The organism is Lactobacillus laiwuensis, from assembly GCF_019972835.1.
Lineage (GTDB): Bacteria > Bacillota > Bacilli > Lactobacillales > Lactobacillaceae > Lactobacillus > Lactobacillus laiwuensis.
Window position 1 is genome coordinate 230,272 of the sequence record NZ_BPPB01000004.1, and the last position, 115,343, is coordinate 345,614.

A 115,343-nucleotide genomic window follows, 5' to 3' on the forward strand; every position below is an offset into this window, starting at 1 on the left:
TACAGTTGATTTTTTAGGCTTAAATTATTACGCCCGTACATTAGTAAAACCATATACGACCGGCGAAACGAAAATGGTATTTAATAATTCCGGTAAAAAAGGTTCAACTCAAATGAGAATCAAAAATTGGTTTGAACAGGTAATGGATCCAAATAGTGAATACACTGAATGGGACACTGAAATATATCCGAAAGGATTAGAGGATGGCTTAATTCGTGCATACCAAAAATATCATTTGCCTATCTTTGTGACAGAAAATGGTGTTGGTTTTCACGAAAACATTGATGTAAATGAAGTCAAGGATGACTACCGCATTTCTTTTATGAATGATCATATAAATGCTTTGATGAATGCACAAGACAAAGGAGCTGATGTCAGAGGTTACTTTACCTGGTCCCCATTTGATCTGTATTCATGGATGAACGGGGTCGAAAAACGTTATGGCTTAGTGGCTGTCGATTTTTCTACATTAAAGCGTAAGCCAAAAGCTTCCTACTTTTGGTACAAAAAAATTATTAATTCAAATGGTAGATTAATTGCACGTAAGGAATACTAAAGTAGGAGATTAAACATGGAAACTACAAAAATTACTTCTTGGATGGATAAACACATTACACCATTTGCTAATAAAATGGCCAATCAACGTCATCTTGCAGCAATTAGAGATACTTTTATGACACTTCTGCCAATCACATTGTTTGGCTCAATTTTTGTCATAATCGGTGCTGCGCCACCTGTTACCAAACATAGTAATGGCTTATTAATAGCTTGGGCTCACTTTGCTCAAAAGAATGCTTTAATACTTACTTGGCTAAGTTCCGTTTCAATGAGCGCAATGTCTGTTTTTATTTGCGTTGGTATTACCTACTTTTTATGTCAGCATTACAAAGAAAATCCTTTATCGCCTATTATGTTTTCTTTAGCAGGATTTTTCATGTTAGTTTTTGATCCTAAAAAACTCGGCTTTACTGGAAATTTTGCAGACATTAGCTATTGGGATGGCCGTGGAATTATCATTGCGATTTTAATTGCTATTCTAACAACAGAAGCGTACCACGCAATGCGTAAGCACGATTTTGGTCGTATTAAGATGCCTAAAGGAGTACCATCAGCTTTATCAGAAAGCTTTGCTTCATTTGTTCCAGCACTAGTGATTTTGGCAGTAGACGCAATTATTTTTATAATTTGTCAAGCGAACCATACTACAGCAGTTAAAGCCATTTACAGCTTCTTATCACCAAGTTTTAAGGTTGCAGATAGCTTGCCAGCAACAATCTTTTTAACTATTTTAGTGCAGCTCTTTTGGTTTTTTGGTATTCACGATGCTGCTCTCGCTGGTATTCTGGGGCCAATTCGTGATGGTAATCTCTCTATCAATGCTAGCGCTAAGTTAGCAGGCAAAGCACTACCAAGAATTTTCACTACTCCTTTTTGGGTTTACTTTGTTATTATCGGTGGCTGCGGTTCTGTCTTAGCTTTAGCGATTATAATGTCATTTTCGAAATCTAAGCAACTAAAAACAGTGGGCAGAGTGGGTTTAATTCCAGCACTATTTGGAATTTCTGAGCCTATGATATTTGGTACCCCGTTAATGCTAAACCCAATCTTTTTCATTCCCTTTATTTTTACTTCCACGGTTAACGCTATCTTAAGTTACCTTTCAATGTCATTTGGACTGGTGAAAAAGACATTTGCACTATTTTCATGGCAAATGCCGGCGCCAATTGGAGCATTTTTATCAACTATGGATTGGCGGGCTCCGATATTAGTAATATTATTAATTGTAATTGATGGCTTAATGTATTACCCATTCATGAAAATTTACGAAAGAAGCTTATTAAAAGAAGAAAACAGTTAGTAACAGAGCTTTAATTAAATTTCTTATTCGATTAAAAAAATTAAATTTTATTGAGGACTAATTTCCAATATGCAAGCGAAATTAGTTCTTTTTATTTGAAGATGCTTTCCTTGTAGCTAACAATAAAATCTTTCTTTTTTATATTATTTGTCATAGAAAAAGTGTTCCTTATAATTATAGCTTTAGCTATTAAGGAACACTTAACTGAAATTTTTAATTCAAACTATTTAAAACGTCACTTACAATACCATGATGTTCAGTTAACAATTGTGCAGCTTCCTGTTTATTTTTACCAGTTTTAGCCATCACTATTGCAAGAGCAACATCATTGTCTGCTTTTCTTAAAAAGCTCAGAGCTTCAGCAATCGGTATTGCTGCCGTTTCACTAATAATACGGCAAGCACGATCAACTAGCTTATCATTGGTTGGTTGAACATCAACCATCACATTTTGATAAACTTTGCCTTGTCTGATCATTACTCCGGTTGAGATCATATTTAAAATCATTTTTTGAGCAGTACCGGCTTTCATACGGGTTGAGCCGGTTATCACTTCAGGACCAACCACAGCATTAATTGCAAATTCAGCGATTTGACCTATCACTGAATTTGGCACACAAGCTACGGCTATAGTTAGAGCTTGGACTTTAGCGGCATATTTTAACCCACCAATAACATAAGGAGTTCGGCCACTGGCAGCTAAGCCAATAACAATATCATTTGCCGTTAATTTAAGATTTTTTAGGTCTGTTTCTCCCATCGTGATGGAATCTTCTGCACCCTCTACAGCAGCAAACATAGCTTTTTTGCCACCTGCAATCAAGCCAATTGCTCTTTCTGGCTTAATACCGTAAGTCGGAACTAGTTCAGCTGCATCAAGCACACCTAATCGTCCACTAGTTCCAGCACCAATATAGATTAAGCGTCCTCCAGCAGAGTATCTTGTGGAAGCCTGATCAATTGCTTTAGCAATTTGATCACTCTCTCCTGCTACAGCAAGAGCTACTTTTTGATCTTCAGCATTGATCGTTTTGACCATATCCAATGTAGACATCGTATCAATGTGTGTTGTTGCTGGATTTCGCGCTTCAGTTTCTAAGTTTTTAATTTCCATATTCTATCCGTAAATTAATTCGTTTTTACAGTTGCAACAATCTGATTGGCAGTAACCTTGCCTGTAGCAATAGGAGAAATACTTGTGACATCTTCCATATTGTTAATCATTACCATCACGTCTGTTGGCTTGCCCGCAGCTTTGATAGCTGGAACATCCATTTGAGCAATAACGTCACCGCGTTTAACATACTGTCCACTTTTTACTTTTATTTCAAATGGAGCTCCCTTTAATTCAACAGTGTCAATTCCAAAATGCAAGACTAATTCCAATGGACCTTGATCTGATTCCATTGTAACTGCGTGTTTCGTATCCATAATTGTTAAAATACGTCCATCAACTGGAGCAACAATTTTACCATCATTATCAGGAATTACAGCAAAGCCGTCCCCCAGCATTTTTTGAGCAAAAACATCATCTTTTACAGCAGATAATTCTTCCAATTCACCATTCACGGGACTGGCTAAATTAACAGCCACACTTTCATGACTTGTTTTATCATCCTCGGGATTAACAAAAGAGCCATCCTCATTTTTAGCAACTACAGCGCTCTTAGGTACGCCAAAGAAATAAGTTAGAATAAAACCGCCAATGTAAGCTGCTAATAAACCAATACAATAATTTAATGCTTTATTGTGGGCAATTAACGGAATTAAGGCAATACCAGATGTACCAATAGCGATTGAGCCGACATTGCCGAATGCTCCTAAAACGGCACCACCAATACCACCGCCTAAACATGCAGTAATAAAGGGACGACCTAAAGGAAGAGAAACACCATAAATTAGTGGCTCACCTACTCCTAAAATTCCGACGGGCAAAGCCCCCTTAATCAGCTTAGTTAATTCTTTGTTCTTACGACATTTAACCCATAAAGCAATTGCAGTACCTACTTGTCCGGCACCCGCCATTGCTAAAATAGGCAATAACGGCGTATAACCCATCTTTTGAATCATTTGCAAATGAATTGGCGTTAAAATTTGATGTAAACCAAACATAACCATTGGTAAGAACACTGCACCTAAAATAAAACCGGCAACAGGTCCACCAACCTTTAAGACCCAGTTAATTCCGCCAATGAGTGAGTTTGAAACCCAACCAGCAAAAGGCATAATGATAAAAATAGTAATTAGACCCATTACTAATAAAGTTAAAAATGGCGTGAAGATGATATCAACTGAATCAGCCATGTATTTGTGGAAAAATTTTTCAACATATGACAGAAGCCATACTGCAAGCAAAACTCCGATGATACCACCCTGTCCAGCAGCTAACGGCTGACCATTAAAAATATTTGGTATTACCATAGGAGCTACCACACCAGGCAGCATTACTACACCACCGATGATACCACCAAGTCCAGGTGTAGCTTTGAATTCTTTAGCAGCATTAATACCAACATAGATATTTAAGTAGGCAAATAGTCCATTGGCAATCACACCTAAAACGGTGATGCCCAGGTTCCAGCTTGCCGGCAGCATTTTGGCTGTCAACATATTTCTTAAAATACCTGATACACCAGAAATTAAACCGGCACCAACAAATGCTGGAATTAAAGGTATGAAGATAGCCGAAATATGTTGTAAGACAACACGCCACCAAGTTTTCTTTAAGCTGGCTTTATGGGCCATGTGAACTTCTTCAGCTTTCTCCATAACTTCGCTCTTGTCTTTTTGATAAGAGCTTTCCTTAGCTGTTACATCTGGAAAAGGATCATTTTCATTTACCCCAGCTGCATTAACCATGCTTTGAGCAACTTTAGCATTAACACCAGGACCTAAAACTACTTCCAGTGTTTCACCATCAACTACTCCCAAAATGTCTTTAACTTGTTTTAAACCAGCTAAATCCACTTTAGATTTATCCCTAACCGTAATTCTCACTCTGGTCATACAATGGTATAAAGATTTAACGTTTGCAATACCACCAATATGATCATAGATTTCTTGGCCTATTTTGGCATATTTATCTGTACTCATTTTTTCCTCCTTTTATAAAGACAAAATAAGTATATTCTTCAATAGACCAATTTGCAAATTATGATAATTAATTACTAAAAATCATATTTTAATGGATTATACCAATTTTAATAAAGATAGAGTATAAAACCCCATACAAATTTTATTCATCTGCAGCAATGAAAATGATGCTTTGCCTTGCACCTATTTGATTCAAAAGTGGTAAATCATCAGCTACCACGTGTCCCAATACGTTAACTTTCTCGTCAGCTGGTAAATCACGTTTAGTTATTTGTAATTCTTCCTGATAACGCAAATATAATTTATTGTCACAGGTAATTGTCCCTTTTGATCGAGTCCCAGAATTTCCCTGGGGTGCGACATCAAATAACTGACGGCTACGCCCCTCCGTTAACCTTACTACATCTCGCGCTACATCCGGACGATTATGCCATTCAGAATTAAATAGTTCAGGCAAGTTTTCATCAATGCGAAGTGTAATAATCTGCTTTTTAGTGTAATTTTTAAAACTATCAATCATTTGCGGTGATAAAGAAGCATCCCCAATAAAAACATGGTCACAAGCTAAGCGTTTTAATTCCAACATTGCAGCTAACGGATTCTCTGCTCTATGCTTTTCAAGAGTTGGCAGTCCAGCGTGAATAGGTCCACGCAGAACATCATCACCAGCGACAAATGCCATTGTTGCTAAATTCATGTGATGTAACCAATCATTTTTCTCTTTTAACCAATTCGAATCTAGACCGGTTTCTGGTCGCGGATAAAAATTATGCCAAGCTTGCAAGTTTTCGAAGTTGGCACCGTGCTCTCGTAAAGCTGTGACGTCATCTTCATTGATAGTACTAGCGTTCAGAGCAACTGGCATTTTCTGTGAAAGCTTTGCTACAGTAGCTGGTGACACGCCATCGTCTATTCTAAGGCCAGTCAAGCCCAAGCTTTCAATCTGCTCTTCATTTTCAAGTGCAAGTCCTAGCCTTGCCATACCACTTTCAGAAACGTCAGCAATGACAGCAGTTTCTAAGTTCTTACACCATTTGGTGAGCTCTGCTAATCTTTTTAATATTACTTTGGGATCATCTTCAGGAATATGAAGTGAAGTAAAAATAGTTGTTAACCCCGCATTGCGCATCGCAAGTATATAATTATAATCATCAGCCGTTAGATCACGGTTTAGATATATCGAAAAACCCAGCATTTATTCAATTTCTCCCTTAGTGTGAAATCACTTACATGGACCATTATACTATTTTATTTTGTTAAAACATGTACACAAATAAAAAGCTGTGAGTTAATTTGCTCACAGCTTGAATATTTAAGCTAAATGAATTAGCTTTGTTTCATTATAAACGTACTCCAAGGTTTCACGGCTTTTAGCAAGTCTAAATTATCTGCGTATAAGTGTCCCACAAGATTACGTCTGCCGTCATTTTCAAACGGCTTTAACACAATTTGTAGTTCTCCTTTATACCGTGGGTATTTGTCATTAACAACAACTATATCCCCTCTTGTAAAAGAGGCTTTATCATTGTTATGAGCTGGAATATTTTCTTTAGCATAAACCACACGAGGTTTAGTATCACGTAATAAGAATTCTGATGCATCACCGCGGTACAAATGAGGCTCTTTTAAGCAAATCGTTTGCTCAATTGGTAAAACACCATCTTCAAATACAATTTTCAAAGTAGGATAGGCACTGTTAAAAGCTTTTGCTGCAGCAGCTAATTCATTTTCACTGGCAAAAGCATTGCCAATAATAATGTCATCAATCATTTTACTCAAGCGTAAGTGAGTAACTTGACTAAAAGCACTGCGCTTACGATCACTTTCAAGTGTCGGTAAGCCTTCATGAACAGGCCATGGACCAAATTTCGCATTTTTAGATGAAATAAACGCAGCAGTATGCAATCCATAATCACGATACTTTTGTGAATATTCATTAAAAATCTTTTCACTTAAACCCGTATATTCTTGTGGATAAAAGTTATGACAACCAATTAGATTATCATTCTCTGGGTCATAAGCCATAATACTGTCAAGATAATTAGTACCCCGACTCATATTCAGTTCAATCTTGAGTCCATATTGATTACGAGTCATGGCAGCTTCTTCCATGCCACTGAAACCTTCATCTAGACGCAAGCCCCAGACACCTAAGTTATGGAAAAAAACAAGATCATTGTAATCAATTTTTAGTTCTTTAAATAAAACAGGGTTAATATCTACTACTGTTTTAAAGCCTAGTTCATTGGCATACGCAACATCTTTTTTTAATTTTGCAAGTATATCTTCACCACTTGCACTTTTTAACTGCAAAAGTGAGGTGAAAATTCTCCTGTAACCATACTTATGAGCTAAATCCATATATTCTTTATCCCGCTCAAATGTACTTTGCTCAGGATAAAGTGAAATACCCAACTGTTTCATAAAATTAGTGCTCCTTAAACTTTATTAACTTTTTGAGGGTCCACGTTATTAGAAGCAATTACAAATGGTACATAGATCAAGAAACCAACGACCATATTGACAATTTGTAAAATAACTGAACGCCAGTCAATTGTAGCAATGATTGCATTAAGGAATGGCGGCATTGCCCAAGTTGTCTGTACGGCAACTCGGTTTACCAAACCAAGACTTAGGGCACCATATGCAATTGATACCATAACTAATGGAGCAAGAACAAATGGAATTATGTAAATTGGGTTCAAAACAATTGGCATACCAAACATCATAGGTTCATTAATGTTGAAGATCCCAGGTACGAGTGAAATCTTAGCAACAGCACGTTCATCTTCACGCTTGGAAAAAGCAAGAACGGCTAAGATAAGTAGCAGTGTTGAACCTGCTCCACCAATCCAAACATAAAGGTCAAAGTCGCTTCTAGTCCACATGTACGGTAATGCTTTTTGCATCTTATGGGCATTAGTATTGGCAATCAATGCAGTGGTCCAAATACTTTCTGTAACTGGTGCCAATACATTGGTACCATGAATACCAAAGAACCAAAATAGTTGAACTAAGAACACTATGAGTAATAATGAACCATAACCTTGGCCCATCTTCATTAACGGCTCTTGAATTGTTTTGGCAATTAAATCAATCACCGTTGTATTTCTAAGACTGAATAAATAGTTAATAATACCAACAACGAACAAACCTGCGGTTGCAGGAATAATACCTGTAAAGGCATTGGAAACTGCGGGTGGAACGCTGTCAGGCATTTTAATAGTAATATGTCTCTTAACTAAAGCAATGTAAACTGCAACAGAAATAGCACCCATAATCATTATGGTAAAGAAGCCGTAAGCACCAAAGTACTTATTAAAATTGAACCAGCCCCAAGCACTAATATTCTTGCCATTAACAGCCATTTGAGCATCAGTTAATGTTTTTATGTCTCCCTTAGTAAGAACATTTTTTAAGTCAGCTGAAAAGCTCTGAGGCAAGCTCATGATAAAGGTACCTAATGTCAGCAAGCCCCCTGCGATCGGTTCAACTTTATATTGGACACACATGTGATAGCCAAATGTAAAGGCAAACAGCAGGCCTAAAATTGCAGTAGAACCTGTCCATACCAACGCATTGATATTGATAAGCCATTGCATTGAGTTAACAACGCCCGTCCATCCTAGGTTGGTGGGAACATCCCTAAAAATAGCATTTAAGACACTAGCTACTGAACCAGCCAACATAATCGGCATAATTGAGATAAAGGCATCGCGCAATGCAACAAGCCAGCGAACAGAGCCGATCTTAGCTGCAACAGGAACGAGATGCTTGTTTAGCCAGTTAATTATAGCATTCATAATATTTCCTCCTACTAATATTTCACTACATTTGCATTATACCATAGCAAATGGAACCGTTTACCATTTTGCAGTTGGAAATTGTTGTGGCTGTATGTTTTATGGCTTTGGTCTACACCAATATAGTTCAATATTCTCTAATCGATATTAGTCAGGTGATCAAAATGGTATATACCATATTTTTTTACTAATAAAATACATCTTTTTAATTATTATTTAATAAAAAGATGCATCTATTGTTTGTCAACCTCAATGAGAAAGACTTTGATTTAGAGTTTATCTTTAAATGGACGAAAGGTTTCATGTTTAGTTGAATATTCCACAACTTTCTTTATCTTTTTCCCAGTAAACTCTATTAGTGACACTCCATCGAAACAATATTCCTCTTTTTCTACAGCATCAAAATACCAAGTAACAACAAATTTACCAGTATCATTTTGTTCAATTTTATAAATATCCCATTTTAAAACTGTCTGCTCCTCAGACTTTGAATTGATATAGGCTTTTAACTCATCTAGTCCTTCATAAGTAGCACCATAGCATTCACGGTAATAAACATCTTGGCTAAACCAACTATCAAGAGCAGAAAAATCTTTTTTAATCCAAGAATTAAAGTAATCTCTGATAGTTTGTTCTTTTTCTATAGTTTGACTGGAATTTGATAACATAATATTTATCTCCTAATTTATAAGCGAAAGATCCTAATATTAAGTCTAAAATGACCACTTTTTATAATTTATTATCAATTAATATACATATCAAAGCAATAAAAAATAACTAACTTAACAAATAAGCTAGTTATTTTAGACTAAATTGAGTTTTGCTATAATAAAGTTTTACTTCTCGGGCTTTACTTTAATTCCTTTATTACTTGCAATAACAAATGGCATGTAAAGGAATATATCTAAGATGAAAAGCAGTAAAGATAAAATTGTTGCAGGAATATCTCCAGCAGTAGTAACCCAAGTAGTTAAAATAGGAGGGATTGTCCAAGCTGGTATTACAACACTTTTGGCAACTAAGCCCACCATAGTCAAAGGATAAGCTATTGCTAAATTAATTAATGGTACAAAAATGAAAGGAATTACAAAATACGGATTCATAACTACTGGAAGACCAAACATGATAGGCTCTGAAACATTAAAAAAGCTTGGCAACAAACCTAATTTAGCAACATCCCGGTAATCTTTTCGCTTAGAAACAATAAAAATTGCTATTAAGAACGGCAATATTGCTCCAGTACCACCGAACAAAGTATACATCCCGAGCCAAGGATTAGTAACAATATTAGGCACTGCTTTATGAGCCGCGAATGCAGCCATATTTTGTTGGATTGCAGCTAACATTGGAGGAGAAGTAACTGAAGCGACAATATTTTGTCCGTGTAAACCAAAAAACCATAAGAATTGAGTAACAAACTGAATTACAAAGCAGCCAATCCAAGATTCCATAGCAGCTTGCAAAGGCTTGGAAATAATGGTTTGAACCAAGTCAGTAACCCCTTGATGGAATATTTGAACATAGGCAAAACTGAAAACTGCAAAAACAATGACTACAAGAGATTCAGGAATCAAAGAATTAAATGACTGAGCCACTGCTGGTGGTACTCCATCAGGCATTTTTATTCTTAATTTCTTAGATTTATAAAAGAAAAGTAATAATTCAGTGCTTAAAATTGCCGCAATCAAGCCAACAAACATACCTCCAGAAGAAGTTAGAGCTTGAGTGTATACCCCCGTTACCGTCACGTTTTTCATTGAACCGGATACAACAGCCTGATTATTTAAAGGAAACATTATCAAAGCTGTAGCAACACTTAATATTCCCGCATGAATAGGACTAATGTCATTATTGCCTATCCTACCATCTGCAATATAAGAATTTAGTAATCTGTAACCAATAATAAAAGTTACAAAAATAGTCATAAAACCCATGGTACCGTTATTTACCATCGTTCCCATTTGAGTTAAATTTGCAGCATACGGAAACACTTTTAAAACAGCAGGCTGATTTAAAACCAGGGAATTTAATAATATAAACAATGAGTTTACCATTATAATAGGTGTAATGTCGACAAAGGCATCACGTATAGCTACCAAATGCCGTTGATTACCAATCTTAGTAGCTAGCGGTAAAATCATTTTGCTAATTTTGTCAGAAATACTCATTTTCTCCCCTTCAACTTTTTACCTTAAAATATTAACTTTTGAAACGTTTCAACAATATTATTATAACTCTATATTGGAAACGTTTCAACTAAAAATGTAAGTGATTACATAGAAGCTTGAGTGCTTTTAAAAACTATTTATCACTTTTTAATTTTTATTACACCATATGGAAAAGCAGTTTTCGGCAAGTTAATAATATTATCGTAAACAGAAAGGGGCTTCCCCGATTCTAAGCTTAAAAACGCATTCGCTTTTGCTGGCAAATCATTGACTGAAATTTTGTGATTAACTTCTTCACTGTTATAAAATAAATAGTAGTCTGCGTTTTTCTTTGTCATAAAAATGTTCTTATTGACATATTCTGGACAGCCACGTGTATCATAGACGGCTTCACCAAAAACTTTTAACCAATCCCCTAGTTTTTTCATTAATTCTAAGGCAGTCTGTGGCAAAGTACCGTCTGGTTTAGGACCAATTCCTAAAATGACGTTGCCGCCTAGTGAGATAATTTTGATGATATTATCTAGTATTTCTCTAAAACTTTTATACTGATCATTAGGTACATATCCCCAATTTTTAGCCAAAGTTAAGTTAGACTCCCAAACCTTTTGTGGAGGTATGGTAGGTATTTGTTGTTCTGGTGTAACATAATTTTCGTATTTTCCACCAATTGTGCGGTCAACAATCAGGGTATCAGCTTTAATTTGCCAGATCTTTTTGGCAATTTGCTCCATAGGCAAGAATTCATGGTGACCCCCATTAACCCAGCCCGCATCAAGCCATAATATGTCAATTGGTCCATAATTTTGACAAATTTCCACTAACTGATTTTCAACAAACTTCTGAAATTTTTGCCATAGCTCAGGCTTTTGTGCTGGATCATAACTTGCATATCTTCCTCGGGGATCAGAGCCAGGTTCCCAATAAAAAGGACAGTGCCAGTCAGCCTTTGAATAATAAGCACCGGTAGCAATTCCTTCCTTGCGAAAAGCCTCGTTAACATATTTTAAGATATCAGCCAATGGATTATTATGAAAAGCAGAATCTTTACCGGTAATCTTATAGTCGCTATATTTTGTATCGTACATGTTAAAACCATCATGGTGCTTTGTGGTAAAAATCATATACTTAAAGCCAGCATATTTTGCTGCTTTAGCCCAACTTTCTGGATTAAAATTCACCGGATTAAATTCATGGTTTAATGCCCAATAATCATGTCTTAATTCTTTTAGATCTTTGCGAAAAGCACCATGCTTACGAGCCCAATCATCTTCTTTTGATAATTGCCATGATTCAACAATACCTGCTTGGGCATATAAGCCCCAATGAAAAATAATACCCAGTTTTTGATTTTGAAACCATTCTAATTTATCCCGGATTGCTTGCGGTAAATCTTGATAGCTTTCCTGTTGCGCTTTCTTATTCTCAACTATATCTTGTCTCTTCTCATTTTTTTCATTCATCTTGCAACTCCTTTTGCCAAAATATCTTGTCTTTAATAAAAACCTGATTTTCAACTTTCTGATGATCAAGCAGCTTTAATACTGTTTCCGCAACTTTTTCTGCTACTTTCTCAACTGGTTGTTTTATTAAAGTAACCGGTAATTTCATATTTTGTAATAAATGGGAATAGCCAAATCCAGCAACAGCGATATCTGTTCCTACCTTTTTACCACAATCACGAACCCCTTGAACGACCTGAATAGCATTAGTATAATTAGTGACAAAAATTGAGTCAAAACCTTTTTTATTCAATCCTGCAACTGCTTCGTAAGCTTCAGTCGTACCGTAGTTAACATAAATTACTTGATCAGGAGTAAGTGTTACCCCCATTAATTTGCATGCGGCGTTGATGCCAGCTAGCCGCTGTTGCAGCACATAGTCACTTTCAGTTGGAATCAAAAAAGCAGGTTTATTTCTTTTTTGCAGTATTTTAGTGACAACCTTTTGCGAAGCCATCATATCTGCACTCATGATTTCCGGCACTTTTTTGTCTGACAATGAGGCTTCAACTGAAACAACCGGTAATGGCAATTGTCCCACTTTTTGAAAAGATTGCCACTTACTTTCTGCTTTCAAAACGATTAAAGCATCAACAGACCGTTCAATTAGTTTTGCTAGTTTAAATTCAAAAGTTTTTTCATTATTACGATGACTGGTTAAAAGTAAAAAATACCCGGCATGATCGAACAATTGCTCTAAAGCTGCTATTAATTGAGAGCTGTAGAAGTTATCCATGTTATCTACCAATATCCCAATTGAAAAGGACTTATTCATCTTAAGAGATTTAGCGGTTTGATTTGGTATATAGTGTAATTCCTTGATAGCCTGCTTGATCTTCTCTTCATTTTCTTTTTTTAAATGAATACCATTTAAATAACGAGAGATAGAACCAACTGATACACCTGACCTATTAGCAATATCTTTAATTGTTGCCATTTCCCACCTCTATTGCATAATCCGAAATAAAGTTATATGCAGCTCCATATAAATTCGCATTATTATGATACTGACACTCTTTGACTTCGGGCATTATTTCGCTTACTTTATTTTTTACCAATTCTGCATACAAACGTTTAGATATTTCGGCACTAAAACCTTTATGGGCTGAAATACCACCACCAATTATTAAAGCATCAAAATCAAAAGCGACTTCAATATTATATAAGCCAATAGCCAAAAAACTGTACACTTTATCAATCAGGTCTTGCGCTAGTTTATCTCCTTGGTCTGCTAATAGAAATAATTTTTCACCATCGATGTTATCAATACCAGTTTGTCTTTCATATGCAGATGCAGCTTTAACAATTGTTGCCCGTGTGCTGAGAGTTCCTCCATCACTGGTTTGCATAAGACCAAATTCTCCCCCAAATAAATGGTTGCCTTTATACAATTTTCTATTAATAAAAATTGCACCACCGATACCTGTGCCAATTATAATGAAAGCTACATTGGTAAATTTTTTACCGGCACCGATATTGACCTCACAAATACCAGCACAATTAGCATCATTTTCAATTGCGATAGGTAAAGAAAATTCCTCTTGTAATTCTTTAAATATTGGTCTGTCATGAATATAGGGAACTGCACTGATGCCTTTAATTGTGCCACTTGACTTATCAACAGCACCAGGTGCGCTAATAGCTATGCCGTCAAAATTATGCTGATCAATGAAGCGGTGCATTTGCAATTTCAAACCTGCAAAAGTCTTGGGCGTAACAAATTTTTCTATGCTAGTTATCTTATTGTCATGAAAGCTACCACACTTGATATTCGTTCCACCAATATCAAAAACTGCTAATTTCATATTTGTGCCTTCTTTTTTAATTCAGGCTTGCGCCATTACTTGATATTACCTTTTTAAACCACCAATAACTCTTCTTAGGAATGCGTTTAAGATCCAATAAATCGGTATTAGTGCGATTAACATAAACCATGCCATAACGCTTAGCCATATCTCCGCCAGAGCTGGGTATATCAATTAACCCCCAGACTAAATAGCCTAGAACCTTGACACCGTCATTATTCATTGCTTTTTTTAAAGCACGTAAATGTTCTTTGTGGTATTCAATTCTCTGATCATCTTGAATTTCTTTACCGTCATATTTTTCTCTTAATCCAATGCCGTTTTCGATAGGAAACAGAGGTACATGATACTGATTATAGGTTTTAGTCAAAACATCCCTAAAGCCATCAGGATCAATCGACCAACCCCACTCATTTACTGGTAAAAATGGATTCTCTTTTCCACCAAATTTAAAGTAATAATTAGGAGCAGTTTTTTCGGGTACAAGAGTGCTGCTAATTGTCGAACTTTGATAATAACTGAATGCGATAAAATCACTTTTCATTTTACTGATTTCTGCAAGATCACTAGGTAGGACACCAGTTTGAATATTATTTTTTTGGACAAAATTAACTACTTCATTTGAATAATGTCCTAAAACAAAGGCATCAAGCAAGTTTTTGTTAAGAAATTCGTCTATTTGACGAGCATATAAAATATCTTTAGGCATTGATGAAGCTGGATAAACTTCACTATATGCCAACATACCACCTATTTTAGCACTTGTTTTTTTATGTAAGTAATTAGCAATTTGCGCATGAGCCAGCATCAAATGGTGACTAATAATATACAAATCAGCCATTGTTTCCTCACCTTTTATTTTGCCGGCAATTTTTGTTGCTCCAGGCATAAAATAAAGATTTTGTTCATTAAATGTTATCCAGTATTTTACCCTTTCACCAAAAATATCAATCATTTTTTTGCCATAACGAACAAAAGCATCAACTACGTGGCGACTACTAAAACCATTGTACTTTTGGGCTAAATTCAATGGCATATCAAAGTGGTAAAGACAAATCATTGGTTCGATATTTCTTGCAAGTAAGTTGTCAATTAAGTCTGAATAAAATTTAATTCCTTCAGGATTAAAATCACCATCACCCAAAGGATTAACCCTACTCCAAGAGATTTGGAAACGGTAGCAGTTGATCCCCAGATCAGCATATAAATCAAGATCTTCTGGATAGCGATGGTACTCATCGATTGCTGTATCCCAAATTGAAGTGCCATCTTTTGCTCTATAAGTATCATAAACTGACTTACCCTTGCCTCCTTCTTTGACAGCTCCTTCAGTTTGCATACTAGATGTAGAGTTGCCCCACAGAAAGTTTTTCGGGAAAACCTTTTTTACCATTTCCTAACCTCATTTCATTTCTTTGAAACGTTTCAATAATATTATATAAAAATGGTTTTATTAAGTAAAGTACTTAACTAATTCACTGCAAAACCATATAGAAAAACGACACCTTCAAAAGATGTCGTCCTATTTGAAATACCAAAACACTACTTATTTGTTGCAGCATAGTCAGAAATATTTAAAGTTTGTTGGAAGCCATTAGCGCTTGTAACAGTCAGTACTGTATTATTATTGCTAAACTGAACGGCACTTTTATCAACGCCGTTGACGCTGGCAACCAAATCAACTATTTGATTAGATTCATTGATCGTCAAATTTTTCAAATCATTAACTACTACTTTTTTGCCATTTAAGGCTGCTTTCGCATTATTTATTTGGTTTACTATATCACTAACTTGGGCCACCGTTGCAATAGCTGTATTAACTTGACTACCACTTGAAATGGCTGAATCATAGGCATTACGCAGAGCTTTAGCGGAAAGCTTATATAAATCACTCGCTTTAACTGCTGCATCTTGAGTTAACAAGTCTTGCAGAGCCTTTTTATCAGTTGAAGTAGCAGTAACAGTCTCACCTTTAGCTGTCTCCGGAGTATTGACTGGCGTTAGTTTAACACCACTAACTTTACTAATATCGTCTTGCTTAATATAACCGTTCTTGTCACTTTGTAATTTATAGAACAATTCGGCTTTATTATCATCCTTTACCCAGATGTACCTTAATTCTGTCACACGTGCCCTGTGGCCTTTAGCAAAAGTTTTGGTTGGTTGTGCCACACCTTTGCTGTTATACACATTGGTAGTACGAGCTAAAGTAATTGTTGTGACGTCTGTATCATCTTCAGGTTTTGAATTTGTTGGCTGCAATTGTTTGCCAGAAACTATACCAACGTTATTCTTCTTAACCCATTGATCTTCACCAGGGAAGTTATCGTCTTTAATCCGATAAAACAGCTTTTTGCCAATATATTTGAGTTGATCAACTGTGATTTTTTCGTCTTTTCTAATTAAAGTTTTAGTGGAGTGACCATTACCATCGTAAATATAAGCATTATGACTTAATGTGATTACTGTAGGATCATTCTGGTTGTCACTTGGTGAATTATCATCCTTACCTGGCTTTTTATTAACTGGCTTTAACTTAGCGCCTGTAGTTTTTCCCACATTAGCTGCCTTAATAAACTGGTTGCTTTGGCCACCAATTCTGTAAAACAACTTTTTACCAATATAAATAAGTTGATCAACTGTAACTGTTTGACCCTTTTTTATCTTCTTTTTCTCGGTTTTACCTTTTGCATCATAAATATAGGCATTATGCTTTATTTTAGCTTTAGTTGTAGCTGCAGGTTTTACAACCTTCTTACCATTAACATAGCCAACATTGGCTGCCTTAACGTAGGCATTGCCACCCAAATTATAATATTCCTTATTTTTGATTGTAACTTTCTCACTAAATGTCAAGGTAATACCTTTGCCTATTTTGGTATTCTTAGCACTACCCATATAGGTCTTCAGTCTCTTGCCATTTTTGTCATAAACATAAGCATTATGACTCAACTTAATCGTATTTTGCTTTGAATTGTTGCTTTTCTTCGTTGCAACCTTGTCAGCTGCTTGAACAGCAGTAAATTGACCTGCTCCTATTACAGGGCTAACACCAATTAACGCAGCAGCCGATATCATCATAAATTTATGACTAAATTTCATTTTGCTTCTCTACCTCGTTATTTATAAAATTCTATCAATACCTAATATTGTATACTAAAAAATGATTGACATAAACAATGTAAAACTTTACTTACTTTTTCTTAATACTCTTGCATAAATGTAAAATACCCGCAAAATTTATTTCACTTATTTTACAAGTTGTAATTTTTCATTAACTCACAGTTTTTATTTACAGCTTATAAGAAATAAACTTAGGCTGTTAAATTTAAAAACTTATTATATATGTTTAAATACTATACTAAAATACATTTATATTGGGCATAATATTTACACCATTTTTAAAAAAGTATTTTTGTTATTTTTACTAAAAATATCAATAAAAAAGCACTTTTTGTTATATTAATTTTCCCATTGCTACTAAAGCTTTAATTTATTTTATTATATATAATTTTTGCTTTTTATAGTTTATTTTTAAAAACAAGTTATTTATAAAATAATATAAAATAAAATTCAATTATTGACATTTGATAAATCGTCAAGTAAATTTATAGTTGTATAGTATTTAAATAAGAAAGGATATATATATATATGCTAGGAAAGAATAATAACAATGAACGGGTGAAAAAAATGGCAATGCAAGATAAGCAAGACCATTTCTCAATTCGCAAATTGAGTATTGGTGCTGCTTCTGTACTGCTTGGCTTTACTTTTTTTGGTTTAAATAGCAAGACAGTTAAGGCTGATACTGTTATTCCAACTCAACAAACTGAAGAAAATACCAAAACTAAAGAGAATATTTCACCTCAAGATACTACCACTCCTCCTGGTAGTATTAGTGATGCTCAAAATTCTACTACTGCTGTTAAAGCAGAAAAAACCAACAAGCCAGAAGATGGACCAAATTTGGCCACATTTTCTGGCTTGAGTTCGTTTTTAAGAGCTACTAGTAGTGATAACAAAGAAAGTGACGCTGCTAAAACAGACAAAACGGAAAGTTCTGTTAACAAGGCTGACAAAAATGATCTACAAGATTCTGCCACTAACACTGAGCAAAATAATAAAGAGCAAGGTCAACAAGATCCAGCAACTGGGCAAAAGCCTGGCGACACAACAGACAGTTCAAATACAGCTGATATAACAAATGAAGATCAGACTGATGCAAACGAAGACATTGATACTACTCCAATTGATACTAAGGAGCAAGAAGACTCCAGTCCAACTAGAAGTGTGAGTACCTGGGAAGATTTTGTCAAAGCCTATCAGAATATCAATGTAAGCGAGATTGATATTACAGCTAATATTCGTTCCAATAAGGGTAATGGACGTGACTCTTTAAACTTTCCAGGAAGAAAATTATTAATTAAGTCTGCTGGTGATGCTAAATATACTATAGATTTTAGAAGTATCCATCCCAAAATTAAGAATAATACCATTGGTGATATTACCTATGAAAATTTAACACTCATGAGTGCTGATTATTTTGGTGTAGTTAATACTCATGGGGGAAAGTCAGCAAGAGTAACTTTTAGGAATATTGACTTTACGGGTTCACAATTATTATATACTGATAGTAACACCGACATTATTTTCGAAGGCATCATCAATGCGGAAACGGTTGAAATGCCCATGGAAACAGGCGGGGTAGATGATGGCAGTAAGCAGCAGTTGCTAGAATTTACTAAGGATAATAACAGCATTACTTTTAAAGCTGGCTGTAAGTTCAAAGGGGCAACATTTGGCGGTACCCTAATTGAAATGAAAGGGAAAAACAATGTCCTTAATGTTGAAGATGGAGCCGATGTTACCCTTACTCCACTCAAGACATATAACGGGAAAAATGGTGCCAATAATGGTCAATATTCAAGACCAATCAGTGCAATCTATATTGAAGGCGACAGTCAGGTAAATGTTAACGGTACAGTAAACATTGGCATTGGTGAAAGTAGCGGACTTAAGTATGATGGTGTACAAAATGCTGGTCAGTCAAGAGCAATTTACTTAGAATCTAAAACATCAAAAGTTAACATTGGTAGAGGCGGCACTATTAACGTCAACACAAACGGCAATATTTCTACTAAAAATGGCCAACACTTAATTTATGTAGGTGGTGACTTTACCATTCATTCAGGCGGCGCCTTGAAAATTACCGGTGAAAACATGGGTAAATACTCAGGTACCTTAGTACAGATAGACGGTAAAGCCAATGTCCAAAATGGTGGTTTTGAAATTCAACTGGTTGGTGATGCGGGTACTGGAGCAATTAAACTGGTTGATGTTGCAAAAACTGGGCTGCTGATTGTTAATAACCCTACTTCTCTGGTTTTGGACGCTCATTTGAATCCAAATGACACTACCAGTATTATTGGTGATAGTAAAATTACAGTCACCAATGTGCGACAGCTATTAAACCTCAATGATTTCTTAGGCAAAACAGACGGTAGTCAGAACAATTTAGTGTTACCCCCTTTTCACGTTTTACAGGTTGAAAAGACCAAAAAAACAATTGCTGTCAATACACTGGAATTATTAAACGGCATGAGAAAATTTGACCTTGATCAAGTTAAAAATGACAACCCTCAACTCGCTGAAATCCTTAATAATCTACCAGAAAGCATTAAGAAACTGCTTGAGACTAATAATGGTAAAACATACGATGATCTCTTTGATGCTGTCATTGAAGCTGCTTTTTCCAACAAAGAAAATCCGGGTTACAATAACATCAGATTTATACCGGCTAACCCAAGTGGGTTCTTAGACATAGACCCGGCAAACGTCACAGTAACCGATCAAGAAGATGGTTCGAAGATTATTAAAGGACAGGTTTTAAACTATACTCCAGCAAATGACGGTCCAGCTAGTGACAACTTATTCCAAAGTGTATTACCAGGTGGTACTGAGGCCTATGTTTTAGCCAGTTTCAAGGATAGTGGTGTTTACAAAAATGGTCAGACCATTATTGATTCAACAATAGATAACCCTTATGCAGAAACCGTTGATACATACCGCGGCGAAGCGAATGACTTGCCACTTTTGCCAACTAAATTTGCTGCTAAAGTTGCTGCAGATGGCACCTTTACCATTACCCTTGCTCCTGAAATTACCACCAAGATGGCTAAAGACGCTACCATTCAGCTAACTCCTCATGCGAACTTTATTGAATATAGTCCGTTAGACATTGCTGATGGCATTCGACCAACTATAGTTAGTCTGGGGATCAAGCCGTTTAGTGAAATACAACAAGAAGCTGCTCAAGCAATTAAAGATGCAATTAGCACAGCTAAAGACAATAAGCCAAAAAGTTTAACTGAAGATCAGGAAAAAGCATTTACAGATGCAATGAATGAGGCTGCCAAGTATGCTGCTAATATTAAGGATAGCAATTACGAGTCTGATAAATCAGTTTACGGGGTGCAATCTTCCAAAACTGCAATTAGTGAAATAAATAAAAGGAAAAAGACGGCTTTAGACATAGTGGCAAAGGCCGTACAAGCAGCCAAAGGTCAAGCAGACTTTGAAAAAGCAAAATCTGATGCAATTACAAAATTAACTCAACAGGCCAATGATCAAATTTCTAAGTTTCCTTCACAGGCACAAACTATAATTAATGCAAAAGAGCAAGCCATCAGCAATGTACAAGCACCTGAAACAAATAACACTAATATTGAACAAGTTGTCAGTGACGGTATTGACGCCATCAACCAAATTGGGAAAGATTACCGTGATAATGTCAAAACAGATATCAATCAAGCAATTTCAAACGTCGAAAAGGCCATTGACGAAGTCGCAAAAGACGAAAATGTCAAATCGCCTGTTGACGAATTAATTACCGGCTTAAAAGACAGACTAAAGAGGCCAAAAGAAATTGTTGCCACTGACGGTGATCTTGATCAAGACGATAATGAAAAAGCTATTAATAACCATCAAAAAGAAGCAAAAGATGCAATTCAAGGCGTGCAAGATACTGTTGATGCCATCAAGGCTTTAGAAGAAGCTGCTAAAAAGCAAATTACACAACATGCAGATGATAAAGAGGACATCCAAGGTGCTTTAAATCAAGCTATCAAAGATATTATTAACAGCAATAACCCTAAAGATGACGTTAATAAGGGGCTTGATAATATTAATGGCACACATGCCAACAAGGAAAGAGAAAAGGCAGCAAATGATATTAATGAAGCTGCTGCTAAAGCTATAGAGCGGATTAAGAATTCTGGTTTATCTGAAGATGAACAACAGCCCTACCTTGATGAAGTAAAGCAAGCGGTTGCTGACGCGACAGCTACAACTGGCGATACTGGCAAATCTATTTACGGCACTGATGACGATGAAATTATCAATAAGAGAAAAGCTGCTGCTGAGAGTTTAATCAATAAAGCTGCTGCTAAGTCAGAAATTGTTGGTTATACTAAAGGTTATGAAAATGTTCTCGGCAAAGTCAACAAGGTCGAGACAGCTTTAAAAGATGCATTAACGGCAATTGATAAAATTCAAGATAATGCTGACAGCAGTCAAAATATTACCCAAACTGTAAAAACGGCAAAAGATAATATTTTAAACGCATTTAAGGATGACGCTAAAGCACAGGTTAAGGCAGATGCAGATACGGCTAAAGGCAATTTAGGAGTAACTAAAGAGACAAATATTGATAACGCAGTCAAAAACGCTGATAAAGCCATCGACAGTCACAGTTCTGCTGCTGACATTAAGCAAGACATTATTGATGGTAAAAAGAATGTTTTAGACGCGTATAAATCTGCTGCTAAGAATCAACTGGAAACAGCCAAAAAAGCTGTTGTTGATCAAATTCAAAAGAACCCTAATCTAACAGCTAAAAATAAAGATGAAGCTGTAAACAAAGCCAATGATTTGCTTACTGGAAGTCAGGGTTATAACGACCGCATTGATAAGGGAGAAACTCTAGCAGATGTTGATGAAGCTACTAAAGAAGGTACTGCTGCATTAAACGATTTACTTAACGAGCAAAATCTCAGGGGTCAACGTAATCAAGCTATAACAGATATTCAGAATGCTAAAGACAAAGCCATCTCCACGATTAAAAATGATAATAATCTGAGTGCTGAAGACAAAAACAAATATCAAGATTTAATTAACGCAGCTGCAGATACTGGTGTCGCTAATGTCACTCAAGATGATAATGAAACCGCAATTGAAACGGATAAAAACAATGCTATTAGTAATATCACAGATTATCTGGAGAATGCTGCCAATGCTGGTACAAACAATTTAGACCAACAACGCCAAGCTGCAATTACGGAAGTTGAGAATGCCGCTAAAGCCGCTAAAAATAAAATAGATGGCTTTGACGGTACTGATTTAAGTCCAGAAGCTAAACAACATTATAAAGAAGCTATTGATAAAGACTTTAATAATGCCAAGGCTTTAATTAATGCTGCTAAAGACATCGACGGTGTTAATTCCGCTAAACTAGCAGCTAAAGACAGTATTAACAAGGATTTGGCTGCGGCCCAATTGATAGTCGCAAAATCTCAGGCAAATAAAGCCTTGCAAGAAGAGAGAGAAAAAGACTTAAACACTATCGATCAGGCTTTTAAAGATAATAAAATTAATAGTGAGCAAAAAGATGCTTTAACTAATAAAATTAATGGTTTTTACGAAACAGCAGTTGGCAACGTTTATAAAGACTTGACCACCGAACAGGTAGTCAAAGATAGAGATGACGGTATCGATGCTATGGCCAGTGTTGCTGGCAGTATTGCCGACGAACAAGCAAAATTCTTAGAAGAACAAAAAGATGACGCTTTAACTAACGAAGATACTGGACTAAACTCCCTGGCAGAGAAAATTCGTGCAGATATCGAAAAGGATTCTAACCTCTCTGGAAAAGAAAAGAACGGCTACTATGACGAAATTGATAATGCTTTAACAACAGCAAAAACTAATATTCAAAATGCTGACACTAAAGAAGAAATTGATTCCGCAGCTAATGCTGGTCGAGAAGACCTAAACAAGATTCGCGATAAAGCAGCATTGCAGTCTACCAGAAACGCCGCTCTGAAAGAATTACTGAGTGTTTATAACGAAGTCAACAATAAAATTTCCGGCTTACAGAATGTCAACAGTACGACTAAAGAAGGCCTAATTAAGCAGTTAACCAATTACTACGATGATGCAGTTGCCAAAGTAAAGAACGCTGCCATTGATCAAGTTGATACTGAGAAGCAAAAAGGCATCGATAACATGCGTAAGGTAATCAGGGATGCTCAAAGCCTTGATACCAATATTAATATTGCCAAAGATGAAATTGATGAACATGCTAAGCAAGCAATTGATGAAATTAATCAGTCTTCAATGTCTGATGCTGACAAGACAGAGACTATCTCAAAAATCAATGATGAAAAAGATAAAGCTAAGCAGAATATTGAGTCACAAAAGACTAATGACGCAGTTGACAAGGCTAAAAACGAGGGTAAAAATGCTATTGATCAAGTCGTAGCAGATGCAACTACTGCCGATTTGGAAGATGCTAAAAATAACAGTGAAGATAATATCAACAACGCTGCTCAAGAAGCAATTAACAGGCTGAATTCCTCCTATAATTCTCTGAGCGCTGAAGAAAAGGCAGATGCTAAATCAAAATATGATCAGGCAATTTCGGATATTAATCAAGCTGCTACTAGTGCCATCAGCAAATTACAAAACGTCAAAACAAAAGATGTTATCAATAAAATCACTACCGATGCTATTACCGCAATCAATACAGCTGAAGCCAGTGGCAACTTGGCAATCACCAAAGCCCAAGCAAGAAAGGCTATTAAGGATGTTGCAACCGAAGTCAAGAACAGCTTAAAAGATAAGGCAGATCAAGAGAGCGTTGACTCAATTGTTGGGACTGCTAATACAGCAATTAATGCCGCCCAAGATAGTGGTACCGTTTTAGGCATTCGGGATACTACTATTAAACAAATAAGGGCTATTAAAGCAACAGCGGAATCAAATGATGCTGACAAAATTAAAAAAGCAAAAGAAGAAGCAATCAATGCACTTACTGATGAACTCAACGGTAAGCATAAAGCAGATGGTTCCCTTGATCCTGATGCTCCAGGAATTTTAAATCAAATTGACCAAATCAAAGGTTTAAGCAAGGAAGAAAAAGACAAATATCAGAGTCAAGCAACAAATGCATGGAAAGAAGCTGTCAACCAGGTTAACGGTCAGCAAAAAGTTACCGACATAGAATCTGTTACAATAACTGGAATAATTAACATTGACAAGGCTTTGAGCGATGCTCAATTACAAGCCGCTAAGAATAATGCGAATAAATATCTAGATGATATCGCCCAAACAGCTGCAGATGAAATCAATAAAATAGATCAATCAGCTTTAAGTGATGAAGAAAAAGCAAAACAGATCGATTTAATTAATTCAAATAAAGACACGGCGATCAAAAACATCGACAAGGCGCAAACTCCAGCTGATGTCGAACAAGCAAAACAAGCTGGCAAAGATGCGATTAACGGTATTGTGCAAAATGCTAAAGATAATGCTACTTTATTGCAGGAACAAAATGCCGCATACAATGCACTAGTTGAGCAAGCTAAGAAATTGAACCAGCGCTTAAACGATGACCTGTTGCACAATAAACTTGATCAAAATCAGGTTGACGAGTTAAGCAATGCTATTAGCGAAGCTTTAGGCAAAGCTAAAACAAATATTTCTGCTGCTACTGATCAAGATAAAATCAATGCTGCCAGGAGTAAGGGTGAGTCTGCTCTTAACAACATTAGCAGTGACATTGATAAAGAAGAAGCTTTAACCAAAGCTTTAAATGATCTACAAACTGCTGCCACTAATGCCAAGGCTAAAGCTGATGAAGCTGAAGACAGCGATGCTGCCGATCAAATGAAAGCGCAAATAGATCAAGAGCAAAAGAAAGCTGCTGCAAAGATCAATGCCGCTAGAAATAATAAGCAAAACACTATTACGCAAATTCAAGCAGCTGCAAATGAAGGCATTGCTACAATTAACAAGTTGGGTGAAGACTTTGATAATAAAAATCAAATCGTTAAGGACTTGAAAGAATATGCCACAAGTGCAAAGAATGAAATTGATAGTTTAGGCCTAGCAGGCAGCGATGCCATTAGTGGCTATAAAGACATTGATCAGGCATTAAATGATGGTATTAGTTCAATTTATGGCGGTACAAGTGATAAGCTGTCGCAGTTAGAGCAAGATGCCAAAGCAAATATTGATCAAGCCAAGTTGCCTAGTCAATTAACTGCAGAAAAGAATAAGCTGATTAACAAGTTTAAGGACTATGTTAACAATAAAGGAAAAATTGAAGATGTTGCAACCAACCTAGAGCCAGACCAAATTGACTCATTGCAAAAGCAACTTGACGAAGCCATCAAGAGAACTATAGATAAAATTGCCGGTGTTAAACTTGAAAATAGTTACGAAGATGCACTAGCACAAGCTCAACACGCCGAGAAAGGATCAGCTACAGAAGATTTTGGTGAAGCAGAAGTCGACCGTATTTTCCAAGTTGCACAGGAAAATGCCGAGATAGTTACGGCCAAGCAAGATGCAATCTCTAAAGTAGAACAAGCTCAAAAAGAAGCTAATGATGCAATAGACAAATCAGGTTTATCGCCAGAGGATCAACAAAAGCAGAAGGAACAAGTTCAAAAACTTGTTGAAAAAGCAAGAACTGACATTAACTCCATTTCACAATCTGAAGAAAATGCTGAACAAAAGATAAATAACAGTAGAGATCAAGCTATTTCCGCTATCAATGATATTAAAGATCAAGCTGCCCTAGCTGGTCAAAAGACAAAAGCTGAAAGTATTCTAAAGGATAAACAAACTAAGGCTCATACTATAATTGATCAATCTCAATTAACAGCCGAGCAAAAGAAAGCAGCTAAAGCTGCAATTGATGACGCTTATCAGCAGAGTTTCCAAGATATAGAGAGTGCTCAAACAATTGCTGACCTCCCAGATGAAGCAAACATTGGTCAAAATATTGATCGTTTGTTAACTAAACCTGAAACTGGCAATGAACCAGAATGGTTTGGTCATGAACAAAACAATGCCCTTAAAGGTGCTGAAGGCGTAGATGGCCTTAACACCGCATTCGATAAATTAAAAGACAGATTGAAAGATAAACTGTCGCAAAAATTAAGTAATCGTATTGTCGATAAAATACATACTATTATCACTGCTACTGATATCCAGACTGCTAGTGCGGCTTATGATGAAGCAATGACTATCATCAACAAAGAAAATGCTAAAGCTGACATTGATGAAGAAGCTGATAAAGTTAATAAGGAAATTGACGGCAATGATAAATTATCTACTGAATCAAAAGACAAGCTGAAAGAGCAAATCAAAGAGGATAGCCAAAAAGCCAAGGATAAGATTGATGCAATTAATGCTCCTAAAGGTGACACCTCTAACAAGAAGGAACAGATTGATAAAATCACAGAAATCGCTAAAGAAGATATCAACAGCGCTGGTAATGCCGCTAAAGATGAATCTAACAATATGCTTAAAGAAGAGGCAAACGCTGAATTAGCTAATAAACACCAACAAGCAGTTGATGAACTAAAAGAAAAATTTGGTGAAAATGCAGATACCACCAGCGTTGATAAAGCCTACCATGAGCATTCACGTGTCAATGGTGACTCACCTGAAAATATTGCAGCTGATAAGATAGCAGCTGAAAAAGAAATAGCCAAAGGTTCAGTAACTGATACCGCTAATAACGCAAAAAACCAAGTTGATAAATTAAAACATCAGGATGGTAGCGATTATACTGATATTGAAAAACAAGCAATAAAAGATCGTATTGACCATGAAGTAGCTGAAGCTAATACCGATAAAATCGGCACAATCGATCAAGCACAAGACTCAGAAGCGGTAGAAACTGCCAGAAAAGATGCAGTTGACAAGATAAGCAGTATCATTGTAGCCGACAGTAAAGAACTTGATGATGTTTTAAACAATAATAGCAAAGTACAAGAAGAAAGACTAAAAGCTGCCTATGATTCTGCTATTAAAGCTCTTACAGACAGGTTTAAGGATAAAGCAAACACTACCAGCATTGATAAAGCATACGAAAATGCTAAAGATGCTCTCAGTGATCCTGCTAACGCGGATAAACTTGCCGCAATAGAATTAGCTGGTGAAAAAGATATAGCTGCTGGAGCATTGACAGAGGCTCAAAAAGCTGCAACAAGTGAAATTCAGTCTTCAGGCAAATACACTGAACAAGAAAAAGAAACTGTTATTAAACAAATTTCTACTGATATGAATAATGCAAAAGATGCCATCAATCAGCCTGAGGTCAATGACAGTAAGACAATTACCAAATTACGTGATGATGCTATTAATCAGCTTTATCTCGATGCCACTGATTCTGAAACGATTGATCATATTCTTCATGGCAATGACAATAGCCAAGATAATAACAATAATCATGGCAACGATAACGACCATGGCAACGATAACGATCATGGCAACGATAATGATCATGGCAACGATAACGATCATGGCAACGATAACAACCATGACAACGATAACGATCATGGCAACGATAACGATCATGGCAATGATAACAACCATGATAATGACAATAATCATGAAAATGATAATAATCACGGTAATGATAATAATCATGGCAATGACATTAATACTGGTGGTGGTTCTGCCCCAGTTATTCCTAGCCCTATTGACAATGCTGGCAAAGAAGAAAAAGAAGAGCCAAAACTTGATTTAAGTAAAAGTGAACAATTAGCTTTAATGCATAATGCTTACCTGTATGACGAAAATGGCAAACGTACCAATAAGGTTGTACTAGGCGCTGGCTCAATCATTACTTCATACGGTACAAAAGAGATTAACGGCAAAAATTATTACATTCTGGTTGACAAAGGCAATAAGAACAAAGTTTACTATGTCGCTATTGGCAATGTTGTTTCAACCAGTCAAAAATTAAAACATAACGCCTACGTTTACAATAAGCATGGCAAACGAGTTAAGAAAGCAGGTGTATTAAGAAAAGGCAATAACATTAATACTTATGGTGATGCAGTAACCATTCGGGGCAAGAAGTACTTCATTATTGCTCAAAACCGTTTTGTTAAAGCCGCAAATATTGCAGTCCAAAAAGCTGCTGTTGCAGCTGTCACTGCAGCTCCAATTAACGAACCGATTACTGAAAAGCCAAAACCAGTAGTCGAAAAAGCAATTATGCACAATTCATATTTATATGATGAGCAAGGAAAACGTGCCAATAAGTTAGTCATTCTGGCTGGTTCAAGTATAAACACCGTTAACAAGCGATTGATTAATGGCAGGTCATTCTATGAACTGGAAGATGGTTTAATGATAGCTGCTGCTAATATCGATTCTAAGAAGATGAAGTTAAAGCATAACGCTTATATCTATAGTCAACATGGGAATCGAATTGGTAAAAAAGTTTTAAAGAAACGTAAAGCAGTTAAAACTTATGGCGATCCTGTCAAAATAAACAACAAGAAATACTATATTGTTGCTAAAAATAAGTTTGTTAAAAAAGCTAATTTTAAATAATTAGGTTTAGTTTAACTAAATAGCTCCAGAAGTTTAAAATTCTGGAGCTATTTTTATTATGCTGTAAATAAAATGAGCTGGAATCATCTTACAGCTCATTATTAATCTCATTTCCAGTTAGGATCGTTAGACAAAGGCAATTTATGCCAATAATCAGGCTTATTTACCTGACGACCACGAGCAATCGCCATATCATATTTGGCCACATCTTTGGTAATTGTTGAATCTGCTGCCACAAAGGCATGGTCAGCAATATTGACTGGTGCAACTAAAGTAGCACCAGAGCCGATAAACGCACGATCACCCACATTAGTATGATCTTTTTTGATACCATCATAATTAGCAAAAATAGTACCGCATCCAACATTGACATCTTTACCTAATGTAGCATCCCCAATATAAGTCAAATGACCTACTTTAGAATTTTCGCCAATTTCAGCATTTTTAATTTCTACAAAGTTACCAATATGGGCACCTTTTCTTATGATTGCTTTTGGACGTAAATGGGAATTAGGACCAACATCTGAAAAATCATCCATCTCTGCTTGTTCAACCGTTGAAGAAGTTACTGTAACATTGTTAGCAATCTTAGAATCAATAATTCTAGAGCCAGACGTTATTACACAGTCGTTCCCAATTTTAGTATTGCCCTTAATCACGACATTGCCTTCAATCAGCGTATCACAGCCAATTTTAACTTCCGCATCAATATAAGCCGTATCAGGATCAATGAAAGTTACGCCATTTGCCATATGCTTTTTATTAATTCTTTTTTGCATAATTTTGGTGGCCTGAGCTAAAGCATAACGATCGTTAACTCCTAAGCTTTCGCTGAAATCTGGCATTTTATATGCACCAATTCTTTGCCCTTCGTTACGCAAAATTTCCAGCACGTCAGTTAAATAATATTCTCCTTGAGCATTTTGATTATCGACCTTTTTTAAGGCACTAAATAACAATTGATTGTCAAAGCAAAAAACACCGGTATTAATTTCGTTGATTTTTAATTCATCTGCTGTGGCGTCTTTTTGTTCAACAATCCTTAAAACATTATCTTGATCGTCTCGAATAATGCGACCGTAGCCATAAGGATTAGGAGCTTGAGCGGTCAAAACAGTAGCCGCATTACCTTTGCTTTGATGATAATCAAATAATTTTTGAAAAGTTTGGCTTGTAAATAGTGGTGTATCACCCGTAATTACTAAAGTAGCACCCTTTTCTGCTGCTAACTCATCTGAGGCAGTTAAAACAGCATCACCCGTACCAAGTTGTTTTTTTTGTAAAACAAATTCAGACTTATTGGCAAGCACTTTTTTAACTTTTTCTGCACCATTACCCACAATTGTAACTATTTTATCTGGTTTTATTGCTTGCGCTGCTTCAACAACATATTCGACCATTGACTTGCCGCATACTTGGTGTAAGACCTTGTACAACTTTGATTTCATGCGGGTTCCTTTGCCCGCTGCCAGAACAATTACAAACTTTTTCATTAATTTTAGCCTCTTTTATTTTCCTAGATTATTATTACATCTTAGTATATCATCTTATGAATTAAAAGCGGTCAAAATCTGTGTGTACAATCAAAGATCCCGGCTCTGCCACTATGACTTTCCTCTTATCATCAATTCTTTTGATTTTGACTAAAGAAAGATGACCTTCAATTAATTTTTCATCATCAAAATCCGCTTCACATAAAACACAAACACCAGCAATGTTGCCGTTAAATTCTCTAACTAATTGCTGCATTCCTGTTAAAGTGCCACCAGCCATCATATAGTCATCTATCAACAAAACATTGGAATTTTCTTTTAACACTCTAGTTGGCAATTCCATTTTAGAAACACGATCAAGTGAAGAAGAAATATAGTTTACTGATACCGTCGCACCTTCTGTGACTTTTGAGCGCTTACGTGCAATGATAAATGGCACGTTCAAATAACGTGCAACTGCCTGTGCCAAAGCAATGCCCTTAGTTTCAATCGTCATCACAATATCAATGTTAGAATACGCATACCTGGTAGCAATTAATTTACCTATCTTATCCAAGTCCTGTGGATTGCCAATGATATCAGATAAATAAACAAATCCTCCTGCTAAAATGCGGTCAGGGTCCTCAATGCGATTTGCCAACTCGTTTAAATATTTCTGAGCATGCTTTTTGCCCCAAAAAGGAATATAGCGCACTCCCCCAGCCGCGCCAGCGACAGTTTCTAAGATACCGTCTTGATTATTTGCTAAAGTATGTTTTAAAATTGCAAGATCCTCCGAGATCGAAGACTTTGCTGCACCATATCTTTTTGCAAAAAATGGTAGCGGAATTAAGTCATGTGGTCGTTCCATCAAATATTTAGTCATGTCAACTAATCTCTCTGAACGTTTCATAGAATTACCCTCCTATTGTTTGTCTTTTGCCAGTTACTACTATACACTCAACCATAAAAAAAGGCACTAACATTTTACTAAATGTTAATGCCAAAAAGTATTTTCTAGATAATCGCTTTAATCTTACTGCACAGCGTCATCAAATTTTAATGTGATATTTTTGGTTAACAAATCCGTATAACTATAAGAAACATGTTCAAAATTATTTGAATCTTGATCTAAATCAACTACAAAAACTGCGGGAAAAGTATTCTTTAAAATTCCACGTCTTTTTGTAACTTTCTTACGTCCAGCTCTTGCAACTACAGTCAACGAATCACCCAAGTGTGAATCCAGCTTACTTTTAATGGTCATAATAGATGTTGGCAATGAAAACAACTCCTTTGGGTTGAATTATACCACTTTATTATTATTTTTTCAATTCTTTTTAAAAAGTACCACAGAATATTTTCGTCAATTTTTAACTGGAACCTTGGCAGCAATTTGGACAAATTGCTTAAGAGTCAACTGTTCTGGACGAATTTGAGAATCGACTCCTAATGACTTAATTAAATGTGTTCGCTCATCATTGTTTGGTATGAGTGTTTTCAAATTGTTATTTAATGTTTTACGACGTTGTGCAAAGCACATCTTAACTACCCAATTAAAGTGCTTAGGGTCAGCTATATCAATTTTATTTTCCGCAGGCAAAGGCTTTAAAACCACGACACTGGAGTCAACCTTTGGTCTTGGAATAAAAGAAGAACTTTTTACCGTCATAAATGATTGAACGGCCATTTCTGCCTGAACAGCAATTGTTAAGGGACCATATTCTTTAGTCCCAGAATGAGCACTTAAGCGATCTGCCACTTCTTTTTGCATCATCAGCGTCAAGCTGGAAAATTTTAACTTAGAGTTATTAAGGAAGAAAATTATCGGTGTTGTGATGTAATAAGGAAGGTTAGCCACTACTTTGATTGGCTTGTTTAGATCAAAGAAATCACCCAAATCCTGTTTAAAATCAGCTTTTAAAATGTCTTTCATTTTGAGCTTAAACCGGACACTCAGTGGTGCTCCAGCAATTTTGGCCGGTAGTTCGTTGTGCAATATTTCAGGAAGTTTTTCATCTACCTCATAAGCAAAAACTTTGGCTCCTGCCTTCAGCAATTGTTCGGTTAAAGACCCAATTCCAGGGCCAATTTCGATTACCTGGTCATCTTTTTTAATGTCAGCCGCTTGCACAATACCTTGAAGAGCATCCAAGTCTATTAAAAAATTCTGACCCAGGCTCTTTTTAGCTTTCATAAAATACCGATTAATAATTGCCTGAGTTCTAACAGGGGAACCAATGGGAATCTCACTGCTCATCTTGAACCTCCTCAACAGCTCGTTTAAGTTCAGCAAGCGAAATACCAAAAGTTTGTAAACGGTGATAAAACTGCTTGCCATTACCGTAGCCAATACGCAGTTTATTGCCAACTAATTCCCGCAATTTACGTGAATTAGGGCCACTTGCTAAACCCAATTTTTGATACTTTTCTCTTGTTAAATCAGTATTTGGCACCTTTTTTTCATGTAAATCACTTAGGGCTTTCACCAATGCCTCTTTTGGTGCATGTTCAACGCCAAGGGAACCTTTTTTATGAGGCTCTCCCTCTTTACGAGTAATAAAAGCCTGTTTAGCTGTTGGTACTGCCTGAGTCACCAGACGTCTTATTCGCTCACCATTTAAGTCAGGATCGGTCAAAACGATAATATCTCTTTTGTGAGCTAATTCCTGTAGCTGTATCAGCACTGTTTCAGGCACATCGGAGCCATTAGTTTCAATTGTTTCAATGCCTGGGAAAAATTGCTTAAGCCGAATTGTATCGTCTTTTCCCTCAACGACTACAACGGCATCAAAATGTTTCTTAGTTAAGTCCATAGACCCTCATTGTATTTGCATATGTTGCCTGAGCAACTTCTTCTAGCGTAAGACCTTTTAATTCAGCAATTGCCCGGGCTACATAATAAACATTTGCAGGTTCATTTTGCTTGCCACGATACGGCTTAGGAGTGAGATAGGGTGCATCTGTTTCAACTAATAAACGCTCCAAAGGAGTTTTTTGAGCTGCTTCATGCACTTTCACTGCTTTAGTAAAAGAAACAACCCCTGAATATGAAAAGTACACATTCAAGTCTAAGAACTTCTTCAGCCATGAAATATCACCATTAAAGCTGTGTAAAATCGCACCATACTCTAAATTGCTGTTTTTTAGTATCTCGTAGCAATCGCTAAAAGCATCCCTAGTGTGAATATCAACTGGCTTTTTCAATTCATGAGCCAGTTCAACCTGCCTGGCAAAAACTTCTCTTTGTTTGTCACGAGGAGACTCATCCCAATAATAATCAAGACCTACTTCACCTAAGGCAACCACACCCGGCAGTTGCAACTGCTCGATCAGTAAATCCTCTGCTTTTTGACCATAATCTTTGGCAACATCAGGGCAATAGCCAACCATGGCATAGACTTGAGTAAAACGCTGACTTAAATCAATCGCACGCTTGTTAAAATCAGGATCCTGCCCAGCACAAATTACTTTGGTAACACCCAATTTTTGTGCCCGGTCAAGATAAAATTCTTCTTTACCGCGAAAAGGCTCATCCTGTAAATGAGTATGGTTATCAATTAACTCCATTAACTAAGTTCTGCCCCGATTTCATGTTCGTCACCGACTAAAGCTAATTTAACTGCACCATTTTTTTCACTAGACAAAAGCATACCTTGACTCAAATAACCCAACATTTTGCGCGGCTTAAGATTAGTTACGGCCAAAACTTTTCTGCCCAGTAATTCACTGGCATTAGGGTAATATTGCCGAATACCACTTAAAATCTGTCTTTCATCACCATTACCAAAGTCCATTTGGAATTGCAATAATTTCTTAGAACCTTGAACAGGCTCAACAGACAAAATTTTACCAACTTGAATTTTAACCTTAGCGAAATCGTCTATAGAAATTTCTTTATCCTGACCTTGTTCACTGCGGCTTTCCTTCTTAGGTTTAGCTTTAGCCATCTCATCTTTAATGTATTTAATTTCTTCTTCAGGCTTGACTCTTGGGAAAATTGGTTTTGGATCAGAGATGACCTGAGTTTTCCAAGCACAGGCACCAAACTCTAATTTCTTTTCTTCATCATTGTTCCAGTCAAGACCTAATTGTCTGAACATTTCAACTGGAGTTCTGGTCATAATTGGCGCGATTAATAAGGCAATGATTCGCAGGCTCTCTGCCAAGTTTGACATTACTCGAGTTAAATCAGCAGATTTTCCTTCCTTGTTTAAGTTCCAAGGCATTGTTTCATCAATATACTTGTTAGCACGATTAATAAACTTCCAAATATTCTCAATCGCTTGAGTAAAGTGCAAAGTATCCATTTCTTTTTTGTAGCTGGCAACGACGTCTGCCGCTGTTTGGGCCAAGTCCTTACCTAAATCATCCTGCTCTTTGTCAACTGGTTCAACATGTCCATTTTGATACTGATTGATCATTGAAACAGTTCTGTTAAGCAAATTACCTAAGTCGTTGGCTAAGTCATAGTTAACTCGCTCAACGAAATCTTCTGGCGTAAAGACACCATCGGAGCCAAACGGCAAGGCCCGCATCAAGTAGTAGCGCAAAGCGTCCACACCGTAGCGATTAATGATAGACTCAGGATAAACAGCATTACCCTTTGATTTGGACATCTTGCCGTCCTTCATTAACACCCAGCCATGACCAATGACGTGCTTAGGTAACGGTAATCCCAAAGCCATCAACATGATTGGCCAATAAATAGTATGGAAACGTACGATTTCTTTACCTACAAGATGAATGTCTGCAGGCCAATATTTTTTAAATAATGAATCATCATCTGAACCATATCCCAAAGCTGTAATATAGTTAGATAAAGCATCAATCCAAACATAAACAACATGTTTAGGATCACTTGGTACCGGAATGCCCCAGGAAACAGTAGTTCTAGTAACTGAGAGGTCTTCAAGACCCGGTTTTAAGAAATTGTTGACCATTTCCTTTTCACGAGAATGAGGCAGGATAAAATCAGGATGATCTTGGTAATATTGATATAGCCTATCAGCATATTTACTCATTTTGAAAAAGTATGATGGCTCCTTAACAAGCTGTACTTCATGACCTGATGGGGCCTTACCACCAATCACATTACCATCATCGTCTTTATAAACTTCAGCCAATTGTGACTCTGTGAAGTACTCTTCGTCTTCTACTGAATACCAGCCAGTATATTCACCAAGGTAGATATCACCCTGTTTTAGCAGCTGTTCAAAAATTTCCTGGACACCTTTTACGTGTTCTTTATCAGTTGTCCGGATAAATTTGTCGTAAGAAATATCAAGGCTTTTCCACAACTTTTTATAAATAACAACCATTTTATCCACAAATTCTTGTGGCTTTACTCCTTGCTTTTCAGCTTTCTGTTCAATTTTTAATCCATGTTCATCAGTACCGGTTAAAAAGAAGGTGTCGTAACCCTGACTACGTTTGTAGCGTGCCATCACATCTGCTGCGATAGTAGTATACGCATTACCAATAGTCAATCGACCAGACGGATAATAGATAGGGGTTGTAATATAGAAAGTTTTTTTATCAGCCATTTTCATTTTCTCCTTAATTTTTGTTTAATTATATTATATTATACTACACCAATAAAAAAGCGAATTCCTTACGGAGTTCTCTTTTTTAGTAGATATTTAGCATTCTGTGCTTATTTTAGATTAAAAACTTTTCACCTTTTAAATAAAAATGCTTGATCACTGTAGTCAGTAAAATATATAGAACAAGTATACCAAATACTACCCACATAAATTCAATTGGCATTTTGCCAAAACCCAGCTTTGTTGCCAAGAATGAAAATGGAATTAAAGTTCCAATTACTCCTGCACCAAATGTGGCCAAGGTAACTGCTGGTGCTGCGTGCTGTTTAACAAATGGCAGACGGGGATCACGCAGTGCATGAATAACCATTTCCTGAGTCCAAAGTGATTCAATAAACCAACCAGTATGGAAAAGTGCCACAAACGCTACTTTTTGTGTTGCTCCAAGCGCGCTATAATTGCCACCGACTAATTGCGGACAAATTACAAAGAATAATAGGGCAAACGTCAGGATATCAAATATAGATGATGTAGGCCCGAAATAAAACATAAATTTAGGTAGTTTCTTAGTCGACCATGTTCGTGGTTCTTTTAAAAACTTATCAGACATATCATCAAATGGCAGAGAGAGGCAACTAGTGCCATAAAGTAAATCGAGAACTAACAGCTGCAACGGGAGCATCGGCAGGAATGGCAGGAATGAAGAAGCCACCATAATTGATAAGATATTGCCAAAATTGGAAGAAAGCGTAATCTTGATATATTTCATAGTGTTGCCAAATACTTTGCGACCGATTCTCACGCCTTCTTCTAGTACATTTAAATCTTTATGTAGCAAAATAATGTCAGCAGATTCCTTAGCAATATCCACAGCTGTATCAACAGAAATTGAGACATCTGCTGCTTTCATTGCAGGCGCATCATTGATGCCATCACCCATATAGCCTACTGTATGACCATTTTGCTTTAACAGATTAATAATTTTGGTTTTATCTTCCGGTGATAACTTGACAAAAATGTTGCACTCTTCCACCATTTTAGCTAATTCTTCTGGTTTCTTTCCTTCCAGATCTGCCCCTGAATAAACCGTATCAACATTCAAACCAACTTGCAGGCCTACAGTTCTGGTAACTGCTTCATTATCCCCTGTTAAAATTTTAACGTTAATGCCATCATATTTTAGGCGTGCCAAAGCATCTTTAGCACTTTCTTTAGGTGGATCAAGGAAGGCCAGATAGCCGCATAAAATAAGATCATTTTCATCTTTAACCGAAAATTCTCCAACAGGAGCAGGATTACGCTTGTATCCCAGCATGATAACGCGCAAGCCGTCATCATTCATGTCGTTAACCTTAGCCATTACTTTTTGTTTTCGCTCAGGAGTCAAAGGCAGAATCTGACCGTCAACTTCAAGCTTGGTAGCAACAGCCATCATTTCTTCTGAAGCACCCTTAGTTACTAACAGGTGCTCACCATGTTGCTCATCAGAGTTTTCCACCACGACGCTCATGCGCCTTCTGGAAAAATCAAAGGGGATTTCATCGATTTTATTGTAATCACGCTGAATTTCACTGATGTCTAGTTCATCGCCAGCAGCTTCAATAATTGCTTTATCAATCAGATTTTTCATTCCCGTTTGGTAGTTAGAATTAAGGTAGCCTAATTCCAAAATACGCGGATTTTCTCTTAAGTTGAGATCATAATGACGTTCCAAAACCACTTTATCCTGCGTTAATGTTCCCGTCTTATCCGTACACAAGATATCAGCAGAGCCAAAGTTTTGAATTGAATTCATCTTTTTGACAATAGTGCCTTTTTTGGACATCTCAATTGACCCCTTGACCAGATTGGTGGTCACAATTACAGGCAGCATCTCAGGGGTTAAGCCAACAGCTGTAGCAATTGAGAAAATTAGCGCATTGACCCAGTCACCTTTGGTGATGCCATTGATGATGAAAACCAAAGGAGCAATGATTGCAGTCATGATAATCAATAATTTAGAAACATTTTTGATACCAATGTCAAAGGTAGTATTCTTAACATCATTATGTGAAATATCATGAGCCAGTTTGCCGAACATGGTTCTCTCACCAGTAGCAAAAACAATTCCTAAACCAGAACCGGAAACGATCGTCGTGCCCTCGTAGAGAATGTTGGGATAATCAAGATAGTCGCGATCAGCACCAAGTTTAGGTTTTTCTGTAGCAATCTTTTCCACTGGGTTTGATTCACCATTTAAAGAACTAGATGAACAAAAGAGGTCCTTACTAGTCAAAAGTCGCATGTCTGCCGGTACCATGTCACCCGCAGCTAGGCGAATCACATCACCTACCACTACTTCACTAGTATCAATTTCCTGGTCTTTGCCATCACGAATAATATCTGTTGTAACAGAAACCATTTTTAATAGTGAATCTACCGCATTTGAAGACCTAACGTTTTGGACAAAACTGGTAATACCAGAAATTAAAACCATCGTTAGCATAATTGCAACGGTTGTCAAATCCTTTTCACCAGCTGGCACAAAAATATAATCAGTAAACAAAGATAATGTTGCCAAAACCAATAAAACTAGTGTAAAAGGAGTAATAAAAGCTTCAGCTAAAAAACGCAACTTAGAATTATGTTTATTTGAAGCAATTGTATTAGCACCGTATTCCTCCCTATTTTCTTCAGCCTGCTTGCTGGTTAACCCGTTACTGCTCGCATGTAGCCGCGCCAAAGTTTCTGATCTGCTTTCCTTGGCAATTGCCTTGACCAGTGCCAAATCTTTGTTGCTAGTTGTGCCATTTGGTTTTTTCAGCATTATCCCCACTCCTCATCACAGAATTAATTCAAACAAACTAAAAAAAGAGCCGCCTATGCTAACCGCTTGGCGCCCCTTTTCAACAGGTATTATTATACTCATCGTTCAGTTTTAACACTACGTGACGTAAGTCATACAGCTAGCTATCTGGTTTTCGCCTTATATCGACGAAAACTATTTGACCCGTTGGCATCTCTGGATGTTTCCGGGCGATAGCATTTGTTCACGTAGGAGTCTCACCTAACAGTTTATTTGTTGTTTATTTAATTGCATTGTGAGTGTAATACATAACACATGATAAAGTCAACATTTTTGTCTTTTTTTATTTATCTTTTCTTAGGTTCAAATTGTTTTTGAAGAAATAAATCAAACCGCCAATTAATAAAGCAAGCGCCAAGGCTATGGGCAAGGCCAACCTGTGAGGGTGAGAAAGCTGCGCCCGCTCATCACTGGACAAATCATACTTATCCAGTGAATATTGGTAACGTTGATCAATAGTAGTGGCACATGCTCTAAATACAAAGCGCAAACCTTCATTAAATTTCTTTTTATTAGTGCTGCGCAATTTATCGGATTGTGAGCGAATGATATTGCCGCGAACATCAGCCGAAAACGCACTATGCAGATCTTTACTGGAATAAATTTGCACATTGCGTTTTTTGTTTTTAGTGCCAACAACAATAAAAACCGTCCGCTTATACTTATTTAATTTGGCAGGCGTTAAATGGTCAACCCGGTTTACCGTTTTTACAATAATTTGTGGTTGCTCACTAGTCTGAAAATAACGGTCATTTTTTGCTAAAATTAATTTGCTGGTTTCGCGTTCAAGCAGATTGCTATTATCTTTAATGTTAGGACTTGAAAAACCAGTCATCGTTAGAAAAATGCCAATAATGGCCGTGAGCAAAGTAAACTTAGTTTTCAGCGTCTTCCAGCTTATGGGCCAATTGCTCCACATATTGTCGATCGATTTTAATTTGTTCATAAGGAACCCCGCAGTCTTCAAAAAGTTTAATCGCAAGTGGACTGTCATTATAGTCGAAGTAATAATTAATTCTTTTAACTCCAGCCTGCACTAATGCCTTAGCACAATTATAACAGGGAAAATGTGTGACATAAATTTCTGTGTCATCGGTTGAAACGCCGTTACGTGCACATTGGATCAATGAATTCATTTCAGAATGAATAGTGCGCACGCAGTGCCCGTCAACCAATTGGTGTCCCACATCATCGCAATGAGGCTGTCCCGTAACAGAACCATTATAGCCTGTGCCAATGATCCGATTCTTTTTTACCAAAACGCTACCAACCAAAGCCCGGTCACATGTTGAACGCTGGGCAATCACTAAGGCCTGCATCATAAAGTACTGTTTCCAGGGAATTCGCTTACGCATTTTTTTACCTCTTAAAATAATTCAAGCCGATTGCATCCCTTACCTCTTGTAAGGTTTGGTTAGCTACTTCGTTCGCTTTTTTAGAGCCCTCAATTAACATATCATAGACAGCAGATGTATTCTGTTCGTACTTTGCGCGCCGTTCACGTATTGGAGTCAATTCCTTTTCCAAGACTGTATTTAAGTAACGTTTAATTTTGACATCACCCAAGCCGCCTTTTTGGTAATCTTCTTTCAATTGCGCTACCTTATCCTTGTCAGGATCAAAAATATCAAGGTAGGTAAAGACAGTGTTACCCTCAACTTTACCTGGATCTTCAACATGGATGTGCTGGGGATCAGTATACATTGACATTACTTTTTGTTCAACGGTTTTGGCATCGTCAGAAAGATAAATAGCATTATTTAAGGATTTGGACATTTTGGCATTACCATCTAATCCCGGCAAGCGGCCTTCGCCCTTTTCTGGGAAGTAGCCTTGGGGTTCTACTAAGACATTGCAGTTATAAACGCGGTTAAAGGTCCGCACAATTTCACGTGCTTGCTCTAGCATCGGCTCTTGGTCATCCCCAACGGGCACCAAAGTTGCCTTAAAGGCTGTGATATCAGCTGCCTGTGATACTGGATAATTTAAGAAGCCCACGGGAATGGAATCGTTAAAACCTTTTTGTTTGATCTCGGCTTTAACAGTTGGATTACGCTCCAGACGACTTACCGTAACTAAATCCATATAATAGGCGGTCAATTCAAACAAAGCGGGTATTTGTGATTGAATAAAAACTGTAGAAATTTCAGGATCTATACCTACTGCCAAGTAGTCCAGCGCTACTTGAATTAAGCTTTTTTGAATTTTTTCAGGATTACGGGCATTGTCAGTCAGTGCTTGCGTATCAGCAATCATAATATAAGGATGATATTCACCGGAATTTTGTAATTTGACCCTGTTTTTTAACGAGCCAATATAATGTCCCACATGTAATTTCCCTGTTGGGCGGTCACCTGTAAGGATAACTTTCTTTTTCATTATAATCTGCCTTCCTTAAATAATTAAAATCTTTTTAATATAATAATTTATAATAATTCTACCAAAAATCAAGTAATGATTAAACATGGAGGAAAAAATGTGCAATCAATTTCAGCTGCCAAGTCTGGCAGAAATTAAAAAATACTTAGCAAACGACTTAAATTTACCTCTAGTAGAACCGGCAAGTAATTTGCCCCAAAATCAAAATGTTTTTCCTAAGGGAATTGCTCCGGTACTAGTCTACGTAAATAATCAATTACAATTGCTGCCTAAATCTTGGGGTTATCCTAGTCCGTATGATCAAAACAAAGTCATATTTAATGCGCGAATTGAACGCTTTTTTGAAGAAAAAAGGTCAATGTGGGACTCTTCTTTTGCCAAGTCTCGCTGTATTATTGTTGCCAGCCAATTTTTTGAATCAGGACATAATACTTACTCCGCTGAAAATGGTCATACTTACCATGAACGCTTCAGTTTCAAGAATGCAAATGGTGCATTAACACTAATTGCCGGAATTTATCAAAAGGATCATTTTTCAATGGTTACTACTCAGCCAAATAGGACTTACGCCGAAATTCATAATCGGATGCCTTTGGTCATTCAGGCAGCTGAATTGCGCCAATGGCTATTTCAGAATTTTTCATCTTTAGTTGATCGCAGCCAGTTAAGTCTTGATTCTGTTAAGTTGCCACCTAAAAAGTAACAACAATATCTCCAAATTAATGCAAATAGCTTTTCACTTCTATTTATTATTACGATTACGCAAAGTTAGACTGGAACTCTTAAAAAATGATATTACTTTAGGAAATTTTCCCTTCTCCTAACAGCTTACTTGTAAAATTTTAAAAAACAAAACTTGGTTTCGCAAACGAAACATGGTAAACTGTTTGAGTAATGCGGGTATAGTTTAATGGTAAAATGTTAGCTTCCCAAGCTGAAGATGCGGGTTCGATTCACGCTATCCGCTTAATTAAAAAGCAATGACCATCAAAGTCATTGCTTTTTAGCTGCCGAATTATTAGTTACCAGCAATAAATTTAACTTTTAATTATAAGTTATTACAGCTATCTTTTTAAAAGGTAGTTGCACCTTTTCTTGTTAACTGGGTATAAAATGTGCAAAAAATAGTCAAGATTTACGTTGCAGTCATTAGGATGCAATAACAGTTACCATGTATTGCAAAAAAATTTGTAGAACCTAACAGTGTGTTAACAACTTTTGAATCAAAAATAAAAGCCAGGAAACATTATTTCCTGACTTTTTCTAATTTCGATTACTTAAGTCATAATCATTAGGAGAACGCCATTTAATACTGCTAAATAAATTGGCATCCATAAAGTTTGCGTATAGAGGTATGACCAAGCAAAAAGTGCTCCAAAAATCATATTAATTAGTAATAGTGGCAGCGAACTTTGCCAGTTAAGCAGACTAAACAGAATACCTGAGGTGAATATTCCCAGAACTGCAGTTAAGACGGTATTGCTTCTAAAAGCATAATTGAATAAAAAACCGGTGATCAAAAATTCTTGCAGTATTGGTAAAACGATGCCAATTGCAACTACTAAAAACCAGTAGGTCGCTACTCCTTCATGATGCAAATAGGCAATTTGAAAATTATATAATTTAAGTCTGCCATAGGATTGCAACCAGGAAACACTGATACGCAATGCTGTCACCACAGCAGTCAAACCAACGATCAAGCCAAAGTTGCTAAGCCAGGAACCCGCAAAACTACGGTCAAAAAAGCGTTGTTCCCTATTAAAACGATAAATAAAAAACAGTGAAACCATTAATGAGATAGTTGCAAATAAGATTAGATCCCAAATATGAATTGGTGAATTAGCAGTAACTAACTTAATCACCCCGACAACCATCAAATAGCTAATGAAATAAATAAGATAGCGTATGATGTTGCCTTGCCTTGATGCTGGTGTATTCACAAAAATTACCTCTATACTATTATGTACCTTACAAGTTCCATATTATAGCAAAAAAAGATATCTATATAAAATATCAAGGCAATTTTTCTTAATCTACACTAACATTATTGATATCTTCCAAAGCAATTTTTTGGCCATCAACAATAATGCCGTCTTCACTATAACCATTGACAAAGCCTGTGATATCGGCGGGCAATTGATTATCACTGTTCATGACTTTAACCTGCAGATGAACTATGCGATGATTGCCATATGCTTTAAGTAACAGCAAGCTTATATCCTCTATATTCATAGTTTTTTTAATGGGATGCTTAACGCTGCGTTTTTGCTTATCGTTATTAATTGCCATTGTATGGTCGCTCAAAAAGAAGCCCTGCCACTTTTTCATTTTGCGATCTTGGTAATTTTTAAAAAAGTCTTGAACTACTTTATCAAAATCATTCATATGCATTTCCGCCATTATGTCCACCAACTAGGCTGCTGCGCCTTATTGCTGTTGCACCCTTAGACAAACTTGAGGCTTTTACTAAACTGGTAAAACCGTATTTTTTTCTGATTTTGTCAACAGTTATATTTATTGTGTGCTTTTTAATTTGCTGCGTCGCGGGAACAAAAAAGGTTAATTGCTGACAATTATCTGGTGTCAAGCGGCTGCAATTAACCCCTAAAGCACGTACTGTCTCTCCATGCCAATTTTTACGGAAAAGTGCCAGTATTTCTTCAACTAATAAATCATTATCATTAGTAGGACAAATTTTTTGCTGAACATTAAAACCTTTACGGCTGCCATCTTGCTCATACTTAGAAAAGCCAACAAATAAGCTGATACAACCTGCTTGTAATCGGTGCGCCCTTATTCTGGCACCTACCTGCTCGCCAATTTCACGCAAGACTATTTCAATTTCTCGCTGATCTGTATAATCACGGTTTAGAATCTGTGAATTGCCGTAATTTTTCATTATGGGATAATATTTTTCGCTAATAATGCTGCGATCAACTCCCCAGCTGATTGCAAATAACTGCTCACCAATCACGCCAAATTCTTTTTTCAAAATCGCCGGATTAGTATGTGCCAATTCATACATATTATTAATATGTAACCGGCGCAAACGGGCAGCAATTCTTTTGCCAATTCCCCAAACTTCTTCCAGATCTTTAATTTGCCAAATAGTATCCGGCACATCGATATAATGCCAATAATCAATCATTGAACAGCGGTGCTTGGCTGATATGTCCATTGCTAATTTTGCCAGCAGGGGATTCTCTCCAATGCCACAAGTAGTATAAAGACCTATTTTGTTTTTGATTTCTACCTGAATTTTACGCGCAACCAGATAAGGATCATCTCCAAACAAACGCCAGGATTTAGTCATATCAATCATGCTTTCATCAATTGAGTAAACATGGATATCTTCATCGGCTGCATATTTCTGGAAAATTGCCAATACCTGCATGCTGCGCTTAATATATAAATTCATATGAGGTTCTGCCAAAATAAGATCTGGTGCATCTTTTTTTGTAGGTAAATCGCGCACCCGCATAACATTGGTTAACCCATACTTTTTCTTCGCTAAAGGTGAGGCTGCCATGATTAGCCCCGAGCCGTAATTTGTATGTGGCTGATGCGAAACAACAGCTAACACTGCTTTCATTGGGTTTAAGCCTAATTGAAGCGCCTCACAACTAGCAAAGAATGATTTGTTATCAATCATAAAAATTAAACGATGAGGTTCATAACGATAATCATACATTGCTTTCACTTCCTATTGCAAACTTATGTTTGCTAAAATAAATTATACAAACACCAGTTCGAATAATCAAGTGAAAAATTATTCAATTGCTTCAATCGTTACCCGATATTCTCCTGCCGGAGCAGCAACATTGACGGTTTTTCCAACTTCTTTTTTCATGATTGCCTGACCTAAAGGCGAGTCAAAAGCAATTTTACCAGCTCCAATATCAGCTTCCATACGACCGACAACTTGGTATGTTTCGGTTTCTGGATCATCAGCAAATTTTAGTGTGACCGTCTTACCTAAATCTACTTTGCCATCAGCCTTTTTCTCAATGATTTCGGCATATTTCAATTGCTTTTCTAAGTACCGCAAACGGCTTTGAAGGTGACCTAAATCACGTTTTGCCTCTGTATATTCGGTATTTTCAGACAAGTCACCCAAGGAGCGCGCTTCCTGCAAAATTTTAATTCTTCGAGGTCGGTCCTTTTTCAAATCAGCAATTTCATCTTTAATTTTTTGATAGCCCTGCGGCGTCATTTTTTGATAATAAACCAAAATATTTTTCTCCAATTTTTTAATTTCAATATTATCCACAAGCTATAAATTCCGCTATGGAGGTTTTCTTTCTTATAAATTAGCACTCTAAAAATAATAGTGCTAATTATTTCCTTTTTATGAATCTGCATACTATAATAATAATTGTAAGGAAGAAATGAAAGTCTTCTGTTACAAATATATAAATTTTGAAAGGAAGTTTTTTACTATGGCAAATGATATGATGAATCGGCACAATGATTTATTCGATGCGATGAACGATTGGTTTGATCTTCCAAGAAAATTTTTCGATAATAACGAAGTAGCAAAATTAATGCAATCAGATGTTGTTGAAAACGACAAAGAATACGTAATCAAAGTTGATATGCCCGGAATGGACAAGGATAAGATACACCTAAATTACAATAATGGCATTTTAAGCGTGTCAGGTTCAAGAAAGTCATTTAAGGAGATGTCTAAGGACAACAGCATTATTCACCGAGAAAGAAGTGAAGGCCACATTTCACGCAGCTTCAGATTACCAAACGTAGTTGCAAGTGACATTCATGCCAAATACGATAACGGTGTATTGACTATTACCCTGCCAAAGCAACAAGCTGGCGCAAGCGATAATTCAATTCAAATTGACTAATTGTCTTCAAATTATTAAAGTATATTAACTCGCTGAAATAATAGAAAGTCTATTTAAATTTGTCTGAACTTTTTTTAAAGTAAAACATATCAGTAACACTAAAATAAGCCACCCAGATCACAGTCTGGATGGCTTATTTTGTTTCCAACTGCTTCAAGTAATTTTTGATCATGCAGAATAGTGTTAGAGTTTTCAGAGACAATTATTATCTATTTGCAATAGTTTTAATCTAATAATAACAATAATAATTTTAAGATAGCTATTCTTGCAGCATGGTCAATGCTAATACGCAATCTGCTATAGCAGAGGTGCACTTTTTTAGCAGATGCTATTAAAAGCAGGTCGAAAAATTATCAACAAAGTATTCAAAGTGCCCCAGTACAAAATACAACAGAAAATACTCAAGATATGATTGCAGAGTTAAAGCAATTAAAAGAGTTAGTTGATGAGGGAATATTGACTGAAGAAGAATTTGCGGCTAAGAAAAAGCAAATTTTAGGATTATAAAGCCAAAGTGGGTTCAGCTATTGAACTCGCTTTTCTTTTAGCTTAAAATATAAAGTAATTTAAAAATAGATTAAAAAAGGAGAATATATTTCATGGCTCATAAATTAACTGTCCAAGAACTGGAAAAGTTTGCGGAAAACTTTAATGAAAAACCGCAAAATCAAGTTGTTGCACGAGCTGCTCAAAAAAGCGGTGTTCTTGCAGCGTCTTACAATGAACGTGTTCAAGGCGAGTTGACCCGTGTGTTTTCAACCGAACTTGACACGGAAAATGTTACTAATCAACGCCAATCGGGGCGTTGCTGGGAATTTGCCACCCTTAATATTTTACGGCATTATTTTGGTAAAAAATATCACAGCAAGAATTTTACTTTCTCACAAAGCTACAACTTTTTCTGGGATAAAGTTGAACGGGCAAATATTTTTTACGACAATATTTTAGCTACTGCCGATGAACCACTTGATTCCCGTACAGTAAAAGCTTATTTAAACGGCGCTGGCGGAGACGGTGGTCAATTCCACATGGGTGCAGCTTTAATTGAAAAATACGGTGTTGTACCTTCTTATGCAATGCCTGAAAGTTTTAACACCAATAATACTACTGGTTTGGGTAAGGCCTTGGGCGATAAACTGAAAAAGGATGCTTTGGTTTTACGCAAGTTAAAGCAAGACGGTAAAGATGATGAAATAGAGAAAGCCCGTAAGAAATTCTTAAGTGAAGTTTACCAAATAACAGCAATTGCAGTTGGGGAACCACCTAAGAAATTTGACTTGGAATATCGTGATGATGACAAGAAATATCACTTGGATAAAGATCTAACCCCACTGGAATTTTTGCATAAATACATGGGCGATGTTGACTTTAACGATTACGTTGTATTGTCTAATGCACCAGATCATGAATATGATAAGTTATATGGCTTGCCATTTGAAGACAATGTTGAAGGCTCATACCGCATCAAATTCTTGAATGTCCCAATGGAATACTTGGAAACTGCAGCTGTTAACCAATTAAAAGATGGTGAAGCTGTTTGGTTTGGTAATGATGTTGGTGAACAAAGCGATCGTAAAAAAGGTTATCTTGACAGCAACTTATATCAACTGAGTGATCTCTTTGGCGTTGACCTCAAGATGTCCAAAGCTGACCGCTTGCGTACCGGTGCTGGCGCTTCAACTCACGCTATGGCTTTTGTTGGTGTTGATGAAGATGGTGGCCATGTGCGTCAATGGAAAGTTGAAAATTCCTGGGGTGAAAAGAATGGTGACAAGGGGTATTTTGTCATGAATAATGATTGGTTCAATGACTATGTTTATGAAGTTGTTGTCCACAAAAAGTACTTGACTCCAGAGCAAGTTGCTATTGCTGAAGGTCCAATTACAGATTTACCAGCTTGGGACTCATTAGCTTAAGTCAATTTATAACTAATAAAAAGACGAAATTCAAAAACGAATTTCGCCTTTTTTATATTATAAATAATTATTTACTTGCCACGTAATAATAGCTCATCAAATTTTTTAAAGAATAAATCTTTATTTGCTTTAGTTACCAAAGTAATTTCGCGTCCGTTAGGATCATCTTCCATTCGTCCTGCAGCCAATCCCTGTGTAACCACCTTTACCCTGTGCTTTTCAGTGGCCAAAACGACTTCGGGGTAAAGAGCACTAATTGTCGTTAATACATCCCAAAAATAAAGCTGCGAGCTTGGAATTGGTGGATTAACCAGTAGACAATAACCTTGCGCAACCAAGTCTACAGCTGGATGTTCACGCAAACTGGCCCAATGCATTCTTAATTTATCAGTTAATGGCAATTCTTCACTACTTTCAAGGCCAATAATCTGCATAGGAATATTTGATTGCAGAACCTTCTCAACAGCAAACGGATCCCAAAAAGCATTCCATTCTTGCGTACCATCAACATTAACCTGAACAACATTTCCATGACCATCAAGGGAACCACCCATCCAGTAAAGTTGCTCAATTTTATCCACAATTTTGTTATTAGTTTCCAGTGCACGGGCCAAGTCGGTTAAAGGTCCCGTCATGACCAAAGTAACAGGCTGATCTGCTGCCATAATTTTTTCAACCATATCCAAATGAGCCGGCTCTGCTGCCATTTTGGTAATCATTTTTCCAGATTCGTTTAATAACGGCAGATAATTAAATGAATATGCTGCTTTACGCCAGGCTTCGGGAAACTGATTGACAGCTCTTGAATCTGATTTGGCAATTTCTAATTGATCGTCTCTTAAGTTAAACCGGTCTGTCATCTTTCGACACACCTCAACAGCCGGGTCAACGTAACCATCAGCATCAATTGCACTAACACCTAGCAATTTAATATCCGGTGCTTGCAAGAGTAACAAATATGATACTAAATCATCAATATTACCATCGTGATTAAAATATATTTCTTTCATTATTCTTTCCTATTTTGACTTAATATAATTCTGACCATCTGCTGCTGGAGCAACCGATTTTCCAAAGAACAAAACTAAAACTAAAATGGTAATTACGTAAGGAGCAATCTGCATATAAACAGCAGGAATGTGACTAAAGAACGGTAATTGGTTGCCGATAATACTGATACTTTGAGCAAAACCAAAGAAAAGCGAAGCTAGCATTGCCCCTAATGGGTTCCATTTACCAAAGATCATGGCTGCCAGCGCCATAAAACCTTGTCCAACAATAGTAGAAACTGAAAAATTGCCTGAAATTGCTTCCGCAAAAACTGCTCCACCAATTCCGCCTAAAAAGCCAGATATTAGCACGCCAGCGTAACGCATACCATAAACATTGATTCCCAAAGTATCTGCTGCTTGGGGATTTTCACCACAGGAACGCAGACGTAGACCAAAGCGAGTTTTATACAAAATCCACCATAGTGCGATTGACACAATTATTGCCAGCCAGGCAGGTGCAGAAGTGTTTTGAAAGAAAATTGGTCCAATAAAAGGAATATTAGCAAGGCCAGGAAAACTAAAGTAACCAAAGCTCTGGGTAATGTTTTCAGTCTGACCTTTATCATATATAGCTTTAACTAAAAACACTCCTAATGGTGGCGCCATAAGATTAAGGACAGTTCCGCTGATGATGTGATCAGCGTGAAAATTAATGGTCGCTACAGCATGGAGCAGCGAAAATAGCAAACCTACAATTCCCCCAACAAGAAGACCAATCCAAGGAGTTGCTTTACCAAAAGCAGAAGCAAAAGTCAGGTTAAACACAACGGCAGAAAAAGCGCCCATTGTCATTATTCCTTCAAGGCCAATGTTGGTAATACCTGAATTTTCACTATAAACACCGCCTAAAGCAGTAAAAATTAATGGTGCTGAATAGACAAAAGTCGATGACACAATTAAAGCTAAAATCGTAACTAAATTCATGAATTTTGTCCTCCCTGAGTTTTTGTGGAACTAACAGTAACGTTATTGGGTTCAGTTTCTTCAGTCGCTGCATCTTTTAGGGTTTCTTTAGTCCTTTTAGTTTTAAACAGTAATCCAATGACATACTGAATAGCAACAAAGAAAATGATAGCAGCAATTACTATTGAAACAATCTCATAAGGAATACCGGCAATAGTCTGCATCCCTAAACCGCCAATTTTTAAAATTGAAAATAATAGTGAAGCCAGTAAAATGCCAACGGCTGTTCCACCACCAAGAAGAGCAACGGATAAGCCATCCCAGCCAATATCTAAGCTAGTTGTTTGGGTGAAATAATTTTGATATGTGCCAAGACCTTGAACAACACCGCCTAAGCCAGCAAAACCACCAGACAATAACATAGAAAGCATGATATTCTTTTTGGCTGACATTCCTGCATAACGACTCGCCGCCGCATTGGTACCAACTGAACGAATTTCAAAACCTGTAGTAGTTTTTCTCATTAAATACCAATATAAAAAAACTGCAACCAAAGCAATAAAAACACCTGCATTAATGCGTGAATCACCAAACATTGTGCTAAGCCATCCAATTTTCAAGCTGCCATTATCAGCAATTGTTTTAGTAGTATCAGTATCAATACGCAATTTAGATGACATAACCTGTTGCATTAAATATTGACACGAATAAAGCACAATATAGTTAATCATAATGGTTGTTATGACTTCATTAGTCCCAAATTGTGCACGGAGCCAACCAGCAATACCAGCAACAAGTGCGCCAGCCAGAATGCCTGTTATTACTGCCAAAGGTAGCAAAATTGCCTTAGGCATATTAGGATTAGCCAAAACCACCCAGATAGAAGATAACCAGCCAGCTTGAGCCTGACCAGGCAAGCCAATATTGAAAAAACCGGCAGTAGAAGCTATAGCAAAACCAATAGCGGTAAAAATCAGCGGGGTAGCTTCACGGATCGTCTCACCTATGCCGTTCATGTTTCCTAACGCACTGGAAAACATTGAAGCATATGCTTGAATCGGATTGTAACTCCAAACCAGCATGATGATTGCTCCGACTAAAAAGCCTGCCAAAATAGAAATGATTGGCACTAAGATTTTCTTGGTTTTTAGTGTAACTTTAAGCAAGAGCGCTGCCTTCTTTCTTAACGCCGGTCATTAACAAACCTAATTCTTCATCACTAGTATTTTCTGGCTTGACTTCACCAGAAATTCTACCATCGTGAAGCACAATAATTCTGTCTGACAATTGCATAATTTCATCAAGCTCATAAGATATTAACAAAATTGCTTTGCCCTGAGCTCTCTCATTTAAGAGCTGATTATGAATATATTCAATGGCACCAACGTCAAGGCCACGAGTCGGCTGAAAAGCAATAATTAAATTACTGTCGCGACTCAATTCACGGGCAATAATGACTTTTTGCTGGTTACCTCCAGATAAATCACTTACAGGCATTCTTTCACTTGTAGTTCTGATATCAAATTGTTTAATTAATTTCTTGGCATGTTCATGAATTACATCATAATGCATCACGTTATGACGAGAAAATGGTTCCTTATAATAAGTTTGTAAAGCCAAATTATCAGAAACCGAAAAAGGTAAAATTAAACCATATTTTTGCCGGTCAGCAGGTATATATGAAACACCCTTTTCAGTTATTTGCCGCACCTTGTGATTAGTCATGTCTTCGCTGCCAATTATGATTTTGCCGGAGTCAACGTGTTGCAAACCGGTTAGGGCCCTGACAAGTTCATCCTGACCATTGCCGTCAATACCAGCAACACCCAAAATTTCCCCAGCATGCAAATTAAAAGATAGCCCTTTAATTATGGCAACATTTTGCTTGCTTTTTACATGCAGGTCTTCAACTTGCAACATTGTGCGCCCAACTTTTTCTGTGGGCTTATTAACCTGCATGTTAACGTGACGTCCCACCATTAATTCTGCCAGACGATTATTATCAACATTAGCAACAGCAAATGTGCCCACACTTTTGCCAGCACGGATAACAGTTACACGATCAGCTGCTCGTTCAATTTCTTCCAGCTTATGTGTGATTAAAATGATCGATTTACCCTCTTTTGCGAGTTCATGCAGAATTTGAATGAATTCGGTAATTTCCTGCGGAGTTAAAACGGCAGTAGGTTCATCGAAAATCATAATGTCAGCTCCGCGGTAGAGTACTTTCAAAATTTCAACTCTTTGCTGTTGGGCCACTGTGATCTCACTAACCTTTTTCTGGGGATCAACGTTTAAGTTATAACGCTCAGACAAAGCCATTATTTGCTTTTCCGCTTTTTTAAAATCTAATTTAGGGCCCGTGGTAGTTTCATGACCTAAAATGATATTTTCTAAAACTGTAAAGGAACCCATCAACATAAAATGCTGGTGTACCATGCCTATACCTAAATCTTTTGCGACAGTCGGATTTTTAATGTTAACCTTTTGTCCGCGAACTTTGATTGAACCTGTAGTAGGAGTAATCAGTCCAGATAAAATACTCATTAAAGTTGATTTGCCAGCACCGTTTTCTCCTAAAAGTGCTAAGATTTCACCCTTTTTTAAAGTCAAATTAATATCATTATTGGCTTTAAAGCCGTTAAAATCCTTCACAATATGGCGCATTTCTATTACATTCGTCATATCTTTCATTTTGTGTAAATTTCCTTTTTCTAAAAAAACTCTTTGCATAAACTTACACAAAGAGTTTTAAACGTTAATTTACTTTAATTCTGCGCTACTGTTATTTTTCCGGAAACTACTTGCTGTTTAGCCTTTTGCACTGCATCCCAGGCCTTTGGTGCAAGATTGCCTTTAGTAATTGAAACACCGTTACCTTTTAATGAGTATACCAGGTGCTTTCCTCCAGGGAACTTACCTTTGGCTGCATCATCAGCTAAAGATTTGGTTGCAACATTTAGTCCCTTCAATACAGAAGTTAAAGTAAAGTTAGCTTTTTTACCATCCTTTGTTTTGTAGTTTCCCAGGTTTTCCTGATCAACATCAACACCAATTACCCAAACCTTTTTACTTTCTGGCTTAGTTTGATTAAGTGCTTTAGCTTCTTGGAAAACGCCGCTACCAGCATTTCCTGCAGCTTGGAAGACTACATCACAGTTGTCAGCGTACATAGATTGTGCAATTGATTTAGCTTTATCGTTTGAAGTAAAGTTGCCGATATATTGTGTACTGACACTGATTTTTTTATGTTGAGCTTTAGCAGCGTCTTTTACGCCTTGCTTGAAACCTGCTTCAAAAGTATCAATGATTGCAGATTTTGCTCCGCCGATAAAACCAACTTTATTGGTTTTAGTTGAATAAGCTGCAGCTACACCACCCAAATATGATGATTCGTTACTCTTAAAAGTAACAGAAGCTACATTTTTCTGACCAGTTATTACATCGTCAACAATTACAAAATTTTTCTTAGGATTCTTCTTGGCAGCAGCCTTAACTGAATCTTTTAACATATAGCCAATACCGAATATTGTCTGATAGCCCGACTTGGCAGCCTGATTAAAATTAGGCGTATAGTCGGTAGCACTGCTAGATTGAAAATACTGGTAGCCTTTTCCTTGTTTAAAGTTATGTTCTTTACCATAATCTTTAAAACCGGCCCAAGCGGCCTGATTAAAGGACTGATCGTTAATACCGTTGCTATCCGTAATTAACGCAATACTGTCCTTCTTGTTTTGACTGCTTGTTCCCTGTTTTTTTCCCGAGCAAGCATTCAAAAACAAAGTAAATGACGCCATTAAAAATCCTAATGACAAAAATTTCGTAAATTTCTTACCCATTTATATTACCCTCCACAAAATACGAACTTTTCATAACTAATATTATAATAAAATACGTATTAATTCAAGATAATTATTTTTTTGGTAAGATTTAGATAAAGAAATCGGCTTATCAACGAACTATTTACTTGGGTGAATTGGCACTTTGATATTGCCTTTAATTATTTCATTACGTGCTTGACGTGAATATTGCCAAGCTTTTGCACTGATTTGTCCGCGTTTAATCGAAACGCCATTAGTTTTCAAACCGTAAACTAATTGCTGACCGCCTGGGAATTTACCTTCATAAGCACGGTTAGAAATATCTCGGGTAGCAACATTGACACCGGTAATCACAGAAGTCAAAACGAAGTTATCTTTTTTACCATCTTTAGTTTTATAGTTGCCTAAATGCGATTGATCAGAGTCAACACCAATAGCCCAGACTTTTTTAGCACCTGTTCTAGTTTGATTAATAGATTTAGCTTCTTGGAAAAGACCATTGCCTGCTAAACCAGAAGCATGAAAGATAATATCAGCTTTTTTAGCATACATTGACTGAGCAATGGCTTTTTCTTTGTCTGCACTCTTAAAATCACCCACATACTGATTTAGCAGTGTAATTTTTTTATGCAACTTTTTGGCTTGGTCATTAACACCTTTAGTAAAGCCGGCATCAAATAAATCAATAATATTGCCATGAGCACCACCAATGAAACCAATGACGTTGGTCTTTGTTTCAGTTGCTGCTACAACACCCGCTAAGTAAGAAGCTTGCTCACTCTTGAAATTGGCGGAGGCCACATTCTTCTGCCCCTTAATTACTTCGTCAACAATAACGTAGTTCTTTTTAGGATTCTTTTTAGCAGCTGCTTTGACAGCGTCTTTTAAGCTATAGCCAATACCAAAAATTGTTTGGTAGCCAGCTTTGCTTGCCTGATCAAAATTGGGTTCAAAATCTGCCGCACTGCCAGATTGAAAATACTGGTAGCCATTACGTCCACGACTAAGATTGTGATCTTTGCCGTATTCTTTAAATCCTTGCCAAGCAGACTGATTGAAAGAATTATCATTAACACCAGCAGTATCAGTAATTAGTGCAATAGAGTGCTTGGCACTGCTGCTCGAATTACTACTGCCTCCCTGCTTTTTACCTGAGCATGCTGTAAGCGCTAATCCTGCAGCAACTGCCACCGCACCAATGGAAAAGATTTTTCTAAATTTTGACTTCATTTTATGACCTCCTAATTTTTACAGTAATTAACATACCACATCTGGTAGTATTGTCAAAAATTCACTACAAGATAAAGTATTGATTTGATAGCATTCCTATTTTTTCATGAAAGCGAAACTAAGCTTAACTCATAATGTTTTGTATACCACAAATAAAAAAGTTGAAATTTTCGTATAGAACCGTTAAGGCTAAAAGGTCCTCGGCCAGTTTTTGTGCTAAAAATTGAAAGCAACTATTATTCATAAAAAAACGTATAATAAAATAAATAGAAGAGCTAATTTGTTATGGAAAAAATAAAATGAAGCTATATAAAGAATTTTTCGAATCAGAATTAGGAACATTAACGCTTTTAAGTGACGAAAACTATTTATTAGGATTATGGTTTAACGGTCAAAAATATTTTGGTGCCGGCTATGATTTGAGTATTGCCGAAGTTTTTGCAACTAGACCTATTAAACAAACTCTAAAATGGCTAACGAACTATTTTGCTGGCCAAACTCCTGATCCACGTACCATCCCTGTGAAACCTGTCGTGTCGGCTTTTAGACAAAAAGTACTCAAAGAACTACAAAAAATACCTTATGGCAAACTAGTCACTTATAAAGAATTATCTAATCGCGTGCAAAAAGGTCAAAATAAGATAAATTTGGCACGCGCTGTTGGCAATGCAGTCAAACATAATCCTATTAGTTTAATTATTCCCTGCCACCGTGTAGTTGGTAGTGATGGGGCTTTAACCGGTTATGCAGGTGGCCTTGATCGTAAAAAAGCTCTACTAAAAATGGAAAATCCCCAAATCAAATTTTCCAGTCAACTAGACTTGCTATAATTTTAAGGTTTGCGTTCTTAAAAAGAGCAAAATAAAAGCCGCATAAGGCTATATGCAGCTTAAACATTCCATTCAGCCATAAATTCTTTAACATAATCACGCATAAATTCGGTTCTTTTTTGCGCTTCTTTTTTACCCTCGACAGTATTCATTAAATCAGCCAAATGAAACAGTTTTTCATAAAAATGGTTAATTGTTGTTTCTGTATGTTCACGATATTGATCATGACTTACCAGTTTTTGTGGTTTGATTCTGGGGTCGTATATCACATTGTCATGAGCTCCGCCATATGTAAACGCACGGGCGATGCCAATTGCACCCAAGCTTTCAATGCGATCAGCATCTTGCACATACTCTCCTGATACTGGCAACTGATAATGATGCTCTATATTAGCGGAAAAAGACATATGTTGCATAGTGAATAAAATATCTTTGACTTCTAGGGAAGTAAAACCCACTTTAGGAAGCAGTTCTTTAATGTGGGCAAGAACTTGATCAGGGTCAGCACAGATTTTTTCATCAATAGTATCGTGTAAATATCCCGCAGTTTGAATAATAGCAACCATGCGACTATCTTCATGTGCATCAGGATTATCCTGTAAATACATTTTGCTGGCCAGGTGAGCAACTCGTTGTCCATGATAAAAATCATGCCCGGTTTTTTCGTCTTGCAGCTGCTTTTTAACAAAATCGGTTACTTTAGTTAAATCCAAGTTAATTTCCTTTCTAATTTGTAAAATGTTTTTTATAAAATAAGCAGTTTCGATAAAGGCTTGGCTTTTATTTACGCAATTTAAGCCTTATAAGCACTAAAATGCTTAATTATTCTTAATTTTGATTAATACGACAACAATTATTACTAGCTTGATAACCCTTTATATTATAAAAACAGACTATTAACTTTAGTAATTTATACTACTAGTTTAATAGTCTAGCTCTTTTTATTAATTTGACCAAATTTATTTCATAACGAGCTAACAATAATGTTAAATTATTCCTCTTTTAACTCGTATTAAATATTTAGTTTTTTATGAGCGGGCTTAAATTTATGACTCTTAGTAATTGTACCAATGTGATCATAAGTCACTGTTGCCCGTTTAAATTGACTCAAATCTTTAGTTTTAATATAACTAACAATCAGTTCACCATTTGCGGCATAGTTATAAAGGGGATAATAGTTTTCATAAGTATTTGTGCCATCAACTCTGAATTTAATCGCTGTACGCCCAATCCAAAAGCCTTTGTGTTTTCCTTTGGCTTGACCATCTTGCTTCAAGGAAACAGTAAATGTGGCATCTTCCTTATTACTATAAATAATATTTTCTTTAGTTAATGTCTTACCATATTGATGATCAGTTTCACTATAGCCATTATACGCATTAGCTAAAGATCCATTGTAATCGTGAACCACAGCATGTCCTTTTTTAAAGCGGTATCCGTAAGGTATTTGGCAATATGCTGCTGGAATTATATATTTCGTTTTACCATCTTTTTCTTTAATATTGCTAATGAAATAACGAGTACCATTAATTGTTCCCGCACCGATAAAAATATCCCAATCATCAACTCCAGGATCGGATCTAGTTTCCAATAGTTTATGTGATGTTAAATGGCGATACGCTTGAACATTATCTCCAGGAACAAAACTGGCATACCATTTCCGTTTTTTTATGTAATGGGCACCAGGCTTTTTAGAAAGCTTCTGCAGCTTGTTATAATCCTTTGTCGTGGCAACTGGCAGAGATTTTGCCGAAATAGATTGAGTGCTTACGCCTAATGAAGCAGAACCGATAGTTAACATCGCACCTGCAATCAACATTTTCTTGAATAACTTAATCTTCCTCATAGCAAATAAACTTCCTCACTTTAAGATATATGTCAATAATTTTTTCTGTTATGAATTTCACGTCTTATACTATTAGTTATATAATTAGTCAGTAATTTAGGCAATATCAAATGAAAAAAATACAGCTTTTTTAACACAAAATTATGGACATAAAGTGGTTTATAAATGTTATCATAGCAACTTAAAAGCTGTTTCATACTTTTGCATTATACAAAAAGCCAAAGCGTATTTGAAATATCGTATAAAAATTAAAGCCACTTCCCAGATTTGAACTGAGGACCTCCTCCTTACCACGGCGGTGCTCTACCTCCTGAGCTAAAGTGGCAAATCAATAATCAATAAAAAAGTACTCACTCTCATGGAGCGAATACTTCAAATAATACTATATCTATTCGTTGTCTGCAATAAATCTTACAGCGGTCCCATAAGCAACTACAGACTGCATATCACCGCTAATTGAACTAGAATCAAAACGCATCATTACAATTGCATCTGCACCTTTATCCCCTGCAGCTTGACGCAATCTTGCCAAAGCTTGATTGCGAGAATCTTCCAGCATCTTGGTGTAACTGCGAATTTCACCACCAACTACGGATTTTAATCCTGCGCCAAAATTTTTAACAAAATTTTTGGACTGAGTCGTTAAACCAAACACTTCACCAATAATTTCATATTTTCTACCAGGTATATTTTCGGTAGTAGTTACTAACATTTCTCTGTCAGCCATTTTTACTCTCCTATCTGAGCATTCAGATAAATATTTCACTAACATAATAGTATGAAATTACAGAATTTTTTTGTCAAATAAGAGTTACTATTTTGGCAGCAATTTCAGGTGGCATTAAATTAATTTGAGTTAAATCAGCACTTGCCACCCATTCTGGCTGATAAACGTTAGACTTACTTGAGCGTTCCTTTTCTTCACCACTGATTGCTGGTGCAGCTATAAAGGGCATTTTAGCAAAGAAAAAATGTTCATTTTCTTGACTTTTGTATTCTAATAGATGGGTCAAGTCAGCTGGCTTTAGCTGAATATTTAACTCTTCCTCGATTTCTCTTAATGCAGTTTCAACTGGAGTTTCATTTCCTTCAGCTCCACCACCTGGAATTACCCAGTAGTCCCGACCATTTTTTAATCTATGAATTAATAACATCGCATCATTTTCAGAATTATAAAGTATTACACGTGCGCGCATATCAAACACTCCTTCAGAAAAAATAATGTTTTCTTATATACCCTTTTGTCAACTAAAAAATCTGTTGCACCGAGCGCAACAGATTTTTTCTTAACTAGTCTTTAACTGTTACCAAAGTATATTTTCTTTTACCTTTGCGAATAATGACATACTTGCCGTCAAAAGCCTTAGCAGGATCGACCTCAAAGTCTACTGACTGCTCACGGTCACCGTTCACATAAATTGCTCCGTTAACAACATCTTCTCGTGCCTGGCGCTTAGAGGGTTCAATTTTGGTATCAACCAAGAAGTCCACAATATTTTGGCTCTGAGACGATGCCTCAGCTGCTGGTGCACTCTTTAGCCCTTGCTCAATTTGCTTGACCGACAAATTTTTAATATCTCCGGAAAACAAAGCATCTGTAATCATTTCTGCTTCTTTTAAGCCTGCTTCTCCGTGAACAAATTTTGTTACTTCTCTAGCGAGCGTCTTTTGCGCTGTCCGCTTCCACGGTTCAACTTTTACTTGCTCCGCCAGATCATCAATTTCTTCATGACTAAGGAAAGTAAAGTACTTCAAGTACTTAACAACGTCACGATCATCCTGATTGATCCAGAATTGGTAAAATTCATAAGGACTGGTCTTTTCAGGATCAAGCCAAACGGCTCCACCAGCAGATTTACCAAACTTGGTACCGTCAGCTTTCAACATTAATGGAATAGTCAAACCAAAGGCCTGTCTGTCTGATCCCATTAATTTATGGATCAAATCAATTCCTGCTGTGATATTGCCCCATTGATCGCTACCACCAATTTGCATTTGAACACCATAATTTTTATTTAACTGGTAGAAATCAATGGCCTGTAAAATCTGGTAAGAAAACTCGGTAAATGAAATACCATTTTCCAGGCGATTGGCAACTACGTCTTTATTGATCATATTATTAACTTGGAAGTGCTTGCCGTATTCACGCAAGAATTCAATTAAACTTAATTTATCAAGCCACTCTGCGTTGTTAACAATTTGAAAGTTATCAGTGCCAAACAATTTTTCCATTTGCTTAGTCAGAGCAAGTTCATTTTCGTGTAATTTTTCTGCACTAAGGAGCACTCTCTCTGACTTACGTCCAGAGGGGTCACCAATTGTTCCTGTGCCGCCACCTATAACGATCACAGGGTGATATCCAGCCAGCTGAAACCTTTTCAAAATCATGAAGGGAATAAGATGACCGATATGCAGTGAATCACCAGTGGGATCAGTGCCGCAATAAAGGGCTAAGTCATCGTGGTCTTGTAAATATTTGGTTAGTCCTACTTCATCAGTCTGCTGGTTAATCGCTCCACGCCATTTTAAGTCTGCTAAAATATCAAAGTTTGCCATCTTTTTTCCTCCAATAAAAAATCCCTAGATTCTTAAACGAATCTAGGGACGACTAAATACTTTTTTCAGCCGTGGTACCACCCACGTTCGCACTTCAATGACAAGTGCCTTAATTACGGTCTTTATGGGAACCACCCAACTCGTATTTCGCTACACTTGACCTGTCTAGCTCACACTAACCGCTAGTTCTCTGAACGCTGAATCAAGGTGCTACTTAAATTTGTTATAAATGATAATACTCATTTTTTCTTAATAAGTCAATACAATTTGTTACTTATAAAAGCCTTTAATCTTTAAACCATAAGCTTTACCAGCTGTCATGTCATATTGAATAGCCTCATAATCGGCTAAAACTTGCTGCTGCTTCTTAGTCAAGTATTTCGGTTCTATTACTTGTCCTTGCCTTCCAATTAATTCAAAGCCTTTATCACCTTTGAAGTTAATTGTTATTGCCGGTAACTTCTTATGAACTTCAGTTAACAGAGCCTGGTAAGGAGTAACTTTCGAATCTGTCTGTTCCAGCATCATTGCAATAAAGTCACTTGAACTGACGAAATTATTAGCCTTGCGTGGCAGTCTCTTTTTAGCGCCATGTTGCCGTGCATACTTATTCGAATAGATAAAGTAGCGCGTCGAGTGCATCTGTACTGGATATTTGGCAGTATAACTCTGAGAAAGAATGCTTGGGTAGTGATCACCATAAAAGACCAAAGTAATTGGCTTTTTAATCTTATCTATCTGTTCAATGAATTGTTTCACAGCTTTATCAGTATATTGCGTTCCCTTGACATAAGTGGCCATTTGATCGCGAACCGCTGGAGACTTAAATAATTCTCCCGAAATCTTGCCCATGTATTCATTATTTGGATACCAATTATTATATGGCATGTGATTTTGGATTGAAATCAGGTTAATAAATTGTCCACCGTTACGCGAGTTGATTTCTTTTAGACCATTAGCATAGGTAGTAAAGTCAGAGTTATAACCACTCTTGCCCAATTTCTTTTGATCAATAATCTTATATTTCGAACCCACAAAGATAAATTTGTCAAATTTGAATCTATGATAGTCTTCCTGTCTGGAGTAATACGTTCCAATAAACGGGTGGACCGCAGATTTATAATCAAAATTCATTCCTATTGTTGGATAGAAATCATAATTAGGTACCACTTGAACATAAGGAGTCAATGTAGACTTAAACATTCCCATGTTTAATCCGGTTAAAGTCTCCCATTCCATATTGGCAGTACCACCACCATAACCAGCACTTAGCATGTTGCCGTAAGTAGAACGCGACTTCATTGATTGAATAAATTTAACTGGGTTTGGAACATCACGGTCAAGCCTAAATGTAGGGAAAGTACTTGGATCAACAAAACTTTCACTCAAATTAAAGACAATAGTTTGATCTTTAAGAGTATTCTTCCGCTTCTTATTTATTTTAGCAGCAACTTTTTCATATTTATTGTTTAACTGCTTGATACTTGTTTCTGAATATCCCTCAGGCTGATCCATAATTTGCAGATCAATATAATTCAAGAAATTAAGTACAGGACCGTTAACTTGGATATCTCGTTCTGGATTACGGAACCTTTGTTTATTATCGAAACCGCGATTGATATGATAGATCACTCCACCATCATGATTAAAACGCAATGGTGTGACAAATAATAATAAGCTTAAAAGTGCCCAAATACCACGTCTCTTCCATGATCCCCGCTTTTTAACAGGGAATTTTAACTCTAAGAAAATATCAAGGGCAATAACTACAATCAGTGCAACTAAAATTACAATAACAGTAGTCTTACCGATCATTGGAATTAAGGTTTTCCAATTGACAATTTCACTGATTTCAGTTGGATAAATTGGTTCACCACGAAGTAAGAGCTTAATCTTATTGGCTACAGCCCAACCGATCGCGATTATACTGACTAAAATGTTCGAAGTCCAATAGCGTGTAGTTACAAAGTAAAAGACAGAAAATAACGCATCCAAAAAGATGGTAGTCAAAATCATGGCAAAGAATTTAGTGCCCAGAAGATAAACTATCGCATTAATTGTAGAAGCAGTACTAATTTGAATTCGTAAATTATCAGATTCAATTAGGAAAGAACCAAAACTTAGAATATAAAACCAGACCCAAGTAAGCAGATTAACCCTGTTAGTAATTACAAACTTAGTAAAGACTGCCCATACTTTTTCGCATACCTTAGCTAAATTAGGTTCGTTATCTAAATAATTAATTATTTTCGCAAACGGATTGATTTGGAATAAATAGCGATCGAGCAACTGATACCAAACAATCACAATTAGCAACATAACAACAAGCATTATCAACTTGTTAATCATTGAGGAGCCAGTAAAATGGAATGCTCTCATAAATCTTGGTGAAATGGGCGCATCCATAATCATAATTACTGGAATAAAGAAACGCATCTGTTCTTTATTAAAAGTCATAATAACTTTTTTGAATAATAAGAAAACAGCTACTACCAGTAAAAACATGAACGGAGATGAAGGATTGTTTAAGAACTCCCTGTTCCAGTCACCACCCCCGTTGCCGGAAATAATTTGTGACCAGTAAACAGCATCGAACCCCGAAACACCGATTATCACAATGAAGAAAGAAAGAAAACCGCTAATTAAAGATAGGGTTAGCAATTTTTTGCCAATGTGGACATTAGCTAAAAACATGCCCCAGGCAAAAAATAAAACCAAGTAAAGGCCATATAGCGAATATTGAAATGACAGGTTGCCGGCACTTAAAGCAAAACCCAGTAGAGTTAATAAACTCAACACCAGGAGATTTTGCTTAACTGTCAATTTATGCAAAAAGTCATACAAATGTGGCTGAATCAACAAACAGAAAATCAAACCAGAAAACAAAACAGATGTACTGGTAATGATCGGAAACAGCATGCCCCATACACGCCACATGTTAAAGCGGGCAGGAACTATAAAGAAAAATAAAATGTAATAGACAATTAAAGTCACGCTGGCTAACAACCAGTATTTAAAACTTTCGCTAACACTTTGTTTTTTCTTACTATAAACAGCACCAAATATCATGGGAATAAGCATTAAAGTCGCATTATGCAACATATTTGGCATAAAACGGACAAATGAAAAGTGTGCTCTGGCAGCAATTCCCTTCAAGTTGAACATTTGGACCAGCATGAACAGAGTTGCTACCAGTAGACAAATTATCTGGATGGCTTTTAAAGATTTTTTATTTTTATTCATATTTCTAGTTATTTTCCTCACTAAAAATGATGCTATTAATTATCGCGCTTAATACCCAATTTTTTCTTAATTGAATATAAAACATCAACCTTTTTTCCTTTTCTGGCAAAAAAATCACGAAGATCATATCTAAATTTATAGACCATAACCAACGTCATAATCAATAAAACGATTCCAGCTTCCTGAGTTGTCAAAAATTGATATAAACTGAACAATATTATAAAAATTATTGGTGGAACCGTCAAATTTTGTAATATTATTAACAGGAAAAAAGCAACTAACAATGTCGCTGCAGCTACTGGTGTATCATATAACGCTGCTACTATCACAGCGACCGTTACGCCTTTGCCACCTTGGAAATGTTCCCAAAAAGGAAAGCAATGACCCAGCATTAAGCCCAATCCTGCATATAGCAAAGCAATATTGTTTGGGAAAAGGCAATGTACGATTGAAAGACAAATAATAGTTTTCAGTATATCACCAATACAAGTTAATATACCCCATTTTTTTCCAAACACGGCTCCGACATTTGCAGTTCCCGGATTACCTGATCCCACCTTTGTAGGATCTTGATGCAAGGCAAAACGACAAATCAACACAGCAGTGAGCAGACAGCCAAACCCATATCCAATAATAATTGACCACAAACGCATGCTCAATAGTCACCTTCTTCCTGGTAACTTTGATCTTGATAATCCTCATATATATGGTATTCTTGACTATCAGGATTTTTAAATTTGAAGCCATCAGCTTTATTACGCTTATTCTGATATGTTTCATTATTATTTATAGGCGTCTCAGACAAACCAAGTTCTGTTCGCAGATAATCGGAGACCCGTTGCAATTCTTTAGTAGATTGTACCTGATAAGAAGAGCCGTCTATTGTAGCATTGTGACCATGAAGATAATCATTTTTTACGTTTTTAGTAGAGTCACGATAATTAAAGGCGATCTGACGCAATGCATCAAAGGGCAAATTAGTTTTAAGATTTCCCGAAACTGACGATAATACTGAGTCAATGCGCGTTAAAGTATTAATTGAAACGGATTTTTTTATGATAGTAGTAATCACTTGGCGTTGACGCTTTTGACGACCATAATCGCCTTCTGGATCATCATAACGCATGCGTGAATAGGCCAGAGCCCCACCACCGCTCATATGAGTAAGCTGATTTTTCTTAAAAATATAACCACCATACTCAAAGCTCATGGTTGGCCTGATATTAATACCACCAACATAACGGATGAGACGCATAATACCCTTCATATTTACCAAAACATAATACTTAATTGGAACATTAACTAACTTGGACACGCTTGCCATCGACATGGCAGCCCCACCAATGGGATAAGCTGCATTTATTTTTTCAACTTGAAATTGGTCAGCGCCGACCATTTGAGCCATAGTGTCTCGTGGAACTGACATTAAGGTGTAGCGCTTCTTTTGGGGATTAACAACAGCAATAATAATGGTATCAGTATTGCCTATCTTGTCTTTACGGTCGAGTGCTCCAGTATCGCTGCCCATTAACAACACTGCAAATTTTTTCTTACCGTTAAATTCACCATTTTTAATCTGCACGCTGTTTTTAGCGTCGTATGCGTTATCTACCGTATCTTTTGTGCGAAAATAAATATATGCTGAATACACGCAGACCGCCAAAGCCAAAAGCACTATAAAACATGATAACCACGCTAAAATACGCCTTTTTTTATGGTAATCTTTTGCATGTAATTCAACCCGACTTTTATCTGGATGATTATCGTTGTGATCCATAACTTTTACTTACCCAAATTTTAATTACAATGAGTACATTATAGCAAAAAAAACAAGCCATTGCCGGTTTGTCTATTTTATCTTATTAAAATCATTAATTTATTTAATTCAAGGCTAGGGTTAGTCTGAGATCTTCGTCACTATCACTAGCCAGTGCAGCTGCATTATAAGCAGCACTAATCTGATCGCTCTCAGCCGTCAACGTAAAATTAGGCGAAGCTATAGTTAAATTAGTTTTATCTTTACTTAATACTACTTCGTTAGCATTAGAATTCACTTTCCAACCCGAAAAAACTGGTATCACGAATTTCACTGAAAACGGCATATCTTTATGAGAATTATTTTTCAGATAAAACTTAATATTAATTTCATTTCCCTCCAAAGCATAAGTTAGAATTGCTTCAAAATGAAACGGGAACTTTTTATAACTCGAATTGTCGTCAATTAAAGCTAAACTAACTCGTGAATCTCCCTTGTCTACAACTGTCCAGGGCAGGATATCTGCTAGATTGTCCTCTAGTTCAGCTCCTCTAAAAATAACTTCTAATGCTTTTTGCGCGTCAATATCTTTAAAATAATCAATTTGTCTATTCAGGGCAATCAAGTTAGCTAACCTGGCACCCTTTTCAGAAACAGTCACACGCAAAACAGAACTTTCAATTGTTTGCATAATTTACTCCCAAACTTTTTCTCTTTCAAAAATAGCACTCAAATACTGTTATTGTCAATTTGATCAAAATACAAAATTATTTGCAATTTCAGTTAAATTATTGAAAAATTATACTTAAATATCCAAAAAATGATATAACAATACGCTTTTTGGATAGCATTTTAATTTAAAGCTTATTTTAAAGCATTTTTAGCAAAAGAAGCCAAATTTATTAGCAAAATTTACTTAGATATATTATAATTAACTTGTTCCCGAGAATTATAATAAAGTTTTTGGAACAAGTTAATAAAAAGGGCATCCCAAGAAATTGGGGTGCTTTTTTTATATATTATATTTCGTAATTAATACGATCACGTGAAGCTTCGGTTAGGTCAGCAGAAACTGGTGCAACAAATGAGCCATCATCTGGTAATTCAATATCACTAACCTTGCTGGCCTTGGGCAATACTGCTTTATTATAAAGACGACTGGCAAGGGTGTCAGCAGCCATTTTCATTGACTCGCGCAAACCCTGTCCTTCAGTTATTCCACCTTTAACATCAGGGAAACTAATTACATAAATATCATTTTCCAGTGGCTTAAAAACAGCTGGATACGTCACAACTTTATGGTTCATCCTAGACCTCCTCGTTTTGCTCTTTCCTTCTACCATAATATACCCAAATTGCCAAAAAGAAGAAAAAATTATTAAAAAATTATTTTTTAAAATAAAAAAGAGTTGAATTTTATAATTTTTGCTATAACTACAAAATCTAAAACAACTTTGAGAGTTACATCAGTTTCAACGCTTTTTATTATTTTATTATTTATTATTTTTAAATAGTCTCCATCCACTCAGTATAACCGTAATCAAACAGATTACCATTGAAATAATAAAAACAACATGCATGCCATAAATAAAAATCTCGGGTTGTTTAGGCAAGTAAGCGGTAACTCTTGCTCCTTTTGCTTTGCTCATCGCAGCAAACAATACCGTAGTAGCACTTGATATACCAATGACCATTCCTAGATTACGAGAAAGTGAATTAATACTGCCTGCAATGCCTAAATCTTTTTGTTCGACTGAGCTCATAACTAAAGAATTATTTGGGGAACTGAATATGCCACTGCCTAACCCCATAATTGCGATACTAATTATGAATAACCACATGGATGAATCCAAATTGCATAACGTATAACCAATCTGACTGATTAGCAATAACACAAGACCAATAAAAGTAATCAACTTAGGACCGATTTTATCAGATATAGAACCAGCAACCGGGGCAGCAAAAAGTTGAACTACTGGTAGTATCATTAAAATTAAACCGGTTTTCCCTGGTGACAAGTGACGAGCATTTTCCAAATAAAAGGGAGTGACCACATTAAAGAAAAAGTTAGTTATAAAAATTAATAATGCACAAAGCAGACTAACTGAAAAATCTGGATTTTTGAATAATTTAAATTGCAATAATGGATTTGTCACATGATTTTCAACATAGATAAACCAGATAAAACTGGCTAGACCTACTAGCAACATTAATAAAACCGGTAAAGAACTAAAGCCAAGCTGCTGACCTAAAAAGATACCGCCAAATAATGTAATCATACCTAAAGCAAAGCTGAAAGAGCCGGCTTTATCTAGAGCAGATTTAGTGAAAGTAATGTCCTTAGGCAAGAATATAGCCCCAATTATTGCAGCTATCAGGCCAACAGGAACATTTAGCCAAAAAATATAAGACCATGATAGGTGACTTAAAATTAAGCCGCCAAGTCCGGGGCCTGCAATAGAACCCAAAGCAACAAAAGAGCCAATTGTACCCAATGCCTTTCCTCTTTCAGTAGCAGGAAAAATTTCAGTAATAATCCCATTATTGGTAGCCATGGTCATAGCTGCACCAAAAGCCTGTACTGCTCTTGCCACTAATAAAAATATTAAATTAATTCTAATTCCAGATAAAAGCGACCCTGCAATAAAGAATATAGCTCCTAAACGAAAAACCTTGATTTTGCCGTAAATGTCACTTAATTTGCCAAAAAACAAAATAAAGCTGCAGACTACAATTAAATAAAGTGAAACCACCCATTCTGATTGACTCATCGGGATGTGTAAATCTTTAGTGATCACCGGCAAAGCAATATTAACAATTGTACCGTCTAAAGTTGACATAAATGTAAATAGACCCACAGCAACTAATATCCACCAGCGATTTTTTTGTACCTTTTGATTAGATTGATAGCTTAATGTTTGTGCCATTTTAATATACTCTCCGTTTCAAAATTTAGTTAGGTACCTTAATAGATTGAATTATACACCTTTTTTTCTATCTGCCAAATATAAAGGCGACCACTTATTACGTAGTCGCCTTTCCTGCTTTGCAGGTGAATATTTAAGTAATCTAAATTGATAAAAGTAGTTTACGGACCTCTTGCGGGCTATGGGCACTAAGTAAATGCTTGACATTATCTGGATTTCGAACTATATCAACTAATTGTTCTAAAGCCCTTTCATGTTCTCTTTTTTGCCCGGGTGACAAAATAAACATACATGCAACAGTGGCTTTTTGCTTTCTGACATGAATACTAATTGGCTTATCCAATAAAATTAACGATAGCCCTACTTTTTTATTACTATTGCTTGGTGCTGCATGAGCCAAGAAAATGTCGTTAGAAATAAGCATATATGGTCCATACTGCTTAATCAACTTAACAATCTTTCCAAAATAATCATTATCTACTATGTTACTTTTTTCCAGTAATTGACAGCCCATTTTCAAAACTTCCTGCCAATTTAAAGTATTATTATGAACAAATTTAATTCTATCAGCAGTTAATAAATTACCCAGAGTTGGTAAGCCAAGTTGATTGTTTTCATTAACTGTCGGTGAAATAAACTTATCGAGACTTAACCGCAAACCGTTAACGTCTTTCACATCTGCATATTCGTTAATAATTGATAAAAGATTGCTTACTGTACTTTTATTATGTTCAATTTTCTGCGGAACTTTTTGACGGAAAAAATTTTCGATAACACTTTCATCATGTTTAGTTAACACTGCTTTAACTTTGATAACCGGAATTGGATAAAACTTTTTCGGCAATATAGCGGTACTAATAATTAATTTTGCTTGATATTCATGCTTAAAAATCAGTGGTAAATCTCGAATTTCCAGTGGGAGTGAAAATTTAATTAAAGGATACATTTTATTGAGTTCATGATAAAGCATTGCTGATGTGCCAATTCCACTTGTGCAAACAACTAGAACTTCAGCCAGTGAAGCCCTTTTTATTTTATCCTTGTTTGACATATCTTGGTATCCTTTAGTATTAACTGATCCAAAATAAAGACATATTAATGCTACTTCTTCACTAGGTAATTTTTTTTGTAAATATTGCTCTAAAGGCGCACAGGCAATTGCAGTAAACTTGACTAGTTCTGGGTATTGACGCTTAATTTCATTAACTTCATTAGAAGAAAATGGTATGTCAAATTTGACTCTAAAAAATGTAGCATATAAATGGTTACATAAAACTTTTGTAAACAATTTGTAAGAAATTTTTTGTTCTGTTAATTGTTCATAGCGAAAAATTATTTCCTGAGCTATTTGATCTAAGTCCTGATATAAAGAATCATTTACACAGTCGACTTCAGTGGCTTGCGAGCACAAAACTATTTTACTTAAAAAAACCACTTCACCTTCAGTGATTTTTTTACTTGTAAGAAGATAGAGCAGATACTTGCAATTAACTAAAACATTAGTTGTATTGTTAGCTATCCAATTGTAATCAGCTGTAGTTTCAACATAACGATCATTTTTAATCCTTGAATAAATAAATACTAAAAGATAAGCCAGTTGCTGAACAGAATTTTCAGAAAAATTCATTTGAAGATTTTGCTGAAGATCCTCGACTAGCTCTCTGGATTTAGCTACCGGAAATTTCAAGTGTTCTAAATACTTATAAACCAATTTATTATGTCGCATCAATAATTCATAAATAGTGATGCGAATAGCTGACTCACTACAATTTATTTTATGTCCTAAGTGTGAGCTAACAATTTCTAGTCTTGGGAAACATTTGTTAACTACTTTAAAGTCCTTAATAATTGTATTACGAGAACAATTGAATTTTTGTGCCAGTTTGTTAATTGAAAGATATTTATTCTGATCTATTAGCAATAAAACAATTACAGTCCGACGATCTAAAGCATCCAAAGGTACTTCCAATTCATGAGTTGACGTTAATTTACCTAAACTAGAACCAGCTATTATACTTTTTTTGGCCTTATCGGTTATTTTATATCCGTATCGAGGTACGTTAATTACTTCGTCAAGTTGATTCTGCTTTAGCGTATTATTGATAGTTTTTAACCAATTAAAAGCTGTTCGCCTGGAGATCTTAAACGTTTCCAGAATCTCTTTTAAACTCACAAAATCTGGCGCTTGAAGTAAGTATTTAAAAAGCCTGCTAGCCGGAGTCATGGCATAATTACTTGTTGCCATGTTAATCACCCTTTAAATTTAGTAACATAGCAATTTACATCAAAAAAGCTAAAGTCCTAATTTATCAACTACTTCATCAATAACATTATCAATTCCTATATTAGTTAGAAGTGGCAAACCATTAATAACTGGGATTTTAACAGCGTCATTATCATATTGAGTAGTAGTAATAACTAAATCATATTCAGGAGCTAAAGACTCAATCTGTGCAACTGATGATTGTCCTAAAGAATATTCATCAGTTGAAATTCCACGATTATTTAATTCTTCCTGTAATTTATTCATAGCGGTAGTACTGGTAACAACACCTGCACCACAAGCAACTAAAATTTTCTTCATTATTTTTCTCCTTGCTTAAACAATTATTTTTCTTTAGCACTTGCTGCCATCTGATTTTCTTCAGCAATAATCTTTTTTCTGTTCCACCAGCAAAGTCCTACGATCAGAATAATGCCAATTACATATGCTGCAATCTTATAAGGGGCAACTTGAACGATCAGCCACGGATATGGGTTGGAACCATAATCAATACTTGAAATCAAAGACGAACCTTTCGGAATAGCAAAATGAGCAGCGCGAGCACATTTGGTAATAAGTGGTGCCAAATTAGTACCAATCCACAAACCGATGACGACGTTAATAGCACCAATAATAAATGATCGGAAAAAGTCACCGTGAGTAACTGAAACTATTAATGGGAACATAAAAACAAAACCTACTAAGCCAATAGTTGGCAGGAATTGATTTCCAGGTAAAATAAACGCAAACAATAGAGCAACAGGAATCATTAGCGTAGCACAAGCCAAAACTACTGGACTACCGATACCGACAGCTGTATCCATTCCAATATAGATTTTTCTTTTACCTGAAAATTTCTTTTGGGTAAATGCTTGGATAGCGTTTGAAACTGGTACAACTCCTTGTAATAATAAAGCTGCCATTTTTGGTGTAATAATCATCACGGCAGAAAGAGTAACGCCCATTAACATGATTTTACCCAGTTTAGTGGCGACAGTCATCCCCGGAATGAAGCCATATGCCAAAATTCCAATAATAATACCAATCGCAAAGCCTAAAAGCGTTGGCTCACCCCAAGAACCGAACCTTTTGTTAAAGTCTTTGGCATCCATATGTATTTTATTGACGCCAGGGATTTTATCAATGATCCAGTTGAAAACAATTGCCACCGGCACAAATGAACCAGCGTAACCGTGAGGAATAGAAATTCCTGGTAATCCTAGATATTTTTCAGAAAGTGGTGCGGTTCTGTCAGCAGTAACCATGATTACGATCATGTTCACACTTGCTAAAAACAAGCTGAGTACAATATCTTTGGTTAAAGCGTAAACTAAAGATCCACTAAATGCGAAATGCCAAAAGTCCCAAATATCAACGTCAATAGTTGATGTGGTTTTTGTAACCAGCATCAAAACGTTTATTGCTATTCCCAAAGGAATCATACTGACTCCAACTGCAGTACCATATGCAATAGCTGAAGCTGAAGGCCAGCCAACATCAATTACCTGCAAATTTAAGTGCATTACCTGAATCATGTTTTTAATTGCAGGATTCATAACATCAGTCAAGATTGAAACTGTCGCATTCAAACCGATAAAGCCAATTCCAACCATTAGGCCACCACGCAATGCTTTGGTAAATGGTACTCGTACACACAAACCAAAGATTAACATAATAATTGGTATTAAGACTGTTGGTCCTAAGCCAACTATATACATAATGAAATCAATAACTGGTTTCATAAATAACTCCCCCTCTTTATTTTTAAATATGCTTAGAAATAATTTGATAAAGTTCCTGACTATCATTAAGCTTTTGTAAGTCACTTAAAAGCTTTTGATTTTGAAATAATGTCATTAATTTTTGCAACATCTTAACCTGACTATGCGGGTCTTTTAAAGCAAGCATCACAACAATCTGAACATCCAAAATTTTCTTAGTTTCAGCCATATTGTGAAATGGTACTGGATGATCCAAAGTAGCAAAAGCTATTGCTGCTTCATTAACGTATTGCACATCTGTATGAGGAATTGCCACAGCAATTTTGCCACTGGGCAAACCTGTCGGGTGAATTCTTTCCCTTTGCATAACTGCATTTTCAAAAGTATTTTTAACCTTACCGTTAACTTGCAGCTTATTTGCCAGAAAATGAAGTACTTCATCAGCTGTATTTACTTTGACATGTGCAAAAACTAATTCTGGAAGCAAAAGTTCCATTTATTCACCTCCTTTATTGGGTAATTTTTAATTATGAGAAAAAGATTTCGCACTCGTCTGACCGTAGTAAGCATTAGTTCCATGTTTCCTGTAATAATGTTTATCAAGTAGGTATTGTGGCAATTCACAATTTTTTCTTGTTAGTTGCAAAGTGTGATAATCTTCTTCTGCAACAACTTCTAAAACTTTGGCATTATATACTGCCTTGTCTGGCGTTGTTCCCCAGCAGAACGGCCCATGCTGACTGACCAAAGCTGCAGGGGTTGCTTCATAATCTAAATGGCGTTCTTCAAACGTGCGCACGATTGTCTTACCTGTGTTTCCCTCGTAGTCTGCTGTAATTTCTTCTTTGTTCAGTGCATCAGCTGCTGGAATATCAGTGTAAAAAGTGTCGGCATGGGTAGTATTGAGTGCCGGAATATCCATTTTAGCTGCCGCAAAAGCTACTGCCCACGGCGAATGAGTATGAACAATGCCGCCAATTTTAGAAAAGTGGTTGTATAAATATGTATGAGTTGGAGTGTCACTTGATGGATTCAGCTTACCTTCAACTACTTTACCAGCTAAATTGACTACTACCATATCCTTAGGTACTAATTTGTCATATTCAACTCCTGATGGCTTAATAACAAATAATCCTTGCTCACGGTCAATACCAGAAACATTGCCCCAAGTAAAAGTAACCAAACCTAATTGGGGTAACTGCATGTTGGCTTCATATACTTCTTTTTTTAATTTGTCTAGCATTATTTAGCCTCTTTCTAGGTGTAATCGTTCTCAACCAATATTCAAGCACGACAAAAGAATAAGCAAAAGTCAAGGTGATCCATTATTTCTGGTGCAATTAGTTAACTAGAGATTTGGGCAGTAAAAAAGCACATCGATTAGGATGTGCCTATTTACTTTTGTATTTCCTATAATAAAGATTTACAAAATCTCGCCTTAATTGCGTCTTGCTCTGATTTAAAATAAACTGCATTTGCAACATTTTGTCGATAACTCGTCTGCAAAGAAAGATGAAAAACTTTAGAGTTTTGATTACTAATAATTTTTTATAACCAATATGCGCACAGAAGCCCAGCTTTCGTAAACGATACCTTGAGCATCTTTGTTTATTTTTGAGGCGCTTAACTGCCGCAACTTCACTTCTTCTTTTTGGTAAACTAAGCGATTTGTATTAAAATTAAACTATTATAAGCGCGAAAGAAGAATGAAACATGTGGATTGATAATTTTTTATTTTTAAGAATTAATACTAATAACTTTTATGTACAGAAAGGGAATTAAATGATTGATAATACTCCACGAAAAACAAAAGCATTTATTGCTGGCGCCAATTTAAATGATTCCAATTTTGACTACTATATGAGTGAACTGGCCAACCTGACAGAAGCAGCAAACATGGAGGTTGTAGGACAAGCTCGACAAAATGAGGAGCATATAATTGCCGGCACTTATTTTGGTTTGGGAAAAATTAATGAAATTAAGGATATGGCACACGGCTTAAAGGCAAAAGTTCTGATACTTAACGATGAGTTAACGCCGGTTCAAATCCGAAATTTAGAGAAATTAACTAAATTACGAGTAATTGACCGCACCGAATTAATTTTAGAAATTTTTTCAAAAAGAGCACGCACTAAACAAGCAAAATTGCAGGTGCAACTGGCACGCCTGCAATATGAATTACCACGATTGCACCCGTCAGAAAACACCTTGGACCAACAACGTGGTAATGGCGGCTCAACTGGCGGTGGCTTCGCCAACCGTGGTGCTGGTGAATCCAAGCTGGAATTGAACCGGCGCACCATTGGTAAACAAATTTCTATTATCAAAAGAGAATTACAAGCAATTGATAAGCAGGAACAAATCAAAGCCAAAAGGCGTAATCAAAACCATATTCCCAAAGTAACGCTTGTTGGTTATACCAATGCTGGCAAATCAACCACGATGAATGGATTGTTAAAAGAATTTTCCAAACATAGTAATAAACAAGTTTTTGTGAAAAATATGTTATTTGCTACTTTAGACACAAATGTGCGCAGAATTGACTTAGAGAATAATTTTAGTTTTATTCTTTCCGACACAGTTGGGTTTATTTCCAAATTACCCCATAATTTGATTGAGTCTTTTAAAGCAACTTTGCAAGAAGTTAAAGATGCTGACTTATTGATAAATGTTGTTGATGCCACTGATCCCAACATGATTCAGATGATTCGCACCACACAAAATGTGCTCAATGAAATTGGTGTCAAAAACACTCCAATAATAACTGCCTATAACAAGGCTGACAAGTCGGAACGCAATTATCCCCAAATTGAAGGCAGCGGCATTTTATATTCTGCAGTTGACACTAAATCTATTGAAACCCTTGCTGATTTAATAACAAAACGAATTTTTACCAATTATAAAAAAATCAATTTGTTATTGCCTTTATCCGCAGGGAAGATTTTATCCTATTTACATGAAAATGCCCAAGTATTAAAAGAAAGTTATCAAAATGATGGCGTTCATATTGCCGTGCGACTATCACCCAGAGAACAAGCACAATTTGCCGGTTATATAGTCTAGAAGAAAAACAGCATTAAAAATAGCATGAATAAAAAGATTCTCACTTTACCATGAGAATCTTTTATTTTAATATAAATTTAGTTTATTAAGGTAAAATATTATTAAATTAAGCATATAATTTACAGTTGACTACTGAAGGACACGTTTTGCTACACATGGATAAAAATATGAACTGATTGTTTGTAATACTACGCCTTGCTCTGGAGTTGCAGCACTGATATACTGATTATTTCCAACATAAATCCCCACATGATAAGGCGCATCTGTCGAACCCCAATATAATAGATCTCCAGGCTGCAACTGGCTCATTGCCACTGTTTGCCCAATTTTTACTTGGTCAGTTGTTATTCGTGGTAATTTCACACCACCAGCCTGATTATATACATATTGAACTAAACCAGAGCAATCAAAGTTTTCTGGACCGTTGCCACCCCAAGCATAGCCCTTACCTAATTGACTTTCAGCTAAATTGACTACAGCCTGAGCGCGCTTTGAAACATTGTCAGAAACAATAGTATTAGCTATATTAATTGGATTTACATTAGTTTTACTGTTCTTCTTTTTAATAACATTATTTAAACGAGGAACCACTACTTTTTGTTTTTGAACCTTTTGTTTTTTTGGTATTTTTAATGCTTTCTTAAGTTTTACTTTTTTACTTTTCTTTTTTGTAGCAACAAATTTTACTTGTTCACGAGCAGTTTTAGCATCAGATTTTTCTTCCAAATCTTCAGTATAGCGAGCCTCAATCCACTCACTATCACCAATCATATACCATAGCTTGCCTTTGCGATCCACCGCAGTTTTAACCACGTTCCACTTACTTTTATTTTTGGCATGAAAACTTATTAGTTGTCCACCTTCATAATTCGTCCAAATTTTTACTTCTTTGTTAGGCAAGCAACTAATTTGCACTCGTTTGACAGGCTCCTTTAATGTAGCAGCATCCACAGCCTTTTGTGGAGCAGCAACGCCAATTCCGGTTAGCGTCAATGCTGCAGCAAGCCCCATTTCCCAAAAATTACGCTTCATCAAATCAGCTCTCCTTCAATAGCTTAATGTGATCATCAATCAGTATTCAATTTTATTTTAAACGCTTTAAATATTTAATCAAGTTACACTAATCAAACAATACTAAAAAAACACTTAGAAGCATTCTAAGTGTTTTAATTTATTTAAAACATATTCTCTTAATCAAGAACACGTTTTGCAACCGATGGGTAGAAATATGAACTTAAATTTTCTTTTACAACCCCTTGAGCTGGAGTAGCAGCATGAACATACTGATTGTCGCCAACATAGATTCCTACATGATATGGAGCAGTTGCAGAACCCCAAAATAGAAGGTCACCCGGTTTTAAATTTTGCATTGAGACTTTCTTGCCCTGCTTAGCTTGTGCATAAGTTGTACGACTCAAATTTACCCCAGTAGCTTTACTATAAACATATTGGGCCAAACCTGAACAATCAAAACCATGAGGTCCATTTCCGCCCCATACATAAGATTTACCGACTTCTGCATTTGCTAAATCAACAACTTTTTCTGCCTGTTTTGCACTTTTCTTCTTAACAGTTCTAGCATGAACTTTTGCTATTTTAGTACCTGGCTTGACAGTATAACGAGCTTGAATCCATTGACCTTCACCAATTTCATACCAAGTATTCCCTTTTTTGTCAATTGCACTGCTTAAAACGTGCACTGTTTTGCCGTGTTTGATCCTTTTACCAGTAAAAGCAGGATTTTCATAATTATCCCAAACATTAATGCCATATCCAGGAACATAATTGATTTTTAGCTTGTTGGTAGCTGCTTTAACATTAGTAGTCGCAGAGCCAGTATTAACTGCATTCGCAATTCCAAAGCCTGTAATAGTCAAGGCCGCAGCAGTAGTAAATTTAACCAAATTACTTTTAACATTCAAAATCAAAATCCCCCCGTATTCGCATCAAGTTGTTTTAAAATTAAGTTCTATTTCTATGTTACAAAATCAATTTTACACGCATATTGTTACAATAAGGTTACAATAATAATACCGGTAAGTAAAAAAGCCCTTTCAACTACACTGTAGCTAAAAGAACGACAATTTTTCAAATTTTAAAATATAGAATCAGAGTTTAATTAGTCTAAGATACGTTTAGCAGCGGAGGGATAGAAATAGGCACTAAGTGATTGTTTTAAAACACCTTGACTTGGTGTAGCTGCATGAACAAATTGGTTATCTCCAACATAGATGCCAACGTGATAAGGGGCAACGGAAGAACCCCAGAAAAGCAAATCGCCCTTCTTCAATTTTTTTAATGAAACTTTTTTACCTTGTGTTACTTGAGAGTACGTGGTTCTTGGTAAAGTTTTATTTCCAGCTTTTTTATAAACATATTGAACTAAACCAGAACAATCAAAAGAATAAGGACCTGTAGCACCATATACATATCCTTTGCCCACCTGTTTTTTGGCTAACTTAGCTACAGCTGTCCGCTTTTTGGTCACTGCACTGGCACTGACATCATTCACTGTGGCAGCACTGGCTACTGTTACACTAGTTGCACCAGTGAAAAACAAAGCTATGACAGTTATTAATCTAATTAATATCTTTGAATGTCCGTGTTTCAAAATTAAACTCTTTTCTAATTCATATGCGAAAATTGTTCGTAAATATAACAAATGATAGTTAGAAGTCACTCGTCCTATTTCTTCGACATTTTCTATGATACTCATTCAATGTTACACATTTGTTTCAAACGAGCTACAAAACATTAAGAATTTTATTTTTGAAACAGGTAATTTTTTACAAAAGTAATTTAATTAGTTCAGTGTTTTTCTGAGGTCTGTGACAATGTTGAGGAGTATTTTTTCGGTCTGCTGCCAGTTACTATTAATTAACACGTGGGCATCTTTTTTAAGGTTATCAGGTAACACATTTAGTTCACTGCCACTTAATCGCTCTTTAATTTTATGAGGATCATCACCTCTTTTTAGTAAACGTTCAGCAAGCATTTCTTTAGAGCTGGTAGTAATATATAAAAAATAAACTTGACTACTGATTGCAGCTAAATACGAAGCAGCTCCCTTAATATCAACAATCAAGGATACAACATCATGGTCCAGCCAGGCATTTTCTAATGCTTCTCTGCTTGAACCATATTGGTATGAGCCATATTTAACGTGCTCAAAAAAATGTAGTTTTTTAAAACTGGCATCGGTTTCAAAATGATAAGAGCTTTCGGGGCTTTCTCCTGGTCTAATTGGTCTAGTCGTATGAGTCAAGACTCTGGGAATATTAAACTTATTTGCTAAGTATTCTGAAATAGTTGTTTTGCCTGCACCACTGGGGCCAGCAATTAAAATTAATTTTTGCAAAATCCAAGCTTCCTTTACTTGAAAACAATTCGCTTTTATAATAATATCTTTCTATTATAATGAAACATGGGTAAGAGAGGAAGTAAAACTTATTATGAAAAAAGCAGATGTGAAAGCAGATGACATTCTTAGCGCCAAATCTGAAGAAGAGCTGACAAAGCCTTTTCTTGGTAAAGTGGAAAAAATTTACGAAAATTCTGCCCTGCTAAAAATTATTGATTATGATCCGACTGATAAGACCGCAGTTAGTGACTTAAATCAAAAAATAGTAGTCAATTTTAAGAATTTAAAGAGCGTTCCTAAAAAGAAAATTAAGGAAATTCAGGCTTTGGCCAAAAGTGATGTTAAAGTAGAAAAAATTAAAAAAGCTGCCACAGAAAAAGCAAATACTGACAAGAAGAAAGATTAATAGCTATTTTTTAATTAAGAAACAGTGAATAAAGATTCACTGCTCTTTTTTTTTGCTGTGTTTTTGCCTAAAATTAAACCATGAAAATATTTATGATATGGAGAAAAAAGTGAAAGAAAAAGCAAGAACTGTCTTATTTTGGTTCATTTTAATTCAACCTTTTTTAGATTTATATTGGTTTTATCACGGCAATCTGGCCAATATTTTACCATTTACTCTGCCCACAATTATCCGTATTTTGGCTGTGGCAACTCTAGTTTGCCTTTACTTCAGTTCGAAAAATTCCTGGCAAAAACTGTCACAGGAAAAATGGCTGCTAATTTATATTATTCTTTTAGTTATCTATTCAGTATTCCATTTAATACATGTGCAGCACTTTACCAGTATTAGCCCCGACAATTACGGCTATACCGCGAGCGGTGAAGTTTTTTATTTAATCAGAATGATGCTGCCCTTAACGGTGCTATATTTGACTAATGAATTAGACTTTAGTCAAAAACAACTGCAACTGGTGATTGAAGGTATTTCAGGACTTTTTTCAGGCACTATCGTTCTTTCCAATCTTTTTGTTATTTCTCTTAAATCGTATGAGACAGGAACTATCAGCGCCAACATTTTTGAGTGGTTTTTTAATCCTAATATTGGCTATTCTCATATGGCTTCTAAAGGTTTCTTCAATTTTACCAATATGATCTCGGCCGTTCTCTTCATGTTGCTGCCACTTATGCTCTACTATCTTTTTGCTTCATTTAACTGGCATACGGTTTTGCTAAATGTTGTGCAGGCTTTGGCAATGATTGAAATTGGTACTAAAGTAGCAGCTATTGGCCTAATTGGAGGCATAATTATTGGCCTTATCCTGTTTGGTCTACATAAATATTTGATTAAAAATGTAAAAAACGGTGGCAAGGCATTTTTAGTTGCTGTCCTAATAGAAGTAGCATCCCTGGTGATTTTACCTTTTGGCCCTGCAATTCAGCGTTACAATTATGAAATTTATTTAGCCAAACAATCTGACCACGACTTAACTGATGAAAAAAATGAGCTGGCTGCGGGCTTACAAAAATATCCCAGTGGCGAAAAAAGAGCTGAATTTTTACGTTACTTCATTAAGAAAAATTATCAGGAATATGCTCTCAATCCCAAGTTTGTTTTCAAAAGTTACCCATACCAGTATGATCCAGAATTTTGGCTCAAAATTATGAATGAACCGGGTCAAGCGCGGATGGAAAATCGCCATATTGAAAAGGCAATGCTTAATCAAGTAGTCAAAACCAATAACAACAAGCTAGATAAATTTTTGGGAATTTCGTACATTCGAGAAAATAATATTTTTAATTTAGAACGCGATTTTACCGCCCAAATATATTCTTTAGGCTGGCTCGGAATGCTCCTGTTTGTCGGACCATATTTGGCAGTTTTATTTTATGGAGCATACAGGTGGCTAAGATATAAGTCAGCACGCACTTATTTAGTCAGTTCTTTAATTGTTTCCAGCAGCTTCATTTTACTCGCTGCTTTTTCCTCTGGTAATGTAGTCGACTTCTTGACAGCCAGCTTTATTCTCGCTTTTGTCGAAGGAAATCTCCTGGTTCAAGTTCGCAAAAAAGAAACAATACAGACTTCTAATTAAGGGGCTCATGTCGCTATCGGACTCGGTCCCTTTATTTTTACCTTTATTAACTTTTTTGACCATTAGAAAACCCCGAAATTTATCCAATTTCGGGGTTTAAACTAAGTTAGTTGCTTAAATTTTATTCTTTATTCATTGTATCTGCTAATTCTTTAAACCATAAAGCACTCCTTTTAACATAACGCTTCTGAGTTTTGAAATCTACATAAAATAGACCATAACGTTTGTTGTAGCCATTTGCCCAGGAAAATTGATCTTGCAAAGACCATACAAAGTAGCCTTGGACATTCACTCCTTCACTGCGAGCTTTTAAAAGGGCAGCGACATGTTGATCAATGAAATCAATTCTTGGAGTATCATCAATAATCTTATCTGGGCTGACAAATTTATCCTTATAACCTAAACCATTTTCAGTCACATAAATTGTCTTGCAGTTAGGATAATCATGACTGATACGTTTTAATGTGTCATAGAGACCCTGTGGGAAAATATTCCAATCCCAATCAGTTGTCGGTACCCCTGGCTTTTTGACAGTTTCTCCTACTCCCTTAAACTTAAAGGAAGAAGTACCCTTGTCACCAGTACCGTTAAAGTGATTTTCACTTTCGCCATGATACGCTTTAATAAACTGATTTTGATAATAGTTTAAACCAAAAATATCATTTTGTGATGCAGCTTTAGCGAGAATAGCGAGATCACCGTCTTGAATATCCAAATGAGCATCATTTAACTGCAATATTTCATTAATTGATGCCATGGTATCGTCTGAGTAATAGCCTAAGAACGTCCCGTCAAGCAAAAATTTATTCAAAAACGCATCTTGCAATTTAGCTGCATGTTTATCTTCAGTGCTGGTTGATATGGGATATACCGGTTGAATAACATGAATTAGACCAATTCTGCCTGGTAAACCCAGCTCTTTATATAAATTAACCACTCTGGCGTGTGCCACTAACTCGTTATGTTCAGCCTGAATTGCACTAGTAACGTCAAAATGATGGTTTGGCGGGAAAGTACCGGCAATGTACTGTGAATATGCTAAAGAAATTAGTTCATTAATTGTAAACCAGTTTTTTACTTCTTTAAATTCATTAAAGCAAAATTTAGCATAGTCCACAAAGTAATCAATATTCTTACGGTTTAACCAGTCACCATTATCAAATAAAGTTTTAGGACTATCAAAATGATGTAGGCTAACGTAAGGTTCAATGCCATTATCAAGACATTCTTTGAACAATTTATGATAATATTCCACGCCTTTTTGGTTTACTTGACCGTAACCCTCAGGAAAGATTCTGGTCCAAGCAATTGAAACGCGCACAGCATTTAAACCATATTTTTTGGCAAGCCCAATGTCTTCTGGATACCGGTTGTAAAAGTCACTGGCAGGATCTGGTGAAAATCTGCCCTGCTTTTCAAGGTAATCATCCCACATTGTTTTGCCCTTACCATCAACTTGAGTGCTACCTTCAACTTGATAAGCGGCAGTGGCACCTCCCCACACGAAATCGTGAGGTAATTTTTGTACTCTATTTAGTAAAGTCATTTTATTCTCCTTTATTCAGAAATGTTAGCAATTATCAGATCCAGACACTTGTCAGCATGCTGGGTCATATCAATATATTGCTTCCCGGTAGTCGTAATCATCTTAGCGTTATTCTTATCACATTCTTTTTGCAGCTCATCTTTCATCGCATTCATTTGCGGCGCCAAAATAACGATGTCCATTCCTGAAAGCAAATCGTGGTGAGCACCAAATGAAGTAGCAGCCACTGCTAAAGGCAAATTGTTTTCAGCAGCTAACTTGTTTAAGGCTTTGGCCAAAATACCACTGGTACCACCACCAGCACAAAGTACGAGCACATTGAGACTTTTACCATCTTTTGTTTTAGCTAGTGGAATTTTGCTTTCACTTGCAGTTTTATTAGTATTATTTTCAGAAACAGAAGCTGTTGGTTCGGTACTGGTATTAGTAGCAGTTGCACTAGTAGAATCGCTTGTGTTATTAGTTACTTTTGCTTCTTCTTCAGCACATTTTTGAATATCATAAGCTTTAAAGAACGGGTAGTACATTACAACATCTACAACTAAAAGCAAAATTGCCAAAATAATTGAACCAACTGAGAATCCTGTACCCATTATTAATCCAAGTGTTCCTGGCGTAGTCCAAGGAAGGTTATAAATAAAGCCAGGCATGTGGAAGACATCAACAAATATTTTAAAAAGCCAGACATTGGCAATTGGTGTCAAAATGAAAGGAATAAAGAAGACTGGGTTCAAAATTAATGGTGCACCAAATAAAATTGGCTCATTAACCCCAAATAAAACTGGAATTGATGCAGCACGGCCTACTGCTTTTAATTCCTTTGATTTAGACATGAAAGCAAACATTAATGTAATTACTAAAGTGGCACCAGTACCACCTAAAGTAGCAACAAAGTATTGCGTACCTTGAGCTAAAATTCTGTTTGCGCCAGCAATATTACCAGCTTTCCAAGCCGACAAGTTTAATTCAACATTGCTTAAATAAATAGCAGTGACTGCCGGTTCAACAATTGATGGCCCCTGGATTCCGATAAACCAGAAGAAAGCCATCGCACCATAAACTATTGCCAGACCAAAATAACCATCTGCTGCGGTAAATAATGGAGATAAAACTTGAATAATCCAGGCAGCTAAATTTGTCCCAGTCGCAGCTCTAAAAGCTAATGAAAATATCCAGAAGAAAAATGTACTAATTGCAAAAGGAATAATGTTTTTAAAGGCACCCGCAATATTTTGTGGTACAGCATCTGGCAATTTAATCGTAATATTATGTTTAAAACATTGATAGTATACATTAGGAACTATAAATGCTACCAGAAAGGCACAAATTAGTCCTTTAGTACCAATCATTGCAACTGCAAAATACAGGTTGTTCATTTTATCAGTTAAGGTATCAACTGCTACCAAGACAAAAGAAACCTGAGCAGTAAATTGCACACCTACGGTTGGAATTTGATCTGTTTTTGGTAAATCAAGATTAAACGAATCAGTTAAAGCCTTGGCAACTGATGAAGATGCCATCAAGGCTAAAACGCCCATTGACATGTTATAAAACATGTTTAAAGCATTAGCCACTTTAGTGGGCCAAGCAAAATGCCAAATTAAAGGCACATTTGCTATTAATAAAAAGATACTGGAAAAGATAATGATTGGCATTAAAGCTATAAAGCCATCTCTTACGGCACGCAAATATTTATTGGCAGCGACTTTTTGAAAGAAGGGCTGCGCTTTTTCTATTTGCTTAATTACAGCATTCATTTTTAAACCTCTCTTACTTATTTATTTTTTTGTTCATTCAATTCCTTTAAAGCGGAATTATACTTTTCATATAAATCAATAAAATACTTTGCTTCATCTCTTAAAAGCATCGTAGTCATTAATGTGTCTTGCCCGTGAGACATAATGAATGTAGTCTCCATTTCTTCACCACTGGCTTCTTTACTCATTAATTTTGTTTGTGCATTATGAGCATCATTTAGTGAACTATCTGCACTTTTGACTAATTCTCTAGCTTTGTCATAGTTGCCACCTCTAGCTTCATCTAAAGCATTGATTAATGCAGTCTTGGCATCACCTGCATAAGCAACTATTTCAAAACCGGCCATTGAAATTTCTTCTTTGGTTACCATATTTTTACTCCTTTTCCTCTTGTCCTAATATTTGATGAATGTGAATGATAAAATACACTCTTTCTGCATCAGATGTATGAAAATTAAATTCAGCTTCTAACGCCTGAAAGATTTCCTGAGTTATTTGATATGACCGCGGATAAGCTTTGATCATGTCACATTCAATCTTCTTATCAATAGAATCCTTCTTTTCTGGTGGCCGCCAGAGCCTTTTAGCCAGATACTGCAGATGAATCAGAAACCGCCTGAAACTATCCCGATTTTTGCTGCTTTGATAAACATTATTGTTGTCTAACACATTGAGTACCACGTTAATTAACTTGGAGGTGTCAAAAATATATTTTGATTTGCCTTCATGCTTTACAATGCCATTAGGGATCTTGCTATTGATAAAATGAAGGGCTATGCTTTTAACCTCTGAATTTGGAAACTCTACGTCTAACTTGTCATTAATAATTACAAGTGCTTCTTTTGCTATTTGATACTCTTCAGGATACTTTGCACTTAAATCTGGAATTTCATTTTCTTGATATTTTCCTGCAAGGAGCAATTTGTATGCTCCGTTAATATGTTCACTTAATGTTAAATAAATCGAATCATAAACCTGGAAACGATAATTTATTCTTGCATTTTCAATAACTGCAAAAACTGCTGCAATTATATCTGCCGGAATATTATGAAATAAATAATTAAACGACTCTTTATCCTTCTTATTATCTAAATAAAAAATCTTCTGAATTTTACTAGAATCAACATGCCTGTTTTTTCCTTGTTCAAATCCCACTCCCTTACCGAAAACAATTGCTTCTTGTCCTTTCCCAACATCTACTAAAATGCTGTTATTATTAAAAATTTTTTTAAGGCGCATATCTTTGTTCCTTTTTTACGAAAAAAAAGAGACTACTAGCAATAGCCGATGAATAATATAAAATTCATCAGTTTTACTAGTAGTCTCGCCTAATTTGATAGTAACAATCTACTTAAATTTTCAATGTAAATAAAGCATAACACACTTTTAAAATTATGCAAACGCTTTATTTAAATTAATTTTATTTTTCTTTGATAAATGATGGATCCGGAATTCTAATTAAATAGTAGCGAGTCGCATTATGCCCAGCATGCATTCCAATGCCATTCTGCCATACCTTTTTATAATCGGCCGTATAAATTGCAACATAAGCACGTTGATACTTGCGGTCCATTGTCTGCAGTTGTTTTTTATCATACGGAATTTTTGCGGCGTTCAGATCTAAGGGACTTTTGCCATAAGCTACCGTAGCAAAATCGCTGGATACTTTGATTTTCTTGCCTGGTCTGTAATAAGTAAAAGTCTGAGTACTAATTCTTTTCTTTTTCGAATTAATCGTAACGTAACTCGAATTACCTTCCCCAGTGTTCATGACAATAGGTTCGTAAGTAATGTGCGCTGTTATTTTACTGGTATCTTCAAGGTCAGGATTGTCCAACATAGTTTTGTTAAACAAGCATACTATACCGACAATCAAAACAACTACTTCAATAATGTCGATTAGAAAATTAGGCCAGCTAAACTGCTTGTGTTTCTTGATAATCATAGTAATTCGGCGTTTGCGAATATTTTGGACAACAAAAACTAAATAAAGAATAGCAATTACCCATAACAAAACTCCAAGTAGATTCCAGCTAACCATAACGGACCTCCTGCTTCTTTCTCCATTATATTGTAAAAAGTATCTTTTGAATAGCTGAGCTTAAAAATAGCATTCATTATTAAAGCAATAATAAAAAACCAATTTACCTGTTAAAAAATTGAGAATTTTTATTTAGCCTTTTTAGTAGTTGCTTTCTTAGTTTTACCAGTATTTTTAGGGGCAGACTTCTTTTTGATCGGAACTGAAGGTTTTTGATATTCACGCACCTGCTTTATTTTTTCCTGCATAGCATCCGTCAATTTAGCTGCAATATCTGTTTCATCCCGCTCAATCTCTTCTTCTGTTGCTAGCTGATCGATTCTAAATCCTGACGCATTCAAAAATTCTGATTGCGTTTCGAAATATATGGCAACAGGATATTCTTTACCTTCTTCAAAAAAATTAGCAATTTTTTTATAATTACTATAAGGTAAGTTAATAATATTGCTTTCTAAAGCAAAAGTAACAGTTCTCTGTCCGCTTATTTCAAGTGCAACATGACTTAATGAGCTATGCTTAAGTGCAGCTCTGGTTTCTTTAACCAGTTTAGTAGCCAACTCACGCAATTTTGCTTTTGACTTACCAATGTCTGCATATTTAACAGTTTCTAAGTCTTCAATATAATCTTGTTTTTCTATTTTTGCAGTTAAATCTTTTAAGCTTATTTCCAAATTTAAAACCCTTATCTAAATTTATTAATTTTTATCAGTCTTCTATACGATACTCAAATTTTTGTGTAAAAACAATTTTTTTATTTCTTTTAAAAAATATTTTTAAAAAACACTTTTGCTAATTAATGTTAACTAAAAATAGTTAAACGCTGTTTTTATTCAAAGAAAACCACTGTTTAAGCAAGATTTTTGCCAATATTAAATAACACTTTGCTCTATTAAATTTTGAAAAAGCGCTTTTATAAATTATTATTCAAAAAACTTAGCCGTATCTACTTTACAAGCGTTTTCACATAGAGTAAATTTAACATGTAACTAAAAATTTTTCACTAAATTTTTTAACTGAAAGGTAGACGAATATGTCAGATAAAGTTTACACAGATTATTTCTATAATTCCGAAGATTTTGATAAAAATCATGAAATGGGATACAAGGACCTTCACATTCCTGAAGGTGTTGAAGCTCAGCCTTTGATTGTTCCTCCAGTATTGGAGCCTGATAAACAAGAAAACAATGATGTTTGGTACACAATCGATTCTCAAGAAGGCGACTTCCAATTTTTACCAGGTAAGAAGACTCATACTTGGGGCTACAACTTCCCAGTTCTTGGTAAGACCATGGTTTTAACCAGAGGTCAACATGTTCACGTAACTTTGAAGAACAGCTTGCCAGAATTGACCACTTACCACTGGCACGGTATGGAACTTTCAGGTCCTGGTAACGATGGTGCTTGTCACTCTCCGGTTTACCCAGGAGAAGAAAAGCACATTGACTTCACAGTTAAACAACCAGCAGCTTTAACTTGGCTGCACGCTCACCCATGTCCATCAACTGCCATGCAAGTTTGGATGGGATTAGCTATGGGCGTTGTTATTACTGATGCCAACGAAGCTAAACTGCCAATTCCTAAGACTTACGGTAAGGACGAGTTTCCAATTATTTTGCAAGACCGTATTTTCCACGAAGACAACCAATTTGACTACAAGGCAGACTACAACGCAATGGGTATCTTTGGCGACACTCCAATCATCAATGGTGTTGTACGTCCATATGTTGATGTCACTACTCAAAAAGTACGTTTGCTCTTCTTAGGTGGTTCAAACCGTCGTGAATGGCGCCTGCACTTTAGTGATGACTTGGTAATGACCCAAATCGCTGGCGACGACTCATTCTTGGAGCACCCAGTTAAATTGACTAAAGTCTTAATTGGACCGGGTGAGCGTCAACAAGTAGTTGTTGATTTTAGCAATTACAAAGAAGGCGATGTTGTCAACCTCTACACTGACGACTTCAAGCTGGTTGAGTTTAGAATTCACAGCTATGAAAAAGATGACAGCGTAATTCCTGACACATTGTTCAAACCATACGATCCAGTTGTTAACCCTAACTCACCAGTTCCTCACGTTACTATGGATAACCACAACATGATCAACGGTAAGTTGTTCTCAATGGAAAGAATTGATATGAAGCAGGAATTGATGAATGCTGAATACTGGGACGTAACTAACACTAACGATAAAGTTAACGGCATGTTGCACCCATTCCACACTCACGGAGCTCACTTCCTGGTTGTATCACGCAACGGTAAAGAACCATATCCAAACGAAAGAGGCGTTTATAAAGACACTGTCGAAGTAGCACCTCAAGAAACAGTTCGCATAAAGGTTTACTTCCAAAACACTGGTGTCTTTATGTACCACTGCCACATTATCGAGCACGAAGATGCTGGTATGATGGCGCAAATTCAAATTGTTGATCCAAAAGACCCAGATAAGAAATATCATTTGATGGATATGGAAACTCTGAATAAGGCTTTTGCTGAAGAAAGAGGCGTTCCAGAAGATGAGGTCTTCTGCCCAGGTATGGACGTTGAAGGCATGGCAGTTAAGGGTGAAGATCACAGTCTTGATGCTTTATCAAGCGCAACTCACCACTAATTACTACTTTCAATAAAGAAAAAATAAAATTTAGCAAAATCGCTCATTAATTTGAGCGATTTTTTGCTTTTAATAATCATCCTATGTTTAAATAGCTTTATGAAAAAGAAAAGTTTTTCCTTTAAAGCTATTTTGATATTATTATTGGGTATTTTTTCTATAGGCTTAGTTTTTACAATCTTTAATTCTGCAGGTCTTAAAGACCGCTATGACTGGTTAACCTTGAAATCATCCCAGAAGTTAGATGTTCCTTTAGAAAATCAATATCCTGATCTGCCCAATGGCTGTGAAGTGACTTCTTTATCAATGCTTTTACGCTATTATGGTGTTAAAGTTAATAAACTCGATCTCTCAGAGAATATTAAGCACGTTTCTTCGTATACCGATGATGGAAAGTATCGGGGCAATCCCCATGTTGGCTTTGTTGGTTACATGAGTCAGGCTAATGCCGGTTGGTGCGTTTATAATGAGCCGCTAGAACAAGTTGGATTGAAGTATACTAAGCGTATTATAAATTTCACAAATCATGATTTTATTCAGGTAATGAAATTGGTTTCTGATGGACATCCGGTTTTGATTATTACTACCACCAATTTTAATCATGTTGGTGACATGCAAACGTGGCAGACAGCTCAAGGCGAAGTTCATGTGACTCCGTCTTCACACGCTTGCGTTATTACCGGCTTTGATAAAAAGGCACGAATCGTTTACGTTAATGATCCCTTTGGTCATAAAAATAAGAAAATTTCTTGGAAAAATCTCGAAAAAAGCTACAACCAGCAAGGCAAGCAAGCATTATATCTGGAATAGAAAAAAGAGCAGGTTCAATTAAGAATCTGCTCTTTTTCAAATCGAGGCCCGTCAAAATTAACAGGTGACTACTTCTGTTCACATCAGGTTGGTCAACCGCCAGCACTTCCCGTGCCTGCCACTAAAGGCGGACGTCCTCATACAAATACGCATCTCGCGTTTTTGTCGACTCGCATTAATTATTATACTTTTCTGAGTGGCGTTTGTAAAATTTTTTTATTCTGAAGAAAATTTCCACGCACATATTTGACAAAAGCATTCCCAAAGCAATTGAACCTGTCACAATTATCACTCTTAATACTGCATCATTTGCTCCTCGAAGATTACCAGATGTTAATTCACGCACAGCCTGATAAGCGGGAACGCCTGGTACTAAAGGCACAATTGCAGGAATGTAAAAAACTGTAGCCGGGCATTTTTTCATTCTAGCAAAAACTATCCCTAAAATGCCGATAGCAAAAGATCCTAGTAAATTTGATAATAACCGTCCCATTGACGCTCTCATTGCCAGCCAGTAAATAATCCAGCTAATAATACCACTGATACCGGCCAAATTAAGTACTCTGCGCGGGACATTGATTGTTAAGGCAAAGCCGGCTGAAGCAAGGTAGGCAAAAGCAACATTAATTACTATTTCTAACCAAAAAGGCATTTTTTAAGCTCCTAAAAATTTCAAGACAATACCAACTCCGCCGCCCAATGCAAATGCTGTCAGCAAAGCTTCACAGATTTTTACCATTCCTGAAAGAATATCACCTTTAAATAAGTCTCGCAATGCATTTGTCAAGGCCAGACCTGGCACTAAAGGCATCAATGCACCAGTTAGAATATGGTCAATAATCATTTGCGGAAAAAGTCGAACTAAGCTTGCTGCAATGACCGTCATAATCAGGGCTGCAACAAGTTCAGCCAGGAACCTAACGTTAGTAAAACGTTTAAAGTAATAAAATGAAAGAAACCCTATAGCTCCCACAACGGCCGCTGCGGGAAAATCAATCCAGTCATAATTATTCATGAACAATACCATAAGCGTTGCACTCAAAATTGCGGCACCAATTGTCTGCAGCCATATGGGAAAAGTAGGATAGCCTCCCTTTGCCATCTTGGTAACCTCGTTTTTAACCTCTTGCAAAGAAATTTTTTTATCTGCAAAAGCCCGGGACAAAGAATTAATGCGGTCAACTAGTTCAAGGTTGATATTGCGCTCATGTACAAGTGTGCTTTGGCAATAGTTACCGTGATCCAAGCTCATAAAAACACCCGTTGGCACCACAAAAACGCGTGGATCAGGTTCACCCGCACTTTTGGCAATGCGCACCATCGTATCTTCAACCCGATACATTTCGCTTCCGCCCTCAATCATTAATTCACCAGCAGTTAAGCAGGTCTCAAGCAAATCTTGGTAAAACAATTCACCTGGTCTAGCATTCATTTTTCACCTCAAAGTTTATTCATAGTCTCAATATCAATAGTTTTATCAACCCAATTGCCTTGGAAAAAATCGCGTTCATGGCTTACGATAATCACTCCGCCAGGGAACTTAACGATAGCCTGTCTTAATGCATCTTTGGCATCGCGGTCCAAATGATTAGTCGGTTCATCCAAAAACAACAAATTTGCCGGTTCAAATAACATTTTTGCCAGTTTAACTTTTTCTTGTTCGCCACCAGAAAGTTTTTTTAAAGGACTCATTGCCTGTTGAGCAGTGACGCCCAATTTTGCCAAAGCCCCTCTTAGTTCTTTAGGTTTTATGCGTTCAAAGTTTTCTTGTAAATATTGCAGAGGCGTCATATTGTTATTCGGCCAAGTTAATTCCTGCTTAAAGTAGGCAATTTTGGCAGTTTCGGACAATTTATAACTGCCAAAAATTGGATCTAGTTGACCTAGTAATGTTTTTAATAGTGTTGATTTCCCAATACCATTAAAACCGGTAATAGCAACTTTTTCATTAGCTCCAACTGAAAAATTAAACGCTTCTTTGACTAACGCCTGATCATAGCCAATTACTAAATCCTGTGTTTGCAATAAAAGGTTGGCGGCCGTAGCCACATAAGGAAATGCAAAGTGCGGTTTATGATTATTTTTAGGCGGGTTCAGTACATCCATTTTTGCAAGTTGCCGTGCCCGTGATTTTGCACTTTTTGAACGAGTACCAGCCTTATTTTTGCGAATATAAGCCTCAGTTTTGGCAATCTTACGCTGCTGATTACTATAAGCCTTCAAATACGTTTCCCGATTAGCTTCTTTTTGACGCATTGCTTGTTTTAAAGTTCCGGTATAACGTTTGATCGTACCGATGTCTATATCAATGATACAATTGGCAATTCTGTCTAAAAAGTCATAATCATGGCTAACTACGATAAAAGCACCGGCAAAATTGTTCAAATAGTCAACCAGCCAATCGATATGAGAAACATCAAGATAGTTGGTCGGCTCATCTAGCAGCAACACATCTGGAGTCTGCAAAAGCAACTTAGCCAAAATAATTTTTGACCTTTGACCTCCTGACAATTGACTCACATCATGATCATACCCCAGTTCTGCCAGACCTAATCCCGATGCAACTCGCTCAATTTCGGTATCAATATTATAAAAATTATTTTCTTCCAGATAGGTCTGCATCTTACCTGCTTTTTCTAGTATAGAGCTATCACCCTCAGCTGCATACTTTTCATATAAAGAGTTTAACTCTTTTTCCTTATCATAAAGTGGTGCAAATGCTGTACGCAAAAACTGGCGGATCGTCACCCCTGGTTTCAACTTGGCATACTGATCAAGGTAACCAATTGCAATTTTGTTTTGCCATTTAATTTGTCCATCATCAGGTAATATTTCACCAGTTAAAATTTTAATCAAGGTCGATTTGCCAACCCCATTTTGACCAGTCACGCCCATATGATCTTCTTTGTTAAGTACAAAACTTGCATCTTGATATAAAGTTTTATCTTCAAAACCTTGTCCCAAATTTTTAACTGTTAGTATGCTCATTATGCATCTCCCTAAATATCATTATAAGTTGTACAAAATAAAGTAAAACTATCTTTAATCTTTTGGCTTGGTTTTGCTAATATGCACAATAAAAAAGTGGGCTATTTGCCCACCTTTTCGTCATTTTCTTGTTCATATTTCTGCAAGGAATCCAATACTTTAGGCCAATAACGCTTAGGTAAAATCAACTGCAATTTATCATTATATATTGGAAAATCGCTTGCTTTCATGCCAGTAATTTTGGCTAAATCCTGATCAGATAAATGATGTTCGCGTGCAATTCGCTTAATTTCAACGGAAGCATGACCGCGAAACCATGAAAAAGCAAAGAAAAATAAGGCAAATATGCTTGCTGCTAATATAGCAACCGATAAATTCCAACGAAATGTGCGTAAACAAATGAAGGCTATTGCAATAAAAGCGATAAAGGCTGATATTGTACTATAAACAGCTAAAATCATAGATTGTTTACGCATATTTATTTTCCTCCTTTGCTTGAACATCTATTGACCTGCAGAATTATCTCCACTTGTTCCAATTCCTGAAGAGTTATCAGTTGACTCATCAGTTACTACTGAACGGTAAATCTGGTAATTGGTAAATGGATTGGGATCCTTCCACTTGATATTATTATTCTGCTCATTTAATCTATTAAGTTTCGTTTCATCATTATCCAATACTTTTTTATCCAAGTCAAGATTGGTACGTATCTTATCAGAAGCCTTTTGAAGCTCTTTAGTTGATGCTACCTGAATAGAAGCACCATCAATCCAGGCATCATGACCCTGAATATAACCACTGGCAATATTCTGTGAACAGCCACGATAAGTTAATGCCAAGGCTAACATATCATTAAACGTAAGATTGGTTTTGACATATTTTGAAAAGATCTTAACCAATTTGCGATAATTCGTAATTGAATCAACTGAAATAGCTTTATGAACTACAGCAGTGATAACCTGTCTTTGACGCTTTTGCCTGCCGTAATCACCTCGCGGATCATCATGACGCATTCTAACATAGGCTACAGCATGACGCCCGTTTAAGTGCTGTTTTCCCTTGTGAAAATCACACCAGTCATAGGAAAACTTGAACGGTACTTTAACATCAACTCCACCAACAGCGTCAACCAGGCTTTTTAGAGCTTTCATATTTACTTCCACATAGTAATGAATGGGAACACCAATTAAGGCTGAAACAGTTCTCATAGAAGCAGTACTGCCACCAATACCGTAAGCCGAATTAACCCGAAACATATTGTACTTATTTCCAGGATCACCTAAAATATTAGCAAGGGTGTCTCGAGGAATTGAAGTCATTGTCGACTTATTTTTAGCAGGATTTGCTGTTGCCAAAATCAAAGTGTCAGAATTACCTTTATCATGCCGTCCTTCAAGTCCCTGATCAACTCCCAGAATTAAAACAGAAATCGGCTGTCTGTTGGCAATTCTTGCAGAAGTGGCATAATTGCCACCATTGCCATCAATTGCACTGTGCAAAGCAAAATACATGTGTGCTACCCAGGCTAAGCCAAAGCTGACACACAAAACAGCTGCAATACCACAAATCCGAGCAAAAACGCTGCCTTTAAAGGCTTTAGCTGGTTCTGCCAAAGCAATATTCCGATGAAGATTTAGGGAAGAATGCTTTTTGTGGTAATCTTCTCTGCGTTTTGAATTTGGATTCATTCCTCTATTCAAACCCTTTCGTAGTTTTCCATCTATTATTTTTAACACTTTCAAACATGAATTAAAATAATATCAATTATAATTAATAATATCTTATTTTTTAATCTTTAGTATAATTTAATTAAATAGCTAAAAAGGAGAATTTTTATGTCAATTCCTAAACGTAATGAAGTCCCAGAAAATCTTACATGGGATTTAACCAGGATATTTAAAACTGATAATGACTGGGAAGATGAATATACACTTGTCAAAAAAGAAATACCAGTTTTAAGCACTTTAAAAGAAAATTTTACCACTTCTGGTGCATCTTTATATAATGGTATTACTCAAATTTTAACAGTTAGTCGGAGACTGGAAAAAGTCTATTCTTATGCTACTCTTGCCAGTGATGTTGATACTGGAAATGCCCATTATTTGAGTTATGTAGCTCAAGTGCAAGGACTTGCAAGCCAGTTTGAAGCCGCTACTTCTTTTATGAATCCAGCAATTTTAAGTCTTTCAGCGGAAAAGTTGAGTGCTTTAGAACGAGAAGAGCCTAAACTCAGCAACTACAAGCATTTGCTTGATCAAATTACGAGGCTGAGACCATATACGCTATCTGCACAAGAAGAAAAGCTAATTGCAGATGCTGGTGATGCTCTATCTGCTTCCGAAAACACTTATAACGTTTTAACCAATTCAGATATGGAATATGGTTATACTCAGGATGATAACGGTAAAATGGTTCAACTTTCCGATGGCTTATACTCGCTGCTTATTCAATCCCAAAATCGTGAAGTACGTAAAAATGCTTTTGACTCCATGTACGCTACTTATGGGCAATTTGAAAATTCGTTAGCAGCAACTCTTTCAGGTGCAGTCAAAGAACATAACTATAATGCCCGTGTTCACCATTATCCATCAGCTCGTGAAAGCGCAATGAATGCAAATGGAGTGCCAACAGTTGTTTACGATACTTTGATTGATGAGGTCGATAAACACTTAGACCTATTGCATGAATATGTAGCTTTACGCAAACAAATTTTAGGCTTAAAGGACCTACAAATGTGGGACATGTATGTTCCATTAACTGGTAAACCAGCATTGAGCTATACTTTTGAGCAAGCTAAGGCAGAAGCCAAAAAAGCATTAGAGCCATTAGGAGAGGACTATTTAAGGCAGGTTGACTATATCTTCAATAATCGCGTAATTGATGTGGTTGAGTCACAGAATAAAGCCACTGGAGCCTATTCTGGTGGTTGCTATGACACAGATGCATATGAATTACTCAATTGGGAAGACAATGTTGATTCATTATACACACTAGTTCATGAAACAGGTCACTCTGTCCACAGTATGTATACTAGGCAAAATCAGCCGTATGTTTATGGTGATTATCCTATCTTTGTTGCTGAAATAGCTTCTACAACTAATGAAAATATTTTAACAGAATACTTTTTGGCTCATATTACCGATCCTAAAACACGCGCTTTTGTCCTTAATTACTACCTGGACTCTTTCAAAGGAACCTTGTTTAGACAAACGCAGTTTGCTGAATTTGAACAAAAAATTCACGAAATGGACGCCAATGGTGAACCATTAACAGCTGATCGTTTAGATGATATCTACGGTAAAATTAATCAGCGCTATTACGGTGATGCAGTAGAACCTGGTGGAGAAATTGCTAAAGAATGGGCCAGAGTACCTCATTTTTATTACAATTTTTATGTTTATCAATATGCTACAGGTTTTGCCGCAGCCACTGCCTTAGCAAACAATGTCGTTCATGGAACTACCGAGCAACGAAATGCCTATTTGAACTTTCTAAAAGCTGGTTCTAGTGATTATCCTGCTGAAATCATGAAAAAAGCTGGAGTTGATATGACAAAACCGGATTATTTAGAAGAAGCTTTTAAAACTTTTGCCAATCGTTTAAGCGAATTTAAGAAAATTATCCAAAATAATTATAATTAATACTTGCATCTTTTAGTTACAAATAATATAACTGGTATGTAAATAATAATTTCTCACATCAAAAGCCACTCCTATTTTTAAGAAGTGGCTTTTTTAATATTAAAATATTAATGATAATTCAAAATTAAGCTAATGAGTTCCAAAACTGCCAGGCTAATTCTTGGTACACCCGACACCCATCTAAATAAGCTTTTGCTTCTATATACTCATTTGGTTCATGGTCAGTAGTTCCAGCTCCCGGTCCCAGAATAATAATGGGAAAATCCCCGGCTTGAATATATTCCGATGCATCTGTAGCAGCAGTCCCTGGAACAAATTCGCTTGGCCTGCCAATTTCTTGCTCGACAACTTTTTGAGCCATTTTAGCTAATTTTGTCTGAGATTGGTCAGGTAAAGGCACTTCAGGAAAACTATACCTAATTTTTAACCGAGCTCCCTTTTTATTTAAGTCAGTAATTATTTGTTCAAGTTCAGTATATATTTGCTCATTGGGATATATTGGCGTCGTTCTGATATTGCCGGAAAGCCAAGCACTATCAGGAACAGAATTAATTTGACTCCCACCCTGAATTTGACTAATCACATGAGTAAAAGAACCTAAAACTGGATCCTTCTTTTGATGACTGTCCATTAAATGCTGCGCTGCTTGTGCAAATTCAATCAGTGGCATTATCGCATTTTGACCTTTTTCGGGAGTCGAAGAATGAACGCAAATACCTTTAGAATAAACATAATAGTCAATAACACCTTTATGTGTCACACGTACGTCAAAGTTAGAAGGTTCACCAATAACAAGTCCATCCAGGTCAGAAGCATAGCCTTCTTTAGTCAGCTGAGCTGCACCATATTCACCGGTTTCTTCACCTACAGATGCTAAAAGTCTAATACGACCAGGCAGTTCTTTCTTACTATCAAGTAAATCAAGCATTGCAACAATCATTGCCGCTAGACCGGATTTCATATCGCTCGCACCACGCCCAAAAACTTTGCCGTCTTTCAAAGTGGGCGTAAACGGTTCTGTCTGCCAATTGGTCAAATTCCCCGCTGCAACAACATCTTCATGACCGGAAAAACCTAAAAGAGGCCCATGATCTCCAATCGTTACCACCAAATTATCTCTACCTGAAGAATAAGAAATTCTCTCAATTTTTGCAGAATATCTGCTAAACAATGATGTTATATAATCAGCTACCAAACTTTCATGGTCATTTGCCGAATCTATCGCTAACAAGTCAGTTAATATCTTAATAGCCTGTGATTCTTCCACTTACTTTCTCCCACCTAAGCTTCAAGTACTTTTGCCAAAAAGTCCTGGGCACGCGGAGTTTGTGGCTGCGCAAAGAATTGCTGTGGTGCAGCTTTTTCCTGAATATAGCCGTCTGCCATAAACCATACTTCATCCGCAACATTTTTGGCAAAGCCCATTTCGTGAGTTACAACGACCATTGTCATCCCTTTTTGAGCCAAATCCTGCATTACCTTTAATACCTCGCCTACCATTTCTGGATCAAGCGCTGAAGTTGGTTCGTCAAAAAGCATTACTTCTGGATCCATTGCCAAAGCCCGGGCAATTGCGACTCTTTGTTGCTGTCCACCTGAAAGATTGGTTGGAAAGGCTTCTGCTTTATCAGCCAAACCGACCTGGTTTAACAGCTCCATTCCCTTAATTTTAGCAGCACTGTCACTCATGCCCTTTACTTTCATAGGCGCTAATTTAATATTTTCAATTATGTTCATATGGGGAAACAAGTTAAACTGCTGAAAAACCATTCCCATTCTTTCACGCAGTTGATCAAGCTGATCTTCACTTAAGGCAGTTAATTCCTTATCCTCAAAAATAACTTTGCCGGAAGATGGCTGATCTAATAGGTTCAGACAACGCAAAAAAGTGCTTTTGCCGGCACCAGACGGTCCAATTAGACAGATAACCTGACCTTCATTTACCTGAGCATTAATATCCTTTAAAACTTTATTATCACCAAAATTTTTCTGTAAGTGTTCAACTTTGATTACGGGATTTGCGTTAGTCATGATTCATTTTCCTTTCAAATACTTTCATTAAGCTGGATAAGCCAAAAGTAATGATAAAGTATAAGATCATTGTAATTACCAATGGCATAACTCCACGATAGGTATCAGCCTGGACTACCCGTGACTGATAAATCAAATCCTTAACGCCAATTACCGAAACAATGGAACTTTCCTTAATGAGGGAAACAAATTCATTACCCAGAGCCGGCCAAATATTTTTCATTGCTTGTGGCATAATAACATAACGCATAGTTGCTGTCCGTGACAAGCCCAAAGAACGAGAAGCTTCTGTCTGGCCCACAGCAATTGAATTAATGCCTGATCGTATTACTTCTGCTACATAAGCTGCAGAGTTAAGGGAAACGGCAATTATACCCGACAGTAAAGCTGGGATATTTACTACTACCCCCAAGCCAAAGTAAATAAACAGCAGTTGTACCATTAATGGTGTGCCCCGAATAAATTCTACATAAGCTGTCGCAATTGAACGTGCAATTTGATTGTGTCCTAAGCGCATAAATGCCAGTATTGCACCTAATAAGAAACCAAAGAAAACTGATATAGAAGAAATGAGTAAAGTATACCCAACTCCTGCTAAAAAGAAGTCTTTATATGCCCACATTGAATTAGACGATTTCACTTCCTTTTTTGTTTTACCGGCAGTTAAATACTTTCCAGCTTTGGGTAAATATACTTTATCAATTAAATCTTTTTGCTTAATCTCCGCTATTGATTTATTAGCAGCTTTAACTAAACTATTGGCTCCTTTATGAAAAGCAACAGAAGTAGCAGATGACTCTGTCTTAAGGCCTGCCGGAATAACCATAATCCCGTCCGTATTTTGAGCAAAAGCCTCGGCTGTCGCCTTGTCAACTGAAACTGCATCAACCTTATGCGTTTTTAATCCTAAAACCAAGTCGTTATCTTTATCCATGGTTTTCAGTTTGACATTTTTGGCTTGATTTTTGATCATTGTGGCCTGCATACTGCCAGTTTGAGCACCAATTGCTTTGCCGGCAAAAGACTTATAATTATGATATTTGCCTTTATCTTCTTTTCTTATCAGTAATTTTTGCTCACTTTTATAATATGGCTGACTAAAAGCAACGCTTTTTGCCCTCTTAGGAGTCGCGTTCATTCCGGCAATGACCATGTCAATTTTACCTGTCTCAAGACCCACTAAAAGAGAGTCAAAGTCCATTGACCGCACAACAAGCTTAACACCCATATCATGGGCAATTTTTTGCCCTATTTCAACATCCATACCAACTATTTTTGATTTGCCCTTAATATTTTTGACAAATTCGTAAGGAGGATAATCTGGACTAGTCCCCATGACTAGTTCACCTTTTTGTTTGACTCTTCGTAGATAATTGTCGGTTCTTTGTTCAGTTTGTCCTTTATCAGCGGCTGCTGCATTCTGGGGTAACAGGGTTAACATTATAAATGCTATCAACAAAGTCTCAAGCAATTTCCACGCTTTCTTCATAATTTTCCTCCATTAATAATTTTATTATTACAATTATAAAGATATAAAAATTAAATTACAACTATTAATTAAAAACAATCTTTTTTTAAGCAATAAAAAAGGCTCTGCACATTAGTTAGAGCAGCTAATATATGCAGAGCGATTTTAATACTTAAGCTTTTAAATTAACTATGCTTGAGAAGCACCAGTTACAGCGTCTGAATCTTCTTCTTTTAATTGATTCTCAGCTGTTACAGGATATGGCTTAACTCTTGTAGGGTCAGTATTAGACTTCAAGTTGTCAGCAGTGTAATTAATATGAGTAATCTTGGCGTGTTTAACATCTTCGATTGTCTTGCAACCAGTCAATTGCATATCAATTAGCAATTCTTGATTCAGTTGTTCAATAACAGATTGAACACCCTTAGCGCCACCAAGAGCTAGGCCGTACAAGTATGGACGACCAACACCAACCATATCAGCGCCAAGTGCCAAAGCCTTAAAGACATGCGAACCACGACGAACGCCTGAATCAAAGACAATAGGAACACGATGGTTTACGGCCTTAGCAATCTCTGGCAACATATCAATTGTTGCAGGACCACAGTCAACTTCACGACCACCATGGTTAGTGACATAAATACCATCAGCGCCAGCACCCATGGCTAAGTAGGCATCTTCTGCACAAACAACGCCTTTAACAAATACAGGTAAGCCTGACATCTCCTTAATGCGTCTAACATCTTCTGGCCCAATCTTTTGGGCTGAAGAAGCATACATCTGAGCTACAGTTTGGCCTTCACCCTTTGCTCCTTGGTAGCGAGTAAAGAAGTCTAGTGGAACAGGGTAGGCAAACTTAGTTCTGAGGTTAGCTTCACGAAAGCCAGATACCAAAGCGTCTACGGTCAGGAAAATGCCCTTGTAGCCTGCTTTTTTAACTGCATCAAAGACCATCTTGTTGAAGCCCCAATCTTTGCTGAGATAAAGTTGGAAGAAACGTGGTGCATTTGGAGCTGCTGCCGCAATTTCTTCCACACTCTTATTAGCATAAGTACTCGATGCAAACAAGGCACCTGCTGCAGCTGCACCCTTTTGAGTAGCAATTTCTGCATCTTTGTGCGCGATACCATGACAGGCAATAGGCGAAATCATTACAGGTGTCTTTAATTTCATGCCCATAAATTCAGTATCCAATTTAGGATTATCCATATTGGTCAAAGCACGAGGCACAATCTGAAAGTGATTGAAAGCAGTGGTGTTATTACGCCAAGTCCACTCATTTTCTGAACCTGAAGCAATATAGTAATATGCACCTTCTGGCATAACTTTCTTTGCACGCTCCTCGAGCTCATCGAGGTTAATCATCTTTAGTGTTTCGTCACGATCACTTTGGGGAAAACCATTATAATATGATGTCATTTTTAAGACTCCTTCTTTATTTAATATTTCCAACTTCTATTATACATGTAAATGCTTACAAAAGTTAGTGAAATTTAAAAATAAATGTTTAAATAACGGGATTCCTACTGTATATTTTTTCACAAAGTAAAGTAAAGACAATAATTAATGTTATTTTTATGTTAATAATTACTACAAACTATGCTTAATAATATGAGTGAAATAGGTAACAAGATAGACCGCAACTTCGATGACAGCTATAAAAAAAGTTACTGGCAGATTCGTAATATAGCCCAAATATAAGCCAAGCCAGACGCCAATCAAGGCAAAAAAGACAGACCAGCCAATCATCGCCGGAATTGTTTTCCCTAAATAGTTTGCAGTGGCTGGTGGTAATGTTAACAAAATAAAAACTAAAAGTGAGCCCACTATTTGAGCACCAATTGATACCGACATCGCCAGAGCAATTAAAAAAATAACACTGACTGCACCAGTTTTTACTCCATGAGCAAGAGCACCAATATGGTCAAATGAATCGAAATTTAATGAGCGCTGGATACTAAAAATCATCAGCAATACAATTATAGAAAGGGCTATAAGCTGAATCACGCCCTGATGATCAACACCAATAATACTGCCAAATAAAATATTCGTAGCATAATTGCTGTTAGCTCCAGAAATGGCAAGAAAAAGTACGCCTAAGCCAGTAAATAGAGCTGAAATGGCACTAATTGAAGATTCCTTTTGTTCACTATGAAGTGACAATTCCCCAACACTGATAGAACCCAAGAGAGTGAATAAAAGCATCCCCCACAAAGGTCCAATTCCCAGCCAAACAGCAAATGCAGCACCTGCAAAACCAATTTCGGAAAGCGTATGTGCTAAAAAACTAAAATTACGTGCGACTACATAAACACCGACAGTGCCACAAGTTATCGCAATAAAAGTACTCGCTAAAAATGCGTTACGCATAAAGCCATATGCAAACATTATTCATATGCCTCCTTAAATTGGGACATTTCACCATGTTCAATTTGACCATGATTTAAATATAAATAGTTTTGCATATACTTGTGAGCTAATGAGATATCATGAGTTACAAACAAAACTGTTATTTTATGTTTTTCATTCAAATGTCTGATCAGCTTCATCAGCTCATCTTTTGCCATAGGATCAAGACTTGCCGTAGCTTCATCTAAAATAATCATATTAGGATTATCAAGCAGGGCTTGAGCTAAATAGGCTCTTTGTTTTTGCCCACCTGAAGCTTCCCCCATACGAGTATTTTTAATTTGATAGAGATTGGTTTCCTCTAACTGCTTTTTTATTGCTTCCTTAGTTTGGCCGTTTTTAATAATCGGTGCATTCAAACCCACAAAAGCCTCAATTGATAATGGATATTCAGCATCAATATTCCGAAACTGCGGCACATAACCCAAGCGCACACCATCCGCAAATGTAAAAGATCCAGAACTAGGAGTCAACATACTCATTAAAATATTTATTAAGGTAGTTTTCCCAGTACCATTGGGGCCTAAAAGTGCAGTTAACGAACCTCTTTTTAACCTGAAGGTTAAGTTATCAAAAACATTATTTTTATCAAATCTCATTGAAAGATTATTAACTTCTAAAATATCAGACAATTTGCATTTTCCTATTATTATCTACTTAAAATTGCCCACTTTGACAAATTGATTAACATCAATTGGGTAATATTTACGACCCTTAATCTTAACGCGACCGCCATATGTCCGCACATAATTACCACGGTATAATTTATTCATACCAACTCGTTTACCTTTGCCATCGTAAATATAGGCATTGTGACTTAACGGACGCAACTTGCCTTCAACGTTGCTGGCAACAACATATTGATTAACACCTATTTGCAAATACTTTCTTTTTTTAATGGTTTGATTGCCATAAATTGTTAACTTGGTACCAGCCTTTTTAGTTGGTAAATCAGTCGCCACACCATTTTCATCATAAACCAATGCATTATGAATTAAGACTTTGGTAGCAACTGGCTTAGGTAGAACAGCCGGCTTTTTAGCAGGTGCTGCAGGTGCTGGTGGAGTTACTGTATCATTATCAACAGGTGCATTATCAGCTGGCGTTCCTTGATCATAATAATATTTAACCAGATCAAAGAAATCATCCATTGAATAACCCCATTTAGCAAAGTAACCATCCGGATCAGTATGATCAGTACCTCCTAAAAAGGTAGACACAGCATGGTGAGACCAAATTGTCCCTTTGCCATCATGAACAGCGTTGTCAGGTACTAAATTATATTGATGTAAAATTTGTGCAACATAAATTGCATCATTATTCACGCCTTTGGCAAAATCAGCCAGATTGTTTTCTTCACACAGTTCCACTTGCACAAAACGATTGTTGGCAACAGGACCAGCACCCCATACACCGTAATCTGGGCTTGTCATTTGAATGACACCTGTTTTATCCACAAAAGCATGAACATAGGAATAAATATTCATCCATTCACGGTTAAAATAAATACATTCATTACGTGCAGTAGCATTGGGTGTTGCAGTTTCGTGAATAACAACTCCTTCAGGCTTGCCATTGCGATAATTAATCGGATTAGCAGCAGAAAAATCGTTATATTTAATCCCTTCTTGCGCTAATACTTGTTCTGCATAAGTTACACCGCTGAAACTATTTTGTTTAGCAGTATCATTAATTGTACTTGCTTGTACTATCGTCGTCTCTGGAGCAGCAACAGTTGCAATGCTCGCTCCTAAAGCTAAAACGGCAATCAATTTCTTCATTTTTAACGCCTCATAATAATCATTTTCGGACTACTTCAGCCAAATCCTGATAACTATCATTCATCCAGTCAAGATAATTAGTATTATCCGGGATGGTCTCTCTTACTTTTAAGATACGAATATTTTGCTTTTTAGCCAATTTTAGAAAAGTGTCTACTGTAGAACTTGAAGTTTGTTCATTGATCACAAAAAATGCAATTTTCCGTTTCTTAATGCCATCAGTCATTTTTTGAACAGCAGCCGGACTCGGATCTGTATTATTTTGGATTGCTTTCTCAAAATCTTTATTTGCGACTTTAATGTTGACAGAACTTAACGCATAGTCAAAAACCGGCTCACTGACATAAACGGGCTTTTCAATGTGATGACTTAATTTAGCAGAAGCCCTTTTAATACGGGCAATTTCAGCTAAATATCTTTTCCCATTTTTTCTGTAATAGCGAGCATGCTTAGGATCTTTTTTGCACAAGCTCTTAACTAAGTAATTAACATACTTGGTGGGCATAGTCAAATCAAACCAAATATGTGGATTATCCCCCTTTTTTTTACTCATCAAGTCTTCCCCAACGCGAACCGGCTTTTTGTCAACTGAAGAAGCCAATTTATCCATCCAACTGTCGTAACCTAGGCCATTTTCTATTACTATGTCTGCGTTAGATAGAGCCTTGGCATCGTTAGTAGTAGGTTGAAAATCGTGAGGGTCAATTGCAGATTTTTTAATAATTGCTTCTGCTTTGCCATATTTGCCAACTATATTTTGGGCAATGTCAGAATAGACATTCGTCGTCGTCATAATTGATATCTTACTGCTTTTGTGTGACTTTTGTGAACATGCACCTAATGTTAAAAGAACTATGCCTAATAAGGTAACTGCAGCAAATAATTTTTTAAATTTAACAAATTTCAATATTGTTGTCATTCCTTTTCTTTTTAAGTGTCGTTTTTAGGTAATAAGGCAACTTTTTTAATTGCAGTACAAAATAAAAGTTACTTACAATTAATAACCATTATACACTAATTAGGGATTGCTTTAAAAGCAACGCCCTATTATAGTTTTGTTACAATTTCATTGCCTTAAAAAAATAAATTTACGGTAATCAAAAAGCACGCCATAAATTCGCGTGCTTTCTGAGTAAGTAAACAAAACAACTATAAAATTATAAACTACAACCCAATTAAATGGGCAAAAACTGGAACTAACAGATTATCTACTAAAGCTGTCGCAACAACTGCCACTGCAGCAGTAGCTCCTTGCACAGAACCCATTTCCAATGCAAAAGCCGAACCGATAGTATGTCCTGCAGAACCTAAGCCCAAGCCAGTTCCCACTGGATCACTATTCAAGTTAAACCACTTAACTAATTGCTTGCCTAAGGCGTAAATTACTACAGCATTAAGTATGCAAGCCATAGCTGTAACGGAAGCATTGCCCCCGATAGCTTTTGTTATTGGCATAGCTACTGCAGTAGTAGCAGACTGACTTAGCATTGACTTTATTCCAACAGTATTTAAACCAACTGCTTTAGCGACAAGTGTTATTAAAACCATTGAAATTAGCGTACCAAAAACTAATCCCAAAAGAATAACCAGCCAGTTTTTCTTTACAACATCATTACGCTTATACAATGGTACTGCGAAAGCAATTGTAGCTGGCGTAATGAACCAGAAAATAATATCTCCACCTGGTTTATAAGCCTTAGCATAAACAGTAGCTGTTGAAACGTCAAAGCACTTAGCAAGGATAATCAGAATTGCTATTCCCAAAACCATTGCTACAAAGAGTGGTTGAAAAAGGAAAAAACCTTTTGATTTTTTGAACAGCCATTGTCCGGTTAAAAATACAATTAATGACAAGAAAACTCCAAATAATGGATTCGTAATATATTGCATTATTTAACATCCCCTACTTTTTTGTGATTAATAACAGTTAGTTGATTATTAGTTACTTTTCCTATAACCCAACTAAAGAACTTAGTTGTATAAGCAGTTACAACTAACAAAATGATTGTAGAAGCTATTACCACTATAATCAGTTGGATTCCCTGTTCCCGCATAATCTTTAAATTTGCGGCTAATGAAATTCCAGATGGAACAAACATAAAACCAATTAGTGAGATTAATGCACTGCCAAAAGAATCAACCCATTCAACTTTAATTACGTGAACTGTTAATAAAAAATAAAGCAAAACTAACCCTATTACTGGAGTCGGTACGGGAAAAGACTTGGGCATCAAATCAGAAATTACTTGTGCCACAAACAAAATTGCAGCATAAATAAACATTTGTACTAAAATCGGAGCTGATTTTGTTTTTTCTTTTTTCATAAGATCGATTTCCTTTCTCATATTCAGCTTTCTTGCTTTCAAGTAATAAGATAATAGAAAATGCGATTTTTGTAAGCGATTAACTCGCGAATTGCAAAAAATGACCCGTGAACTGCACTAAAGCAAATTCACAAGTCATTATAAATTAGAGAACTATTTACAAACCTAATTTTTGATTTAATTCTTTACGGTAGGATCGACCTACCTGAACTCTGGAATTATTATTCATAATTAACATCAATGTGTGATTAAACCAGGGCTGGACCTCCTTAATATCTTCAATATTTACAATTGCATTTCTATGGACTTGTAGAAAGCATGAATCTGTTAATCGTTCCTTGAGCCAAGCTAAGGTCTTGCGTGTTTCGTATTTTTGCTTGCTTGTTTCAATTGTTAGTACACCATTATTAACCGTTGCAGCTATTACTTCCAGTTTCTTAATAACTACGTTGCGATCTTCAAGCTCAATACTAAGAACATCACTTTCCGCTTTTTGAGCCTGCACAGAATTGTTATTTTGACTGTTTAAAACTTTCACAGCCTTTTGCAGTGCCTGATCAACTCTCTCTTGTTCGAATGGCTTCAGTACATAGTCAAGTGCACCAACATCAAAAGCCTTCACAGCATAGTTATCATACGCAGTAGCAAATACAATCATCGGTGAATAACTCAGTTGCTTCATCTCATCGGCCAACTCAAAGCCATTTTCTTCATTAAGTGAAATATCTAAGAATAGCAGATCAATTTTATATTTAAGCAACGTTCCCTGTGCTTCCTTGATATCTTCTGCTTCATAGAGTTTAACGGTTTGCTTATTTAAAACTGAACTTTTTTTGATCAAATAAGATAATTCAGTGCGGGCTAATGGTTCATCATCAACTACTAAAATTCTCATTTTTAGCTCCCTCTTAACCTTCAAAATCATTTTTTTCAGCTTGTTTTAGTGGTATCTCGGTTTGAAAAGTTGTTCCCTTCTCACCAGTTTTGATATGCAATTGACTATTAGTGCCATATAAGCCTATCAGCCGTTTATTTAAATTATAAAGTGCTGTACCGCTGCCGCCAGATTCACTTATTGGTTCTTGACCCAGCCTTTTTAAAATTTCTGGTTTAATACCAACACCATTATCACTAACTAAAATCTGTAAGTAAGCATTTTTTTGACTTAAATTAATGACAATTTTGTTACCAGTTTTTCTGCCTTTGAAAGCATGCTTGATAGCATTTTCCACAAAGATTTGTAAACAAAACGATGGCAGCAGCGTACTATCCGGCACACTGATTTGATAATCAATCGTAAATTTATGTGGAAAACGCAATTCTTCAATTCCGGTATAAGCACTAACATATCTTTTTTCCTGCTTAAGTGTAATCTCTTTTGCCTGACCATTTTTCAAGCTTAATCTGAAAAATGTACTAAGCTGCATTAAAGCTCTGTGAGCCTCGCTAACGTTAACCCTCATTAAGGCTCCAATTGTATTAATTGCGTTGAAGAAAAAATGCGGATTAATTTGCACTTGCAATGCTCGTATTTCTGCTTCATTTACTAAACTGGTCTGTTGTTCTGCAATACCAATAGCCAGTTGTCCGGAAAAAATCATAGCCAAACCGCGAACCAGATTTTCTTCGACTACAGTCATTTCTTGTTCAGCACAAAAGTACAGTTTTAATGCGCCAATCGTTTTTTTATTCACCTGCAAAGGACAAACAATTGCGGAAGCTAAGGGACAATCTGGATGAGGACAACCAATTTCTTCTTTTGAATGTGCCAGTTTTTCTTTTCCACTAGCAATAACCGTTTTGGATAGATCTGTTATTACCGGTTCTCCTGCAATGTGGTGATCTTGCCCCGCACCAACATGAGCCAATACATTAACACGATCAGTTAAGCCTACCGCATCAAAGTTAGTATATTTTTTAATAATTTTGCAGACATGCTGAGCAGAATCTGGATCCAGGCCATGACGAAAATAAGGCAATGTTTTATTAGCCAATTCCAAAACATCTTTGGTTTGAACAGCACGCAATTGACGCTCATTTGATAGATAAGTTTTCAAAATTTCTATAAACAAGCAAGAGCCAATTGTATTCAATAATATCATGGGCACAAAAATTAATTTAATCAAGCCGAAGCCATGAAATGCAAAAATAAAGGCCATCTGAATTAGTTCTGCTAAAAAGGATAAAACTGCTACCCAAAAGGTTGAAGGGTACAAATTATTTTTCTTAACTTTATCACCTAAAACGCCAATTAAATATCCGATTAGAACTGAACTCACAATATAAAAATAATCCGAAAAGCCACCAAAAATCACACGGTGCAAACCACCCACTAAACCAACTAAAAGTCCTACATAGGGTCCAGCAGTCAAACTAGCAGTAGTGATAACTAACATCCTGGTATTTGCTATTGAGTCAGACTGGGGCAAACCAGTAATAATTAAAGGGGTAATAATTTCCTTAGAACTTGAAATTTCAACACCAGTGAGATTGGCAATGACAACGAAGAGTGAAAAAATGATAAATAACCAGATTTGCGATTTTAAGGTTCTTTTTTCAATTAAGTCTCTAAAAAAGCGCATGTTAACAAGGAGAAACGCCAGAATCATAATAATACCCAGGCGTTCTGATAATAATATGAATAGACTGAACACGTTTTTCTCCAATCCGAAAACTAAGCTGGAATAAACCTCTTATATCATATAAGTATGACAATTTTTTCAGTTTACGCAATAGAAATCGTATTCAACTGCACAAAATAAAGTTTGAAATGGTGAAATCTTCGCCTTAAATTCACTAAGATTTTTGAAACTTATTGCTTATGAAATTTATTAAACAGATAAAGGGCAGTCATCTAACTGGTAATTTGCTTTTATTTATTTGCTGTCAAGTGATCTATATAATTGAAGACATTCAGCTGATAAGCATTAATTTACAAGCAAAAACTGCACTGAGCTTTTTAAACAGCCCAGTGCAGTTTTTGTATAATTCAATTAAATTTTGTTATTTATCTTCTTGTTGGTTAACTGGCTTTTTCCACAGACCTAAAATGACACCTGCAACAATGGAGCCGATAATTGTAGCAACAAAGTAAAGTAAAATGTGGTTAGCAAGTGGAGAAACCCAGAGACCACCGTGAGGTGCAGGAACACCGATGCGCCATATGCCCACTAGAGCGCCACCAACGGCAGAACCAATGATACATGAAGGTAGAACGTGTCCAGGATCAGCTGCAGCAAATGGAATAGCACCTTCGGTAATGAAGGAAAAGCCTAAAATCCAGTTGGTTAAACCTGCACGGCGCTCATCCAAAGTATATTTATTCTTAAAGAAGGTCGTACCAATTGCAGTCGCAAATGGTGGTACCATACCCCCAACCATTACGGCAGCCATCATTACAGCAGCAACAGTTGAATGAGGATCATTGGCAAAAGCACCTGAAGCAAAGACATAAGCAGCCTTGTTGAAAGGTCCACCCATATCAATTGACATCATGGCAGCTAAAATAGTTGTCAAAACAGCTAAGTTGCCCGTACCCATTTGGTTTAAGAAGTTAGTAATGGCAAAGTTAACCGCACTAAAGACTGGGTTAACAATGTAGTACATGATCAGGGCTATGAAGAGCAGGCTCAAGATTGGATAAATGAGCATTGGCTTCATTCCTTCAAGAGACTTAGGCAACTTGGCAAATAATTTCTTTAAACCGACTACTAAATAACCAGCAATAAATCCGGAAGCAAGTCCGCCTAAGAAACCGGCAGGTGATTTAGCATTAGTTACCACATTGGCAACATAAGCACCACCGTACGCACCACTATAAACCGTGGCCATAAAACCACCGACAAAACCGGGCATTAAAGCAGGCAAGTCACCGATTGATTCAGCGATGTAACCTGACAAAATTGGCACCATGAAAGCAAATGCCATGTTACCGGCATTGTTCAAGAAAATAAATGCAGGAGATTTTGGACCACCAGCATAGTTTTCCACAATAAAGGAAATTGCCATTAAGATACCGCCACCGATAACAAACGGCAACATGTGGGAAACACCATTCATTAGGTTCTTGTAAATTGAGCCCCAAACGCCTTCTTTAGCATTGTCACTATCATCGCTGCTCTTTTCACCGTTTGAATGGTAAACGCTAGCTTTAGAATTCAAAATGTTATCAATCAATTCGTCAGGTTTGTTGATACCGTCAACAACTGGACGAGAAATTAACGGCTTGCCATCAAAACGAGGCATGTCAACTTTCTTATCAGACGCAATAACAACACCTTGAGCGCGGCTAATCTCATCAGCGGTCAATTTATCTTTGACACCTTCTGAACCGTTGGTTTCAATGCGCACATCGACACCACGTTTTTTGCCGGCCTTGATCAAAGCCTCTTGGGCCATATAAGTATGGGCAATACCGTTGATACATGCAGTAACGCCGACAATTAAAGGTTTTTCTTCCTTATTAGAATCATTTGTACTTGCTGCTTGCTCTTTCTCAGCTTTTTTAGCGGCATCTTTTTGTTTTTCAGCATCTTCAAAAAGCTGAATCACTTTTTCAGGAGTTTGCGCCTCTTTAAGTGCACTAACAAGGTCAGGATCAATCAATAAACCGGATAATTTAGCTAAAGCTTCAAGGTGAGTATTATCGGCACCAGCAGGTGCAGTAATCATAAAGAATAAATGAACTGGTTGACCATCAAGCGAATTGTAATCAATTCCTTTTTCACTTTTAGCAAAAAGCACACGCGCCTTGTTAATTGTCTTGTTACGGGCATGGGGCATCGCAATTCCATCACCAATCCCAGTGGTAGATTCATTTTCACGAGCCCAAATTGACTTAATGAATTCATCTTCGTCATTGACGATGTCGGTTTTGACTTCTAGGTCAGCCATTTCCTTAATGGCATCTTCTTTGTTAGTCGCTTTAAGCGCCATAATCATGGATTCAGGAGCCAAAATATCTTTAATTTTCATTTTAAATTCTCCTCAAATTACGAAATTTCTTCAACATTAATTTGCGGCAAGACCGCATCAATCTGACTTTTAACAGCAATATCTTTAGTAAAGGCTGTAGCAGCTCCACAGGCCATACCGATACGGAAACTTTCGGCCGGATCTTTTGTTTTAACATAAGTACCGACAAAGCCAGCTGTCATGGAGTCTCCAGCTCCAACGGAATTAACGGCAGTACCAACAGCTGCTTTGGCATGATAAAAATGCTTAGGTGTAATCAAGTAGCCACCTTTACCTGCCATGGAGACCATAACATTTTGGGCACCCATGTCAAGCAATTTGCGCGCACACTCAAGCATCTCCTGATCTGACTCAAATGTAGTTTTGAATAAATCAGCTAGTTCGTGGTGATTTGGTTTAATTACCAGTGGCTTATAACTCAAAGTATCTAGCAAAGCCTGACCAGTTGTGTCAATTACAAATTCTGCCCCTGCTTCTTTAATAATAGGTAGAAGTTCTTTATAAAAATCTACTGGCAAGCTTGGTGCTAAGGAACCACTCAAAACCACAATGTCACCTTTTTGCAAATCGCTAAGGCGTGCCTTAAAAGCAATTATTTCCTGATCTGTAATATTAGGACCAGCGGCATTAATCTCTGACTCCTCTTCTGCATGTACTTTAACGTTCACGCGGGTCACATCAGATATAGTGACAAAATCATTAACAATGCGGCGCTGGTTTAGCTGACGTACCAGCTCTTTGCCAGTAAAGCCACCAACAAAGCCCCAGGCAGTATTATCAATATCCAGCTGGTTGAGTATTTGTGAAACGTTAATCCCTTTACCACCTGCCAAAAACGTGCAGTTATCAGCACGATTAACTTCACCACGGTTAACCTGCTCTAATTGAATTACATAATCCAAAGCAGGATTAACGGTAACCGTATAAATCATTAGCAAATCTCCTTCAAATTAATTTTAGCGGGCAACAATTTTTTATTCTTGGCACTTAAAGAAGTAGTAAGAACTGTTACGTCTTTTACTTGTGCAAAAGTCGCAAAACTGCGCTCCCCAATTTTAGAAGTATCGGTCAAAATGTATGCCTGATCGGCCTGAGCAATTTCAATTTTTTTAATGGCTGCTTCTTCAGTATCGGGCGTGGTCAAATTGCCGTTAGAGTCCAGTCCGTTAGTCCCAACAAAACTGGCGGAAAAATTCATTTGCTGCAATTGCTTTAGAGCTGTTTGCCCCACCACAGCATGAGTATTTTCTTTAATCCGCCCACCTAAAAGTATAGTCTCAATCCCATGATTAAGTGCACAAAGTGCAGTTTCTAAACCATTTGTGACAATCGTTACTCCTGGAGTCAGAGCAATAAAAGGAACCATTTCATAAGTTGTCGTACCTGCGTCAATAAAAATATAATCATCTTTATGGACAAAGTTTTTAACAGCATACTGAGCAATTAGCTTTTTATCATTATGATTCATTGAAAAACGAATGTGTTGCGACACATCATGAGTGAAGCTTTTGACTGACTGCGCACCACCATGCACTCTTTTGATTAAACCATGTTCTTCCATCTGGTTAAGATCACGCCTAATCGTTGATTCAGATGTTGAAGTCATTGCGCAAAGGTCGCTCACCCGACACAAGCCATGCTGGTTAACGTAGTCTTCAATCACTTTTTGCCGTTCCTGCGTTAACATACATTTCACCTCCAGACAGTATTTTATGCGCTTTAATAATTAAAAGCAATCATTTTCAATCATAATTTGTCATTTTCTTGCAAAAACGAGCAAACTTAACATTTATTAGTCATATAAATTAAAAAAGCAACTAATAATTCAAGTTTAACTAATACTGAATTATTGGTTGACAATACTTAAAAACAAGCAATAATGCAATCTTAACTAGTTTTGCCCTATTTGTGGTTAATTCAACAAATTTTTTAATTTTCTTTTTCAGACAAGAATAAAGAGCCCAAAAATCCGATTATTGCAAAAGTTAGCATTAAGACAAAACCCCAGCGGTACCCAACTGTCAAATTTAGAGTCTTAGCATTGGAAGCACCACTTGCACACAAGCTAATTACTAACATTGATAATGCCGTTCCCAGTGAACCACCGATTTGTCTTACTGTAGAAGATACCGCATTAGCATGTGCAGTCATTTGAGGTTCTACCACATTAATGCCTGCGGTAAAAGTGGTCATCATAGTAAATGATATGCCTACCATGCGTAAGGCATAACACAAACTAATTAAAACAAGACTGGTTTCGCTATTAAAAACTGTCATTGGGAACGTCCCTAATAAAAGCATAGAAAAACCAAAAAGTGCCAATTTTTTAATACCAAATTTATCAAATAAAACGCCCGATACAGGATTGCAAATGATCATTAGTAGAGCCCCTGGCATCATTACTAAACCAGAAGTTAATGCACTCTCTTGTCTAGTAGTTTGTAAATATAAAGGTAAAACTAATTCAATTCCTACCATTGAAATGTTGCTAATAGTACTTAATAAAGTACACAAATCAAATTTTAAATTTTGAAAAACTCTAATATTAAGCAAAGGTTTTTTCATATGCAACTGCCGACGACAAAATAACAGAATAATTAGCAGACCTATTGTAAAGAATGCAGCTATTGTAATCGTAACTTTACCAGTGTTCCCAATATCTGACAGGGAGTACAAAATTAAACCAAAGCCGGCAATTGATTCAATAAATGATATTAAATCGGTAGTGTTTCTATGGGGTTCAATGATATTTTGCATACAAAAAGTTGCACAAATGGCTACCATACCACTGGCAATACTTAAAATGATAAAAAGCATTTGCCAGTCTGCATATTTTAAAATTAATCCTGAAATTGTGGGACCAACAGCAGGTCCAAAACCAATTACTAGTCCAGTAATTCCCATCGCCACACCTCTTTTTTCAGGAGGAAACATAAGTAAAATGACATTTTGAATAAAAGGCATTAAACTACCAGCCGCAACTGCTTCAATAATTCTGCCTAGCAATAGCACCGGAAAATTAGGCGCAAAAACACAAATAAGTGAACCTGCTAAAAAAATAAGCATCATTGTTAAAAAGTTTTGTCTTAAGTTAAATGACTCAAAGATCCATGCCGACATGGGAATCATTAGCCCTACGACCAATAAATAAGAAGTAGTAAGCCATTGAGCAGTTGATTGATTAACTTTAAAAACCGTCATTATTGTTGGCAGAGCATTATTGAGAAAAGTTTCGGCCAACAGCGAAACAAATGCTCCAAATAGTAAAACAGCCATCATTAGTATCCTTTTCTTATTAGAAATATTTTTGATCATTTTTATCCTTTCATATATATAGCATGCTACACTCTTGCTAATAATAATTAAAAATTATCCGAAATTCTTTTTAAAACTTGTTCAAGATTTAAAATTTCTTGCTGAGACAACCCCTTGGTAATACGAGTATTAATATTTGTCATTATTGTGCGAATCTTGGCAATATTTTTGTCAATTAAATGAAAGCCTTTATCCGAAAGCCTTAAAACAATTTGCCTTTGATCATTTTCTAAACGCGACGTAACAATTAACTTATTTGCTTCTAAGCGTTTAACTATTCCTCTAATTGTAGGATGACTCAGCACAAACGCATCTGCCACTTCTTTTTGGGTAACTTGCCGCGCTTTTGATTCATATAAATAAATCATCAGAGAAATTTGGGCACCTGTTAAAGAATAATCTTTAAAGATTTCTGCAAACTGCTTGTTTAATTCCTTTTCAATCAAAGTATTCGCAATTTTAATTTTGGGACCAATTCGATTTAAAAAAGCTGTCATATTAATTCCCTTAGAAGTAAATTTCATACTAATATTTTGTCATACTGTAGTATACTACACTTTTTTAAAATTAACATGTTTTTAAAAACTTAATTCTAAAAAATGGTCCAACCACGAGTGTGGTAAAATTAAAATATTACGTTATCAAAAGAAGGGTTATAAATTTAGTTATGAAAGACAAGCAGACTCCAGCATCATATCCCAAGATTTCTAGTAAACACCATATGAGAATTCATTGGAAAGAGTTCTTCAAAAGTTCAGATGATACTTTAGTCAAAGATATCACTTTGGTAGAAAAAGGATCTTTAGTCGGCAGAATCGGTATAATGCTGCTGCAATGCGGGACTGGAGCCTGGCGCGTACGTGATTCTATGAATACCATTGCACGAGCACTTAAAATCACTTGTTCAGCTGATATTGGTTTAGTAACTATTAGCTATACCTGCTTTGATGTTGACAACAAATCATACTCACAGACTCTTTCCTTACCAACTACGGAAGTGAATATGAACAAGCTCAATGAAATGGAAGAATTTGTCCGTAAATTTGAAACTGAAAATAATTATTTAACAATTGGAGCTGTTCACCACAAACTGAATCAAATTGAGCGTCATACTCAAAATTATCCTTTAATCATTTCCGCTTTAAGCGCAGGAC

At 36.4% G+C, this 115,343-nt stretch carries 96 protein-coding genes, 2 tRNA genes, 1 pseudogene and 1 riboswitch (2 of these 100 only partly in view); of the genes and pseudogenes, 16 read left to right on the forward strand and 83 right to left on the reverse strand.

Going from position 1 to position 115,343, the window contains the following annotated elements:
* Window positions 1–556, forward strand: partial view of a glycoside hydrolase family 1 protein gene (locus tag LDM92_RS03905; RefSeq protein ID WP_223902106.1) — the 3' end only. It extends 833 nt beyond the left edge of the window; 556 of the gene's 1,389 nt are visible here — the last part of the coding sequence; its start codon lies beyond the left edge, outside the window; the stop codon is at window positions 554–556.
* A 15-nt stretch (window positions 557–571) separates the two neighbouring features.
* Entirely contained in the window at window positions 572–1,858 is a 1,287-nt protein-coding gene (locus tag LDM92_RS03910) for a PTS sugar transporter subunit IIC (RefSeq protein ID WP_046332549.1), read from the forward strand.
* A 213-nt stretch (window positions 1,859–2,071) separates the two neighbouring features.
* On the opposite strand, the gene murQ is transcribed toward LDM92_RS03910, so the two are convergent.
* The 12 genes from murQ to LDM92_RS03970 all read right to left on the reverse strand — a co-directional run bounded on the left by murQ (window position 2,072) and on the right by LDM92_RS03970 (window position 17,330).
* Window positions 2,072–2,971 (reverse strand): N-acetylmuramic acid 6-phosphate etherase, encoded by a 900-nt coding sequence (gene murQ, locus LDM92_RS03915; protein ID WP_223902107.1) that lies wholly within the window; start codon window positions 2,969–2,971, stop codon window positions 2,072–2,074.
* Window positions 2,972–2,985: 14 nt separating this feature from the next.
* Window positions 2,986–4,950, reverse strand: coding sequence for a glucose PTS transporter subunit IIA (locus tag LDM92_RS03920; RefSeq protein WP_223902108.1), 1,965 nt, complete (start codon window positions 4,948–4,950; stop codon window positions 2,986–2,988).
* Window positions 4,951–5,092: 142 nt separating this feature from the next.
* Window positions 5,093–6,145, reverse strand: coding sequence for a DUF871 domain-containing protein (locus tag LDM92_RS03925; RefSeq protein ID WP_223902109.1), 1,053 nt, complete (start codon window positions 6,143–6,145; stop codon window positions 5,093–5,095).
* A 131-nt stretch (window positions 6,146–6,276) separates the two neighbouring features.
* A complete protein-coding gene (locus LDM92_RS03930; protein WP_223902110.1) occupies window positions 6,277–7,374 on the reverse strand; it encodes a DUF871 domain-containing protein in 1,098 nt (365 codons plus the stop codon).
* Window positions 7,375–7,388: 14 nt separating this feature from the next.
* Window positions 7,389–8,753 (reverse strand): PTS sugar transporter subunit IIC, encoded by a 1,365-nt coding sequence (locus LDM92_RS03935; protein WP_045928560.1) that lies wholly within the window; start codon window positions 8,751–8,753, stop codon window positions 7,389–7,391.
* 269 nt (window positions 8,754–9,022) lie between these two features.
* Window positions 9,023–9,421, reverse strand: coding sequence for a nuclear transport factor 2 family protein (locus LDM92_RS03940; RefSeq protein ID WP_223902111.1), 399 nt, complete (start codon window positions 9,419–9,421; stop codon window positions 9,023–9,025).
* 168 nt (window positions 9,422–9,589) lie between these two features.
* A complete protein-coding gene (locus LDM92_RS03945) occupies window positions 9,590–10,921 on the reverse strand; it encodes a PTS sugar transporter subunit IIC (RefSeq protein WP_223902112.1) in 1,332 nt (443 codons plus the stop codon).
* A 140-nt stretch (window positions 10,922–11,061) separates the two neighbouring features.
* Window positions 11,062–12,384: an alpha-L-fucosidase gene (locus LDM92_RS03950; RefSeq protein ID WP_223902113.1), complete on the reverse strand. Its 1,323-nt coding sequence runs from the start codon at window positions 12,382–12,384 to the stop codon at window positions 11,062–11,064.
* Window positions 12,377–13,360 carry a LacI family DNA-binding transcriptional regulator gene (locus LDM92_RS03955; protein WP_223902114.1) on the reverse strand — a complete coding sequence of 328 codons (984 nt, stop codon included), beginning with the start codon at window positions 13,358–13,360 and terminating at the stop codon, window positions 12,377–12,379. The genes LDM92_RS03950 and LDM92_RS03955 overlap by 8 nt, the downstream gene beginning before the upstream one ends.
* The gene (locus LDM92_RS03960) at window positions 13,347–14,228 is read right to left on the reverse strand and encodes an ROK family protein (RefSeq protein WP_223902115.1); all 882 of its coding nucleotides are present in this window, start codon (window positions 14,226–14,228) and stop codon (window positions 13,347–13,349) included. Before LDM92_RS03960 ends, LDM92_RS03955 begins: the two co-directional genes overlap by 14 nt.
* 16 nt (window positions 14,229–14,244) lie before the next feature.
* Window positions 14,245–15,621 carry a glycoside hydrolase family 1 protein gene (locus tag LDM92_RS03965; RefSeq protein WP_223902116.1) on the reverse strand — a complete coding sequence of 459 codons (1,377 nt, stop codon included), beginning with the start codon at window positions 15,619–15,621 and terminating at the stop codon, window positions 14,245–14,247.
* 149 nt (window positions 15,622–15,770) lie between these two features.
* Window positions 15,771–17,330: an SLAP domain-containing protein gene (locus tag LDM92_RS03970; protein WP_223902117.1), complete on the reverse strand. Its 1,560-nt coding sequence runs from the start codon at window positions 17,328–17,330 to the stop codon at window positions 15,771–15,773.
* Window positions 17,331–17,918: 588 nt separating this feature from the next.
* On the opposite strand from LDM92_RS03970, the gene LDM92_RS03975 reads away from it, so the two are divergent.
* A complete protein-coding gene (locus LDM92_RS03975; protein ID WP_223902118.1) occupies window positions 17,919–28,865 on the forward strand; it encodes an SLAP domain-containing protein in 10,947 nt (3,648 codons plus the stop codon).
* A gap of 107 nt (window positions 28,866–28,972) precedes the next feature.
* Here the strand turns inward: LDM92_RS03975 and glmU are convergent, their stop codons facing one another.
* From glmU to trpS, 11 genes are all read right to left on the reverse strand, one after another.
* On the reverse strand, window positions 28,973–30,358 hold the full coding sequence (glmU, locus tag LDM92_RS03980; protein ID WP_223902119.1) for a bifunctional UDP-N-acetylglucosamine diphosphorylase/glucosamine-1-phosphate N-acetyltransferase GlmU: 1,386 nt from the start codon (window positions 30,356–30,358) through the stop codon (window positions 28,973–28,975).
* A 61-nt stretch (window positions 30,359–30,419) separates the two neighbouring features.
* Complete coding sequence (purR, locus tag LDM92_RS03985; RefSeq protein WP_223902120.1) at window positions 30,420–31,250, reverse strand: pur operon repressor; 831 nt, start codon at window positions 31,248–31,250, stop codon at window positions 30,420–30,422.
* Between the two features lie 123 nt (window positions 31,251–31,373).
* Window positions 31,374–31,619, reverse strand: a complete 246-nt coding sequence (locus LDM92_RS03990) for a Veg family protein (RefSeq protein ID WP_046332563.1) — start codon at window positions 31,617–31,619, stop codon at window positions 31,374–31,376.
* An 84-nt stretch (window positions 31,620–31,703) separates the two neighbouring features.
* Complete coding sequence (rsmA, locus tag LDM92_RS03995; RefSeq protein WP_223902121.1) at window positions 31,704–32,597, reverse strand: 16S rRNA (adenine(1518)-N(6)/adenine(1519)-N(6))-dimethyltransferase RsmA; 894 nt, start codon at window positions 32,595–32,597, stop codon at window positions 31,704–31,706.
* Complete coding sequence (gene rnmV / locus LDM92_RS04000) at window positions 32,587–33,153, reverse strand: ribonuclease M5 (RefSeq protein WP_223902122.1); 567 nt, start codon at window positions 33,151–33,153, stop codon at window positions 32,587–32,589. The genes rsmA and rnmV overlap by 11 nt, the downstream gene beginning before the upstream one ends.
* The gene (locus LDM92_RS04005) at window positions 33,140–33,907 is read right to left on the reverse strand and encodes a TatD family hydrolase (protein WP_223902123.1); all 768 of its coding nucleotides are present in this window, start codon (window positions 33,905–33,907) and stop codon (window positions 33,140–33,142) included. Before LDM92_RS04005 ends, rnmV begins: the two co-directional genes overlap by 14 nt.
* Complete coding sequence (gene metG / locus LDM92_RS04010) at window positions 33,907–35,883, reverse strand: methionine--tRNA ligase (protein WP_223902124.1); 1,977 nt, start codon at window positions 35,881–35,883, stop codon at window positions 33,907–33,909. Before metG ends, LDM92_RS04005 begins: the two co-directional genes overlap by 1 nt.
* Before the next feature lie 115 nt (window positions 35,884–35,998).
* Window positions 35,999–38,689: a magnesium-translocating P-type ATPase gene (mgtA, locus tag LDM92_RS04015; RefSeq protein WP_223902125.1), complete on the reverse strand. Its 2,691-nt coding sequence runs from the start codon at window positions 38,687–38,689 to the stop codon at window positions 35,999–36,001.
* 89 nt (window positions 38,690–38,778) lie between these two features.
* Window positions 38,779–38,944: riboswitch (M-box (ykoK) riboswitch) on the reverse strand.
* A gap of 67 nt (window positions 38,945–39,011) precedes the next feature.
* Window positions 39,012–39,647: a TPM domain-containing protein gene (locus LDM92_RS04020; RefSeq protein ID WP_373868642.1), complete on the reverse strand. Its 636-nt coding sequence runs from the start codon at window positions 39,645–39,647 to the stop codon at window positions 39,012–39,014.
* Window positions 39,604–40,083, reverse strand: coding sequence for a deoxycytidylate deaminase (locus tag LDM92_RS04025; RefSeq protein ID WP_223902126.1), 480 nt, complete (start codon window positions 40,081–40,083; stop codon window positions 39,604–39,606). The genes LDM92_RS04020 and LDM92_RS04025 overlap by 44 nt, the downstream gene beginning before the upstream one ends.
* A 4-nt stretch (window positions 40,084–40,087) precedes the next feature.
* The gene (gene trpS, locus LDM92_RS04030) at window positions 40,088–41,107 is read right to left on the reverse strand and encodes a tryptophan--tRNA ligase (RefSeq protein WP_223902127.1); all 1,020 of its coding nucleotides are present in this window, start codon (window positions 41,105–41,107) and stop codon (window positions 40,088–40,090) included.
* A gap of 97 nt (window positions 41,108–41,204) precedes the next feature.
* Between trpS and LDM92_RS04035 the strand changes: the two genes are divergently transcribed.
* Together LDM92_RS04035 and LDM92_RS04040 are read left to right on the forward strand one after the other, a co-directional pair.
* Window positions 41,205–41,810: an SOS response-associated peptidase family protein gene (locus tag LDM92_RS04035; protein WP_223902128.1), complete on the forward strand. Its 606-nt coding sequence runs from the start codon at window positions 41,205–41,207 to the stop codon at window positions 41,808–41,810.
* Between the two features lie 193 nt (window positions 41,811–42,003).
* A tRNA-Gly gene (locus LDM92_RS04040) sits at window positions 42,004–42,074 on the forward strand.
* Window positions 42,075–42,384: 310 nt separating this feature from the next.
* Here the strand turns inward: LDM92_RS04040 and LDM92_RS04045 are convergent.
* From LDM92_RS04045 to greA, 4 genes are all read right to left on the reverse strand, one after another.
* Complete coding sequence (locus LDM92_RS04045; protein WP_223902129.1) at window positions 42,385–43,047, reverse strand: CPBP family intramembrane glutamic endopeptidase; 663 nt, start codon at window positions 43,045–43,047, stop codon at window positions 42,385–42,387.
* Window positions 43,048–43,135: 88 nt separating this feature from the next.
* Entirely contained in the window at window positions 43,136–43,492 is a 357-nt protein-coding gene (locus LDM92_RS04050) for a hypothetical protein (protein ID WP_223902130.1), read from the reverse strand.
* The gene (locus LDM92_RS04055; protein WP_223902131.1) at window positions 43,485–44,798 is read right to left on the reverse strand and encodes a Y-family DNA polymerase; all 1,314 of its coding nucleotides are present in this window, start codon (window positions 44,796–44,798) and stop codon (window positions 43,485–43,487) included. The genes LDM92_RS04050 and LDM92_RS04055 overlap by 8 nt, the downstream gene beginning before the upstream one ends.
* Window positions 44,799–44,876: 78 nt before the next feature.
* The gene (gene greA / locus LDM92_RS04060) at window positions 44,877–45,338 is read right to left on the reverse strand and encodes a transcription elongation factor GreA (RefSeq protein ID WP_109587025.1); all 462 of its coding nucleotides are present in this window, start codon (window positions 45,336–45,338) and stop codon (window positions 44,877–44,879) included.
* Between the two features lie 208 nt (window positions 45,339–45,546).
* Here greA and LDM92_RS04065 point away from each other — a divergent pair, with 208 nt between their 5' ends.
* From LDM92_RS04065 to LDM92_RS04075, 3 genes and pseudogenes are all read left to right on the forward strand, one after another.
* Window positions 45,547–45,969 (forward strand): Hsp20/alpha crystallin family protein, encoded by a 423-nt coding sequence (locus tag LDM92_RS04065; RefSeq protein WP_223902132.1) that lies wholly within the window; start codon window positions 45,547–45,549, stop codon window positions 45,967–45,969.
* Window positions 45,970–46,374: 405 nt separating this feature from the next.
* A pseudogene (locus tag LDM92_RS04070) lies at window positions 46,375–46,476 on the forward strand (SHOCT domain-containing protein); the annotation flags it as partial.
* A gap of 92 nt (window positions 46,477–46,568) precedes the next feature.
* Entirely contained in the window at window positions 46,569–47,885 is a 1,317-nt protein-coding gene (locus LDM92_RS04075) for a C1 family peptidase (protein WP_223902133.1), read from the forward strand.
* A 71-nt stretch (window positions 47,886–47,956) separates the two neighbouring features.
* Here LDM92_RS04075 and LDM92_RS04080 read toward each other — a convergent pair whose 3' ends face one another.
* The 6 genes from LDM92_RS04080 to LDM92_RS04105 form a co-directional block, all read right to left on the reverse strand.
* Window positions 47,957–48,895 carry a nucleoside hydrolase gene (locus LDM92_RS04080; protein WP_223902134.1) on the reverse strand — a complete coding sequence of 313 codons (939 nt, stop codon included), beginning with the start codon at window positions 48,893–48,895 and terminating at the stop codon, window positions 47,957–47,959.
* A 9-nt stretch (window positions 48,896–48,904) separates the two neighbouring features.
* A complete protein-coding gene (locus LDM92_RS04085) occupies window positions 48,905–49,861 on the reverse strand; it encodes an ABC transporter permease (RefSeq protein ID WP_223902135.1) in 957 nt (318 codons plus the stop codon).
* Window positions 49,858–51,006 (reverse strand): ABC transporter permease, encoded by a 1,149-nt coding sequence (locus tag LDM92_RS04090; protein ID WP_223902136.1) that lies wholly within the window; start codon window positions 51,004–51,006, stop codon window positions 49,858–49,860. Before LDM92_RS04090 ends, LDM92_RS04085 begins: the two co-directional genes overlap by 4 nt.
* The gene (locus LDM92_RS04095) at window positions 50,999–52,534 is read right to left on the reverse strand and encodes an ABC transporter ATP-binding protein (protein ID WP_274383957.1); all 1,536 of its coding nucleotides are present in this window, start codon (window positions 52,532–52,534) and stop codon (window positions 50,999–51,001) included. The genes LDM92_RS04090 and LDM92_RS04095 overlap by 8 nt, the downstream gene beginning before the upstream one ends.
* Before the next feature lie 74 nt (window positions 52,535–52,608).
* On the reverse strand, window positions 52,609–53,679 hold the full coding sequence (locus tag LDM92_RS04100; RefSeq protein ID WP_223902137.1) for a BMP family lipoprotein: 1,071 nt from the start codon (window positions 53,677–53,679) through the stop codon (window positions 52,609–52,611).
* Window positions 53,680–53,799: 120 nt separating this feature from the next.
* Window positions 53,800–54,891, reverse strand: coding sequence for a BMP family lipoprotein (locus LDM92_RS04105; protein WP_223902138.1), 1,092 nt, complete (start codon window positions 54,889–54,891; stop codon window positions 53,800–53,802).
* A 299-nt stretch (window positions 54,892–55,190) separates the two neighbouring features.
* Here LDM92_RS04105 and LDM92_RS04110 point away from each other — a divergent pair, with 299 nt between their 5' ends.
* On the forward strand, window positions 55,191–55,721 hold the full coding sequence (locus tag LDM92_RS04110) for a methylated-DNA--[protein]-cysteine S-methyltransferase (protein ID WP_223902139.1): 531 nt from the start codon (window positions 55,191–55,193) through the stop codon (window positions 55,719–55,721).
* Window positions 55,722–55,780: 59 nt separating this feature from the next.
* Here the strand turns inward: LDM92_RS04110 and LDM92_RS04115 are convergent, their stop codons facing one another.
* The 18 genes from LDM92_RS04115 to LDM92_RS09935 all read right to left on the reverse strand — a co-directional run bounded on the left by LDM92_RS04115 (window position 55,781) and on the right by LDM92_RS09935 (window position 73,578).
* On the reverse strand, window positions 55,781–56,434 hold the full coding sequence (locus LDM92_RS04115; RefSeq protein WP_223902140.1) for an HD domain-containing protein: 654 nt from the start codon (window positions 56,432–56,434) through the stop codon (window positions 55,781–55,783).
* 299 nt (window positions 56,435–56,733) lie between these two features.
* Complete coding sequence (locus tag LDM92_RS04120) at window positions 56,734–57,567, reverse strand: hypothetical protein (protein WP_223902141.1); 834 nt, start codon at window positions 57,565–57,567, stop codon at window positions 56,734–56,736.
* 252 nt (window positions 57,568–57,819) lie between these two features.
* Window positions 57,820–57,892, reverse strand: a tRNA-Thr gene (locus LDM92_RS04125).
* 63 nt (window positions 57,893–57,955) lie between these two features.
* On the reverse strand, window positions 57,956–58,279 hold the full coding sequence (locus LDM92_RS04130; protein WP_373868643.1) for a heavy metal-binding domain-containing protein: 324 nt from the start codon (window positions 58,277–58,279) through the stop codon (window positions 57,956–57,958).
* 88 nt (window positions 58,280–58,367) lie between these two features.
* Window positions 58,368–58,763 carry an NUDIX hydrolase gene (locus tag LDM92_RS04135; protein ID WP_223902143.1) on the reverse strand — a complete coding sequence of 132 codons (396 nt, stop codon included), beginning with the start codon at window positions 58,761–58,763 and terminating at the stop codon, window positions 58,368–58,370.
* A gap of 94 nt (window positions 58,764–58,857) precedes the next feature.
* Window positions 58,858–60,123, reverse strand: a complete 1,266-nt coding sequence (gene tyrS / locus LDM92_RS04140) for a tyrosine--tRNA ligase (protein ID WP_223902144.1) — start codon at window positions 60,121–60,123, stop codon at window positions 58,858–58,860.
* A 270-nt stretch (window positions 60,124–60,393) separates the two neighbouring features.
* Window positions 60,394–63,366: an LTA synthase family protein gene (locus tag LDM92_RS04145; RefSeq protein ID WP_223902145.1), complete on the reverse strand. Its 2,973-nt coding sequence runs from the start codon at window positions 63,364–63,366 to the stop codon at window positions 60,394–60,396.
* 35 nt (window positions 63,367–63,401) lie between these two features.
* Window positions 63,402–64,019, reverse strand: a complete 618-nt coding sequence (locus tag LDM92_RS04150) for a glycerol-3-phosphate acyltransferase (protein WP_223902146.1) — start codon at window positions 64,017–64,019, stop codon at window positions 63,402–63,404.
* 2 nt (window positions 64,020–64,021) lie between these two features.
* A complete protein-coding gene (locus LDM92_RS04155) occupies window positions 64,022–65,143 on the reverse strand; it encodes an LCP family glycopolymer transferase (RefSeq protein ID WP_223902147.1) in 1,122 nt (373 codons plus the stop codon).
* A 103-nt stretch (window positions 65,144–65,246) separates the two neighbouring features.
* Window positions 65,247–65,813 carry an aldose epimerase family protein gene (locus LDM92_RS04160; RefSeq protein ID WP_223902148.1) on the reverse strand — a complete coding sequence of 189 codons (567 nt, stop codon included), beginning with the start codon at window positions 65,811–65,813 and terminating at the stop codon, window positions 65,247–65,249.
* 328 nt (window positions 65,814–66,141) lie between these two features.
* Entirely contained in the window at window positions 66,142–66,429 is a 288-nt protein-coding gene (locus LDM92_RS04165) for a type II toxin-antitoxin system HicB family antitoxin (protein WP_223902149.1), read from the reverse strand.
* 186 nt (window positions 66,430–66,615) lie between these two features.
* Window positions 66,616–68,049 (reverse strand): MFS transporter, encoded by a 1,434-nt coding sequence (locus LDM92_RS04170; RefSeq protein WP_223902150.1) that lies wholly within the window; start codon window positions 68,047–68,049, stop codon window positions 66,616–66,618.
* Between the two features lie 142 nt (window positions 68,050–68,191).
* Window positions 68,192–70,294, reverse strand: coding sequence for a BglG family transcription antiterminator (locus LDM92_RS04175; RefSeq protein ID WP_223902151.1), 2,103 nt, complete (start codon window positions 70,292–70,294; stop codon window positions 68,192–68,194).
* Window positions 70,295–70,342: 48 nt separating this feature from the next.
* Window positions 70,343–70,633, reverse strand: a complete 291-nt coding sequence (locus tag LDM92_RS04180) for a PTS sugar transporter subunit IIB (protein ID WP_223902152.1) — start codon at window positions 70,631–70,633, stop codon at window positions 70,343–70,345.
* A gap of 23 nt (window positions 70,634–70,656) precedes the next feature.
* Window positions 70,657–72,054, reverse strand: coding sequence for a PTS galactitol transporter subunit IIC (locus LDM92_RS04185; RefSeq protein ID WP_223902153.1), 1,398 nt, complete (start codon window positions 72,052–72,054; stop codon window positions 70,657–70,659).
* A gap of 22 nt (window positions 72,055–72,076) precedes the next feature.
* Window positions 72,077–72,529: a PTS sugar transporter subunit IIA gene (locus LDM92_RS04190; RefSeq protein WP_223902154.1), complete on the reverse strand. Its 453-nt coding sequence runs from the start codon at window positions 72,527–72,529 to the stop codon at window positions 72,077–72,079.
* A gap of 27 nt (window positions 72,530–72,556) precedes the next feature.
* Window positions 72,557–73,276 (reverse strand): L-ribulose-5-phosphate 4-epimerase, encoded by a 720-nt coding sequence (locus tag LDM92_RS04195; RefSeq protein WP_223902155.1) that lies wholly within the window; start codon window positions 73,274–73,276, stop codon window positions 72,557–72,559.
* 167 nt (window positions 73,277–73,443) lie between these two features.
* Complete coding sequence (locus LDM92_RS09935; RefSeq protein WP_444979780.1) at window positions 73,444–73,578, reverse strand: sunset domain-containing protein; 135 nt, start codon at window positions 73,576–73,578, stop codon at window positions 73,444–73,446.
* A 237-nt stretch (window positions 73,579–73,815) separates the two neighbouring features.
* Between LDM92_RS09935 and hflX the strand changes: the two genes are divergently transcribed.
* A complete protein-coding gene (gene hflX / locus LDM92_RS04200; RefSeq protein ID WP_223902156.1) occupies window positions 73,816–75,096 on the forward strand; it encodes a GTPase HflX in 1,281 nt (426 codons plus the stop codon).
* A 129-nt stretch (window positions 75,097–75,225) separates the two neighbouring features.
* Here the strand turns inward: hflX and LDM92_RS04205 are convergent, their stop codons facing one another.
* From LDM92_RS04205 to LDM92_RS04220, 4 genes are all read right to left on the reverse strand, one after another.
* A complete protein-coding gene (locus LDM92_RS04205) occupies window positions 75,226–76,128 on the reverse strand; it encodes a C40 family peptidase (protein ID WP_223902157.1) in 903 nt (300 codons plus the stop codon).
* Window positions 76,129–76,286: 158 nt separating this feature from the next.
* Window positions 76,287–77,018: a C40 family peptidase gene (locus LDM92_RS04210; RefSeq protein ID WP_223902158.1), complete on the reverse strand. Its 732-nt coding sequence runs from the start codon at window positions 77,016–77,018 to the stop codon at window positions 76,287–76,289.
* A 197-nt stretch (window positions 77,019–77,215) separates the two neighbouring features.
* The gene (locus LDM92_RS04215) at window positions 77,216–77,812 is read right to left on the reverse strand and encodes a C40 family peptidase (protein ID WP_223902159.1); all 597 of its coding nucleotides are present in this window, start codon (window positions 77,810–77,812) and stop codon (window positions 77,216–77,218) included.
* Between the two features lie 87 nt (window positions 77,813–77,899).
* The gene (locus tag LDM92_RS04220) at window positions 77,900–78,454 is read right to left on the reverse strand and encodes a guanylate kinase (protein ID WP_223902160.1); all 555 of its coding nucleotides are present in this window, start codon (window positions 78,452–78,454) and stop codon (window positions 77,900–77,902) included.
* A 94-nt stretch (window positions 78,455–78,548) separates the two neighbouring features.
* Here LDM92_RS04220 and LDM92_RS04225 point away from each other — a divergent pair, with 94 nt between their 5' ends.
* Both LDM92_RS04225 and LDM92_RS04230 read left to right on the forward strand, forming a co-directional pair.
* Complete coding sequence (locus LDM92_RS04225; protein ID WP_223902161.1) at window positions 78,549–78,863, forward strand: DUF2187 domain-containing protein; 315 nt, start codon at window positions 78,549–78,551, stop codon at window positions 78,861–78,863.
* 109 nt (window positions 78,864–78,972) lie between these two features.
* Window positions 78,973–80,496, forward strand: coding sequence for an O-antigen ligase family protein (locus LDM92_RS04230; RefSeq protein ID WP_223902162.1), 1,524 nt, complete (start codon window positions 78,973–78,975; stop codon window positions 80,494–80,496).
* Between the two features lie 121 nt (window positions 80,497–80,617).
* Here LDM92_RS04230 and lacG read toward each other — a convergent pair whose 3' ends face one another.
* The 6 genes from lacG to LDM92_RS04260 form a co-directional block, all read right to left on the reverse strand.
* Entirely contained in the window at window positions 80,618–82,042 is a 1,425-nt protein-coding gene (gene lacG / locus LDM92_RS04235; RefSeq protein ID WP_223902163.1) for a 6-phospho-beta-galactosidase, read from the reverse strand.
* Between the two features lie 11 nt (window positions 82,043–82,053).
* On the reverse strand, window positions 82,054–83,799 hold the full coding sequence (locus LDM92_RS04240; protein ID WP_223902164.1) for a PTS lactose transporter subunit IIBC: 1,746 nt from the start codon (window positions 83,797–83,799) through the stop codon (window positions 82,054–82,056).
* 17 nt (window positions 83,800–83,816) lie between these two features.
* Window positions 83,817–84,170, reverse strand: coding sequence for a PTS lactose/cellobiose transporter subunit IIA (locus tag LDM92_RS04245; RefSeq protein ID WP_223902165.1), 354 nt, complete (start codon window positions 84,168–84,170; stop codon window positions 83,817–83,819).
* Window positions 84,171–84,174: 4 nt separating this feature from the next.
* Entirely contained in the window at window positions 84,175–85,038 is an 864-nt protein-coding gene (locus tag LDM92_RS04250) for a PRD domain-containing protein (RefSeq protein WP_223902166.1), read from the reverse strand.
* 181 nt (window positions 85,039–85,219) lie between these two features.
* Window positions 85,220–85,840: an LVIS_2131 family protein gene (locus tag LDM92_RS04255; protein ID WP_223902167.1), complete on the reverse strand. Its 621-nt coding sequence runs from the start codon at window positions 85,838–85,840 to the stop codon at window positions 85,220–85,222.
* 128 nt (window positions 85,841–85,968) lie between these two features.
* Window positions 85,969–86,511 (reverse strand): hypothetical protein, encoded by a 543-nt coding sequence (locus LDM92_RS04260; RefSeq protein ID WP_223902168.1) that lies wholly within the window; start codon window positions 86,509–86,511, stop codon window positions 85,969–85,971.
* A 359-nt stretch (window positions 86,512–86,870) separates the two neighbouring features.
* Between LDM92_RS04260 and LDM92_RS04265 the strand changes: the two genes are divergently transcribed.
* Window positions 86,871–88,448: a multicopper oxidase family protein gene (locus LDM92_RS04265; protein ID WP_223902169.1), complete on the forward strand. Its 1,578-nt coding sequence runs from the start codon at window positions 86,871–86,873 to the stop codon at window positions 88,446–88,448.
* Window positions 88,449–88,547: 99 nt separating this feature from the next.
* Complete coding sequence (locus tag LDM92_RS04270; protein WP_223902170.1) at window positions 88,548–89,258, forward strand: C39 family peptidase; 711 nt, start codon at window positions 88,548–88,550, stop codon at window positions 89,256–89,258.
* A 175-nt stretch (window positions 89,259–89,433) separates the two neighbouring features.
* Here LDM92_RS04270 and LDM92_RS04275 read toward each other — a convergent pair whose 3' ends face one another.
* The 5 genes from LDM92_RS04275 to LDM92_RS04295 form a co-directional block, all read right to left on the reverse strand.
* Window positions 89,434–89,910 (reverse strand): threonine/serine exporter family protein, encoded by a 477-nt coding sequence (locus tag LDM92_RS04275; RefSeq protein ID WP_223902171.1) that lies wholly within the window; start codon window positions 89,908–89,910, stop codon window positions 89,434–89,436.
* A gap of 3 nt (window positions 89,911–89,913) precedes the next feature.
* Window positions 89,914–90,690: a threonine/serine exporter family protein gene (locus LDM92_RS04280; RefSeq protein WP_223902172.1), complete on the reverse strand. Its 777-nt coding sequence runs from the start codon at window positions 90,688–90,690 to the stop codon at window positions 89,914–89,916.
* A gap of 8 nt (window positions 90,691–90,698) precedes the next feature.
* Window positions 90,699–92,246, reverse strand: a complete 1,548-nt coding sequence (locus tag LDM92_RS04285) for an ABC-F family ATP-binding cassette domain-containing protein (RefSeq protein WP_223902173.1) — start codon at window positions 92,244–92,246, stop codon at window positions 90,699–90,701.
* A 101-nt stretch (window positions 92,247–92,347) separates the two neighbouring features.
* Complete coding sequence (locus LDM92_RS04290) at window positions 92,348–92,722, reverse strand: hypothetical protein (protein ID WP_223902174.1); 375 nt, start codon at window positions 92,720–92,722, stop codon at window positions 92,348–92,350.
* A gap of 27 nt (window positions 92,723–92,749) precedes the next feature.
* Window positions 92,750–93,934: an LCP family protein gene (locus tag LDM92_RS04295; RefSeq protein ID WP_223902175.1), complete on the reverse strand. Its 1,185-nt coding sequence runs from the start codon at window positions 93,932–93,934 to the stop codon at window positions 92,750–92,752.
* A gap of 147 nt (window positions 93,935–94,081) precedes the next feature.
* Here LDM92_RS04295 and pepF point away from each other — a divergent pair, with 147 nt between their 5' ends.
* Window positions 94,082–95,887: an oligoendopeptidase F gene (gene pepF / locus LDM92_RS04300; RefSeq protein ID WP_223902176.1), complete on the forward strand. Its 1,806-nt coding sequence runs from the start codon at window positions 94,082–94,084 to the stop codon at window positions 95,885–95,887.
* A 124-nt stretch (window positions 95,888–96,011) separates the two neighbouring features.
* On the opposite strand, the gene LDM92_RS04305 is transcribed toward pepF, so the two are convergent.
* From LDM92_RS04305 to LDM92_RS04385, 17 genes are all read right to left on the reverse strand, one after another.
* A complete protein-coding gene (locus tag LDM92_RS04305; protein ID WP_223902177.1) occupies window positions 96,012–97,154 on the reverse strand; it encodes an ArgE/DapE family deacylase in 1,143 nt (380 codons plus the stop codon).
* Window positions 97,155–97,168: 14 nt separating this feature from the next.
* On the reverse strand, window positions 97,169–97,918 hold the full coding sequence (locus tag LDM92_RS04310; protein ID WP_223902178.1) for an amino acid ABC transporter ATP-binding protein: 750 nt from the start codon (window positions 97,916–97,918) through the stop codon (window positions 97,169–97,171).
* Entirely contained in the window at window positions 97,911–99,407 is a 1,497-nt protein-coding gene (locus LDM92_RS04315; RefSeq protein WP_223902179.1) for an ABC transporter substrate-binding protein/permease, read from the reverse strand. The genes LDM92_RS04310 and LDM92_RS04315 overlap by 8 nt, the downstream gene beginning before the upstream one ends.
* 168 nt (window positions 99,408–99,575) lie before the next feature.
* Complete coding sequence (locus tag LDM92_RS04320) at window positions 99,576–100,805, reverse strand: (S)-2-hydroxy-acid oxidase (RefSeq protein WP_223902180.1); 1,230 nt, start codon at window positions 100,803–100,805, stop codon at window positions 99,576–99,578.
* Between the two features lie 171 nt (window positions 100,806–100,976).
* A complete protein-coding gene (locus LDM92_RS04325) occupies window positions 100,977–101,774 on the reverse strand; it encodes a metal ABC transporter permease (protein WP_223902181.1) in 798 nt (265 codons plus the stop codon).
* Window positions 101,774–102,394 (reverse strand): metal ABC transporter ATP-binding protein, encoded by a 621-nt coding sequence (locus LDM92_RS04330; protein ID WP_223902201.1) that lies wholly within the window; start codon window positions 102,392–102,394, stop codon window positions 101,774–101,776. Before LDM92_RS04330 ends, LDM92_RS04325 begins: the two co-directional genes overlap by 1 nt.
* A 54-nt stretch (window positions 102,395–102,448) precedes the next feature.
* Window positions 102,449–103,576: an SLAP domain-containing protein gene (locus LDM92_RS04335; RefSeq protein WP_223902182.1), complete on the reverse strand. Its 1,128-nt coding sequence runs from the start codon at window positions 103,574–103,576 to the stop codon at window positions 102,449–102,451.
* A 19-nt stretch (window positions 103,577–103,595) separates the two neighbouring features.
* Entirely contained in the window at window positions 103,596–104,495 is a 900-nt protein-coding gene (locus LDM92_RS04340) for a metal ABC transporter solute-binding protein, Zn/Mn family (protein ID WP_223902183.1), read from the reverse strand.
* A gap of 245 nt (window positions 104,496–104,740) precedes the next feature.
* Complete coding sequence (locus LDM92_RS04345) at window positions 104,741–105,466, reverse strand: LrgB family protein (protein WP_223902184.1); 726 nt, start codon at window positions 105,464–105,466, stop codon at window positions 104,741–104,743.
* Entirely contained in the window at window positions 105,466–105,900 is a 435-nt protein-coding gene (locus LDM92_RS04350; RefSeq protein WP_198179821.1) for a CidA/LrgA family protein, read from the reverse strand. Before LDM92_RS04350 ends, LDM92_RS04345 begins: the two co-directional genes overlap by 1 nt.
* A gap of 157 nt (window positions 105,901–106,057) precedes the next feature.
* A complete protein-coding gene (locus LDM92_RS04355; protein WP_223902185.1) occupies window positions 106,058–106,795 on the reverse strand; it encodes a LytTR family transcriptional regulator DNA-binding domain-containing protein in 738 nt (245 codons plus the stop codon).
* 13 nt (window positions 106,796–106,808) lie between these two features.
* Entirely contained in the window at window positions 106,809–108,509 is a 1,701-nt protein-coding gene (locus LDM92_RS04360; RefSeq protein ID WP_223902202.1) for a LytS/YhcK type 5TM receptor domain-containing protein, read from the reverse strand.
* A 394-nt stretch (window positions 108,510–108,903) separates the two neighbouring features.
* Entirely contained in the window at window positions 108,904–110,874 is a 1,971-nt protein-coding gene (locus LDM92_RS04365; protein ID WP_223902186.1) for a PTS fructose transporter subunit IIABC, read from the reverse strand.
* A 17-nt stretch (window positions 110,875–110,891) separates the two neighbouring features.
* On the reverse strand, window positions 110,892–111,806 hold the full coding sequence (pfkB, locus tag LDM92_RS04370) for a 1-phosphofructokinase (protein WP_187153995.1): 915 nt from the start codon (window positions 111,804–111,806) through the stop codon (window positions 110,892–110,894).
* Window positions 111,806–112,561, reverse strand: coding sequence for a DeoR/GlpR family DNA-binding transcription regulator (locus LDM92_RS04375; protein ID WP_223902187.1), 756 nt, complete (start codon window positions 112,559–112,561; stop codon window positions 111,806–111,808). Before LDM92_RS04375 ends, pfkB begins: the two co-directional genes overlap by 1 nt.
* Before the next feature lie 242 nt (window positions 112,562–112,803).
* On the reverse strand, window positions 112,804–114,189 hold the full coding sequence (locus LDM92_RS04380) for an MDR family MFS transporter (RefSeq protein ID WP_223902188.1): 1,386 nt from the start codon (window positions 114,187–114,189) through the stop codon (window positions 112,804–112,806).
* 47 nt (window positions 114,190–114,236) lie between these two features.
* Complete coding sequence (locus tag LDM92_RS04385; RefSeq protein WP_223902189.1) at window positions 114,237–114,713, reverse strand: MarR family winged helix-turn-helix transcriptional regulator; 477 nt, start codon at window positions 114,711–114,713, stop codon at window positions 114,237–114,239.
* Window positions 114,714–114,856: 143 nt separating this feature from the next.
* On the opposite strand from LDM92_RS04385, the gene LDM92_RS04390 reads away from it, so the two are divergent.
* Window positions 114,857–115,343: the start of a threonine/serine exporter family protein gene (locus LDM92_RS04390; RefSeq protein WP_223902190.1), read on the forward strand. The gene runs 869 nt beyond the window's last position; 487 of the gene's 1,356 nt are visible here — the first part of the coding sequence; the start codon lies at window positions 114,857–114,859; its stop codon lies off the right edge, out of view.

Excerpts from the sequence above, each read along its gene's own strand:
- LDM92_RS04050 (WP_223902130.1), bottom strand. The coding sequence starts at position 43,492 with ATGAATGATTTTGATAAAGTAGTTCAAGACTTTTTTAAAAATTACCAA.
- LDM92_RS04005 (WP_223902123.1), bottom strand. The coding sequence starts at position 33,907 with ATGGAGTTAATTGATAACCATACTCATTTACAGGATGAGCCTTTTCGC.
- LDM92_RS03935 (WP_045928560.1), bottom strand. The coding sequence starts at position 8,753 with ATGAATGCTATAATTAACTGGCTAAACAAGCATCTCGTTCCTGTTGCA.
- LDM92_RS04190 (WP_223902154.1), bottom strand. The coding sequence starts at position 72,529 with ATGGAACTTTTGCTTCCAGAATTAGTTTTTGCACATGTCAAAGTAAAT.
- mgtA (WP_223902125.1), bottom strand. The coding sequence starts at position 38,689 with ATGCTGAAAAAACCAAATGGCACAACTAGCAACAAAGATTTGGCACTG.
- LDM92_RS04330 (WP_223902201.1), bottom strand. The coding sequence starts at position 102,394 with ATGAGATTTGATAAAAATAATGTTTTTGATAACTTAACCTTCAGGTTA.
- LDM92_RS04135 (WP_223902143.1), bottom strand. The coding sequence starts at position 58,763 with ATGCGCGCACGTGTAATACTTTATAATTCTGAAAATGATGCGATGTTA.
- LDM92_RS04195 (WP_223902155.1), bottom strand. The coding sequence starts at position 73,276 with ATGCTAGACAAATTAAAAAAAGAAGTATATGAAGCCAACATGCAGTTA.
- LDM92_RS03965 (WP_223902116.1), bottom strand. The coding sequence starts at position 15,621 with ATGGTAAAAAAGGTTTTCCCGAAAAACTTTCTGTGGGGCAACTCTACA.
- LDM92_RS04295 (WP_223902175.1), bottom strand. The coding sequence starts at position 93,934 with ATGAATCCAAATTCAAAACGCAGAGAAGATTACCACAAAAAGCATTCT.
- LDM92_RS04105 (WP_223902138.1), bottom strand. The coding sequence starts at position 54,891 with ATGAAGTCAAAATTTAGAAAAATCTTTTCCATTGGTGCGGTGGCAGTT.
- LDM92_RS04130 (WP_373868643.1), bottom strand. The coding sequence starts at position 58,279 with ATGTTAGTAACTACTACCGAAAATATACCTGGTAGAAAATATGAAATT.
- LDM92_RS03920 (WP_223902108.1), bottom strand. The coding sequence starts at position 4,950 with ATGAGTACAGATAAATATGCCAAAATAGGCCAAGAAATCTATGATCAT.
- LDM92_RS04055 (WP_223902131.1), bottom strand. The coding sequence starts at position 44,798 with ATGTATGATTATCGTTATGAACCTCATCGTTTAATTTTTATGATTGAT.
- LDM92_RS03945 (WP_223902112.1), bottom strand. The coding sequence starts at position 10,921 with ATGAGTATTTCTGACAAAATTAGCAAAATGATTTTACCGCTAGCTACT.
- LDM92_RS04280 (WP_223902172.1), bottom strand. The coding sequence starts at position 90,690 with ATGAATGCTAGACCAGGTGAATTGTTTTACCAAGATTTGCTTGAGACC.
- LDM92_RS04165 (WP_223902149.1), bottom strand. The coding sequence starts at position 66,429 with ATGAACCATAAAGTTGTGACGTATCCAGCTGTTTTTAAGCCACTGGAA.
- LDM92_RS04155 (WP_223902147.1), bottom strand. The coding sequence starts at position 65,143 with ATGGATCACAACGATAATCATCCAGATAAAAGTCGGGTTGAATTACAT.
- LDM92_RS04110 (WP_223902139.1), top strand. The coding sequence starts at position 55,191 with ATGAAGCTATATAAAGAATTTTTCGAATCAGAATTAGGAACATTAACG.
- LDM92_RS04085 (WP_223902135.1), bottom strand. The coding sequence starts at position 49,861 with ATGAATTTAGTTACGATTTTAGCTTTAATTGTGTCATCGACTTTTGTC.
- LDM92_RS03970 (WP_223902117.1), bottom strand. The coding sequence starts at position 17,330 with ATGAAATTTAGTCATAAATTTATGATGATATCGGCTGCTGCGTTAATT.
- murQ (WP_223902107.1), bottom strand. The coding sequence starts at position 2,971 with ATGGAAATTAAAAACTTAGAAACTGAAGCGCGAAATCCAGCAACAACA.
- trpS (WP_223902127.1), bottom strand. The coding sequence starts at position 41,107 with ATGAAAAAGAAAGTTATCCTTACAGGTGACCGCCCAACAGGGAAATTA.
- LDM92_RS03930 (WP_223902110.1), bottom strand. The coding sequence starts at position 7,374 with ATGAAACAGTTGGGTATTTCACTTTATCCTGAGCAAAGTACATTTGAG.
- LDM92_RS04120 (WP_223902141.1), bottom strand. The coding sequence starts at position 57,567 with ATGAGGAAGATTAAGTTATTCAAGAAAATGTTGATTGCAGGTGCGATG.
- hflX (WP_223902156.1), top strand. The coding sequence starts at position 73,816 with ATGATTGATAATACTCCACGAAAAACAAAAGCATTTATTGCTGGCGCC.
- LDM92_RS04385 (WP_223902189.1), bottom strand. The coding sequence starts at position 114,713 with ATGAAATTTACTTCTAAGGGAATTAATATGACAGCTTTTTTAAATCGA.
- LDM92_RS04025 (WP_223902126.1), bottom strand. The coding sequence starts at position 40,083 with ATGCGTAAGCGAATTCCCTGGAAACAGTACTTTATGATGCAGGCCTTA.
- LDM92_RS03975 (WP_223902118.1), top strand. The coding sequence starts at position 17,919 with ATGGCAATGCAAGATAAGCAAGACCATTTCTCAATTCGCAAATTGAGT.
- LDM92_RS03910 (WP_046332549.1), top strand. The coding sequence starts at position 572 with ATGGAAACTACAAAAATTACTTCTTGGATGGATAAACACATTACACCA.
- glmU (WP_223902119.1), bottom strand. The coding sequence starts at position 30,358 with ATGAAAAAGTTTGTAATTGTTCTGGCAGCGGGCAAAGGAACCCGCATG.
- LDM92_RS04285 (WP_223902173.1), bottom strand. The coding sequence starts at position 92,246 with ATGAGCATACTAACAGTTAAAAATTTGGGACAAGGTTTTGAAGATAAA.
- LDM92_RS04380 (WP_223902188.1), bottom strand. The coding sequence starts at position 114,189 with ATGATCAAAAATATTTCTAATAAGAAAAGGATACTAATGATGGCTGTT.
- LDM92_RS03955 (WP_223902114.1), bottom strand. The coding sequence starts at position 13,360 with ATGGCAACAATTAAAGATATTGCTAATAGGTCAGGTGTATCAGTTGGT.
- LDM92_RS04315 (WP_223902179.1), bottom strand. The coding sequence starts at position 99,407 with ATGAAGAAAGCGTGGAAATTGCTTGAGACTTTGTTGATAGCATTTATA.
- LDM92_RS04075 (WP_223902133.1), top strand. The coding sequence starts at position 46,569 with ATGGCTCATAAATTAACTGTCCAAGAACTGGAAAAGTTTGCGGAAAAC.
- LDM92_RS04275 (WP_223902171.1), bottom strand. The coding sequence starts at position 89,910 with ATGCCTTTTTGGTTAGAAATAGTAATTAATGTTGCTTTTGCCTACCTT.
- LDM92_RS04065 (WP_223902132.1), top strand. The coding sequence starts at position 45,547 with ATGGCAAATGATATGATGAATCGGCACAATGATTTATTCGATGCGATG.
- LDM92_RS04355 (WP_223902185.1), bottom strand. The coding sequence starts at position 106,795 with ATGAGAATTTTAGTAGTTGATGATGAACCATTAGCCCGCACTGAATTA.
- LDM92_RS04245 (WP_223902165.1), bottom strand. The coding sequence starts at position 84,170 with ATGGTAACCAAAGAAGAAATTTCAATGGCCGGTTTTGAAATAGTTGCT.
- lacG (WP_223902163.1), bottom strand. The coding sequence starts at position 82,042 with ATGACTTTACTAAATAGAGTACAAAAATTACCTCACGATTTCGTGTGG.
- LDM92_RS04080 (WP_223902134.1), bottom strand. The coding sequence starts at position 48,895 with ATGAAAGAAATATATTTTAATCACGATGGTAATATTGATGATTTAGTA.
- LDM92_RS04185 (WP_223902153.1), bottom strand. The coding sequence starts at position 72,054 with ATGAAACCAGTTATTGATTTCATTATGTATATAGTTGGCTTAGGACCA.
- LDM92_RS04335 (WP_223902182.1), bottom strand. The coding sequence starts at position 103,576 with ATGAAGAAATTGATTGCCGTTTTAGCTTTAGGAGCGAGCATTGCAACT.
- LDM92_RS04240 (WP_223902164.1), bottom strand. The coding sequence starts at position 83,799 with ATGAATGCTGTAATTAAGCAAATAGAAAAAGCGCAGCCCTTCTTTCAA.
- pfkB (WP_187153995.1), bottom strand. The coding sequence starts at position 111,806 with ATGATTTATACGGTTACCGTTAATCCTGCTTTGGATTATGTAATTCAA.
- LDM92_RS04160 (WP_223902148.1), bottom strand. The coding sequence starts at position 65,813 with ATGCAAACAATTGAAAGTTCTGTTTTGCGTGTGACTGTTTCTGAAAAG.
- LDM92_RS04270 (WP_223902170.1), top strand. The coding sequence starts at position 88,548 with ATGAAAAAGAAAAGTTTTTCCTTTAAAGCTATTTTGATATTATTATTG.
- LDM92_RS04175 (WP_223902151.1), bottom strand. The coding sequence starts at position 70,294 with ATGGCAACAAGTAATTATGCCATGACTCCGGCTAGCAGGCTTTTTAAA.
- LDM92_RS04100 (WP_223902137.1), bottom strand. The coding sequence starts at position 53,679 with ATGGGTAAGAAATTTACGAAATTTTTGTCATTAGGATTTTTAATGGCG.
- tyrS (WP_223902144.1), bottom strand. The coding sequence starts at position 60,123 with ATGGCAAACTTTGATATTTTAGCAGACTTAAAATGGCGTGGAGCGATT.
- rsmA (WP_223902121.1), bottom strand. The coding sequence starts at position 32,597 with ATGAGCAGTGAGATTCCCATTGGTTCCCCTGTTAGAACTCAGGCAATT.
- LDM92_RS04205 (WP_223902157.1), bottom strand. The coding sequence starts at position 76,128 with ATGAAGCGTAATTTTTGGGAAATGGGGCTTGCTGCAGCATTGACGCTA.
- LDM92_RS04340 (WP_223902183.1), bottom strand. The coding sequence starts at position 104,495 with ATGACAACAATATTGAAATTTGTTAAATTTAAAAAATTATTTGCTGCA.
- LDM92_RS04265 (WP_223902169.1), top strand. The coding sequence starts at position 86,871 with ATGTCAGATAAAGTTTACACAGATTATTTCTATAATTCCGAAGATTTT.
- LDM92_RS04375 (WP_223902187.1), bottom strand. The coding sequence starts at position 112,561 with ATGTTAACGCAGGAACGGCAAAAAGTGATTGAAGACTACGTTAACCAG.
- LDM92_RS03960 (WP_223902115.1), bottom strand. The coding sequence starts at position 14,228 with ATGAAATTAGCAGTTTTTGATATTGGTGGAACGAATATCAAGTGTGGT.
- LDM92_RS04255 (WP_223902167.1), bottom strand. The coding sequence starts at position 85,840 with ATGGTTAGCTGGAATCTACTTGGAGTTTTGTTATGGGTAATTGCTATT.
- LDM92_RS04095 (WP_274383957.1), bottom strand. The coding sequence starts at position 52,534 with ATGAAAGATATGACGAATGTAATAGAAATGCGCCATATTGTGAAGGAT.
- LDM92_RS04325 (WP_223902181.1), bottom strand. The coding sequence starts at position 101,774 with ATGTTTGCATATGGCTTTATGCGTAACGCATTTTTAGCGAGTACTTTT.
- LDM92_RS03940 (WP_223902111.1), bottom strand. The coding sequence starts at position 9,421 with ATGTTATCAAATTCCAGTCAAACTATAGAAAAAGAACAAACTATCAGA.
- LDM92_RS04170 (WP_223902150.1), bottom strand. The coding sequence starts at position 68,049 with ATGGCACAAACATTAAGCTATCAATCTAATCAAAAGGTACAAAAAAAT.
- LDM92_RS04350 (WP_198179821.1), bottom strand. The coding sequence starts at position 105,900 with ATGAAAAAAGAAAAAACAAAATCAGCTCCGATTTTAGTACAAATGTTT.
- LDM92_RS04290 (WP_223902174.1), bottom strand. The coding sequence starts at position 92,722 with ATGCGTAAACAATCTATGATTTTAGCTGTTTATAGTACAATATCAGCC.
- LDM92_RS04150 (WP_223902146.1), bottom strand. The coding sequence starts at position 64,019 with ATGCGTTTGTGGTCAATTATTATTGGATATGGGTTTGGCTGTCTGCTC.
- LDM92_RS04225 (WP_223902161.1), top strand. The coding sequence starts at position 78,549 with ATGAAAAAAGCAGATGTGAAAGCAGATGACATTCTTAGCGCCAAATCT.
- LDM92_RS04035 (WP_223902128.1), top strand. The coding sequence starts at position 41,205 with ATGTGCAATCAATTTCAGCTGCCAAGTCTGGCAGAAATTAAAAAATAC.
- LDM92_RS04215 (WP_223902159.1), bottom strand. The coding sequence starts at position 77,812 with ATGAGTATCATAGAAAATGTCGAAGAAATAGGACGAGTGACTTCTAAC.
- LDM92_RS04320 (WP_223902180.1), bottom strand. The coding sequence starts at position 100,805 with ATGACATCATATTATAATGGTTTTCCCCAAAGTGATCGTGACGAAACA.
- metG (WP_223902124.1), bottom strand. The coding sequence starts at position 35,883 with ATGGCTGATAAAAAAACTTTCTATATTACAACCCCTATCTATTATCCG.
- LDM92_RS04250 (WP_223902166.1), bottom strand. The coding sequence starts at position 85,038 with ATGCGCCTTAAAAAAATTTTTAATAATAACAGCATTTTAGTAGATGTT.
- LDM92_RS04180 (WP_223902152.1), bottom strand. The coding sequence starts at position 70,633 with ATGAAGAAAATTTTAGTTGCTTGTGGTGCAGGTGTTGTTACCAGTACT.
- LDM92_RS03950 (WP_223902113.1), bottom strand. The coding sequence starts at position 12,384 with ATGAATGAAAAAAATGAGAAGAGACAAGATATAGTTGAGAATAAGAAA.
- pepF (WP_223902176.1), top strand. The coding sequence starts at position 94,082 with ATGTCAATTCCTAAACGTAATGAAGTCCCAGAAAATCTTACATGGGAT.
- LDM92_RS04020 (WP_373868642.1), bottom strand. The coding sequence starts at position 39,647 with ATGTGGAGCAATTGGCCCATAAGCTGGAAGACGCTGAAAACTAAGTTT.
- LDM92_RS04365 (WP_223902186.1), bottom strand. The coding sequence starts at position 110,874 with ATGAAAATTAAAGATATTTTGGCTCCTGAATCCATGATTATGGCGCTT.
- LDM92_RS04145 (WP_223902145.1), bottom strand. The coding sequence starts at position 63,366 with ATGAATAAAAATAAAAAATCTTTAAAAGCCATCCAGATAATTTGTCTA.
- LDM92_RS04345 (WP_223902184.1), bottom strand. The coding sequence starts at position 105,466 with ATGCAATATATTACGAATCCATTATTTGGAGTTTTCTTGTCATTAATT.
- rnmV (WP_223902122.1), bottom strand. The coding sequence starts at position 33,153 with ATGGACTTAACTAAGAAACATTTTGATGCCGTTGTAGTCGTTGAGGGA.
- LDM92_RS04310 (WP_223902178.1), bottom strand. The coding sequence starts at position 97,918 with ATGACTAACGCAAATCCCGTAATCAAAGTTGAACACTTACAGAAAAAT.
- purR (WP_223902120.1), bottom strand. The coding sequence starts at position 31,250 with ATGAAACGTTCAGAGAGATTAGTTGACATGACTAAATATTTGATGGAA.
- LDM92_RS03925 (WP_223902109.1), bottom strand. The coding sequence starts at position 6,145 with ATGCTGGGTTTTTCGATATATCTAAACCGTGATCTAACGGCTGATGAT.
- LDM92_RS04360 (WP_223902202.1), bottom strand. The coding sequence starts at position 108,509 with ATGATTCTGGCGTTTCTCCTTGTTAACATGCGCTTTTTTAGAGACTTA.